The organism is Allobosea sp. LC85, from assembly GCF_000735605.1.
In the GTDB taxonomy this organism is placed as follows: Bacteria; Pseudomonadota; Alphaproteobacteria; order Rhizobiales; family Beijerinckiaceae; genus Allobosea.
On the sequence record NZ_JPKG01000027.1, the window covers coordinates 1 to 115,343 of the forward strand.

Below are 115,343 nucleotides of genomic sequence, written 5' to 3' on the forward strand. Positions count from 1 at the left end.
GCCAAGCTCAAGGCGCATCTCCGAAAGGCGCAGGCCAGAACCTTCGATGCGCTCTGGAAGGCCGTCGGCAACATCTGCGACCTATTCAAGCCGCAAGAGTGCCAAAACCTCTTCAAACATGTCGGGTATGCGTACGATTAAACGTCCGATGATCTAAGCTTCTGTGTTTGCATCGGCTTTGCCCCGAAAACCGCAATCCACTTTTCGGGCCGATGCCTTAGCGCGGCGCGCGCTTCGCCAGGATGCGCTGCAGGGTGCGCCGATGCATCCCAAGCCGCCGCGCCGTCTCGGAGACATTGCGGCTGCACAGCTCGTAGACACGCTGGATATGTTCCCAGCGGACACGATCGGCCGACATCGGATTTTCCGGCGGCATCGGCCGCGAATCGCGCGCGGCTGCCAGGGCGGAGTGGATTTCGTCAGCGTCAGCGGGTTTTGCAAGGAAATCGAAGGCACCGAGCTTCACGGCACTGACGGCGGTCGCGATGTTACCGTAACCGGTCAGCACGATACCGCGCGCGTCAGGCCGCCGCTCCTTCAGGCGGGCGATAACATCGAGCCCGTTACCGTCGGCAAGGCGCAGATCGATGACAGCAAAGGCCGGAGCCTCTTCCTCGACAGCAGCAAGACCGGCCGAGACACTTTCGGCGATGCGTACGGAGTAACCCCGCCCTTCCATTGCCCGCGCGAGCCGGGTCAGGAACGGCTTGTCGTCGTCGACGAGCAGCAGGGTCATGTCCGATTGGGCGGCGTCGTTCAGCGCCTGTTGCATCTCAACTCTCCTGCCACCGGTTCGGGCCGGCGGAATTGTAACGCGATCATGGGCTTCGCGCATCAGGACGGCGAGAAGGGGCCGTCACCCTCAGGTAGTGGCATTTCCCCCCGTTTTGAAGACCCGGAAGGTTTTGCGTCGGCCTCGAACACCGCCCTCGGCCAGACCATACGGACGGACGCGCCGCTCGCCGGGGATGGCAGATTCGAAAATTCAAGCGCTGCGCCGCCGCGTTCCAGCAGCGTCTTTGCAATGAAAAGCCCCAGACCCAAACCGCCGCCGGCGCGACTTTCTGCCGCTGCGCGGGAGAGATAAGGCTCGCCGGCGCGCATCAGGACGTCGGGAGGAAACCCCGGGCCATCATCGGCGATGGTCAGCATGACATGCGTGTCGGTCCATTGTGCGATGATCGCCACCTCGGACCGGGCAAAGTCGACGGCATTGTCGACGATGTTGCCGAGGCCGTAGATCATGCCCGGGTTGCGCCGGCAGACGGGCTCCGGCTTGTCGCCGATCATCTCGATCCGGAACGGCACGCCGAACGGCCGCTGCGGGCCGGCCGTCTCCTCGATCAGCAGGCGCAGGGAGAGTTGGTCGAGCGGGCCGGCATCGTCGTCCTGAAGCGAGGTGAGCTTGCCGAGGATGCCGCGACAGCGCTCGACCTGCTCGCGCAGCAGCGTGATATCCTCCGCCATCTCGCCTTCCGGCGGGGCCAGCCGTGACAATTCACGTGCCACCAGAGCGATCGTCGCGAGTGGCGTGCCGAGTTCATGCGCGGCTGCGGCGGCGAGGCCGTCGAGCTGTGAAAGATGCTGTTCGCGTGCCAGGACCAACTCGGTCGCAGCGAGGGCCTCCGAGAGGTCGCGCGCTTCCTTGGCGACGCGCCAGGCATAGATGCCGGTGAAGCCGAGCCCGAGCACGAGCGCGATCCAGGTGCCGGCCTGGTAGAACGGCGGCAATACCGGCCGGTTGGGCCCGGCCCAGGGCAGGGGCAGATGCGTGAAGTTGAGCACGCTCGCCAGCACGACCGCCAGGAGCCCGAGCAGCATGGTGCGCTGCGGCGGCAAGGCGGTCGCCGAAATCATCACCGGCGCCAGGAACAGAATTGCGAAGGGGTTCTGCAGACCGCCGGTCAGGTAGAGCAGGGCCGCGAGCTGGATGATGTCGAAGGCCAAGAGCGCAGTCGCCGCATCCTCGCGCAGCCGGTGGCTGAGCGGAAAGCGAATGCGCAGCGCAATGTTCAGCCAGGCGGAGATTGCGATGGCGAGGAAACACCAGCCGAACGGCAGGGTGAAGCCGAGCCCGAAATGCACGCCGGCGACCGCGAGGCTCTGGCCGGCGATTGCAAGCCAGCGCAGCCGCACCAGGGTGTCGAGGCGCAAATGGCGGCTGGATCGCGCCAGCGGCGGAAGATCGGCATCAGGGACGGTCATGACGCCCAGGCATCCGATGACGGGCTGGGGTTTTGCAGTGCAAAACTGTGGCAATTTGGCATTGAAGGGAAATCTTAGCCTTTAGCCGGATTGAATGAGAGCAGAAACAATCTAGGCTGCGCTGTTTGTTGCGGCGCATCATCAGGTGCATCCGGCACCGGGGAGACATCGCCGCATGTATGGAGCTGCCATGTCGTTCGCTTATCACGCCTACGAAGCGGTTCATACGATGGTCGCGCCCGTTCGTGGCATGTCGGATGCGCTGCAGCTGGCGTTCAAGAACCCAGCCAATCCGCTGACCTACACGCCGCTCGGCCGCACGGTTGCTGCGTCGTGCGAACTGTTCGAACGGATGACGCGGCGCTACGGCAAGCCCGCCTTCGATCTGAACGAGACCACGATCGATGGCGTCAAGGTGGCCGTCGAGGAGCGCGTCGTCTGGGAGCGGCCCTTCTGCAAGCTGGTCTATTTCGACCGCAAGATCGCCGGGCGGCGCAAGCCGCAGCCCAAGGTTCTGCTGGTTGCGCCGATGTCCGGCCACTATGCTACGTTGCTGAGAGGCACGGTCGAGGCCTTCCTGCCCGGCCATGAGGTCTACATCACCGACTGGACGGATGCCCGTCTGGTGCCGCTCGCCGCCGGGCGCTTCGATCTCGACGATTATATCGACTACGTCGTCGGCATGCTGCAGACGCTCGGCCCCGACACCCATGTCATGGCCGTCTGCCAGCCTGCCGTCCCGGTGATTGCCGCGATCGCGCGGATGGAAGCGGAGAATGATCCCAGTGCGCCGCGGTCGATGACCCTGATGGGTGGTCCGATCGATACCCGCCGCTCGCCCACTGCGGTCAACCAGCTTGCCATGGAGCGCGGCACCGAATGGTTCCGCCGCAACTGCATCACCATGGTGCCGTTCCCGCATATGGGCGCGTTCCGGGAGGTCTATCCCGGATTCATGCAGCTTTCGGGCTTCATGGCCATGAATATCGACCGGCACGTCTCGGCCCATTACGAGATGTACAAGCACCTCATCGCCGGAGATGGCGATTCGGCCGAGAAGCACCGCGATTTCTATGACGAGTATCTCGCGGTCATGGATCTGACGGCGGAATTCTATCTCCAGACGGTCGATACCGTGTTCGTCCAGCATGCCCTGCCCAAGGGCACCATGATGCACCGCGACAAGCCGGTTGATCTGAAAGCCATTCGTCGTGTCGCGCTGATGACGGTCGAGGGCGAGAACGACGATATCTCGGGTGTCGGCCAGACACAGGCTGCCCATGATCTCTGCGCCAATATCCCGGCCGACAAGCGCGTCCATTATCTCCAGAAGGGCGTCGGCCATTACGGCGTCTTCAACGGCTCGCGCTTCCGCGCCGAAATCGCGCCGCGCATTTCCGATTTCATGGTCAGCCTCGACATGGAAGCGGCCAAGGTTCGTCGGGACGACAGTGCCGCCGTCGCGCGCAAAGCCTTGAAGATCGCGAACTGAAGCCCTTCCGCATCGCCGGCGAATCCAGCACAATTGCGGGCGATGCGGCTCTCCCTGTTCAAGCGCCAGCCTGATCCGGATCGGATCGAGGTTGCTCATGCCGGTACGCTGTTTTCCGTTGCGGTGAAGCGGCGCGCGGCAGCGCGGCGGATGACATTGCGTGTCTCGCAGGCGACGGGCGAGATCACACTGACTCTGCCGGAGCGGGCAGACTTCCTCACCGGCAAGGTCTTCGCCGAGAATCATGGCGGCTGGATCGCGGCAAAGCTCGCCAGGCGTCCGCTTTCAGTGCCCTTCGAGCCGGGACAGGTCGTGCCCTTTCGCGGCGCGCCTCACCGTATCGTGCATTGGTCAAAGGTGCGCGGTATTACCCATGCCACCACCGACAAGGATGGTTCCGCCATCATCGCGGTGGCCGGCGAAGCGGCCCATGTCGCGCGCCGGGTCAAGGATTTCCTGCGCCGCGCGGCACTCGAGGATCTCGAGCGTGCGGTCAGGCACCACACGGCGACGCTCGGCATCCCCGCCCGCAAGATCACGATCCGCGATACCACGAGCCGCTGGGGCTCCTGTTCGTCGAAGGGGCACCTGAATTTCTCCTGGCGCCTGATCCTCGCGCCGCCCCTGGTGCTCGACTATCTCGCGGCCCATGAAGTCGCGCATCTCAAGGAGATGAACCATTCCCACCGCTTCTGGGCGCTGACGCATAAGCTCTGCCCGCGGACCGAAGAAGCGGAAGCCTGGCTGAAGCGCCATGGCGCCGGGCTGCACGGCTACGGCTGAAGCTGAGGCTGCCTGGGCCACAGGGGCTCGGCTCGACTTGAGACGCAACCTCCCCTAACCCGGCATCAGCCGAAACAGGGATGGTTCCGTGAAGCTGCGCCCCGACACGTTGGCAATGACCGCCGTGCTTGCCATGCTGACGGCCCTCGGGCCGCTCTCGACCGATTTCTATCTGCCGTCCCTGCCCGAGATCGTTCGCGTCATGGGCACGGATATTGCGGGGGCGCAGGCGACGCTCTCCGCCTTTCTGTTCGGTTTCGCCGGAGGCCAGATCGTCTGGGGGCCGCTCTCGGACCGATTGGGGCGCAAGCCAGTGCTCCTCACCGGTCTGGCGCTCTTCCTGGTCGCGACCCTCCTTTGCGCCCTCGCGCCCTCGATCGAGTGGCTGGTCGCAGGCCGGGTCCTGCAGGCACTCGGCGCTTCCGGGCCGATTGTGCTTGGCCGCGCCATGGTCAGGGATCTCTATGAGGGGCCGCGCGCCGGCCGGGAATTCGCCCGCATGGGCATGATCATGGGGTTGGTCCCAGCCGTCGCGCCGGCGATTGGCGGCATCCTGCAGGCGGCCTTCGGCTGGCGCTCGACCTTTATCGCGACGCTGGCCCTCGCGCTGCTGCTGGCGGTCGTGATCATCCTGTTCCTGCCGGAAACCATCCGCACGCGTTCATCGGAGCGGCTGTCGCTGTTGGCGATTTTCCGTAGCTTCGGCGTGTTGCTCAGGAACCGTCCCTATCGTGTCTATGTCGCGATCACGGCCTTGGCCTATGGCGGACTCTTCGCCTTCATCTCCGGCTCGTCTTTTGTGCTGATCAGCATCTACGGGCTGACGCCGCGCGATTACGGCCTGTCTTTCGGGTTCGGGGTGCTCGGCTTCATCCTGGGCACGATCATCGCCCAGCGTCTCGTCGGCAGGCATGGGCTGGACGGCGTCATTGCGCTCGGCGTGGCTTTTCTGGCGGCGGGCGGGCTGAGCATGCTGCTATGCCTCACCGCCGGCTTTGGCGGTGCGCTCGGCGTCACGGTACCCTGGGCGATCTATGCGATCGGCATCGGGCTCAGCATGCCGCAGGCCCAGGCCTCGGCGCTGATGCCCTTTCCGGATCGCGCCGGAGCTGCGTCATCCTTCGTCGGGCTCTGCCAGATGCTGTTCTCGGCCTGTGTCGGTCTTGTCGTCGGCAAGCTGCTGACCGACTCCGCCCTGCCGCTGCCCGCGATGATGTCACTGCTCGGCGTGTCGGCACTGGTCCTGTTTCACGCCTCGCGCAAGGTCAGAGCGGCCAGGACCTGAAAGACTCAACCGCCGAACAGCCGCTGGAGGAAGTTCTTCTCCTGTGGCGCAGGCGGCACCCAGGCGCGGTCGGAGCCTGCCGTCTGGGTCTGCGCTGGCGGCTGCATGCCGGCCACTGGCGCGCCACCATCGAAGATCGATTTCGGCCCTGCGCGCCACAGCCCGCCCGGCAAAGGCGACGGCTGCAGGCCGACATGGGCGGCCTTCATGTATTTGCCCCAGACTTCGAGCGGCAATCCGCTGCCATAGACCCGCTTCATCGCGCTGTTGTCGTCATTGCCGACCCAGACGGCGGTCACCAGCTTGGAGGTGAAGCCGACGAACCAGGCATCGCGGAAATCCTGCGTGGTGCCCGACTTGCCGCCGACCTCCCAGCCGGCAAGATTGCCCTTGCTGCCCGAGCCGCTCGTCATGGTCTCGTGGAACATGGCGTTGACCATTGGCAGCACCTGCGGCTGCACCACCGTGCCGAAATTCGTGGCCTTGCGGGCATAGATCACCTTGCCCGAAACCGACTTCACCTCGCGAATGACATAAGGCAGCACCGACTGCCCGCCATTGGCGAAGCTGGCATAGGCCGTCGTGAGCTCGATCGGCGTCACTTCCGAGGTGCCGAGCGCCAGCGAGCCATTGGCCTGAAGGCCCGAGGAAATGCCGAGCCGCTGCGCGGTGCGAACGACCTCCTTCGGCGTCACCTCCTGGTTCAGCTTCACCGCGACGGTGTTGATCGAGTGGGCGAAGGCGGTCTGCAACGTCACCGGGCCGCGATAGGTGCGACTGTTGTTTTCCGGCTGCCAGCCCTTGATCGAGACCGGGGAATCGTCGCGGATCGCGTCCGGCGTCAGGCCATGCTCGATCGCAGTCAGATAGACGAAGGGCTTGAAGGATGAGCCCGGCTGACGTTTGGCGGCGGTCGCGCGGTTGAACTGGCTCTTGGTGTAGTCGCGTCCGCCGATCAGCGCGCGCAGGGCCCCGTCCGGCGCCATGGAAACGACGGCACCCTGGCTGGCATTCAGCTTCCCACCCTGGGCGGCAAGCGACTCGACAAGGGTGGTTTCGGCCGCGGTCTGCAGTTTCGGATCGATCGTCGTCAGCACGGTGACGTCGCCCTCGACCGCACCGATGAAATCGTCGAGCACGTCCATGACGTAATCGGCCGCGTAGTTCACCGAACCGGCGCCGACGCGTTCGGCCGCTTCTGCCGGCGCGACCAATGCCGATTTCGCCGCAGCCTGGGTGACGAAGCCCTGCTCGGCCATGGCGGTGATCACGAGCTGCGCCCGCTTCTCGGCGGCATCGGGATTGCGGTTGGGAGCGAGCCGCGACGGCGCCTGCACCAGGCCCGCCAGCATGGCGGCTTCGGGGACGGTGACCGAGCGGGCGGACTTGTTGAAATAGCGCTGGGCCGCCGCCTCGACGCCATAAGCGCCTGAGCCGAAATAGACGCGGTTGAGATAAAGCTCGAGGATCTGGTCCTTGCTGTAGGTCTGCTCCAGCCACAGCGCCAGGATCGCTTCCTGGATCTTGCGCGCGGCCGTGCGGTCCTGGGTCAGGAACAGGTTCTTGGCGAGCTGTTGCGTCAGGGTGGAGCCGCCCTGGACGCCGCCTCCTCGGTTGGTGACGTTACGCACCAGGGCGCGGGCGATACCGATCGGGTCGATGCCGAAATGCTCGTAGAAGCGCCGATCCTCGATCGCGACGAAGGCCTTGGGCAGATAGGGCGGAACCTCGCCAAGCGTCACGGTACGCCCGCCAGTCTCGCCGCGATTGGCGAGCAGCGAGCCGTCGGCGGCGAGGATCGCGACGTTCGGAGGCCGCTTTGGTACGGTAAGCTGGTTGATCGGCGGCAATTGCGCCGCGTGATAGGCTACCAGCCCGCCGACACCGATGACGCACCAGAGTCCGAGGACCAGCGTCCAGTACATCATCCGGCCGAGGAAGGAGCGGCGCTTGCGGCCACGCCGCCGGCCACCGCCATTTCCGCTGCCCTTGCGGATCTTCGGCATCTCTTCTCTCGGCTCCTGACGTGCGGCGCCGCGATGGCTGCGGCTCGAGCGATCATCGGCGGAGAGGCGCATGTCGAAGGCGTCGGAACTCTCGTTCCGCCCGCTCTCGAAGGACGGCTCACGCCGCTCGCCGCCTCGTCTTGCCCGATCGTTCATTCTGCCCCGTTACAGCCCCGTGAAACCGCGCCTTTGCACCGAAAACGCGCGAACGTCACACAGGAGTCAAACATGGCGCTTTTAAGGGCCGGTTAAGGGAATCCGGATTTCGGCAGCGACCCGGAGCAGCGATGACTCGCACTTGTGGCAATTGCGTCAAGCCTGGCACTCCCGAAAGGAATGTTGCAGTGCAAACGTTCTTGTGAATTGAAAACCGTTAGAAACCGGACAACTTCGCCGCGCAGCCTCGATTCGATCCCGCAATTCGGCCCGAATCCAGACTGTTCCGATAGACTCGAGCTTCCGCGACCCAGAAGGTTATGTCCGAATGCAAGCCTCCAACTCCCTGAGCCGCTATGCGCCGCAGGCTCTCGCCGTTTTGCGCATCGTGACCGCGCTGATCTTCATCATCCATGGCACCCAGAAGCTCTTTGGTTTCCCGGCCGCGCCCGCCAGCGGCCTGCCCGGCGCCTTCACGCTGTTCTGGTTCGGCGCCATTCTGGAGGCCTTTGGCGGCTTCCTGATCCTGATCGGCCTGTGGACCCGTCCCGTCGCCTTCGTGCTGGCTGGCGAAATGGCCTATGCCTACTGGATGTTCCACGCACCGCGCAGCATCTACCCGCTGCTCAACGGCGGCGATGCGGCAATCCTCTACTGCTTCATCTTCCTTTACCTGGTCTTCGCCGGAGCAGGCGCCTGGAGCGTCGATTCCCGCTCGAAGGGCTGATTCTCCGATCGAATGGGCGCTATTCGCCCAACAGAAAGCCCGCCTCCCTCGCGGAAGGCGGGCTGATTATTGGGCCCGACAGCCCGGCAGAACTCAGACCGAGGCCGAAATCCAGCGCGAAAGGTCGCTCTTCGGGGCCGCGCCGACCTTCTGGGAGGCCAGCTTGCCGTCCTTGAACAGCATCAGGGTCGGAATCGAGCGGATGCCGAACTGGGCGGGAATCGCCTGGTTCTCATCGACATTCATCTTCACGATCTTGACCTTGCCGGCCATTTCCCCGGCGATCTCCTCGAGCGCCGGGCCGATCATCCGGCAGGGGCCGCACCACTCGGCCCAGAAATCGACCACGACCGGCTCGCTCGACTTGAGGACATCCGCCTCGAAGCTCGCATCGGTTACCTTGTTCGTCGCCATGGCTTCATCGCCTTTCAAAAGCAGTTCGCAGCACTGCTGCATTCGCCTCCGAAGCTATGAACGCGGGCAGCCCGGGTCAAGTTTCGTCGGCCTTGCATTGAAGCAGGGCTACCCTGCCAAATTCGCCAGCACAGCATCGAGTGCAGCGGCTTGCGGCTCCAACGTTGCGAGCGTCGCGGTGTAGATCACCAAGGTCCGCACCCGGCGCCCGGGATAGATCTGCCCGATCAGGGCACGATAGACGGCAAGCTGTGCCTGCGTCGCGGGCGGGATCGCCGTTTCATCGGCCGGCGGGCGTGACGCCGTCTTGAAATCGGCGATCAGCACCTCGTTCTCCGTGACGGCGAGCCGGTCGATCTGGCCCGAGACGGCGCGCACCGCACCATTCGCAAGCGTGATCTCGCCGGCAATCGGCACCTCAGCCAGCGATCCGGATGAAAACAGGGCGGAAAGTGTGGGATCGCGAAGCAACGCCAGCGTCTGGCCGATGACCGCCTCGCGTCTTGCGTCAGGCAAGCCGGCTCCGCGCAGGGTGGCAAGCGCCCGCGCCGTCGCGCTGCGCCCCGGCTCATCGACATCCGGCAGGATCTGCAGGAGCAGATGCGCCAGCCGGCCGGCTTGCGCAGCCTCGGCAAGGAACGGGCCGTCGCCCGGCCGCTCGGCCGCATCGGCGGCGCTGATCGCATTCGACGGCTTGAGCGGGGGTAACGGTTCATGTTCGGCGGGCGCGGAGGCGCGGAGCCAGCTGGGTTCGGCGAGCACCGCCTTGGACGGCGCCTCCTCCCCAGTATCGCTGGGCTTCGGTGCCGAGACCATGAAGCGCCGAATCGTGCCGGTTCCGTCGGGTGCCGAGACCTCCTGCAGGCCCGATGTCGCGAGCGAAAGTCCGCTTTCGATCATCGCATACCAGCTTCCCGGCGGCGCTTCGCCTTTCGCCTGTGCTCCGCAGACGATCAGTCGGTCCTCGGCCCGGGTCATCGCGACATAGAGGAGGCGATGATGCTCCTCGGCAAGCTGGTCGACGACCTGCGCCTTTGCCCTGCGGGTTGCCTCCGCATCGTCGGCCCTGGCCGGGGGCCAGATCGGCACGAGTTTGCCCCTGGGAGGTTCCACGGCGAGTATCTTCGGCAAGCGTTTGGCGCCAGGCTCGGGGGCGAGATCGGCGAGGATCACGATCTTCGCCTCCAGTCCCTTCGATCCGTGCACGGTCATGACGCGCACTTCGCCTGCGCTACTGGAAAGATCGCGCTTAACCTCCGTCCCGGCCTGGGTGATGTGGTGCAGGAAGCCGGCGAGCGATGGGCCGTGCCGCCGCTCATAGTCGAGTGCCGCGTTGAGGAAGGCGTCGAGCGCGTCGCCAGCCTCGGCGCCAAGCCGAGCCAGAGCGAGATTGCGCCCGCCTTCCGGCCCGAGCAGCTGCGCAAAGAAGCGAAAGGGCCCGGTGCGCCCTGCGTCGTCACCGAGTTGGGAAAGCCGCGCTTCGATGGCAGCGAAGCGCGGTTCGCTTTCGCCGATGCTGCGCAGGGCATTGCGCAGCGAGCCCTTTCGCTCCGGCGCGAAGCGCAGGAGATCATCGTCGTCGAGGCCGAGCAATGGCGTCTTCAGGGCGATGGCCAGCGACAGGTCGTCATCGGGCAGGAGCAGCGCCCGGCCGAGTGCGACCAGGTCTTCGACTGCCGGATGTGTCGCGAGGCTCAAGCGATCGCGGCCGGTCACCGGCACGCCCGCATCCTTCAGGGCTTTGACGATCGCCTCGAACAGCGGCCCGCGCTGGCGCAGCAGGATCATCACATCGCCGGGCTTGAAGCCTTGCCCGAGATCATCGTGCCCGCTGCGCGTCCAGCGTGCCAGCACGTCGGCGATGCGCGTCGCGAGCTTCACGGTCCCGCTGCGCTGCTCGGGCGCGTCGACCGGGGTCGTCCAGGCGTCCGGCGGCTCGCTCTGGTCGTCGGCGGATAGCGGCCAGAGATCGACGGCGCCCGGGTCGGCCTGGCGCACGGTGTCATGCACCTCCGGTCGGGCGCTGCCGTCGAAGACCAGCCCGCGGGCATGCTCCGCCACCGCGAAGACGATGTCCACTGCCCGCATGATGTCAGGCGCAGAGCGGAAGGAGGTGTTGAGGCTCACCGCCTCGAATGCGAGCTCTGCCTGCTGGATGTTCAGCCCGAGCCGGGTGCGCTGCTCGCCGAAGGCGCCCGGCGCGGCGCCCTGGAAGCCGTAGATCGACTGCTTCTCATCGCCGACGACGAAGATCGTCCGGGGTTTTAGGCCCTCTGCCCGCGTGCCCCGTCCGCCCGTGAACTCGTCGGCGAGCGCGCCCAGGATCGCCCATTGCGCCTCGCTGGTGTCCTGCGCCTCGTCGAGCAGGATGTGATCGATGCCGGCATCGAGCTTGTAGAGCACCCAGGCGGCCTCGACGCGCGAAAGCAGCGAGCGCGTCTTGGCGATCAGGTCGTCATAGTCGAGCAGCGAGCGCTCGCTCTTCAGCCGCTGATAGGAGGCGAGCATCCTTGTCACCAGCAGCGCGAGCGCGTGACTGCGATCGCGGATGGCGACGGCGTTGAGCTGGTCGATTGCGCCGAGCAGGAGATCGGCGAGCGCGTCGAGAACGGCCATCAGCGCCGGCTCGAGTTCGGACTTTCCCTTGCCCCTGATATGTGCGTTGACCGTGCCTTCGGCCGTGATGAAGCCGGATCGGCAGGTCGCGATCGGGTCGCCCTCGAATTGCGGGGCGCTCAGACTGCGCAGCGCAGCCGCAAATTTCTGCCGGGTCGCGCTGCCGGCTTCCAGCGCCGTGACAAGACCGGCAAGGCCAGGAGCGGAGGCAAGACGGCTCCGGAAATCGGCCAGCACCGCGTCATTCGTCAGGTCCGGTGCAATTCCCAGGAAACCTGAAATGCCCTCGCGCATCTCCTGCGCCGAGCGAGCGCGGCCCTCTGCATCGCTGAACAGGGTGCGCTGGCGCAAGGCTTCCTGCATCATCGCGTCAAAGGTGTCCTGCGCCGCCTGCCTGGCCAGCAGGTCGAGTGCCCGAGCCTCTGCGCCGGCGGGATCGGCGGCAATGGCGGCGAGCAATTCGCGCCTTGCGTCGTGCAGCAATTCGGCCTGAGCGAGGTCGTCGGCAACCTCGAAGCGCGGCGGTACATTCGCCTCGAAGGGCGCAGATTGCAGCACGCGCGTGCAGAAGGCGTGGATGGTTTCGATCCTGAGCCCGCCCGGCGTCTCCAGCGCCTCGGCAAAGAGCCGGCGCGCGCCTGCCCGCTGCCGCGCCGTCGCTCGCTCGCCGGTCAGGGCTTCCAGCGCCGCCGAAAGCGCGCCATCCGGCATCGTCGCCCAGGCGCCGAGCGCCTTGAACACCCGGTTCGCCATATTGGCCGCTGCGGCCTTGGTGTAGGTGATGCAGAGCATCCGGGCCGGCGCGACACCATCGAGCAGCAGCCGCAACACGCGGTTGACCAGCACATGCGTCTTGCCTGAACCGGCATTGGCCGAGACCCAGGCGCTGAGATCGGGCCGTGCGGCAAGTGCCTGGCGCTGGTTGGTCTGCGGGGGGACGATCCAGCCGGGCTTCATGCTTCGCCTCCGGGCTCGTCGCCATCCGGTGCGGCCGACCACTCCTTGACCCGCGCGAGCTGGTCATAGGGGCTGGCATATTTGATGTAGTCGGGCGCGCGCCGCGAGACATAGGCTTCGCGTCCGCTGCGCAGGGCATGGAGATGCTCGATCAGCCGTTCGAGATGGCGCGCGGCGACATCGGCCAGCGGTTCGCCATCGAACTCGAGCGGCTTGTCCTTGGCCCAGCCCTTCGGATCATGATGGAGCTTGAGATAGAGCAGCGCGTCGACCGGTGCGGGAAGAATATCCTCGCGAAAGCCGGCTCGCGCCGCGAGCTCGGCTTCCAGTGTCAATTGCGGCGCAAAGCCCTTCTCGACCTGCGCCTTGCTTGGGGGAGCTCCGGTCTTGAAGTCGATGATTCGCAGCGCGGGCTGCCGCGTGATCTCGATTCGGTCGGCCCGCCCGCTCAGCCGGAACTCCGCGCCGTCCGGCAGCTTGAACGTCGCTGCGGTTCCGCGTTCGACCGCAACCCGCACCAACTCACCGCGCCGGCGCTCCTCCCAGCCGATGAAATGACCGGCGGTCAGCAGGAAGCGCGGCCACCAGAAGGCGCGGACTTCGGGCGTATCGTCAAACGCCTGGAACAGGCGCTCGCCGATTGCGATCAGCTGATGGAGTGAGTCGGGGGGCAATTGCTCCGGATAGGTCTCCGCGAAACTCCCGACAATATCGTGCAGCAGGTTGCCGCGATCGCTGGCGCCGGGGTCACCAACAAGCTCCGGAAGGGCGTCGAGCTTCAGGATCTTGCGGGCAAAGATCTGGTAGGGGTCGCGGTAGAGCGTCTCGACCTCGGTCACGCTGAGCGCGACAGGCTGGAGCTGGCGCGCGGGCCGCGGCGCAGGGCGGCCAATGGGTTTGGTGTCGGTGGGTTTGCTCAGCAGTGAAGCAAGGCCCGTCAGACGCGCTCCCCTGGCGGCGGCGCCGTTCCAGACATCCTGCGGCGTGACCGCCTTCAGCCTTTGCCAGAAGCGAGAGGCGATGGTCTCGGCCTCGCCGGCCTTGCGCGCGCGGGTCAGGGTCACCCGCTGCGCCATCGCGCCCTGGATGAAATCATGCGCGGTCTGGCCGATGCGCCGTTCGGGAGGGCTCAAGCCCAGTTCGGCGCGCATCGGCCGGTTCAGGAAGGAATCGGTCTTGGCCTCCGGCGGCCAGACGGTCTCGACAAGGCCGCCCAGCACGACATGGTCGGCTTCCAGCAGGCGCGCTTCCAGCAAGCCCCAGATCTTGACGCGAGGATGGCCTGCGCCGCCGCGCCTGACCGCCGTCTCGGCCAGCAGACTGTCGAGGATCGCGATGACATCGCGGGCATGGCCGGTCTCCGGCGCATCGGGGAGGGCGCCGTCGATCTGGTCGAACAGCCCTGCGAGCGCCTCGCCGTCCGGCCCGACGAAGGCGAGCGTGGCGCCATTCTCCGCCCGGCTGAGCGCGACCAGCGCATCGCGGCTTGCCGTGACGACGGTAGCGAAGGCCGGCAAGGGGGCGGCCCATGCTGCGAGCAGCGGCGCCATGGCGGTGTCGAGCGCATCAAGGACCAGGCCCGCGGCGGCGAGGTCCGCGCTGTTCAAGCGTTTGCGCGGCGCCGGCGCATGCCGGTCCTGCATCAGCCCCGGAATCGCCGCGAAACTGCTGCGCAGGCCCGCAAATCCCTTTGCGACAGCTTCGCCCCGCCAGGCGCCGATCTCGAGTGCCGCGGCGCCCTGGGCCACGGTCTGTCGCGACAGTCCGAGCCGGCAAAGCGGGTGGGCCAGCAAGGGAACGAGGCTGGCCGGTGTCATCTGGGCTCGCGCGGCCTCCAGCAGGAGGCGCAGCAGGGCGCCTGCGGGCCAGCGCGCCAGCGGCAGTCCAGCAGAATCATCGGCTTCGATGCCCCAGCGCCGGAGTTCCACGGCGACCCGCTCGGCGAGACCGCGATCGGGCGTGATCAGTGCGGCTTGCTTGCCGCCCTCTTCCAGCGTTTCACGGAGCGCGATGGCAACTGCCAGCGCCTCCTCGCGCTCGTCGGCTGTCTCGACGATGCTGATCCCATCGAAGGCTGCTTCAGCCTCGCTGAGGGAGACGCGCGTCGCGAGATCGGCCCAGCATTCCGTGACCGATGCCGGAAGCATCGCCTCGCGCAGCAGCGCCGCGCGGGCCGCGAGGCCCGGTTCCGGCCTGGCCAGCGGCCGGGCGTCGTCACGGCCGGCTTTCAATGTGCCGAGCAGCCGATGCAACGCTGCCTGCGGATGGGACGGTGCGGGCTCCTTCTCGACCGCCTCCCAGGCGAGCTGAGCCAGGTCGAGGTCGAGATCGGGCAGTACGACCGCGCCATTGGGCATCCCAGCGATCGCTGCGAGAAGCCGCGCGGTGGCTGGGATCGTGCCGGTGGAGCCCGCAGCGATGATCGGCCCGGTTACGCTACCGGAAAGCAGCCGTTGGCGTTCGGCCTCGAGCATGCGGTTGCGAAACTCTGCCGGATCGCAGGCATCGCGGCTTTCGAGGATCTTCGGCCAGGCCTCGCCCAGAATGGCCAGGAAGCTCGCATTGAGCTGCCAGACCTGGTCGAAACGAGCGGCGTCAAGCGTCGCCAGCCGCTCGACCGGCACGCCTTCGGTCTGCATCTGGTCAAGCAGGGCGGCAAGGTCGCCGGCCAGCCCCCAGGCCTCGGCCAACGTCGAGGGCACGAGCGAGGGCTCTGACGGGTCGAGCTTCAGGTGGCTGCGGTTCGCCGTGCGCCCCCAGCTATCGACCAGCCGCGCCAGCAGCATGCGCCGCGCCAGCGGGTCGATCGGCCCGATGCGCGCGCCATCCCACCCGCCCGCGCCGATCAGTGCGGTCTCGGCCTCGTCGACATCGCCGAGCGGCACGATGCGTGGCAGCAGCAGCGGCTTGCCGCCAAGCCTTGCGGAAAGGCCGGCGACCAGGGCCCGCGCCGCCCGTCGCGTCGGGAGATAGAGCGTCGCGCGAGCCATCGCTGCCGGATCATCCGGCACGTAGACCTGGCCGAAACGTCCGTCCAGCACCGCCTGCGCCAGCACGTCGAGGAACGCTGTGCCAGCGGGGATGGTGAACAGGTTGAGCTCAGGCATGGAAGCTCTGGGCTGCCGCGAATGCATCTTCTGCCGGCGCGATCGCTTCCGGCGTGCCGACATGCAGCCACTGGCCCTGCAGAACATGCCCGAACAGGCGCTTTCGCGCGATGAGCCGGTCAAAGAGCAGGTTGAGCGAAAACGAGCCCTCGGGTGTATCGGCAAAGATCTCGGGTTTCATGATGATCACCCCGGCATAGACGACGGGTGCATTTGGCGCCTGCCCGCGCCGTGTCAGCCGGCCGTCCGCATCCTGGAAGAAGTCGCCGGCGCCGTCGAAGCCGACACTGTCCTCGCGCCGGGCGAGCAGCATCAGCATGTCCATGGCCGCCGGCGCCCAGGCCTCCGCCATGGCCGCGATGTTCGAGATGCCGGTCTCGCTCCAGAGCGAGTCGGAGTTGACGTGGAAGAATGGTTCGGTGCCGAGCAGGAGGAGGGCCTTCTTCACGCCGCCGCCGGTCTCAAGCAGCTCGTCGCGCTCGTCCGAGATGACGATCCGGGGATGCGTGCGTCCGGCGAGGTGAGCCTCGATCTGTTCGGCGAGGTGGTGGACATTGACGACGGCCTCGGTGACACCCGCTTCGGCGAGTCGGTCGAGCGCGTGATCGAGCATGGCCTTGCCGCCGATCCGGACCAGGGGCTTCGGCAGGCTGTCGGTGATCGGGCGCATGCGCTGGCCAATGCCTGCCGCCAGCACCATGGCCCGGCGGATCGGCCGCGAACCCGTCTCAGTCACGCGAATCTCCTGATTGCGATGAATCTGCGCGATCCATAGCGCGCCGAGGCCGCGCTTGTCGCGGGCGACCTCTCAGGGGCTCTCAGGCGTCTCGAACAGCTTCGGCAGATGGGCCTGATACCAGGCCTTCAGCTCTTCCAGTGCCGGGTGCTCGAGGTTGCGGCGCAAGTAGGCTTCGATTCGCGGCAGATGCTTGAGATAGGCAGGTTTGCCGTCGCGCTTGTCGAGGCGCGCGAAGATGCCGGCGATCTTGGTGTTGCGCTGCGCGCCCAGGATCGCATAGGCGCGAGCGAAGCCGGCGAGGTCGAAGCTTTCATCCGCCGCCCGCCGCGCCGAGCCATAGGCGGCGAGCAGCTTGAGTTCGAGCGCCGCCGGCACATCGACACGCGCGTCCTGTCCCAGCGAGACCAGATCATAGGCGGGGTGGCCTAGCACGACGTCCTGGAAATCGATCAGCCCGAGCCTGGCGTGTCCCTCACGTTTCGGCAGCCAGATCAGGTTCGGGGAGTGGAAGTCGCGGAGCGTCCAGGTCGATGGTGCGGCGAGGATCTCGTCGAACAGCTTGCCCCAGATGCGGTTGAATTCGGCATGCGTCACCGCGGGCAAGGTCACCCCGGCAATATGCGGGGCGTACCATTCGAGCACGAGTTCGGTCTCGATCGAGAGCGCGCCTCGATCATAGTCCGGCACGATGTAGTCGCGCCCGTCGGCGACTGGCAGGATCGCCGGCAGGGTGTGGCGATGCATGTCGGCCAGCAGCCGTGCGGCTGCTTCGTAGCGTTCGGGAATCGGTCCGTTCTCGTCGAGCACGCCTTCATCGCCGAGGTCCTCGATCAGCAGGAGGCCGGTTTCGAGATCCTGTGCAAAGATGTCGGGAGCCGAATAATTCAGCGAGCGCAGGCCACGATCCATACCGACGAAGGCATCGACCGATTCCGCCAGATGCGCGATGGCGCTGTAAGACTTGCCGAGGCGGATCGCAGGGCCGTCCGGACGCGGCGGCGAGATCATCAGGATGGCGGTTTGCCCGTCCGGACGGGTCAGCCGCTCATAGGCGCGGGTCGAGGCGTCGCCGAGCATGAAGTCGCGCTTGGCTTCACCCCATCCGGCAGAGTCGATCAGTCGCCGCGCCGCGATCGCGATGGCAAGGCGCGAGCGCCAAAGCACGCCGCCCGCGAGGCTGGCGATCCGCCCGGTCTCGGGTGCCTTAGGGTCGACATCCAGCACGATGTCGAGCCGCCGGCCTGCGGGCAGACGCGTACCGGCCCGGTCCGGCCATTCGACCAACGTGATGATGCGGTCGAGATCCTCGATCAGCCCGATATCATCGAGCTCGTCGGGCGATCGTACCCGGTAGAGATCGGCATGGATCACGCTGCCGCGCAGCGTGTCGTAGCTCTGCACCAGGGTAAAGGTCGGGCTCGGAGCTTCCAGTTCCGGGTTGTCGGCAAGCTCGCGCAGGATGGCGCGCGCCAGCAGCGACTTGCCGGCGCCGAGATGGCCGGAGATGGCCACGATATCGCCCGGCTTGAGGATGGCGGCGAGATCGCGGCCGAGCCGCACCGTGGCGCCTTCACCGGCCAGCGTCAGCCGATGCCCGCCCGTCTTCACGGTCTCCTCTGTCATTCAGCGGCATCCGAGAGCGGCATGCCTTCCGAGGGAAACACTGCGGTGACGCGCGTGCCCTGCCCAGGCGCGGAATCGAGCTCGACACGGCCACCATGCAGCTCGACGATCGAACGCACGATGGAGAGGCCAAGCCCGACGCCGCGATGCTTGGAGCCGAGGGAATGGCTCTCGAAGCGGTCAAACACCTTGTCCTTGACCTCGGCCGGGATGCCGCGGCCTTCGTCGACGACGGTGATGCGGACATCGCCGCCGCTGCGCCCGGCCGTGACCGTGATGGTCTGGCCGGGAGCGGAGAAGCCAATCGCATTCGAGATCAGGTTGAACAGCACCTGCCGCAACCTGCGGCCATCGGCACGCAAGGGGCCGGTCTGCGGCGCGATATCGACCTTGAGTGTCAGTTTGCTGTCGATCAGCCGATCGTGCAGCCCGGCCGTCGCCTGGGCAATGGTCTCGGCGACATCGACTTCCTGGAATTCGAGCGCCAAGGCGCCATTGTCGATCGAGGCGAGGTCGAGAATATCATTGATGATCGCGAGAAGTGCGCCGGAGGAGCGCACGATATGGCCGGTATAGTCGCGTTGCTTCTCGTTGAGCGCACCGATCGTCTCGGCGCCGAGCAATTGCGCGAAGCCGATGATGTTGGTCAGCGGCGAGCGCAGCTCATAGGAGACGTGGTGGACGAAATCCTCGCGCAGCCGCGAGACCTTCTCCAAAGCCTCGTTCTTCTCGGTCAGGGCACGTTCGACATTCACGCTGGCGGTGACGTCCGCGAAGGTGATCAGCGTCGCTCCGTCCGGCAGCGGCGCGGCGGCGCAATCGAGCACGGTGCCGTCACGACGCTCCATCCGGCAGCCATAGTCCTCACGCGCGTCGCGCACGCCGGTGATGACGCTCTGCAGCTCCGTCCAGACATCGTCATGCGGATAGAGCGGCCGGCAGAGCCGGACCACCTCGTCGATATGCGGCGTGGCTCCGGCCAGATCGCCATGGATCTTCCAGGCCTGGGCGAAAGCGGGGTTGGAGAGCTTGAGCCGCCCGTCCGAACCGAACACCGCGACGCCCTCGCGCAGCGAGTCGAGCGTTTCTCGTTGCGTGCGCGACAATGCGTTGAAGCGCGATTCGAGTGTGAAGCGTTCGGTCACGTCGTCGAAGAGATAGGTGACGCCGCCTTGCGGGTTGGGGCTCGAGACGACATGGATCGTCCGGCCGTCCGGCAGATACCACCAGTCCTCGTTGGCCCGCGGGCTTGTATAGGTGGCCTGCACCGCGGCCTTCCAGCTGCGATAGTCGCCGAGTTCAGGCAGGCGGCGCTCTGCCCTCAGCCGGTCGAGGATTTCGCTGTCGCTCGGTTTGCCCTCGAGGAAGGCGGAGTCGAGCGACCAGAGCGTCTCGAACCCGGAATTGCTGTAGACCAGCCGCTGTGACGCGTCGAACACGGCAACTGCCGTCTTCAGCCGGTCGAGCGTGCGCACATGCGCATCCATCTGGCGCTGCAGGTCGGCACGAACGGCCTCAAGCTCGCTCATGTCGGTCGCGATGCCGGCAAAGCCCGCCGGTGTCGGCATTTCCAGGATGTCGAGCGTATGCCGCTGGCCGGCCACCACAGCCGGAGCGCGCGTTGCGAACGGGCGCCCTTCGCTGCGCGCTTTGGCTGCGTTTTCCCGTTCATTGCGGTCGAGCAGCTCGAGGCCGCCCGTCACCGCCTCGCTGCCGCCCGCAGCTTCGACCGCGCGGGCATAGGCGGTGTTGGCCCAGCTCAGGCGTCCATCGGCATGGCGCGTCCAGACCGGTTGCGGCAGGCCGGCGAGCAAGGTCGAGAGCGCGGCATGATCGGCCGTGACGTGCTCAAGCTCGCTTTGCAGCGCCATGACCCGGGCCCGCTCGCCGCTGACCTCGCGGAAACGGATCACCGCGCGCCCTGCGACAGGGCGGCCTTCGACATCGATGAAGGGGCCGGAGCGGCTCCTGAGCGTGAAGCCGAAGGCTTCGCCGCGCTCCTTCAATGCGTCGGTGGCGAGTTCCAGGCGCTTGGCTTCGGCCGGAGGGGCCCAGCTGCCATAGGCAAGGGCAAGCGCAGCGCCGGGCGCGCCGAGAAAGCCGCTGTCGCCCTCGAAGATCGGCTCGGCGTTCTTTCCGTTCCAGCTCACCACGACCTGAGCGTCCGAGGCGAGCAGCGCGGCCAGGCGTTCCTGGTGGCTGCGGGCCGCCTCGAGCTCGCTCGCGAGCTCTCCTTCGCGGCGCTGCCAGCGTCCCCGCTCGCGCACATAGATGATCGAGGTTGTTGCCGCAAAGACCACAAGCCCGGCCAGGACGACCGAGAGGCTGCCTGCACCAAGCGCGCCTGTTGGCAGCGGCGCCATGATCTCGGTCTGTGCGATCACCGGAAGCGGGATGCTGCCGACGGCGAGGCCTGGGAGCAGTACGCTGTGGCGCCCCGCATCTCCGCTCCGTCTCTTTTGCCCCGCTCGTCTCATTCTGCTTCCGTCACTTGGTCTGAACCCGACCCTGGCGTTGAAGCGCCAGGGTGGAAAGCCGGTCGAAGCGCCGCAGCCCGGACCGGACGCACGCACACCACCAAACCAACCCGTTTGAGCTTGCTCGACCTCGCGCGAACGCAGCGGGGCCCGAATCAGCTCCACTCTAATCACCGGTGGAGTCCGGCAGGAAGTGCTTAATGGCCGGTAAATGCGTGGAAAATCGCGACCGAGTGCCGCTCCAGGTCAAGAAATCAACAAATTGAGCCTAGCCGTGGAAGACTGTCTATTAGTGGTGTCTTCTTATGGAAGTTGAGGACCGGCCAGATACAAAAAAGCCCGGCGCGAACGCCGGGCTTCTTCAATTTTGCGCCTGTTGGCGTGTCAGTAGCGGTAGAGCTCGGGCTTGAACGGCCCGGTCGGCGCCAGGCCAAGATACTTCGCCTGCGCCTCGTTGAGCACGGTCAGCTTGGCGCCGACCTTGGCGAGGTGGAGCGCCGCGACCTTCTCGTCGAGATGCTTCGGCAGCGTGTAGACCTTGTTCTCGTACTTGGCGTGGTGGTTCCAGAGCTCGACCTGGGCCAGCGTCTGATTCGAGAACGAGCAGGACATCACGAAGGACGGGTGGCCCGTGGCGTTGCCGAGATTCACCAGGCGACCTTCCGAGAGCAGGATGATGCGCTTGCCGTCCGGGAACTCGACCTCGTCGACCTGCGGCTTGACGTTGTCCCACTTGAAGTTCTTCAGGCCGGCGACCTGAATCTCCGAGTCGAAATGGCCGATATTGCAGACAATGGCGCGGTGCTTCATGGCGCGCATGTGCTCGACGGTGATGACGTCGAGATTGCCGGTGGCGGTCACGAAGATGTCGGCGCGGGGCGCAGCATCTTCCATGGTCACGACCTCATAGCCTTCCATCGCCGCCTGCAGCGCGCAGATCGGATCGATCTCGGTGACGAGCACGCGGCAACCGGCCTGGCGCAGCGAGGCGGACGAGCCCTTGCCGACGTCGCCATAGCCGGCGACGACCGCGACCTTGCCCGACATCATCACGTCGGTGCCGCGGCGGATGGCGTCGACCAGCGATTCACGGCAGCCATAGAGATTGTCGAATTTCGACTTGGTGACGGAGTCGTTGACGTTGATCGCGGGGAAGGGCATGCGGCCGGCCTTGGCCAGCTCGTAGAGGCGGTGCACGCCGGTGGTGGTCTCTTCGGAGACGCCCTTGATCGCGGCGCGGGTCTTGGTGAACCAGCCCGGATTGGCCTTGAGCTCCCGCTTGATCAGCTTGAAGAAGATCGTCTCTTCCTCGTTGCCCGGCTTGTCCAGGAACTCGGCCTTGCCGGCCTCGGCCTCGGCACCGAGGATGATCAGCATGGTCAGGTCGCCGCCATCGTCGAGGATCATGTTCGGCGTGCCGCCGTCACCCCAGGTCGCGGTGCGCAGGACGTATTCCCAATACTCCTCCAGCGTCTCGCCCTTGATGGCGAAGACCGGGGTGCCCGTCGCGGCGATCGCGGCGGCGGCGTGATCCTGGGTCGAGAAGATGTTGCAGGACGACCAGCGTACGTCGGCGCCGAGTTCCTTCAGCGTCTCGATCAGCACGGCGGTCTGAATGGTCATGTGCAGGCAGCCGGCGATGCGGGCGCCCTTGAGCGGGGCCTTGCCCTTGTGCTCGGCGCGGATCGCCATCAGGCCCGGCATTTCGTCCTGGGCCATGTTGATTTCCTTGCGGCCGTAATCCGCGAGGCTGATGTCCTTGACGATGTAGTCGTGCTTCGACACGGGGCTGCTCCAATGGCTTGATCTTGAATGACGCGCGGCTCTCTAGCAGCGACGGCGTCAGATGGCAATCAAAGATATAAAGATGTCTTTATATGCGCCGTGGGCGAGCATGCGCCGGAATGCCTGGACACCTCCCGTCAGGTGCGCATCCGGGGCGCTGCCCGCGTGTTTGCCATGCGCAGTCCGGGAAGGGATGGGGGGCGCCCGGTTTACCACCGGCGCATCTCCTGGCGCGCAGCGAAATCTGACCCTGATAAGCTGCACTGGAACCGGTCGGCGCCTGCGAGGCGAAGCATAACTGCCCGAGCGCGCAGTTCGCCGTGCCCGATCGTTGGACGGCGCTTGAGCCTATTCGCCTTCGCCAAACTTGTCGGCGACCAGCGCTTCGAGTGCCTTCAGCGCCTCCTGGGCGTCATGGCCTTTGGCGACGACGGTGATGGTCGAGCCGATGCCGGCACCAAGCGTCAGGATGCCCATGATCGAGGTTGCACCGACGGTCTCGCCGCAGCGGGTCACGGTAATGTCCGCATCGAAATTCGAGGCACACTGCACGAATTTCGCTGTGGCGCGGGCGTGCAGGCCCTTCTTGTTGACGATCGGCAGTTCGCAATAAAGCGCGCCGTTCGGGATCGCCGTCTCAGGGCAATCGCAATCGTCTTCGCTGCTGCTCACTGGGCTGCTGTTCACCTGGCCGCTCATCCTATTTTCCCGCCAGAACCCGGCTGGCGACGGTGATGTATTTTCGGCCGGCATCCTGCGCGCTGGTGACCGCCTCGTCGAGGGTCTTCTCCTCGCGCACGCTGGCGAGCTTGATCAGCATCGGCAGGTTGATCCCGGCCACGACGTCGATCCGACCGGGTTCCATCACCGAGATGGCCAGATTCGAGGGCGTGCCACCGAACATGTCGGTGAGAACGATCACGCCCTTGCCGTTCTCGACGGCTTCGACCGCCGCGATGATGTCGCGTCGACGGGCCTCCATGTCGTCATCGGGGGCGATGGCGATGGTGGCGAGGTTTTGCTGGGGGCCGACGACATGTTCGAGCGCTGAGCGGAACTCGGTCGCCAGATGCCCATGCGTCACAAGGACGAGTCCGATCATTCACTATCGCACCGGAGAGCGCTTGCAGGCGCCCGGACAAGGTCGCGGTTTATGCGGCAGGCGCGCCGGTTAGGCAAGACAGCTGGATTGAATCTTGTCGAAAACAAGGCTCACGTGTCTCCCATGAACAGGCGCAGGGCGGTGAGAACGAGCCGCTCGTCGCCGGCACGACCCTTCACGATGAGCCGCGGCAGATCGATGCCGGCGAGACGTTCCACCAGTGCTTCCGGCTCAGGCATGCGTTCCGGCTCTTCGCCGCTGCAATCGACAATCAGCCGGATCACCACGCCGGGCAAGGAGGGCTCAGGCGTGAGGCCGAGACCGCGTCGTTCGACCAGTCCCTCCAGCGGCGAGACCGGGTGGCCGACCAGCCTGTCGCCAATCGCCTTGATCTCGGTCCGGTCGTCGGCGACCAGGCGCGCGAACAGGCCATCTTGCCTGGCGAGGGCGATGAGGGCCAGCGCCAGAACCGACTTTCCGGCGCCCGATGGACCACGGATGATGATTCCTGCCTCGCCAATCGCGATCGTGCTGGCATGCACGCGCTCGCTGGCTGCGGTCTGGTTGGCTTTGTCCATGCGGGCAACTCAGGCGATGTGCTGAACGACGGGCAGCCGCACGACGAAGCGGGCACCGAGCCGTGGCGGGTCTTCCGCACCGGTCGAACGGTCGAGCCGGTTCTCGGCGCGAATGCTTCCGCGATGAGCTTCGACGATCTGGCGCGAGATCGAGAGGCCGAGCCCGGAATTCTGCCCAAAGCCCTCGTCCGGACGATCGGTATAGAAGCGCTCGAAGATGCGCTCGATGGCGTGGGGCGGGATACCCGGCCCGTCATCCTCGACGCTGATCAGGACGTCGGGGCCAACGCGCGACAGTATGACGCGCACAGGCTTGTCGGGCTGCGAGAAGGAACGAGCGTTGTCGATGAGATTGACCATGACCTGGCCGAGTCGGGAATCGTGGCCCATCACCAGGAAGTCCTGACGCCCGCCGGGGCGCTGCTCGCGCCGCTCGACCGAAAGCTCGATTCCGGGCTGACCGTCCCGGCGCGTCTGGTTCTGCAAGCCGACCACGGCCTCCAGGACCTGGGCCATGTCGACGGGGGCGGCATCGTTGCGTGCCAGTTCCGCGTCGAGCCGCGATGCGTCCGAAATATCCGAGATCAGGCGGTCGAGGCGCCGGACATCATGCTGGATCACGGCGAGCAGACGGCCGCGGGAATCGTCGTTCTTCACGCGCGGCAGCGTTTCCACGGCGCTGCGGAGAGACGTCAGCGGGTTCTTGAGTTCATGGGCGACATCGGCGGCGAAGCTCTCGATCGCCTCGATGCGGTTGTAGAGCGCCTTTGTCATGTCGCGCAGCGAGCCCGACAGATGTCCGATCTCGTCATGGCGATTGGTGAAATCGGGAATTTCCTCGCGCGACTTCACGCCCTTGCGCACGCGCTGAGCAGCGTCGGCGAGCTTGCGGATCGGCTCGGCGATCGTGCCGGCCAGCAGCACCGACAGCACGATCATCACGCCCGCGGCGACGGCAAAGACCTGGATGATGGCGTAGCGCTCGCCGGCGATGATGCCGTCGATGTCGCCGCCTTGCGTCGAGAGCAGTAGTGCTCCGCGCACGGCCCGGAAGCGCTGGACCGGGACGGCGACGGAGACGATGGTCTGCCCGCGGGTATTGACGCGCACGACGCTGGCTGGAACGCCGCTCAAGGCGCGGGCCACCTCCGGATAGGACTTGCCATTGGCATTGGCGAAATCGTCATAGGCCGGCACGTCGGCACGCCCGAGCCGGTTGCGCAGCATGTTCCAGGTGCGCTCGAGCAAGGGCGGCTCGTCCTGTTCGCCGAGCCGCGGCAAGTCGAGCCGGAGCACGTCGCCGCGCGAATAGAGGTTGCGCGAGTCGAGCGTCAGCATCCCGTCCTTGTCATAGACGCGGGCACGGGTCTTCGTCGGCGTCACCAGGCGTCTGAGCAGCGGCGCCACTTTCTCGGGATTGATCGAGAAATCGAGCGGATCATCGGCAATGCCGGCGCTTTCCCCCGCTTGCAGCTGCAGCAGCTTATCGGCGTCGATGCTGATCGTGTCGGTCTCGACCGTCGCGGAGGCCGCAATCGAGGCGGCAATGATCTCGCCCTGCGTCAGAAGGCTTTGCACCCGGGACTCGATCAATCCTTCGCGGAACTGATTGAGGTAGAGAAAGCCGAGCAGCAGTGCCACGAGCCCGGCGAGATTGAGGACGACGATGCGGCGCGTCAGGCTGGAGGCAGCGCGCGACGAGATGGCGCGCCAGGTATGCCGTCCCGCAAGCGCTACGCGCCGCCGCAGCGCCGGACGGCTGCGGCCGCCTTCGGCGCGGGGTCTGTCCTGTTCAATCGTCGCCATGCGTGATGCGTTCCAATTCCACGAAGGCGGTTAAGTGTCCCTCGGAGCAGGTCAAGGCATCGATCGCGATTCTCACATCTCCTTGAAGCGATAGCCGACACCGTACAGCGTCTCGATCATGTCGAACTCCGCGTCGACCTGATTGAACTTCTTGCGCAGCCGCTTGATATGGCTGTCGATGGTGCGGTCGTCGACATAGACCTCGTCGTCATAGGCGGCGTCCATCAGGGCGTTGCGGCTTTTCACCACGCCAGGACGCTGCGCCAGCGACTGCAGGATCAGGAATTCGGTGACGGTCAGCGTGACCGGCTCGCCCTTCCAGGTGCAGGTATGACGCTCCGGGTCCATGCGCAACTGGCCGCGCTCCAGGGCCTTGGCGTCTTCCGGCCGTGCCGGCGCGCTGACATCCTTGGCGCCTGCGCGGCGCAGGATCGCCTTGACGCGCTCGACCAGCAGCCGCTGCGAGAACGGCTTCCGGATGAATTCGTCCGCGCCCATCTTCAGGCCAAAGAGCTCGTCGATCTCCTCGTCCTTCGACGTCAGGAAGATCACCGGCAGGTCGGATTTCTGCCTGAGCCGCCGAAGCAGCTCCATCCCGTCCATGCGTGGCATCTTGATGTCGAAGATCGCCAGATCCGGCGGGTTCTGCTTCAGCCCATCGAGCGCCGATGCCCCGTCCGTATAGGTCATGATCCGGTATCCCTCGGCCTCGAGCGCGATGGAGACCGAGGTCAGGATGTTGCGGTCGTCGTCGACCAGCGCAATGGTTGGCATGGGCTTTACGTCTCTTGGCCGCGTTGCAATGACGGGTCCACTCTCGCGAGAGAGCGGCCAAACCGTGGCTGCAATCTAGCGGTGCCGTGACGGTTTCGCTACAGCCTAACGCATTGTTATGCCGAAGGGGTCCGAAGCGGCTATCGTCGGCTTCGCCTTGCGCAGCTCGCCAGGGCCGATTTTCGAGTGTGAGGAGCGTGCGATGTCTGAGGTTCAGGGACAGGCGATCACGCCGCGCGGCGTCGAGCTCGGCGGCACGGCACCGGATTCCTTCGATGCGGTCGCGATGGCGCGCGAGCTGCTGCGCATTGCCCGCACGGCCCCGCTGGCGACCCTCGACCCGGCAAGCGGATTTCCGTTGTCGACTCTCGTGAATGTCGCGACCGATGTCGATGGTACGCCGCTCCTTCTGCTCTCGAAGCTCGCATTGCACACGCGCAATCTCGATGCCGATCCGCGCTGCTCGATCCTGTGCTTTGCGCTCGGCAAGGGCGACCCCATGGCCAATTCGAAGCGCGTCAGCGTGGCCGGACGCGCATTGCGTACCGACGATCCGCGCGCGCGGCGCCGGTTCCTGGCGCGCCATCCCAAGTCAAAGCTCTACATCGATTTCCCGGATTTTTCGCTGTTCCGGCTCGAGGTCTCGGGGTTCCATCCGAATGGCGGGTTTGCCCGTGCTGCCGAGATCGCGACCGGTGACGTCCTGCTCGACCTGACGGGGTGCGATGCGCTGATCGAGGCCGAGGAGGGCGCCGTCGCGCATATGAACGAAGACCATGCCGAAGCGCTCGCACTCTATGCGACGCGGCTGCTGGGCGAAGCGGAGGGGCGCTGGCGGGCGACCGGTCTCGATCCCGAAGGGCTCGATCTCGTTTGCGGCGAGGCGGCGGCGCGCCTTGTCTTTCCCGAGCGCGTCACCAGCCCGGGTGCGCTGCGTGCCGCCCTGGTGGCCCTGGCCCAAAAGGCCCGTGCTGCGGCCTGATGACGCTGCGCGGGGAGCCTTGGTCCATTTAATCGATTTAAGGGAACTTGTGCCTGCCCAAGTTTCGTCGGTGACTTGAGCCGGCGTCGCCATGCGCTTAAAGAGCGCCGCACTTGATCTCGCCCACGGTGGCGGAAGCACAGTCCGCCATGTCGAAACAAGGCGTCGAAGGGCGCCGTTCGGGAGAATGCCTGTGGAGACCATCGGTCACTTCAACACCGCCTGCGGCGCCGACACATTCGGCTTCCGCAAGCTCAAGGCGGTGCGCTGGAACTTCGAAGCGGCGCGCCTTTACGAGGAGTCGCTGCGGCGCGGCGAGTCCGAGATCGCCCATGGTGGTGCGCTCTGCGCCGATACCGGCAGCCACACCGGCCGGTCTCCGAAGGACAAGTTCGTCGTCAAGGACGCGCTGACGGAAGGCACCGTCTGGTGGGAGAACAACGGCGCGATCACGCCGGCCCAGTTCGAGACCCTGCTCGCTGATTTCATCAGCCACGCCGAAGGCAAGGAACTCTTCGCCCAGGATCTCTATGGCGGGGCCGACCCGGTGCATCGCGTCAAGGCCCGGGTCTTCACCGAGTTCGCCTGGCACTCGCTCTTCATCCGCAACCTGCTGATCCGCCCGGCTCCGGAAGAGATTCCGGCCTATGTGCCGGAGATGACGATTGTCGATCTCCCGAGCTTCAAGGCCGATCCCAAGCGCCATGGCTGCCGCAGCGAGACCGTCGTCGCCATCGACTTCACCCGCAAGATCGTGCTGATCGGCGGCTCGGCCTATGCCGGCGAGATGAAGAAGTCGGTCTTCACCTATCTGAACTACATCCTGCCGACCAAGGGTGTCGTGCCGATGCATTGCTCAGCGAATGTCGGCCGCAATGACGAGCCGGCGATCTTCTTCGGCCTCTCCGGCACCGGCAAGACCACGCTGTCGGCAGACCCTGACCGCACGCTCATCGGCGATGACGAGCATGGCTGGTCGAAGGAGGGTATCTTCAATTTCGAGGGTGGCTGCTACGCCAAGACGATCAAGCTCTCGGCCGAGGCCGAGCCGCAGATCTATGCCGCTTCGCAGCGTTTTGGCACCGTGCTCGAGAACGTCGTACTCGACCCGATCAGCCGCGTCGTGGATTTCGACGACCAGAGCAAGACCGAGAACACCCGCTCGGCCTATCCGCTCGATTTCATCCCGAATGCGTCGCGTACCGGTCGGGCCGGCACGCCCAAGAACATCGTGATGCTGACGGCGGACGCATTTGGCGTGATGCCGCCGATCGCCAAGCTGACCCCGGCCGAGGCGATGTACCATTTCCTCTCCGGCTACACCGCCAAGGTTGCCGGCACGGAGCGCGGACTCGTCGGCGTCGAGCCGGAGTTCTCGACCTGCTTCGGCTCGCCCTTCCTGCCGCGTCACCCGTCCGAATACGCCAATCTGCTGCGCGACTTCATCGCCAAGCACCATGTCGATTGCTGGTTGGTGAACACTGGCTGGACCGGCGGCAAGTACGGCACCGGCCGGCGCATGCCGATCCGCGTTACCCGCCGCCTGCTGTCGGCGGCGCTGGATGGCTCGCTCAACCGTGCCGATTTCCGCCGCGATCCCTATTTCGGCTTCGCGGTACCGACCTCGGTGCCGGGCGTCGAGCCGCACATCCTCTATCCCGTCAAGACCTGGCAGGATAAGGCCGAGTTCGCCGAGACCGCCAAGAAGCTCGTCGGCATGTTCCGCGAGAACTTCAAGCGCTTCGAGAGCCATGTCGATGATGCCGTGAAAGCGGCGGCGCCGACCAGTTCGCTCGCGGCGTGACACCCGAATCGGTTTGATGTGTTACGAGAGGCGGCGATGAGCCGCCTCTCTTTGATTCTGCTGAAGCTTCTCACTACCTTCGTCATCGTCGGGGCGGGTCTTTGGGGGGGCGGTCTCCTGCTGTTCCGCCTGAATGGTGCGCTGGCCATCATGGGCGCCATCGGCTTCGGCTTCGCCGCGCTGGCCGGGCTGATCGGCATCTGGACCGGCGCGCTGCGGCTGCCGCTGGGCTTCGCAGTCCTGTTCCTCGGTCTGCTCGGCTGGTGGAACAGCATGCTGCCATCCCATGATCGCGACTGGATACCCGAACTCGCCCACCTGCCGGAGGTCGCGGGCGAAGGTGATCGCATCACCGTCACCAATCTGCGTCATTTCCGCTGGCGCACCGAAACCGACTACGATCAGCACTGGGAAACGCGCAGCTTCGACCTCTCGAAGATCGAGGGCGCCGATCTCTTCCTGTCCTACTGGTCCGGCGAGGCGATCGCGCACCTGCTCGTCAGCTTCACCTTTTCGGATTCTCTGCCGCTGACCTTTTCGATCGAGGTCCGGCGCGAGAAGGGCGAGGAATGGTCGTCGCTCGCCGGCTTCTTCCGGACCTATGAGATGGCCTATGTCGCCGCCGACGAGCGCGACATCGTTGGCCTGCGCACCCATGCGCGCGGCGAGGATGTGAGGCTGTTCCGGCTTGCCGCCACATCGGACCGTGCCCGCGATGTGCTGCTCGCCTATGTCGCCGACGTCAACCGGCTGGCGAAGAAGCCGCGCTGGTACAACACGCTGATGACCAATTGCACGACGGTGGTCTACCATCTCGTCGGCTCGGTTGCGCCGGGCTGGGCCTTCTCGCTGCCGCTCGATCCGCGCGTGCTGCTCTCGGGCTACCTGCCGGGCTACCTCGCCCGCATCGGTGCGATCCGCTCCGACATGCCGCTGGACGAGCTGATTCGACGCGGGCGCATCAGCGAGCGGGCGCGCATGCTTTCCCTCGACGATCCCGAATTCTCGCAGAGGATTCGCGAGGGCGTGCCGACGGGCCGGCCGTAACCCCTCGCAATCTCGTGACTAAAGCATCGCCCCAAAAAATGGATTGCGGTTTTCGGGGCAAAGCCGATGCAAACACAAAGAGTTGGATCATCGGCCCGGATACGATTTCCGGTTCGACGATCTGGGCTCGTCCGCCGGCACGCGCAGGGGCGGCGGATTGCGCGGCACGGGCCGGGCTGACGGTCAAGGCGGCTACCTGAAGAAGATCACCGTCTGAAGCAGGAAGAGCGGGATCAGGATCGCACCGGACCACATCATGTAGCCGAAGAAGCTCGGCATATTGACCTTCCGATCCTTGGCGATGGCGTAGACCATGAAGTTCGGCGCGTTGCCGATATAGCTGTTGGCTCCCATGAAGACGGCGCCGGCCGAGATCGCCGTCAGAGTCAACGCGCCGGTCGTCATCAGGGCTTTTGCGTTGCCACCGGCGAGCTCGAAGAAGACCAGATAGGTCGGGGCATTGTCGAGGAAAGACGAGAGGATGCCGGTCAGCCAGAAATAGGCGGCGTTGTTCGGCGTTCCGTCCGCATGCGTCACCATCGCGACGAGCGGTGCGAACGCCCCGTCCTTGCCGGCCTGCAGCATCGCCAGAACCGGAATGATGCAGACGAAGATGCCGGCAAAGAGCTTGGCGACCTCCTTGATCGGCCCCCAGCTGAATTCGTTGCCGGCGCGCACGGGCTTCGGCGTCAGCGCGAGCGAGAGCCCGGCAAGGCCGAGCAGGATCGCGTCGCGCACCACATCCTGCAGTTCGACACGAACGCCATGGAAGTCGAAGACGGTGCCGGGCTTCCAGTTCGCCGACATCAGGATGGCGAGGATGACGCCGCCGAGCAGCGCGATATTGATCTTGCCGAAGAGCTTGATGGCGCGGTCCGGCGTCGGATCCCTGAGCGCGGGGATGCCTTTTTCCTTGCTGACGAAGTAGCTGTCGAGCGCGAAGAACAGGGCCAGCAGCACGGCGACCGCGAAGCTGGTTTCCAGCAGAAGGTGCTGGGTCGTCCAGAAGAAGCTGACGCCGCGCAGGAAGCCGAGAAACAGCGGTGGATCTCCGAGCGGCGTCAGGGAGCCGCCGATATTCGAGACCAGGAAGATGAAGAACACGACGACATGCACATTGTGGTGGCGGTTGTCGTTGGCGCGTAGCAGCGGCCGGATCATGATGATCGAGGCGCCGGTCGTGCCGACCACGCTCGCCATCGCGGTCCCGATTGCCAGCAGAGCCGTATTGGTTGCTGGCGTGCCTTGAAGATTTCCGGTGATCAGGATGCCGCCGGCAATGGTGAAGAGCGCGAAGAGCAGGATGATGAAGGGGATGTATTCGAGCAGCGCCGTGTGAAGCAGCGATCCGAGCGCCGGATCAAAGCCGCGGAAGAGGACTAGCGGCACCAGCACGAGCGCCGCCCAGAAGGCTGCGAACTTGCCGTAATTGAGCTCCCAGAAATGCGGAAACAGGATCGGCCCGAGGGCGATCGAGAGCAGCATGCCGGCAAAGGGGAGAGCCCAGGCCGCACCGAGCGTCGCGCCGCCGATATCGCCTGCCGCGAACGCGATGCTGGGAACAAGGCACAGCGCCAAGGCCGCGCCCGCAAGCGAAATCACTGTCTTCAAGGACCGCTCTCCCCAATCCCGATATCGAGCGGTTTCCGTCATCGCCCGGTTGTGTTGTCGCGTAAAGGCTGATCGGAGGGCTAGCAACCTCACGGCGAAATGGCGTAGCTGCGCAATCCTGCCGATAGGGCGCGATTCAGATGGGGCTTCGACGATGCAACCGGCTTTCTCGACACTGTTCGGACTCGGCCTTTTGGCGGCGTCTTCAGCTTCGGCCTTCGCCCAGGTCGCGGTCGAGGAGATCAAGGCCCAGCTCTTCCTCGAGCGCACCGGCAGGCTCTCGGAGAATCTGGTCGGAACGAAGAAGGTGCTCCGCAACACGGTGATCGGCGAGGGCGATGTCGGCGAGCCGGCCGATGCGCTGCTGGTGACGCTTGCCTTCACCGGCGCGAAGAACACCAAATCCTCGGACAAGATCGCCCGCGATCTCGCCTCGCTCACCGTCAGGCAGAAGGCGAAGACCGGCGAGAAGATCCTGCTCAGGCGCGTCTATGGCGGGTTCCTCTTCGGCGAGGAGGGGCGCATCCACAAGGCTTTCCTGCTCGACAGCGCCACCTGCGCGCCGCTCGAGATCGAGGTGAAGGTCGGCAAGAGTCGTAAGGAAGCGAAGCTGGATTTCTTCTGTGGCGAGTAGAGTTCGGGGAAGATTTGTTATGTCAGGGTTCATTTTAGTGGAATAATCTCCTCGATGCGGCGTCCCGCCCGCAGCCTGATTCGGGACCGACCATGTGCCGTTTCCTCGCCTATTCCGGCGTTCCGGTTTTTCTTGAGGATTTCGTCGCCTCGCCCTGCCATTCGCTGATTCACCAGTCGCTCCATGCCGAGGAGACCAAGACCGGCACGAATGGCGACGGCTTTGGCGTCGGCTGGTATGGCGAGAAGCCGGAGCCCGGGCAGTATCGCGAGGTCAGGCCGGCCTGGTCCGACGAGAACCTGCTCTCGATCGCCCGTCAGGTGCGCTCGCATCTCTTCTTCGCGCATGTGCGCGCCGCGACAGGGACGGCGACGACGCGGGCCAATTGCCATCCCTTCGTCCATGGCCGGCATCTCTTCATGCATAACGGCCAGATCGGCGGCTACGCCCTGATCCGCCGCAAGCTCGAGAGCCTGATTCCCGATTCGCTCTACGCCGCCCGTGTCGGCACGACGGATTCGGAAGCGATCTTCCTGCTGGCGCTCGCCCGCATGGCGGATGGCTGCTCGCCCGGCGAAGCGTTGGCCTGGACCTTGGGCGAGGCGCTGGCCCTGATGCAGGCAGCCGGCATTCGCGAGCCCTTGCGCTGCGCCGCCGCGCTAGCCGATGGCGAGACGATCCACGCCTTTCGCTGGTCTTCGGATACGCGTCCGCCGACGCTCTACATCTGCAACCGCAGTGACAGCATCGTCGTCGCGTCCGAGCCGGTCGATGCCGCGCGCGACTGCTGGCAGGCGCTCGGATGCAACTCGATGGTGTCGGTGACATCCGGCGCAATCACGGTCAGCCCGTTCGAGGTGGGCCTTCGGCAGGCCGCCTGAGTCCCACCATCGCTTGCGTCCGTGCGCCGGCTGCGTCACATCGCGCCATGCGCGATTTCGATACCCCGCTTCCGATCGATGCCGTCCTGGGCGATCTCGCCGCGGCGCTGCGTGCCGGCCCGAATGCGGTGCTGGTCGCTCCTCCCGGCGCCGGCAAGACCACGCGCGTCCCGCTCGCTCTGCTCGACGAGCCCTGGGCGGCCGGCGGCAAGCTGATCGTCCTCGAGCCGCGCCGGCTCGCGGCACGGGGCGCTGCCGGCCGCATGGCGCAGACGCTGGGGGAGCGCGTTGGCGACACGGTTGGCCTGCGTGTCCGGCTCGGATCGAAGATCGGGCCGAACACGCGGATCGAGGTCGTCACCGAGGGCGTCTTTGCCCGGATGATCCTCGACGACCCGGCGCTCGATGGCATCGCTGCCGTGCTCTTCGACGAATTCCACGAACGCTCGCTCGATGCCGATTTCGGTCTCGCGCTGGCGCTCGACGCGCAAGGCGGACTGCGCGAGGACCTGCGCATCCTGGTGATGTCGGCCACGCTTGACGGGGCGCGGGTCGCAAAGCTGCTCGGCGCCGCGCCGGTCATCGAATCGCAGGGCCGGGCCTATCCGGTCGAGACGCGCTATCGCGGCCGGGATCCGCTGAAGCGGATCGAGGACCAGGTGACCGAGGCCGTGCAGCAGGCCCTGAACGAGCAACCGGGTTCGCTCCTCGTCTTCCTGCCGGGACAGGGTGAGATCAGGCGGGTCGAGGAGCGGCTGCGCGAACGCCTGCGCGACCCCGCGGTTGAGATCGCGCCGCTCTATGGCGCGCTCGATCAGGCCGAGCAGGATCGCGCCGTGCTGCCGGCGCCGGCCGGACGTCGCAAGATCGTGCTGGCGACCTCGATCGCCGAGACCTCGCTCACCATCGAGGGGGTGCGTGTGGTGGTCGATTCGGGCCTTGCACGCGTCCCCGTCTATGAGCCGGATATCGGCGTGACCCGGCTCGAGACCCGCCGGGTCAGCCGCGCTGCCGCTGACCAGCGCCGCGGCCGCGCCGGTCGCACCGAACCGGGAATGTGCTACCGCCTCTGGGAGGAGGCCGGCACCGGTGCGCTGGAAGCCTTCGCCCGGCCCGAAATCCTCTCTGCGGATCTCGCGCCCCTGCTGCTTGATTGCGCGGCCTGGGGCGTAGCCGATCCGACATCGCTCACCTTTCTCGACCAGCCGCCGGCGCCTGCCTTGAAGGAGGCGCGGGCACTGCTGCTCAATCTTGGTGCACTCGCCGCCGATGGGCGCATCACCGCCGATGGCCGGGCCTTGCAGGCCTTGCCGTTGCCGCCGCGCCTTGCCCGCATGGTCGTCGTTGCCGCGCGCTTCGATCAGGCCAGGGCAGCGGCGGAACTGGCGGCGCTTCTTGTCGAACGGGGCCTGGGTGGGGACGCGCCGGATCTCGCCGAGCGGGCCGAGCAATTCGGGCGGGAGCGCGGCGGTCGCGCCGCCGATATGCGCCGCCTCGCGGAGGGCTGGGCCCGGTTGGCGGAGAAGGCGAGCCCGCCTGGGCGCGACGCGCCGGGCTCCACCGGCTTCCTGCTCGCGCTCGCCTATCCCGATCGAATCGCCAGGCTCCGCGCACCGGGCTCGGGCCAGTATCTCCTGGCCAATGGCCGCGGTGCCGCGCTGGAACCGACGCAGCGCCTCGCCCGCGAGCCCTGGATCGTCGTTGCGGACATGACGGGCGCGGCGCAGCAGGCCCGAATCCTCGGCGGTGCTGCGATCGGCGAAGACGAGGTCATGCGGCAGGCCGCAGATGGCCTCGCGCCCTTCGGCCTGGAGGAACGGACGGAAACGATCTTCGATCGCAATGCCCGCGCCCTGCGCGCCCGCGCGCTCAGGCGCTATGGCGCGATCAGCCTGTCGGAGCGCCCGCTTCCGGTCGAGGGGACGCCGGAGAACGCTGCGATCCTGGCCGCGGGCGTCGCGACGCTGGGTGTGGGGTTGCTGCCATGGACAAAGGCGCAGCAGCAGTTGCGCGAGCGCGCCGCCTTCCTGCGGCAGGCCGCGGCAGGCACTGCCGGCGATAATCCCTGGCCCGATCTGTCCGATGCCGGGCTCGCGGCCGAGCCGGAACTCTGGCTGGCGCCCCATATCGAGGGTCGAGCCTCGCTCGCGGCGATCGAGCCGGCCGACCTCGACGCGGCGCTGGCAAGCCTGCTGCCCTGGGATCTGAAGCGCCGGCTCGATGCCGAGGCCCCGACGCATTTCGCCGCACCGACCGGCTCCCATCTCGCGGTCGACTACGCGGCCGAGGCAGGGCCGACCATCTCGGTGCGTGTGCAGGAGCTCTACGGGCTTAGCCAGCACCCCTCGCTCGCGGCTGGCCGGGTGCCGCTCGTCCTGGAGCTGCTGTCGCCGGCGCATCGGCCGATCCAGGTCACGCGCGACCTCCCGGGCTTCTGGCGCGGCTCATGGGCTGCGGTGAAGGCCGACATGAAGGGCCGCTATCCCCGCCATCTCTGGCCGGACGATCCGGCCGCTGCGCTGCCGACGACGCGGGCGAAGCCGCGCGGCACCTGAGTTCCCCTCAGTTCCCCATCCGGTCGCGCCACTGTCTCTCACCCGAGAGGCAGGACACACGCGACTCCTTGGACTGCGCCTTCCGGATGGTAGCCTCGGGAGCAGGGGCTTCGGGAGCAGGAGCTTCGGCAATCTCGCGCACCAGCTTGGTGCGGGTCGCATCAACGAACTGGTGACGCTCGCGGATCGGGATCACGAAGGCGCCAACGCCGGTGACCACACAATCCTCGTAATAGACGTCGAGATTGTCGATATCGAAATAGCTCGCCTGCTTCAGCATCACCGGCAGGCCGTTGATGCTGATGCCCTTGTCGCGGGCATCGTCGCGCGCTGCGGTGACGGGCCGCCCGTCATTGTTGGCGCCGTCGCCCGAGATGTCGATCACACGGCGCATCGCGGTGACATTGGCCTGCTCGAGCAGCGCCATTCCGAGATCGATCGCGCCCGAGATCGAGGTCCGCCGACCGCGCCGTGTCTGGGCCTCGCCCAGCTCCTCGGCAAAGGCGATGGCCGATTGCGGCGTGTCGATCACCGTCCAGGGCTTGACGATATGCTGGAAGTTGCCGCCGGCCCATTCGAAATAGGTCACGGCGATCTTGCCGATCGCGCCCTTGGCGATGGCCTCGTGCAACTGCTTCGAGCGAAAGGCCTCGATATAGCCGCTGCGCTGCAGCGCGAGCTCGTCGAGATCCATGGAGTAGGACACATCGACCGCCAGCACGAGGGCGACATCGACCTCGTCGGGTGGGGCTGCCGCCGGCTGCGCATTCGGCGCCGTGACCGTCCAGAAACCGGCCGCCGTGAGACCCAAGAGACCGAACAGCACGCGCCGCATCGCCACCTCCGTCATCAGGGAGCGGCGGGAGTGTGCGCCTCGTTTCGGCTCACGCCAAGGATGATTTATCGGCAGGATCAGCCCGCGCGGCGGGCATCCACGATGGCGATCGCGGCCGCGACCGCCTCCTCGACCGTCAGCGCCGAGGTGTCGAGGATATCCGCATCCTCCGCTGCCTTCAGCGGAGCATCGCTGCGGCCGGAATCGCGGGCATCGCGCCGCCTGATATCGGCCAGGATGCCGTCGAAGGTGGCAAGCTCGCCGCGCCCGGCCAGTTCCTTGTGGCGCCGGGCCGCCCGCACCTCGGGCGTCGCGGTGACGAAGAGCTTGGCTGGAGCCTCGGGGCAGATCACCGTGCCGATATCGCGCCCGTCGAGAACGGCCCCGCCCGGCTGCCCGGCGAAGCGGCGCTGACGGTCGATCAGCCCCTTGCGGACCGCCGGCATCGCCGCAACGACCGATGCAGCCTCGCCGATCTCGCGGCCACGCAGGCTGTCCTCGGCGAAGGCCTTTTCATCGAATGTCGAGACGATCACCGTGGCAGCCTCGGCATCATGGATATCCTTGCCCGCGTCCCGCATCGCGCGGGCCACCATGCGGTAGAGCAGGCCGGTATCGAGATAGGGCAGTCCGTAATGGGCCGCGAGCCGTCGCGCCAGCGTACCCTTGCCCGAGGCGGCAGGACCGTCCACGGCGATGACCAGGCGCTTGCGCATCGCGGCAGGGCTCATGCGATCTCTGCGCCCAATCCGTTCATCAGGCTGATGAAGGTCGGGAAGCTGGTCGCGATCATCGCTCCGTCATCGACCTGCATCGGGTTCTGCGTCGCCAGCCCCATGACGAGGAAGCTCATCGCGATGCGGTGGTCGAGATGGGTTGCGGCCGTGCCGCCCCCCGCGACCTTGCCATTTCCGCCTTCTACCACGAGGTCGTCGCCTTCGATCCGGCACGTCACGCCTGCCGTCTTCAATCCGGCCTCGACGGCGGCGAGCCGGTCCGATTCCTTGACGCGCAACTCCTGAAGTCCGCGCATCCGGGTCGTCCCGGTGGCAAAGGACGCGGCGACCGCGAGGACCGGGTACTCGTCGATCATCGATGGCGCGCGCTCCGGCGGCACCTCGACGCCCTTGAGCGCGCCGGCGCGGACGCGCAGCGTCGCGACCGTCTCGCCGCCTTCATTGGCCTCGCTCTCGACCGTGATGTCGGCGCCCATTTCGCGAAGCGTGGTCAGCAGCCCGCTGCGGAGCGGATTGGTCATCACGCTCTCGATCAGGATATCGGAGCCCGGCACGATCAGCGCCGCGACCAGCGGGAAGGCGGCGGAGGAGGGATCGGCAGGCACCACGATCGGTGCTGCCTGCAAGTCGGGCTGGCCCTTCAGCACGATACGCCGGCCATGGGCGCCTTCAGATGTCACCCGCACCTCGGCGCCGAAATGCGCCAGCATCTTCTCGGTATGGTCGCGCGTCGCTTCGGTCTCGATCACCGTGGTCTCGCCCGGGGCGGCGAGGCCGGCGAGCAGCACGGCTGACTTGATCTGTGCCGAGGCGACCGGTGTGCGATAGGTGATCGGCAGCGCCTCCTTCGGCCCGCGAATCGTCAACGGCACGCGCCCGCCCTCTTCCTGCGACAGGATGGTGGCGCCCATCAGTTCGAGCGGATCGAGGATGCGCCGCATCGGCCGCTTCCGGAGCGAGGCGTCGCCATCGAAGGTGGTCGTGATCGGGTGCGCGCCGCAGACGCCCATCATCAGGCGCGAGCCGGTGCCGGCATTGCCGAAATCCAGCAGACCGGCCGGCTCCCTCAACCCGCCGACGCCGACGCCCTGGACGCGCCAGGCGCCGGGTCCGTCATGATGCACGATCGCGCCCAGCGCGCGGGCCGCGTCGGCTGTCCGCAGCACGTCCTCGCCCTCGAGCAGGCCGGTGACCCTGGTCTCGCCGATGGCAAGCAAGCCGAAGATCATCGCGCGATGCGAGATCGACTTGTCGCCGGGGACCCTGACGCGGCCGGAGAGCGGGCCGGAGGCCCGGGCGGTGACGGGAGTTGGATGCTGCGCGTGGGCCACGTCGATCGTCTCTGGCTGCTTGATCTTGGACGCTGGCTGCCTAGCATGACCACCCGTCGCGCGCCACGCGCGAGACGGGAATGAAATCAACATTTGACAGGGCCGGCCGGCACGACTAACGGACGCGCCTGCTTTTCAGAACATGAATGAATGAAGGTCCGACGCAGTGGCGAAACCGGAACTTGGTACCAAGCGCGTTTGCCCGACCACGGGACGCAAATTTTACGACCTGAACAAGGACCCGATCGTCTCGCCCTATACGGGGCAGGCTTTCCCGCGTTCGATGTTCGAGCCGCAGGCCAAAGCGGCGGCGGTTGTCGCCAAGGAAGCGGATGACGAGGACGAGACCGAGGCCGCTGACGGCGCGGTCGAGCTTGTCTCTCTCGATGAGGCCGATGCCGAGACGAGCGAGAAGGACACGGTCGTCACCAGCGAGGACGACATCGAGGTCGAGGACGACGTCGCTGCCGAGGAAGACGACACCTTCCTGGAAGAGGATGAGGAAGACGACGACAATGTCTCCGACCTGATCGACGGCGACATCGAGGGCGACGAAGACGTCTGAGGACAAAAAATATTTCTGCGATATAGGTGCTTGTGTCTTCGGCCGAGCCCGCCTATAGAGCCCTCCGTCGCGACAGTGACGACGCGGACATCGCCGGGCTTCGAGGTTGAAGCCACTCCTGCGGTGTCCGGGAATTTGCCGGTTGACCCCCAAATCAATCGGCCAGCGTGGGGCCATAGCTCAGTTGGGAGAGCGCTTGAATGGCATTCAAGAGGTCGGCGGTTCGATTCCGCCTGGCTCCACCAAATTTTCCGACTAGGACCACATCATTGAGAGCGCCGGTCGACAGCCGCGGGCCTGGTCGCCGTTGCCACGCCCAGCCCTCAGGCTTGCTGAGAACCGGCGAACAGATCTTTCCATGAGAAACATCGTCGCAGCAGCCCGATCATGCCGGCGTTTTCGACCGGCCAGCGATTCGGTGATGCTGCGTCGGTGAGACCGCTGATTCCCTCAATTTGTCATTGCCCCCGCAGTAGGGCAAAGGGCTTGCCTGCAATGGGGAGAGGCAGGCCATGCGATCGCAGATCAATGCGCGCCTGAAGCTGCGGCAGATCGAGATCGTCATCGCCGTGGCCGAGCAGGGCAGCTTCCTGGCCGCCGCCCACAAGCTCAGCATCACCCAACCTGCCGTGTCGAAGGCTGTGCAGGATGTCGAGCAGATCATCGGCCATCCCATCTTCGACCGGATGGCGCGCGGCGTGATGATCAATCCCTTCGGCCGCGCCGTCGTGGAGCGCGGCCGGGCCATGCTGTCGCTGGTCGAGCGGCTCACCGACGATATCGGGTTGATCGAGCAGGGACAGGCCGGCACCCTGGTCATCGGCGCCCTGCCGACTGCGGCGACGAGCGTGCTGCCGCCGACGCTTGGCCGGCTGCGCGCGTCCAATCCCGAGTTGAACATCAGGCTGGTGCAGGGGCGCACGGCGGAACTGATGCCGCAGCTGGAGAGCGGCAAGCTCGATCTGATCGTCGGGCGGCTCTATGAGCTCGAGACGTCCCACGATGTCCACCGCGAGACGATCTATCACGAGCCGATCTCGGTCCTGGCACGGGCCGGCCATCCCCTGCTCGGGCGCCCCGGCAGCGCGGGGGCGGAGCTCGGGAAGTTCGGCCTCGTGCTGCCTTCCCTGGAGCAGCGCCTCGGCCAGGAGATCGATGCGGTGATCGCCTATTCCGGGTTGGAAATGCTGGCCGCTCCGCTGCGCTCGACCTCGATCTCCTTCATCCGCGAGCTCGTCCTGTCGAACGACTACGTCACCATCCTTCCGCGGCTGATGCTCGCCGGCGATCTCGGCCGCGGCGCTGTCAGAGTCTTGCCCGTTCCAATGGTCTCTGGCAGCCGGCCGGCCGGGATCATCACCTTGCGCCATCGCCGACGGTCGCCGAGCGTCGGGGCTTTGCTGGCGGCGCTGCGCGACCATCTGCGCGAATTGCGGGCGACGGGCCTGCTCGACGAGGATGGCGCCTCGCCGGATGCGCTCACCGGCAGCTGATATTCCCGGCGCTTATAGCTCTTGTGAACCTGCAGACGAAGACGCGACGGTCATCCTGCGGATAGCGTTCCGGCGTCACATCCGCAGGTTCGCCGATCATGCTTCAGCAGACTTCAAGACAGCGCGTATCCGAGCATTGCCTCGACCTTCTCTTCCGCGAGGCGCGCACTTATTACGGCTGGCTGCCGAAGCCGGTGTGCGACGCGCAGCTGCGCGAGCTCTACGAACTCGCGCGAATGCCGCCGACGAGCAGCAACATCAGTCCGCAGCGCATCGTCTTCGTCGTCTCACAGAATGCCAAGGAGCGGCTGCGGCCCGGGCTGAAACCCGGCAATGTCGACAAGACCATGGCTGCACCGGTGACCGCGATCCTCGGCATCGACGGCCGCTTCTTCGATCATCTCGAGCGCCTGGCGCCGCATGCGGTCGACAAGCGCGCCGGTTATCTCGCGGACCCCGACCTTGCCACCCGGGCAGCCTTCCGCAACGCGACCCTGCAGGGCGCTTACCTGCTGATGGCGGCCCGTGCGCTCGGTCTCGATTGCGGCCCGATGTCTGGGGTCCTGCATGATGTCGTGGATGCCGAATTCTTTCCAGGCGGTCAGGTCAGGTCCAATTTCCTGATCAATATCGGTCATGGCGACCCCACGAGCGTCAGAACCCGCGCCGCGCGTTTCGATTTCGACGATATCTGCCAGATTCTCTGACCGCGGAGCGCATCATGCTGCAAACCGTTTCCCCGCGCGCCAACCCACCGCGACTCTGCTTCATCGGCTTCGGCGAGGCCGGACAAGCCTTCGCCGGCGGCCTGCTCGAAGCCGGCATCGTCGAGATCTCCGCCTTCGACATCGCAGGTACGCAGGAGCGCGTCCGCAAGCCGGCAGAGCGCCTGGGCGTCCGGCTCACCAACAGCCTCGACGCTGCACTGGCTGGCGCGGACTTCGTGTTCTCGGCGGTGACCGCGGCCGACAGTCTCGACGCCGCCCGGCAGGTCGCGCCGCGCCTTGTATCCGGCCAGGTCTTCGTCGACGTCAATTCGGTCTCGCCTGGTCGCAAGCGCGAGGCGGCCGCTGCCTTTGCTGCGCCCGGTGCCTATCTCGACCTCGCGATCATGGCGCCGGTTCACCCCAAGCGCCATGCCACCCCCTGCCTGGTCGCCGGTGAGGCAGCCGAACGCTTCATCGAGATCTTCGGGGGCTTCGGCATGGAGCTCGGGCCGGCGGGACCGCAGATCGGCTCGGCAACGATCATCAAGATGGTCCGCAGCGTCATGGTCAAGGGGCTGGAGGCGCTGACCTACGAGTGTTTCATGGCGGCTCGCGTCGCCGGGATCGACCCGCTGATCCTCGACTCTCTCGGGCGCAGCTATCCCGGCCTCGATTGGCCAAAGGTCGTTCCCTACAATGTGAGCCGCATGCTGCAGCATGGCGTCCGGCGGGCCGCCGAAATGCGCGAGGTTGCGCTGACGCTTCGCGAGCTTGGCATCGACCCAGCCGTCACCGAGGGCGTCGTCCTGCAGCAGGAACGACTCGGGCGCTTGCCATTGCAGGCCGAGCCCGAAGACGGCCTCGCGATGCTCGATGCCGTGCGCAGCGCACTGAACCGGCAGGCGTCTGAGCCGTCATAGTCGCAAAAGTTATAACTGAAGCCCGAAACTCCGCGAAGACCGCTCCGGGCGAAGCCGATACCCAGTAGGCAAGCAAGAAAATGTGCCGGCCAAGAAAATGCGCCGGCACAGCAACCCGGCGCGACCGGCCTCGCCGGAAGGGGAGACAGACCATGGACCAGGACATTCGCGATCCGATCGTGCCAGCCGCGGCAAGCGCATTGCCCGATGTCTTGCCGCGCAACCGGAACCTCTACATCAACGGCAGCTGGCGCGAGGCGGCCGAGACCGCCGGGCTCGAACTGACCGGCCCGGCGACGGGCGAGTCGCTTGGCTTCGTGGCGCAGGCCGGAAGCGGCGATGTCGATGCCGCGGTCCAGGCTGCTGGTGCGGCCTATCGCAGCTGGCGCAACGTCGCCCCGGCCGAGCGCGCCAAGATCCTCCGGCGTATTGCCCAGATCGTCCGCGACAATGCGCGGGAACTCGCGCTCATCGACGCCGTGGACGGAGGCAATCCGGTCCACGAGATGCTCGGCGACGTTGCCAATGCGGCCTCTCAGCTCGATTTCTTCGCTGGCCTCGTCACCGAGATGAAGGGCCAATCGGTGCCGCTCGGCCGCGACTCGGTCAATTTCTCGGTGCGCGAACCGCGCGGCGTCATCGGCCGCATCATTCCGTTCAACCATCCGTTCATGTTCTGCGCCGCCAAGTCGGCCGCGCCGCTCGCGGCTGGCAACACCGTCATCGTCAAGCCGCCGGACCAGGCGCCGCTGAGCTCGCTACGCTTCGCCGAACTGATCGACGGGCTGCTGCCTCCCGGCGTCTTCAACGTACTCCCAGGCGGCCGCGAGGCCGGAGCGGCACTTGCCGCCCATCCCGGTGTCGCGATGATCTCGCTCATCGGCAGCGTCCAGGCCGGACGCGCCGTGATGAGGGCCGGCGCCGATACCATCAAGCCGGTCCTGCTTGAGCTCGGCGGCAAGAATGCGCTGATCGCGCTTGCCGATGCCGATCCCGACGAGGTGGCGGCTGCCGTGGTCGCCGGCATGAACTTCATCTGGTGCGGCCAGTCCTGCGGCTCGACCAGCCGGGCCTTTATCCACGAGGCGATCCATGACGCGGTCGTCTCGCGCATCGCCGAGCGCGTGAAGCAATTCCGCCCCGGCGATCCGACCGATCCAGCAACCACCATGGGCGCGATCATCAGCCGCGCACAGCTCGACAAGGTGATGGGCTTCATCGCCGACACCAAGGCGGAGGGTGCGAACCTGCTCTGCGGCGGCCGCCGCCCGCTCGATCCGGCGCTCGCAAAGGGCAATTTCGTCGAGCCCACCGTGTTTACCGAGGTGACGCCCGCGATGCGGCTGGCGCGCGAGGAGGTCTTCGGGCCGGTTCTCGCGGTCTTCCGCTGGTCGGACGAGGCGAGCATGCTCGAGACCGTCAACAGCGTCGAATACGGGCTGACCTGCTCGATCTGGACGAATGACGTCCGCAACGCGCACCGTCTCGCCGGCGAGGTCGAGGCCGGCTTCGTCTGGATCAACGAGGTTTCGCGGCATTTCCTCGGCACACCATTCGGCGGCTACAAGCAATCGGGCCTTGGCCGCGAGGAATGCCTCGAAGAACTGCTCAGCTACACCCAAGAAAAGCACATCCACGTCAACCTGAAGCGGCCGGCAAGAAGCTGACAGGAGCGACCGGAAATCCCCGCGTGGCTGATCGCGGGACATAAAATACATAACGGAGGGAGAAACATGCGTAGTCTCAATGACGCCGTCGCCCGCCTTGTCGGAGCCGGCATCGCACTCTCGGCTTCTGCCGGCCTCGCCTCGGCGCAGGCGCCGGCCTACCCGCCAGACCGCATCAACATGACGGTCGCTTTCGCCGCCGGCGGCTTCGTCGATACCTTTGCACGCATCGTCGGCCAGAAGCTCAACGAGAAATGGGGCAAGGCGGTCACGGTCGAGAACAAGGCCGGCGCCGGCGGCAATACGGCCGCTGCGATTGTCGCGCATGCGAAGCCGGACGGACTGACGCTGCTCGTCACCTCGACGGCGGTCGCCATCAATGAGACGCTCTACAAGAAGCGCGACTACGCGCTCGATCAGCTCGTCCCGGTGGCGATTGCGGTTTCGTCGCCGGAGACGATCGCGACGCATCCCTCGAAGCCCGGCAATCTGAAGGACTATCTCGCCTGGGCCAAGAAGGACGAAATCACCTTCGCCAGTGCCGGCGTCGGCTCCGGCTCGCATCTGGCGACCGAGTATTTCCTGAAACGCCTCGCCATGCAGCCGGCCTCGCACATTCCCTTCCGCGGCGGCGCCCTTTCGGTGCAGGCGGCACTGGGCAACCAGGTCGATATGGTCGCTTCGTCCTTCGGCATCATCCCGCAGGTCGCTGAGGGCAAGCTCAAGGGCCTGGCCGTTGCGAGCGAGACGCGTGTCGCGGCGATGCCCGATGTGCCGACCTATACCGAGTCCGGCTTCCCCTTCGTCGCCGAATCCTGGGTCGCCGTGCTCGCCCCGGCCAAGACGCCGCCGGCGATCATCGAGCAGCTCAACGCCGCCATCAACGAGATCGTCAGCGAGCCGCAGACCCGGGAGAAGCTCCTCGGCATGGGCTACCAGCTGCATGTCCGCTCGGCTCCCCAGGTTGCGACCTATCTGAAGGCTGAGGTCGTCAAATGGGGCGAGATGGTGCGCACCGTCGGCGTGACCGTCGAATGACGCCGAGCCGGCTGCAACACACCACCTCCCAAGCCAGGGCGAAGCTGCCATGAGCCAGTCCGAGCCTGTTGCTCCGTGGAAACGCGCCGTGCGTTCTCCGCAGAATCTGGTCTCCGGCCTGGTCCTCATCGCAGCGGCAATCGTCGTCGTGCTCATGCTCGGCAATCTCGCGCAGGGCACGCTGCGCGTCATTGGCCCGGCGATGGTGCCGCGCTGGACGGCGATCGCGATCGGCATCGGCGGCGCTGTCCTCGTCGTGCTGAGCTTCATCGAGGATGGCGACGCGCTCGAACGCTGGCATCTGCGTGGGCCGGCTTTCGTGCTTGCCGGAATCGTGCTCTTCGCTGCGACCATCCGTGAGCCCGGCTTCATCGTCGCGGCGCCGCTTGCCATGCTCGTCGCCGGCTTTGGCTCGCGTGAGGTCAGGCCGCGTGAGCTCATTGTCTTTGCTCTGGCGATGACGGTCGCCTGCGCTCTCCTGTTCCGCTTCGCGCTCAACCAGCCGATCCCGATGCTGGTGCTGCCGTCGTTCTCGATCAACGTCTGAGGCGCGCATGGAACTCCTGCAGAATCTCGGCCACGGCTTCGGCATCGCGCTGTCGCCGACCAATATCCTGCTCTGCTTTGCCGGCTGCATGCTGGGGACGCTGATCGGCGTCCTGCCTGGCATCGGTCCGATCGCGACCATCGCGATCCTGCTGCCGCTGACCTTCGGGCTCGATCCAACCGCCGCGCTGATCATGCTGGCAGGGATCTATTACGGAGCTCAATATGGCGGCTCCACCGCCTCGATCCTGCTCAATATCCCCGGCGAGTCGAGCGCCGTCGTCACCGCCATCGACGGCCATGAGATGGCGCGCCAGGGCCGCGCCGGCATCGCGCTCGGGATCTCGGCAATCGGCTCCTTCGTCGCCGGCACGATCGCGACCTTGGTGATTGCCGCTCTCGCCGCGCCGCTTGCCGGCATCGCGCTGATCTTCGGGCCGGCGGAGTATTTCGCGCTCATGCTGATGGGGCTCGCCTTCGCAGTCCTGTTGGCGCGCGGCTCGGTGCTCAAGGCCGTGGTGATGATCCTGGTCGGCGTGCTGCTCTCGACGGTCGGGCCAGACCTGACAACGGGCCAGCTCCGCCTGACCTTCGGGGCGACTTGGCTCGCCGACGGCATCGAGATCGCGCTGCTCGGCATGGGCCTGTTCGGCATCGCCGAGGTCTTCCGCAGCCTCGAGCATGGCGAGGCGAGGCAGGTGCGCGAGACCCATATCGGCCGGCTGCTGCCCGGGCCGGAGGAATTGCGGGCCTCGGCCAGGCCGATCCTGCGCGGAACCCTGCTCGGCTCGATCCTCGGCATCCTGCCGGGCAATGGCGCCGTCCTCGCGCCTTACGCCTCCTACACGCTCGAAAAGAAGCTGGCCCGCGACCCCCGCCGCTTCGGCCGCGGCGCCATCGAGGGCGTCGCCGGGCCGGAATCGGCCAATAATGCCGGGGCGCAGACCTCCTTCATTCCGCTGCTGACGCTCGGCATCCCGCCCAATGCCGTAATGGCCCTGATGGTCGGCGCGATGACGATCCACGGCATCGTGCCCGGCCCGCAGATCATGACCAAGATGCCCGACCTGTTCTGGGGGCTGATCGCCTCGATGTGGATCGGCAACCTGATGCTGCTGGTCATCAACCTGCCGGCGGTCGGGCTCTGGGTGAAGCTGCTGAAAGTGCCCTATCGCCTGATGTTCGTCGGCATCGTCATCTTCTGCTGCATCGGCGTCTACTCCATCAACAACGAGCCGGCTGACATCCTGATCATGGGAGCGCTGGCGGTGTTCGGCTACGGCCTCACCAAGTTCGGCTTCGAGCCGGCGCCGCTGACGCTCGGCTTCGTGCTCGGCCGCATGATGGAAGAAAACCTCCGCCAGGCGCTGATGATCTCGCGCGGCAACCCCATGACCTTCGTCGAGCGGCCGATCGCCGCCGTCCTCATCCTGATCGCGTTCGCGATGCTCACCGTCGCCGTCCTGCCGGCGATCCGTAAGGGCCGCGACGAGGTCTTCAGCGAGTAAGTGCGACAGCCAGATGGACATGACCATGCAGACCGAGGCGGGCGCGGCGGCGCCGATGACCGAAAAATGGGGCAGCGACGTCGTGGCCGAGACGATCAGGGCGCTGGGCTACAGATATGTCGCACTGGTTCCCGGAGCGAGCTTCCGGGGCCTGCACGACAGCCTGGTGAACCACCTCGGCAACCATGATCCGGCGATGATCGTCTGCCTGCACGAGGAACACGCGGTCGCGATCGCCGACGGATTCTCGCGGGTGGCGCAGGAGCCGATGGCCGTCATCCTGCATTCCAATGTCGGGCTGATGCATGCGACCATGACGATCTTCAACGCCTGGTGCGATCGCCGGCCGATGCTGATCCTCGGCGCCACCGGGCCCGTCGACGCGCATCGCCGCCGGCCCTGGATCGACTGGATCCACACCGCCCGCGACCAGGGCGCGCTGGTGCGCCATTACACCAAATGGGACGACCAGCCCGCCTCGGCCGAGGCCGCGGTCGAATCCGTTCTGCGCGCCGACCAGATCGCGCGGACCGCTCCGACCGGCCCTGTCTATGTCTGTCTCGATGCCGAAATGCAGGAAAGCAGACTTGACCGCGCGGTGAAGGTTCCAGATGTCCGCCGCTTTGCGCCGCCGCGGCCGGCAGCGGCTCCCACCGAGGACATCGCCCGGACGCTGGAAATCCTGCGCAACGCACGCGCCCCCCTGCTCCTGATCGGCCGGGTCTCGCGCAATGCCGGCGATTGGCAACGCCGCATCGCCTTGGCCGAGCGGCTTGGTGCGACGGTTCTGACGACCACGCATAATGCGCCGGGCTTCCCGACCGAGCATAGGCTCCATGCGCTGGCCCCTGTCGGCGAGCGCCCGAACGAGGCCGAGCAGCAATTGCTGCGCGAGGCCGACGCCATCATCAGCCTCGATTGGCACGATCTTGCCGGCTTCTTCAGCGCCCGCTGTGGCGCCTCGCAGACGCAGGAGCCGCTGGCGACCGCAATCGTCCATTGCTCGCTCGACGGCCATGTCGCCAATGGCTGGAGCATGGACCATCAGGCACTGCCGGCCTGCGATGTCAGGATCGCAGCCGATCCGGACCGCTTCGTCAGTCAGTTGCTGGAGGCCATCGGCACCGAGTGGCAACCGGTCCCGTCCCTGATTTCCGAAGGCAGCCACTGGACCCAGACAGCGCTCGAGGGGCCGGACCGCACGGCGCCGTTCAACGCCGAACAGATGGCCTTCACGATCTCGACCTTCGCGCGCGATCGGGAGGTGACTTTTGCGCGGCTCTCCTTCGGCTGGCCGCGCAGCGCCTGCCGCTTCCGCACACCGCTGGATTTCCTCGGCAAGGATGGCGGCGGGGCGGTCGGCACGGGGCCTGGCCACACGATCGGAGCCGCGATCGCGCTGAAGGACAGCGGCCGGATGACGATCGGCGTCATCGGCGACGGCGATTACCTGATGGGCGTTAACGCGCTCTGGACAGCCGCGCATCAGCGCGTGCCGATGCTGCTCGTCGTCGCCAATAACCGATCCTATTTCAACGACGAGGTTCATCAGGAGCGCATGGCGCGTCAGCGCGGCCGGCCGGTCGAGAACAAGTGGATCGGCCAGCGGCTGGACGATCCGGCGCCCGATATCATCGGGCTGGCGCGCGCGCAGGGCTTCGAAGGGGCGGTGTCGGTACGGAATGTCGACGAGTTGCTTGCCGAGCTGGAGCGGGGCGCGGCCGTCGTCGCGGCCGGCGGCCGCTACATCATCGATGCACTGATCATCCCCGGTTATTCCGACCGATGAGCCGCGCCCTGGGAGAGGACACGCGGCTCACGGTCGGCTGCGGCGCCTATGACCGGACCTGGCCGCTGATCGCGGGCATGTTCCGGCCACAGGGCTATACGTTGGACTGGTCGGTCCTGCCGCCGGAAGAGGTCTTCCTGCGCGGCATGCTCGGAGGCGAGTTCGCCATCACCGAGATGTCGCTCTCGACCTATCTCCTGCTGCGCGCGCGCGGCACCTGTCGCTATCTTGGTCTGCCGCTGTTCGTTTCGCGCAAATTTCGCCACAGCGCGCTCTATGTCCGCAGCGACGCCGGGATCGAGCGGCCAGAGGATTTCGTCGGCCGGCGCGTCGGCGTCCCGGAATATCAGCTCACGGCCAATGTCTGGGTGCGCGGCCTCCTGGCTGACGAATATGGCGTGCGGCCGGAAGCGATCCACTGGATCATCGGCGGCATCGATGCGCCCGGCCGCGAGGAGAAGGTGCCGGTCACGCTGCCCCCCCGGTTCGAGACGACGCGGCTGCCGGCCGGTGAGACGCTCTGGCAGTGGCTGCTCGAGGGCAAGCTCGACGCCATCATCGCGCCGCGCGCGCCGCAGGCCTTCGCCGAGGGGCATCCGGCGATCCGGCGGTTGTTTCCGGATGTCCCGGCGGCGGAGAGGGCTTACTTCCGCAAGACTGGTCTGTTTCCACTGATGCATCTGATCGGCATCCGCGCCGACATTGCCGATCGCCATCCGGATCTCGCCTTGTCGCTGACGGGCGCTTTCGAGCAGGCCAAGGCCTTCGCCGCCAGCGAGCTGCACCAGTTTGCCTATGACACGGCGATGCTGCCTTGGCAGGAGGCGGCGCTGCGCCAGACCGAAGAGGTCATGGGCAAGGACTACTGGCCTTACGGGATCGAGCCCAATCGCACGGCGATCGAGGCCATGGCCCGCTATTCATGGGAACAGGGGCTCACCGACAGGCCTCTCTCAATCCCGGACATCTTTCCATACCACCCATGACGGTCCCTTTCGCGGCGCTAAAGCATCGGCCCGAAAAGTGGATTGCGGTTTTCGGGAAAGCCGATGCAAACACAAAAAGCTCAGATCATCGCACCGGATACGATATCCGGTGCGATGATCTAAGCGACAACGCCGCTCCGCCTGGCCACAGGCTCAGTGAGCGAAGGACCGGTGCCGCGATCCCAGGGAGGATCCAACGGCCGATTGCCGAGCGCAGCTCTGCTTGTGAGCGGATTCAGCGGCCGCGAGTCACGCCAACGCACGGATATTCGCTTGTGCGGGCTTCCTTCACCTTGGCCAAGACCGTCCACACCGCCTAGTCTAGTATCAGGCAAATCGGCCCATGACATGCTGGCAGCGGGCGAATGAATCGCTATCCGATGTTCAACCCGCAGCTGCTGCTCAGTTTCGTCGCGGTCTGTGAGAGCCAAAGCTTCACCCGCGCCGCCGACCGTGTGTCGCTGTCGCAATCCACCGTCAGCCAGCAGGTCCGGCGCCTGGAGGAGATGCTGGGCAAGCCACTGTTCGAGCGCTCCTCGCATCAGGTTAAGCTGACCGAGGAGGGCGGCCGGCTGCTGAGCTATGCACGACGCATCATCGCCCTCAACGAGGAGGCGCATGACGCGCTGACCGGCTTCTGGCGCGACGGCGTGCTGCGGCTTGGCATGCCGGAGGATTTTACGGTCCCCACCGTCGACCTGCTGGCCGCATTCAGCCGTGAGCAGCCGCATCTGCGGCTGGACGTCACCAGCGGCCTCAGCGCCGATCTGCGCAGCGCCTATGAGCGCGAAGAACTGGATCTGATCCTGGTCAAGCAACGCCGCAGTCAACCGCCGCGCGCGGCCAGGCTGGAACCGTTGCTGTGGCTGGACAGCCTCGCTCACCCGGCCATCGAACGCTCCCCGGTGCCGCTGGCGGTCTTCCCGCTCAACGGACTTTATCGCGAGGAACTCTGCCAGGCGCTGGACAGCTTGGGAATTCGCTGGCGTGTGAGCTACAGCAGCGCCAGCCTGGCCGCCCTCGCTGCCGCATCCGCCGCCGGGCTGGGCGTGACCCTGCTGCCGGCCGGCTGCCTTCTGCCCAGCCACCGAACGCTGGGCGCAGCAGAAGGCCTGCCGCCGGTCAACGATTTCGAGCTGGCGCTGTACTACCGCGACAACGCTCCCGCCGCGGCCATCGTGCTGGCGGAAAGACTAGCCGAGTTCTGCCGGCTGGAACGGTGAGCAGGCCAGGTCGACGGTGATGCGTTCGCGACCGACATCATTGCCAGATCGAATAGTCATCATTGGCAAATATCGCTGCCAACCCGCGCAGTCCATTCGTAATCTAGGAGCCGAAACGCCCAGACCCCAGGTTAAGGAAACAAACGTGGAAAGCGTCCATCAACAAAGCCGCAGAGGCTTTCTCAGCCAGACCGGGAAACTCACCACCGCTTGCGCGGTCATCGGCCTGGCCGGAAGCGGTGCACAAGCCGCGCCGGCCAGCGTGGGCCGCCCTGCATCCGAGGCCGGCACGAGCACGCTGACCGACCGTCATTACTATCTGAGCGACGTGCGGCTTGAAGAAGGCTTCGAGTATGACGGCGACACGGTCATCGGCACCCGTACCGCGCTCCATGCTCTTGAGATCAAGGACGGCAAGTTCGTCGCACTGCATCCGGCAAATACAGTTCCGCCTGCCGGCGTGCCGCGCTACCAGGCGCACGGCCAGCTCATGCTGCCGGCGATGCGCGACATGCACATTCATCTCGACAAGACTTTCTACGGTGGTCCTTGGCAGGCACCGCGACCGCGCCAGGGCAAGACCATCCTGGACATGATCGCGCTGGAACAGAAACTGCTCCCCAAGCTGTTGCCGACCTCGCAACAACGCGCCGAGCAGCTGATTGCCCTGCTGCAATCCAAGGGCACCACCGTGGCGCGCAGCCATTGCAACATCGATCCGGTCAGTGGGCTGAAGAGCCTGGAGCACCTGCAGCGCGCGCTGGAGAATCATCGCAGCGATTTCAGCTGCGAGATCGTCGCGTTCCCGCAGCACGGCCTGCTTCATTCCAAGGTCGACGGCCTGATGCGCGAAGCCATGCAGATGGGCGTGCACTATGTCGGGGGGCTGGATCCGACCAATGTCGACGGTTCGATGCAGAAGTCGCTCGACGCGATGTTCCAGATCGCTCTCGATACCGGCAAGGGCGTGGATATCCACCTGCACGAGACCAATCCGGCCGGCGTGGCCGCGATCAACCACATGATCGATACGGTGGAGAAAAATCCGGCTCTACGGGGCAAGGTGACCATCAGCCATGCCTTCGCGCTCACCACGCTCGCTCCGGAGGCGTTGGCTGAAACCGCCTCCCGTCTGGCGGCGCAGCAGATGACCATCGCCTCGACGGTGCCGATCGGCGGCCTGATGATGCCGCTGCCGCGGTTGAGCGAAGCAGGCGTCTTCGTGATGACCGGTACCGACAGCGTGATCGATCACTGGTCGCCATTCGGTCGCGCCGACATGCTGGAAAAAGCCAACCTGTATGCTCAGCTCTACCGTGGTAGCGATGAGTTCCGGCTGTCGCGCGCCATGACCATCGCCACCGGCGGGGTGCTGCCCTTGGACGATAAGGGCAATCGCGTCTGGCCAAAGGCCGGCGATGACGCGGCCTTCACCCTGGTCGGGGCGAGTTGCTCCGCCGAGGCGGTCGCCCGCCTGCCCGCACGCAGCGCCACCTTCCACCGCGGGCGCATGGTCCATGGCAGCGTCGGCAACGCCTGAGACCCGGTTCGCTCTCGCCCTCCCGGCGGCCTGTCCGAGGCCGTCAGGAGGGACTCCGGGATGGACCCCGCTTGGTTGTCAGGCAGAGCGGCACTTCACCCCGTCGCGAAGAAGGCCAGCCGGGTAAAGAGCGTGTAGTGCGATTCCAGGACCATGATCGCGACGAAGACCAACAATACGGCGGGCGGCAGCAGGATCGCGTAGGAGAGCGCCAGGCGCTCCCAGGCCATGTGCATGAAGACCGCGATGATCAACCCCGCCTTGAGCGCCATGAAGAGCAGGATCAGCGACCAGCGCAGATAGCCAACGAGGCCGAAATAATCGACCATGTAGGAGCAGGCGCTGAGGACGAACAACCAGACCCAGACGACGAGATAGAGTCGGATCGGATGCTCCTGCGTATCGCCGTGCGTGGCGTTTGACTGAGCCATGTCGACCTCTCACCAGAGATAGAACAGCGCGAAGATGAAGACCCAGACGAGATCGACGAAGTGCCAGTACAGTCCGGTGATCTCGACGATTTCGTAGCGACCCTTCCGGCTCGTGAAGAAACCGGGCCGGGCCTCGTCGAAGTCGCCGCGCCAGACTTTCCGCGCGACGATGAGCAGGAAGATCACGCCAATCGTGACATGGGTGCCGTGGAAGCCGGTGATCATGAAAAAGCTCGAGCCGAATTGCTCGGCGCCCCACGGATTGCCCCAGGGACGGACCCCTTCCGCGATCAGTTTCGACCATTCGAAGGCCTGCATGCCGACGAAGGCGGCGCCGAGCAGCGCGGTCAGCAGCATCAGGATCGCCGTCTTCCGGCGGTCGCGCCGGTAGCCGAAATTGACCGCCATCGCCATGGTGCCGCTGCTGCTGATCAGCACGAAGGTCATGATGGCGATCAGGATCAGCGGCAGGTGGTGGCCGCCGATCTCGAGTGCGAAGACCTCGCTCGGATTGGGCCAGGGCACGACGGTCGACATCCTCACCGTCATGTAGGAGATCAGGAAGGTGCCGAAGATGAAGGTGTCGCTGAGCAGGAAGATCCACATCATGGCCTTCCCCCAGGAGGCTGTCCTGAACGCCCGCTGATCCGAGGACCAGTCCGCGACGATACCGCCCCAGCCGGTGGGATGCGTGCTCTCTGGCTTCAGGACGGTCGGCGATAGCTCGTTCATCGGTCGCGCCTCCTAGCTCAGCAATCCGCGACACATCTCGATCAGGTCGTCGGTCCAGCGCATCAGCAGGCTGAAGAGAACGAGCCAGACCAGCAGCAGGAAGTGCCAGTAGATCGCGCAGAGCTCGACGCTGAGGCGCAAAGCGCCCGATACCTGTGGGGCCGCGAAGGACCGGACCGTCGTCCGGCCCAGTACCACGAGCCCTCCCAGCATGTGCAGGCCGTGAATCGCGGTGACCAGATAGAAGAATGCACTGGCCGGGTTCGCCGCGCTGAAATAGCCGGCAGCCGCGAGTTCGCGCCAGGCGAGAACCTGTCCGACGAGGAAGGCGAGCGAGCAGACCCCTGCGGCCAGCAGCGCGGAGCGGAGGTTACCCGGCTCGTCGCAGCGCGCAGCAATCACCGCCGAATGCAGGGCGACGCTGGCGAGCATCAGCAGCCCTGTGTTGAACCAGAGCCCGATCGGCATCGGCAATGCGCGCCAGTCCGCCATGCTCATGCGCATCGAATAGGCGCTGATCAGGAGCGCGAAGAGCGAGCCGGCGACGGCGAGGAAGGCGCCGAGGCCGATCTTGGCGATCTGCGGAGATCGCGGCCTGGAATCTCGGGCCTCGTCGATGATTCCGACTTCAAGCCAGGGCTTGGCCGCCAGCCGCTGATGCGACAGCCACCAGCCGGCCAGCATTGCCATCAGGACCATGAACAGGACGATGACGATCACGATGCCGCCTCCTCACGCCGTTCGCGGATCGGGAGGCTGGTTCTGCGGCAGGAAATCCTCTGCAGCGCCGGGCACGCTGTAGTCATAGGCCCAGCGATAGACCACGGGCAGCGTCTTGCCCCAGTTGCCATGGGCCGGCGGCGTCTCGGGCGTCTGCCATTCCAGCGTCGTCGCTCGCCAGGGGTTGCCGCCGGCTGGCCGGCCTCGTTTCAGGCTCCAGGCGAGATTGAAGACGAAGACCAGCTGGGCTGCGCCGACGATCAGGGCGACGATGGTGATGAATCCGTTCAATGTCGCCGTCGATGCCGGCACGAAGGCCATGTCGCTGATCTCGTGATAGCGGCGCGGCACGCCCATCAGGCCGATATAGTGCATCGGGAAGAAGATCAGGTAGGCGCCCAGGAAGGTGACCCAGAAATGCAGCTTCCCGAGGGCGTCATCGAGCATCCGCCCGGTGACCTTCGGATACCAGTGATAGATCGCGCCGAAGATGACGAGGATCGGAGCGACACCCATCACCATGTGGAAATGGGCGACGACGAACATCGTGTCCGAGAGCGGCACGTCGACGACGACGTTGCCGAGGAACAGTCCGGTCAGCCCGCCATTGACGAAGGTGACGATGAAGCCGAGCGCGAACAGCATCGGCACGGTGAAATGGATGTCGCCGCGCCAGAGCGTCAGCACCCAGTTATAGACCTTGATGGCGGTCGGGATCGCGATGATCAGTGTCGTGGTCGCGAAGAAGAACCCGAAGCTGGGATGCATGCCGCTGACATACATATGGTGAGCCCAGACGACGAAGCTGAGCGCGCCGATCGCCACCAGCGCCCAGACCATCATGCGATAGCCGAAGATGTTCTTGCGTGCATGGGTGCTGATCAGGTCGGAGACGATGCCAAAGGCCGGCAACGCGACGATGTAGACTTCGGGGTGCCCGAAGAACCAGAACAGGTGCTGGAACAGGATCGGGCTGCCGCCGCGATAGGAGAGCTGTTCGCCCAGCGCCACGATCGCCGGCATGAAGAAACTCGTCCCGATCAGCCGGTCGAGCAGCATCATCACCGCCCCGACGAAGAGGGCGGGGAAGGCGAGCAGAGCCATGACGGTTGCGGTGAAGATGCCCCAGACGGTGAGCGGCATGCGCATCAGCGTCATGCCTTTCGCCCGGCCTTGCAGCACGGTCACGACATAGTTCAGCCCGCCCATGGTGAAGCCGATGATGAAGAGGATCAGCGAGACCAGCATCACGATGATGCCCCAGGACTGCCCGGGGGTGTTGGCGAGGATCGCCTGCGGCGGGTAGAGGGTCCAGCCGGCCCCTGTCGCTCCGCCAGGCACGAAGAAGCCGGCAACGAGCACCAGCACGGCAAGCAGATAGATCCAGTAGCTCAGCATGTTGGCATAGGGAAAAACCATGTCGCGCGCGCCGAGCATCAGCGGGATCAGGTAGTTGCCGAAGCCGCCGAGGAACAGCGCGGTCAGCAGGTAGATCACCATGATCATGCCGTGCATGGTGATCAGCTGGTAGTAGCGCTCAGGGTCGATGAAGGAGACGAGGCCCGGGAAGCCGAGCTGCAGCCGCATCAGCCAGGACAGGACGAGGGCGACGAGGCCGATCGCCAGCGCAGTCAGGGAATACTGGATCGCGATGATCTTGGCGTCCTGGGAGAAGACATATTTCGTGATCCAGCTTCTCGGATGATAGAGCTCGACATCCTCGACCTCGGCGGTCGATAGAGGTGCGGCAGCGTCACTCGGCACGTCGACCATAAAACCGCCTCCTGCTCTCCTTCAGACGGCACGCCTCGTCGGAGGCTCAGCCGCCTTCCGCCCCTAGTTTCTCGCCTGTGCTCGCGCCGCTGCAGCGAGTTCTGCGAAGGTCTTCTGTTGCTGCAGCCACGCGCGGTATTCACTCTCCGGCTCGACGACGACACCACCGCGCATGTAGGTGTGGCCGGTGCTGCAGAGTTCGGCGCACAGCGCCTCGAAGGTGCCGGTGCGGGTCGGCGTGAACCAGTAATAGGTGACGCTGCCCGGGATCATGTCCATCTTGGCGCGGAATTCGGGCACGTAGAAATCATGCACGACGTCGAGTGAGCGCAGCAGCACCTTCACCGGCTTGTCGAGCAGGAGGTGAAGCTGGTCGCCCTGGATGATGACGTCGTCCTGCCCGCGCGCATCCTTTGGATCGAGGCCAAGCGGGTTCTCGGCGCTGACAAGGGTCACGTCAGATGCTCCGAGCCGGCCATCGGCACCGGGCAGGCGGTAACTCCACTGCCATTGCTGGCCCACGATCTCGACCGTTGTGGCATCGGCCGGCACGGTGACAAACTGGTTCCAGACGACAAGACCAGGCGCCAGCATGGCGGCGACGCCGATGCCGGTCCCGATCGCGAGCCACCATTCCAGCCGCTTGTTCTCGGGCTCATAGGCCGCGCGGTGTCCCTCGCGATGGCGGAAACGGAACAGGCAATAGGCCATGAACAGCACGACGGCAGCGAAGACGATGCCGGTGATCCAGAAGGTGATGATGATGGTGTTGTCGATATAGTGCCAGTTGGACGCGATCGGCGTCCACCACCATGGGCTCAGCAGGTGGAACGCCACCGAACCGATCACGACCAGCGCAAGTACGACGGCAACACCCATGATCGGTCACCCTTGCCTATGGCGGCGATGAACGGGGTCCGGGTGGCGCCACGACGCGATCGAGGCGTTGCGGCGTCGGGGAGCGGCATGAAGGTGTCGGGAAGAGAAGACGGGAGGGACGGCGCAGAGGGATCGCGTGGCGCGGACTCGGACGAGCGCGTCAACCGGTTTCAAGCGTCGCTTCCTGCTCGCCATCGCCGAACCTCCCGGTCCGTCAGACGATTACGCGTCACATCTGACGCAAAAGCTCCCGCCCAGGCTGCAAAGCGCTCCGCTTCTCAGCCTATGGTCGATGAATATTGTCCGACTGCGCTCGCTGGTTGTCAATCGAGGCCGGGCTTGAGCCCGCCGCGCTATCGCCGCACCTGCGCGTCAAAGGCGGCTACTTCTTCTTTCCGTCGGCGTCGATCTGCTTGAGGAAGGCGACGAGATCGTCGATTTCCTGTTCGGATTTCAGGCCGGCGAACACCATCGTGGTGCTGGGGATCTTGGCCTGGGGAGCCTTGATGCAATCCCGGAACGTCGACTCGTCCCAGACGAGGCCCGAATTCTTGTTGGCGGCCGAGTAGCTGTAGCCCTCGATGGACCCGCCGGCCGCCCAAGCAGACCGTTGAGCTTTGGCCCGACCGGGTTCTTCGAGGTCTCGCCGATCTGGTGGCAGGCGCGGCATCGCCCGGGCGCCGCGCCATTGCGATGCACCCACTCCGCGGCCAGCGCGGCGGCTGTCGGAAGCGGCATTTCTGACGCCGGATCCGAAACCTCGATCCAGGCAAAGGCCCTGTGTCCGGCAAACCGTCTCGAGGATGTGCTGGACGGCAGGCAGGCCGGTTTCCCGCCTGTCGAACAGCCCGAGGCCGCCGCTTGCTCTACTGGCGGCGCGCCGGGACGGCAGCGCGCGGTCTCATCCCGGGCCGGTCGCTTCAGTGGCGCCGAGCCGGGCTGCTGCCGTTGCGCATCCCCTCGAAAGTCGTCCTAGGCTGAGTGCTTCTTCACCCAGGCGACATAGGCATCCATCCAGCCCTTCAGGAAGGCCCGGCTGGATTCGCCGATCTCGCCACTGTCGGTGAACAGCCCTTCCTTGGCCTGGATGAAGATTTCCGGCTGTCCGAGTGTCGGCATGTCGAGATAGGCGAGGACATTGCGCAGATGCTGCTGCGCTATCGCCGTTCCGATGGCGCCGACCGACATGCCGAGAACTCCGGCCGGCTTGCCGGCCCAGGCGCTCTGCCCATAGGGCCGCGAGGCATGATCGATCGCGTTCTTCAGCACGCCGGGGATGGAACGGTTATATTCGGCCGTGACGAAGATGACCCCCTGGGAGCCGGCGATTTCGGCCTTCAGCCGCTTCACGGCCTGGGCCTGGTTCGCATCGTCATCTTGATTGTAGAGCGGCAGATCGCCGATCGCGACCTGATGCAATTTGAACTCCGGCGGCGCCAGTTTGGCGATGGCGGTGGCGAGCTTGCGATTGAAGGAATCGCGCCGAAGGCTGCCGATGACGACGGCAATTCTGAATTCGCTCATGGTCTGTCCCATCACGGAGTGCTGATTGCGGCGTCGAGCCTAGGGTCCGACATCCGATTTGTCGCGCGCGATCATTCCGGCCGCGCGCCAACGTGATCTGAGCTTTTTGTGTTTGCATCGGCTTTCCCGAAAACCGCAACCCACTTTCGGGCCGATGTTTTAGATCGAGCTTCCCGCGTTCTCCGCCGTCACCTCGGCTTTCGCCGCCGGCCCTGTATCCTTGGCCGGGCGAGGGTCGCGCCAGTCGATGAGCCGGTAGAACATCGGGATGAAGAAGGTGGCGATGAAAGTCGCCGCCAGCATGCCGCCGATCACGCCCGTACCGATCGAGTGCCGGCTCGCGGAGCCCGCGCCGCTGCTGATGGCGAGCGGAACGACGCCGAGGATGAAGGCGAGCGAGGTCATCACGATCGGCCGGAAGCGCAGCCGCGCCGCTTCCAGCGCAGCCTCGGCGGCACTCATGCCCTCCTGCCGGACGAGAACGGCGAATTCGACGATCAGGATGGCGTTCTTGGCTGCCAGACCGATCAGCGTGACAAGGCCGATCTGGAAATAGACGTCGTTGGTCAGGCCGCGGAGCCAGACCGCCAGCAAGGCTCCGAACAGCGCGAACGGAACCGCGAGAATGACCGCCAGCGGCAGGCTCCATTTCTCGTACTGCGCAGCGAGGATCAGGAACACCATGATGATGCCGAAGATCATGGCCTGCGAGCCGGTCCCGCTGGTTGCGAGTTCCTGATAGGCCGAGCCGGTCCAGGCGATCTGGAAGCCCTGCGGCAGCTCACGCGCCACCTCCTGCATCGCCGCGATCGCAGCCCCCGAGGTGTATCCGGGCGCCGGGTTGCCCATCACCTTGGCGGCGGCAAAGGCATTGAAACGCTCGAACTGGTCGGGACCGGCGACGCGCACGGCTTTCACCAGCGTATCGAGCGGCACCATCTTGTTGTTGGACGAGCGCACGAAGACCTGCTTGAGATCCTTCGGCGCCTGACGGAAAGCGGCCTCCGACTGCAGATTGACGCGGTAGTTGCGCCCATAGAGCGTGAAGTCATTGACGTAGAGGCTGCCGAACGTGCTTTGCATCGTCTCGAAGACGGAGCTGATCGGCACGCCCAGCGCCTTGGCCATGTCGCGGTCCAGGTCGAGCCGATATTGCGGAACACCGGTATCGAAGGTCGTGCGCACGCCGGCCAGTTCGGGACGTTTCGAGGCGGCTTCGATCAGTTGTGCGGTGGCGGCAGAGAGCGACTGGACACCGCCTCCGGTGCGGTCCTGCACATAGAGCTCGAACCCGCCCGTGGTGCTCAGCCCGCTGATCGGCGGCGGATTGAAGAACAGCACCATGGCGTCCTTGATCCCGATATTCATGCCGGTGAACGTCTTGACCAGGTTGCGCGCATCGAGGTCCGGGGTCCTGCGCTCGCTCCAGTCCTTCAGCGTCACGAAGGTCGTTGCGGCACTGGTTCGCTCGCTTCCGGAGAGAAGGTCGAACCCCGAAATGGCGAAGACATTCTCGACAGCCGGGTGCTTGCCGATATTGACCGCGGCCTGATCCATCACGGCCACGGTGCGGTTCAGCGAGGCGGCCGGAGGCAGGATGGCCACCCCGAACAGCACGCCCTGGTCTTCGTCCGGAACCAGCGAGCCCGGAACGGTCCGGAACAGGATGCCCGTACCGGCGATGAGCACGGCGAAGAGCACGAGGCCGATGGCGAAACGCTTGACCAGGAAGCCGACGCCGGAGACATAGCCGCTCGTCAGCTTGTCGAAGAAGCGGTTGAACAGCCGAAACGGCAGTGCCGGCTCCTGATGGCCCGGCTTCAGGATCAGCGCGCACAAGGCCGGGGTCAGCGTCAGCGCGACGATGCCCGAGATCGTGACCGACAGGGCGATCGTGACCGCAAACTGCTTGTACATCGCACCGGCCAGCCCGCCCATGAACGACACGGGAATGAAGACCGCACACAGCACCAGGACGATCGCGATCACCGGCCCGGTGACCTCGCTCATCGCCTTGATCGCGGCCTCTCGCGGCGGCAGGTGCTCGGTCGCCATGATCCGCTCGACATTTTCCAGAACCACGATCGCGTCGTCGACGACGATGCCGATGGCGAGGACGAGGCCGAACAGGGTGAGCAGGTTGATCGAGAAACCGAACATGTACATGCCGGCAAACGTGCCGATGATCGAGATCGGCACCGCGATGACCGGGATGAGCGTCGCCCGGAAGTTCTGCAGGAAGAGGAAGACGACGAGGATGACCAGGACGATGGCCTCGACGAAGGTCTTGACCACCTCCTCGATCGAGACCTGGATGAACTTCGTCGTGTCATAGGGAATGCTGTAGGCCATGCCCTCCGGGAAGGACTGCCTGAGCTCTTCCATGCGGCTCTTGAGCGCCTCCATGGTCGAGAGCGCATTCGCTCCCGTCTGAAGATAGACCGCGAGTGGTACTGCGGGCTTGCCGTTGAGCTTGCTGTCGACGGTGTAGCTGGCCGAGCCGAGCTCGACCCGCGCCACGTCCTTGATCCTGAGCGTCGCCGCGTTGATGTCGGAACGCAGGATGATGTTGCCGAACGCCTCGGCATCCGGGAGGCGCCCCTGGGTCGTCGCGGAATAGGTGAAGGGGGTGGATGGGTCGTTCGGCTCATCGCCGAAGCGGCCGGCTGCGAACTGCGCATTCTGTTCGCGAATGGCCGCCGCGACATCGGTGGTCGTCAGGCCATAGCGGGCGAGCTTGTCGGGACTCAGCCAGATTCGCATCGAGTAGTCGCGCTGGCCGAGCAGTGCCGCGTCGCCGACGCCAGGAATGCGCTTCAGATCGTCAATGACGTTGAGCAGGGCATAATTGCCGACATAGGTCGTGTCGAAGCGGTCGTTCTCCGAGTACATCGCCACCAGGCCGAGGATGGAGGTCGAGCGCTGGCTGACCGTTACGCCGAGCCGAGTGACCTCTTGCGGCAAAGTCGGCGTCGCGCGTTGGACGCGATTATTGACGTCGATTGTCGCCTGATCGGGATCGGTGCCCTGAGCGAATGTCACCGTCAGCGACATCTGGCCACTGCTGGAGTTCGAGGACTGCATGTAGAGCATGCCCTCGACGCCGTTGATCTGCTGTTCGAGCGGCGCTGCCACCGTTTGCGCGATCGTCTCGGCGCTGGCGCCGGGATAGGTGGCGCTGACGACGATCTGCGGCGGCGTCAGCTCGGGATATTGCGCGATCGGAAGCGCCCGGATCGCGACGATACCGGCAAGCACGATGACGATCGAGATGACGGCGGCGAAGACGGGCCTGTCGATGAAGAAGCGATTCATGGCTTGGGAGCTCCGGGCGCCGCGGCGGCGATCGAGACCGGAGCGCCGGGACGAACCTTGATAATCCCTTCCGTGATCAGCTTGTCGCCGGGCTTGAGGCCCGAGGTGACGATCCAGCCGTCGGTGACCTGACGACCGAGCACGACGGGGCGGGCTTCGGCCTTCCCCTGGCTGTCGACCGTGTAGACGAACTGTCCGCGCGGTCCCTGCGAGACCGCGGCCTGCGGAACGACGATGGCGTCGTTGAGGACGACCCCCATCACGATCGCGCGCAAGAACTGGCCGGGCAGCAGGCGCCGCTCGGGATTGGGGACAACGGCACGCAGCCGCAGTGTCCCGGTTTCCGGATCAAGGCCAGAGGAGGCGAAATCGATGACGCCGGATTGCGCATAGACGCGGCCATCGCCGAAGGTGAGCTTGACCGACAGGACCTCCCCGGCACGGTCCCAGATGCCCTGAGCCTCGAGCAGGGCCCTGACTTCGGCGACTTCGCTCTCGCTTGAGTTGAAGATGACGTAGACCGGGTCGAGCTGGGTGATCTTGGTGAGCAGGCTGCTATCGCCCGTGGTGCCGATCAGGCTGCCCTCGGGCAGCTCCTCGCGGCTCGTGACCCCACTGATCGGCGCCCTCACATTGGTGTAGCCGAGATTGAGCTCCGCGACGTTCAGGTCGGCGTGGGCGACGGCGACCGAGGCCGTCGCGAGTTCCTTGGCGGAGAGGGCGTCATCGCGCGCCTTTTCCGTACCGGAGCCGCTCTGGGCCAGCCGCGTATAGCGCTCGGCATCGCGCGTCGCCTGGGCGAGTTGTGCCTCCGCCTGCTGGAGCTGTGCCTTTGCCTTGGCGACGTCCGCCTCGTAGCGCCTCGGGTCGATCTCGAAGAGGATATCGCCGGCCTTGACCTCGGCGCCCTCGACGAAGTTCCGCTTCAGGAGAATCCCGCCGACCTGGGCCCGGACCTGAACCTCGCGCGAAGCCTCGACGCGCGCGGCAAACTCGAAGGTCAGCGGCACCTTGCCGGCCTGGACCTCGACCACGGTCACCTGCGGCGGCGGTGCGGCCCCCTGCGCCTGGGCCAGGGTCGCCGCACCGAGGAGCGGCCAGATCAAGGCAAGGCTGAAGAGCGCGAAACGGCGCCGCGGCGTGTGGGTCGTCATCCGTCGCATCCTTCCATTGGTGCCGGTCGCAGCGCGCTCGCCGTCGCTCTCCCTTGGCGCATCGAGCAGTGTTTCACGAGCAAGGACCACATCCAACCACGGCCCTTCTTCGCCGGAATCGTGGGCGGCCCTCATCGCGCTTGCGGGGGAATGAGGCACTATGATCCCTTCCCTAGTCAGGCCTGGACAGGAATACGGCGATGAGATTCTCAAGGAAATGCTCCTGAAACTGACTGCGGTCCATGGGGCTCGCGGACAGGGATTGAACGAGGTCGGGTGCCGTCGACGGCCAGAAAAATGCGCCGGCGAGAATCGAGAAGGCGATGAAGGGGTCGCTCGCATGCGTGACACCTTCGCGAACCGCCTGATCGAGTAGCGGCATGAAGGCATCGAGCGCAGGGCGAAGCAGGCGCTCTTTCAGGGCCGCCAGCCGTGTCCCGCTTTCCCTCGCCTGCTGTGCGATGAAGAGGCCGAGTTCCGGATGGTTGAAGTGGAAATTCACCGTCAGGCGAATGGCGTCGGTCACTCGCTGCCTGAGTGGGCGCGTCTCGGCGGACAGGCGTCGGATCTCGGCGTGCAGCTGAGTCGTATACGAGGCGACATGGTCGATGCTCGCGAGCCAGAGCCCCTCCTTCCCGCCAAAATGCACGCGCACCAGCCCAGGATCGACCTTGGCGGCGGCGGCCAGGCTGCGCAGGTCGACGCTGTCATAGCCGTGGCGCGCAAACGCACTCGTCGCGGCGAGAAGCAGGGCCTCGCGGCCCGGCATCTGGTCCTTGAGCCGCCGACCGCGAGGGCGGCGCGGAGCGGGACTGGGGGGAGTGGATTGGTCGGATCGGGGCATTGTTCGGGGAAGCATAATAAATCTACAAGTGAGGATATTTCAATGCGACATGAGATGCAAGGCCAGTGGCGCGTCCGGTGACGGGGCGCCTTTCACGGGGGCATTACGCAAGGGAGGTATAGCGAATGGCCAAGGTTCACGCGGTCATGGCGTAATGTCAGCGGCGCTGATGGGCCGAAATGCAAGTCGTTGGCTCGCAAGTCTAGCGCGCGAGCGCGGATGCCTGAAAGGAGAGCTATGTTGATCTGCATCAACAGAGCATGATGATTTTGTATTTTATGAATGATGTGACTTACTCGTGCGGTGAAGGCCGGACTCTTGTTTCTTGGCTGAATATTTTGAATGCACTCCGACTTGCGGCCGATCTGTCATCGCCGACGGGGCTGGCCGTGGAAATCAGGGCTTCAGATTTTCGGGTATTTTTTGAGAGGTTGTGCATCCGGCGCTCTGGAAGAGGCGTAACGCAGGAATTCAACTGACCGGAGACACGAAGTGATTGGAACAAGCGCCAGGTAATGCCGTTCTGAACCTCCAGCGGGGCTGGGTATGACCAAAGATAACGGCAGCGGAGAACGCATGGTCTGGTCTGAACTGGCCGGGCAGATGGTCGCGATCTCGTCGCCGGAATGGTGCCACGAGCGCGATGTCGACTATCTTCTGTGGCTGCCCTCGCTGGAACGGGGCCGGGTGCTGCGTGGATATCCTCCGGAGATCGCCGAGCGCCTTTGTGCCGACATCGAACGCTTGCGGGACATCAGGAAGCGCCGCTGAGCGTCGGGCATCGCGAAGCGGCGGATCACCCCCGGGTGACCCGGCGCACTTGACCGTTCAGGGCTTGACGATCCACTCATGGGCCGGATCGTTGGCGAATTTCCAGACCCGCTTCGGGCCCGCCATCACGTTGAGATAATAAAGCTCATAGCCGTGCGGTGCTGCGACCGGATGGTAGCCCCTGGGCACCAGCACGACATCGCCGTCCTCGGCGCAGAGCGTCTCGTCGAGCGAGCGGTCGTCGGTGTAAACGCGCTGCAGCGCAAAGCCCTGGGGCGGCGAGAGCCGGTGGTAATAGGTCTCTTCCAGCAGCGATTCCTGCGGCAGCCGGTCCTGGTCGTGCTTGTGCGGCGGATAGCTCGACCAGTTGCCCGAGGGCGTGATCACCTCGACGACGAGCAGCCCGTCGGCGGGCTCGGTCTCGGGCAGGATATTGCGGACATGGCGGGTATTCGTGCCGCTGCCGCGCGTCATGCAGCCGACATCGCGAGGCGCGATCACCCGCGGTGCCGAACCTGGTTTTCCCGGTGCCGAGCAGATTGCCAGTTCGCAGGGGCCTTGCGCCGTCAGGGCAAAGCGCAACCCGGCCGGCACGTAGAGCGACCAGGGTTCGGGTTCGAACGGCGAGGATCGCCCGCCAATAACGCCGAAATCGGTGCCCGCGGCCATGGCTGTGACCTTCCCCGACAGCAGGACGACGCAAACCTCCCGGTCGCCGGTTTCCCGTGCGAGCGCCTGGCCGTCCGCGAGCCGGTAGACCTCGAAGCCGACATGGCCCCAGCCAGCCGATTTCGGGGTGACGTGATGGATGCGGCCGTCCTGATCAGGGGCGGATGGTTTGACGAGCAGCTTCGACATGGCGCATCCGGACCTCAGACGAGTCCGGCCTCCTTCAGGCTTTGCTTGAGATGGGCGACGCCCTTCTTGGCATAGGTCAGCGGATGGGCCTTTTCCGGATCCTGCTCGGCTTCGACCACGACCCAGCCGGAATAGCCCGGCAATGCGCGGAATACGGCGGGATAATCGACCATCCCGTCGCCCGGCACGGTATAGATGCCGAGATCGCTGCCCTTGCCGAGCACGGCGTCAAGGAAGCTCCAGCCTTCGGCTGCGGCCTGCGTCATGACATGCGGGCGCACGTCCTTGGCGTGGACATGGCTGATCCGGTCGCGATAGCGCGCGGCGAGCGTCGCAGGGTCCGCGCCACCCCAGGTGGCATGGCCGGTGTCGAGCAGGAGATGCACGGCCGGGCCCGTCGCCGCCATGAAGGCGTCGATGTCGGCTTCGCTCTGCACGATCGTGCCCATGTGGTGATGATAGACCAGCCGGACGCCTTCGCTCAGCGTGCGTTCGGCAACCTGCGTGATCCGGCGGCCGAACTCGGCCCAGTCCTGCGCGCTCATCACGGGGCGCTGCGAGAGCGGCTTTGAGCGGTCGCCATGGATCGCATTCGAGGTCTCGGCGAAGACCAGCACGGTCGAGCCCATGGCCTTGAGCAGATCGAGATGCGGCCGGAGATGGCGCATCTCCTCGTCGGCGCCGCGCTGGAGAAGCTCCGCCGAGTACCAGCCCGAGATGCAGTCCATGCCGAAGGGGGCGAGTGCCGCCTTCAGGGCCGCCGGCTGGCGTGGAAACTTGTGACCAAGCTCCATGCCGGTGAAGCCGGCTTCGCGCGCCTCGGCGAGGCAGGTTTCGAGCGGTGTCGCGCCGCCGATCTCCTGGAGATCGTCATTCGACCAGCCAATCGGGTTGGCACCAATGCGGATGGGCATGGAAAAGCGTCCTTCGGGATCAGGGGCGTGACTTCAGCGCGGTCTCATAGCGCTCGCGCGCCTGTCGGACTTCGGCGCGCGCGGAGGTTGCCGGTACGGCGACATCCCACCAATGGCCGCCGGCATCGGTCGAGGCGAGCGGGTCGGTATCGATCACCACGACGCTGGTCCGCGCATGCGCGCGAGCGGCACGCAGCGCTTCGTCCAGTTCGGAGAGGCTGCCGGCCTTCGTGGCAATGGCGCCGAGCGAGGCGGCATGCCCGGCAAAATCGATTGCCGGCAGCGTTTCGTGGCGGGTGTCGCGCAGCAGATTGTTGAAGGAAGCGCCGCCCGTCGCATTCTGCAGCCGGTTGATGCAGCCGTAACCGTGATTATCGAGCAGGACGATCGTCAGTTTCAGGCCCAGCATCACCGAGGTCGCGATCTCGGAGTTCATCATCAGATAGGAGCCGTCGCCGACCATGACGACGACCTCGCGGGTCGGATCGGCCATCTTGACGCCGAGCCCGCCGGCGATCTCGTAGCCCATGCAGGAATAGCCGTATTCCATGTGGTAGCCACCGGGCGCGCCGGCCTGCCAGAGCTTGTGCAACTCGCCGGGCAGTCCGCCGGCGGCGCAGAGCACGACATCGGACGGTTCGCTCCAGCGCTGCACGGCACCGATCACCTGGGCATCGCTCGGCAGGGGCTGGTTGCCGGGATCGGTGTAGCGCGCGGCGAGGCCAAGCCAGGTCTTGCCCTCGGTTTCCGCCCGCTCCGTCCATGTCGCTGGGGCGCGATGTCCTGTCAGGGCTCCGGCCAGCTCGGAAAGGCCGGCCTGCGCATCGCAGACCAACGGAAGGGCGCGGTGCTTGCCGGCATCGAAGGCTTGCGTGTTCAGCCCGATGATCCGGCAGGCCGGGTTGGCGAAGAGCGCCCAGGAGCCGGTGGTGAAATCCTGCAGCCTCGTGCCGACGGCAAGCACGAGATCGGCCTCGCGCGCCAGTGCATTGGCGGCGGCCGTGCCGGTGACGCCGATGGCGCCGAGATTGAGCCTATGGGTCGAGCTCAGGCTGCTCTTGCCGGCCTGCGTCTCCGCGGCGGGGATCCCGTGCGCCTCGCAGAATGCGGCGAGCGCGGCCTCGGCGCCGCTATAGAGCACGCCGCCGCCGGCAACGACGAGTGGCTTCTTCGCGGCCTTGAGCAGTTTGACCGCCTCGGCCAGTTCCTGCTCGTCCGGGCGGGCGCGGCGTGGCGTCCAGAGCCGCTCGGCAAAGAAGCTCTCGGGATAGTCATAGGCTTCGGCCTGCACGTCCTGGCAGAGCGCCAGCGTCACCGGCCCGCATTCGGCCGGATCGGTCAGGACGGCCATCGCCCGCTCGAAAGCCGGCATCAGCTGTTCCGGCCGCGTCAACCGGTCGAAATAGCGCGAGACCGGCCGAAAGCAGTCATTGGCGGAGACCGTGCCGTCGCCGAAATCCTCGATCTGTTGCAGCACGGGGTCGGGCAGGCGCCCGGCGAAGACATCGCCTGGCAGCAGCAGCAGCGGCAGGCGGTTGACATGCGCGACGGCGGCGGCCGTGACCATGTTGGTGGCTCCGGGCCCGATCGAGCTCGTCACCGCCATCATCCGACGCCGGCGCGAAGCCTTGGCGAAGGCGATCGCGGCATGCGCCATCGCCTGCTCGTTATGGGCGCGATAGGTCGGCAGCGCGTCGCGCGCGGCATGCAGGGCTTCTCCGAGCCCGGCGACATTGCCGTGGCCGAAGATGGCCCAGACGCCCGCGAAGATCGGCACGGTCTTGCCGTCGATCACCGTCTTCTGTGCCTGCATGACGCGTGTCAGCGCCTGCGCCATGGTGAGGCGGATCGTACCCATCGGGAGTTCCTCAGCGTTCCTGCCAGGCTGCGACCAGCCGGGCGAAGCGTTCTGCCATCATCGCGGTCGCAGCCTCGTCGTCGAGGCCGCCGGCAAGCCAGCTACGCGCCGCGTCTCCAAAAATAGTCCGGCCGACCGCGAATCCCTTGACCGATGCCGAGCCTTGCGCCGCGCGGAAGGCTTGAGCAACCGTCTCTTCCGGCGCGTCGAGGCCGAGCAGCAATATGCCGCGGCAATAGGGGTCATGGCCGGCGATGACCGCATCGATCTCGCGCCATGCGGCCGGCGAGGGCTGGCCTTCGAGCTTCCACCAGTCCGGCCTGATGCCGATCGCGTAGAGCCGTGTCATCACCCGCGCGACCGTGTCATCCGCGACCGGACCGTGCTTCGAGGCAATGATCTCGACCAGCAATTCCCGCCCGACCTGCCGGCAGGCGAGCGCGACGCGCTTCAGCACCTGCTCCTGCGCGCTCCTGAGAGTCTCGGGGTCATCCGGGTGGTAGAAACACAGGCATTTGGCGACATGGCCGACCGGCCACTCGGCCAGGGTGGCGCCGAGCGAACCCGTCGCGTCGGTCTCCAGCGCGAGCGGTCGCGAGCCGGCGAGTTCCAGGGGGCGGGCGATCCAGAAGTCGTGATCCGCAGCCCGGAACAGCGCTTCGCGGCCATGGGTGCCGTCGACCAGCATGCCGAAGCCAGGGCGTCCGTCGGCGACACGGGCTGCCGCCTTCACCGCAAGCGTCTTGAAATGGGCGATCCGCTCATGCGGCACGCCCGCCGCGTCGGCCATCTCCTCGAGCTGGGCCCGATGGTCGATGGCGAGCGCCATCACGCCCGCGGGCTGCGGCAGGCGTGTCGTCGCCCAATGCACATGGTTGATCTCGGCGTCGCGGCGCAGCGCCCGGTGGGGCGAGCCATGGGCAAGGAAATATTGCAGTTCGGGGAAGGTCGGGCTTTCCGGTGAGCACAGCAGCCGCGAGACCGCGAAGGCGCCGCAGGCATTGGCGAAGGCGCAGCAGGTTGCGAGCGGCTCGTCGCGCAGCCAGCCGCGCAGGAAGCCGGACATGAAGGCGTCGCCGGCACCGAGCACGTTATAGACCTCGACCGGGAAGCCAGGCCCCTTGATCCCGTCCTCGAGCGAGGCAGGGATCGCGCCGGGAAACACCACGCAGCCCATCGGCCCACGCTTGCAGACGATCGTCGCGGTGCTCAGGGATCGAATCGTGCGGATGGCTTGAAGCGTATCCTCCGAGCCGCCAGCGGCGTGGAGCTCTTCTTCGGTGCCGACGATCAGGTCGCAATCGGGCAGGATCGCCTGGAGATGTTCGGTCACCGTCTCGGAACGGATATAGCGCTCCTCCCCGGCCTGGTGCCCGGCGAGTCCCCAGAGATTGGGCCGGTAGTCGACATCGAACACGACCTTGCGGCCATGCTTGCGGGCAAGCGCGATCGCCTTCTTCTGCGCCGCGGCCGCGTTGGGAATGGCGAAATGCGTGCCGGTGACGACGATCGCCCTGGCGGAGGCGATGAAGGCCTCGTCGATCTCGCTTTCCTGCAGCGCGGCGTCGGCGCAGTCGGTGCGGTAGAAGATCAGCGGGAAGGTCTTTTCGTCGCGGACCCCGAGGATGACGAGTGCGGTCAGTCGCTTGGGGTCGGTGATCACGCCGCTCGTCTCGACGCCCTCGCGCTCCAGCTGTTCGCGGACGAAGCGGCCCATCTGCTCGTCGCCGACGCGGGTGATCACGGCCGATTTCAGGCCAAGGCGCGCGGTCCCGATCGCGATATTGGTCGGGCAGCCTCCGACCGCCTTGAGGAAGCTGCCCATGTCTTCAAGCCGGCCGCCGATTTGCTGGCCGTAGAGATCGACCGAGGAGCGGCCGATCGTGATGACGTCGAGCTGAGGGGCGACGGGCATGGAGCTTCGGCCTTCCGCACTAACCTGCGAGTTCGGGATCGGCGCTGGCGCCGACGTGTTCGGCGGTAGCGACCGCGAGCGCCATCGCCAGGGTGAAGCTGGCCGCCATCGAGCGGAATGCGCCGAAATCTGCCTCCGCGACATCGAGCCAGAGATCACAGTTCTCGGCGAGCGGACTGAGCGGGCTGTCGGTCAGGGCCAGTACCGGAATGCCGCGCTGATGCGCGGCGGCAGCGATCTCGACCGTGGCCGTCGTATAGGGCGCGCAACTGATCGCCAGAATGGCGTCGCCTGGTCCGGCAAGGGCGGCCTGCTCCAGGCCGAGGCCGCCGACATGGTCGACCAGCACCGCCCTGATGCCGAGCTTGCCGAAGGCATAGGCGAGGTAGGACACCACCGGAAACATGCGTCGCGCGCCGACGAGGACGATGGTTTGCGCCCTGGCAAGCAAGGCAGCGGCCTCTTCCAGCTGGTCGGGCCTGACAGCCGCCCTGAGCTGGGCAAGCGATGCTTCGCTCGCCTGGGTGAAGCCGTCGAGCAGGGCCGCGGCGCCACCCGAGCCTGCGCCCGCCGTCCGCAGGGCGGCCAGGCGATCGCGATGGTCCGCGGCATGCCGGCGCAGCCGCGAACGAAACACCTCCTGGAGTTCGCTGAAGCCGGAATAGTCGAGCGCCTGCGCGAAACGCACCAGCGTCGAGGCCTGCACGCCGGCCTTCTCCGCGATCTGCGCGGTGGAGCCGAAGGCCATGTCGTCGAGATGGGCAAGTGCGTGATCAGCGACCTGTTTCAGCCGTTTCGGCAGCGATGGCCGCCGTTCGCGCAGCAAGGCGACGAAACGGTCGAATTCCGGCCTGTCCGTGGGCTGAGTCTGCGATCCTGATGACATGTCGGTTCCGGTGAAAGCGCCTTGACTTCAAGCGCTGATCGGCGGAATGTTTATTCCAAAATCAGGCAAAGACAATCCATTCATATCAAAATTTCGCTGGGGAGCGTGGCGTCAGGTGTCAGGGAAGGAAGCATTCGGTCGTGATCTGACCGGCAAGGCCGCTATCGTCACCGGTGGCAGCCAGGGGCTTGGTGAAGCCGTCGCCCGCGAATTCTCTGCGCGCGGAATCGCTTCGTTGCTGCTGACGGGCCGCAATCGCGAGCGCGGCGAGGCGGTTGCCCGCGATCTTCGCAATGCCGGCTGCGATGTTCGCTTCCATGCCGCCGATCTTTCCGATCTCGATCAGGTCAAGTCAATCGTTCCGGCTGCCGAGGCGGCGTTCGGTCGTCTCGACATCCTGGTCAACGCGGCCGGCGACACGGATCGCGGCTCCATCCTCGAGACGACGCCCGAGCTCTATGAGCGCATCATGGCGGTTAATCTGCGTGCGCCCTTCTTCCTGATCCAGGGCGCCGCCGAGCTGATGTGCCGGCTCCGGATCGAGGGCGCCATCGTCAATATCCAGTCGATGTCGGCGCATGGCGGCCAGCCATTCCTGAGCGCCTACAGCGTCTCCAAGGGGGCGCTGGCGACGCTGACCCGCAATGCCGCCTTCGGGCTGCTGCCCCACCGTATCCGGGTCAATGGCCTGAATATCGGCTGGATGGCGACGCCGGGCGAAGATGCGATCATGCGCTTGCGCCATGACGCGCAGGATGGCTGGCTCGATCAGGCTGCGGCGAGCCAGCCCTTCGGCCGCCTGCTCGATCCGCATGAGGTCGCCCGCGCCGTCGCTTATCTGGCCTCGGCCGAATCGGGCCTGATGACAGGCTCGAACATCGATTTCGACCAGACGATTCTTGGAGCGCGGCAGTAACGCTGCCGCAGCCACAGCCTTGACGACAGGACATATGACGATGCGCATGGGATTGCTGGGTGCCGGCCGGATCGGACGCATTCATGGGTTGAATCTTGCGGCGCGCAAGGACGCGACGCTGGTTTCGGTCGCGGACGCTTTTGCGGATGCGGCAGCCTCGCTGGCGGCCGAGACGGGCGCGGCAGTTGCCAGCCTCGACGCGATTCTCGCCGACGAGACGCTCGATGCGGTGCTGATCTGTACGCCGACCGACACCCATGCCGATCTGATCGAAGCCGCTGTCGCCGCAGGCAAGGCGGTGTTCTGCGAGAAGCCGGTCGATCTGGACGCCGCGCGCATCAGGACATGCCTCGAGACCGTCGCCAAGACCGGCAGGCCGCTGATGATCGGCTTCAACCGGCGCTTCGATCCGAGCTTCGCTGCGCTCCAGAACCGCCTGCGGGCGGGCGAAGCGGGCGCGATCGAGATCGTCAGCGTGATCTCGCGCGATCCCTCGCCGCCGCCGGTCGACTATGTCAGACGCTCGGGCGGCCTGTTCCGCGACATGATGATCCATGATTTCGACATGGCCCGCTTCCTCCTGGCCGAAGAGCCGGTCGAGGTCTTCGCGCTCGGTTCGGCGCTGGTCGATCCGGCGATCGGGCAGGCCGGCGATGTCGATACCGCTGCGGTTCTGATGCGCACGGCGTCTGGCAAGATCGCGCAGATCTCGAATTCGCGCCGCGCCAGCTATGGCTATGACCAGCGCATCGAAGTCCATGGCTCGAAGGGCATGCTGCGGGCCGGCAATATCCACGAGACCACGGTCGAGATCGCGACCGGCGCCGGTTTCCGGGCTGACCCGGTGCAGAATTTCTTCCTTGAGCGCTATGCCGCCGCCTATCGCGCCGAACTCGATGCCTTCGTCGCCGCCCTGAAGGGCAAGACGGCGCCGCTGCCCTCCGGAGAGGACGGCCTGAAGGCGCAGATCCTGGCCGATGCCGCGACCGAATCTGCCCGCAGCGGCAAGCCGGTCGCCGTCGATCTCAGGGCGATCTGATCATGACGCCCGCCGATCTCGATCTGCGCCAATATGCCGTGCAGGGCCTCGTCCAGCAGGCCGGGTTCATGGCGCTCGACTATTTCAACAAGAGCGAAAGCCTCGGCGTCACGATGAAGGGCGCCCAGGACTGGCTCACCGTCGCCGACGGCGCGGTCGAGGAGTTCCTGCGGCAGCGGCTTGCCGTGATGTTCCCGCAGGATGCGATCATCGGCGAAGAGGGCGGCGGCGAGGCCTCGGACGCGGTCTGGATCATCGACCCGATCGACGGCACCTCGAATTTCGCCCGTGGCGACCGCAACTGGTGCATCTCGATCGGTTTTCTGCTGAACGGCGTCCCCGAGATCGGCATCCTTGCTGCGCCGGCGCTGGGCGAGATCTATGTCGGGCGCAAGGGGCGGGGCGCGACCCTGAATGGCGAGGCGATCAAGGTGTCGGGGCAGACCGATATCACGCGCGCCTATGTCGAGCTGGGCTGGTCGACGCGGATCCCGGCCGAACGCTATGTCGCGATGATCGGGCGCGGCTACGCCGCAGGCGCCTCGGTCAAGCGCGGTGGCTCCGGTGCGCTCGGGCTGGCCCATGTCGCGAATGGCCGGACGGAGGCCTATGCCGAACTCCATATCAATGCCTGGGATGTTGCGGCCGGTGTCGTGATCGCAGCCGAAGCCGGCGCCTTTGTCAGCGATTTCTTCAGCGGGAACGGCATCGCCAAGGGCAACCCGATCCTGTGCTGCACGCCGGGGCTTCGCCGCGAACTCGAGCAGGTCATCCAGATCGGGAGCGGGCCGGCAAGCGATTGATCTTTGCCGGCAACACGTCACTATCAAGCCAAGAACAAGATCAAGAACGACACGAAACGGGAGGATGACATGCAGGGATTTCAATGGCTCCGGACCGGGGTCCTGGCGGCGCTGGCCAGCGGGGCCGCCTTTGCGGCAGCCCCCGCACAGGCCCAGGGTGCACTCGTCATGTATTGCGGCGTCCAGGAGGAATGGTGCCGCGCCATGTCGACCGCGTTCGAGCGCGATACGGGGATCAAGGTCGCGATGACCCGCAAATCGGCGGGCGAGATCTACGCCCAGCTCAAGGCGGAATCGTCCAATCCGCGGGGCGATATCTGGTGGGGCGGCACGGGTGACCCCCATCTCCAGGCTGCCGAGGAAGGGCTGACCCTCGAATATGAATCGCCCGTCAACAAGGACCTTCACGACTGGGCGCTGTCGCAGTGGAAGGCGGCACAGAAGCGCTCCGTCGGCATTTACGCCGGCGCTCTCGGCTTCGGCTTCAACACCCAGCAGATCAAGCAGAAGGGCCTGAGCGAGCCGAAATGCTGGGCCGATCTGCTCGACCCGAAGCTCAAGGACGACGTCCAGGTCGCCGATCCGAACTCGTCGGGAACGGCCTATAACCTGCTCGCGACCGTGGTCCAGCTGATGGGTGAGGAGAAGGGCTTCGACTATCTCAAGAAGCTGCACAAGAACGTCAGCCAGTACACCAAGTCGGGCGCTGCCCCGGCCAAGGCCGCGAGCCTCGGCGAAACCGCGGTCGGCATCGTCTTCATCCACGACGCGGTCGTCTTCGCGGTCCAGGGCGATCCGATCAAGGCGGTCGCGCCTTGCGAGGGCACCGGCTACGAGATCGGCTCGATGTCGATCATCAAGGGCGCACGCAATCTCGACAGCGCCAGGAAGTTCTATGACTGGGCCCTGACCCCGGCGGCGCAGGCGCTGGCAGCTCCGGCGAAGTCCTATCAGGTCCCTTCCAACAAGAACTCCACGGTGCCTCCGCAGGCGCCGAAGATGTCCGAGATGAAGATGATCGACTACGACTTCGTCAAATACGGCTCCTCCGCCGAGCGGACCAGGCTGCTGACGAAGTGGGACAAGGAGGTCAAGGCGCTGCCGAAATAAGTCACCGTCCAGCGCCCTGAAGAGATCCCCTGCGATGCGTCCTGCGACACGGCTCGTCCTGCTGCTCGGCTGGCTCGGCTATGCGGTCATTCCCTGGTACCTGCCCGACGGCGTCAGCCTGAGCCAGTTCGGCTGGCTCGCGGGCTACCCGTTCGGCAAGGCCGGCACGGCGCTCGCGCTGGGCCTGTCCGGCACGGCCCCCTGGCTGCTGCCGGTTGGCCTGGCGTTGCTGGCCGTGACGCTGCTGGTCGGCCGCAGCGAGAGTGCTGCGGTCGGCAGGACGCTGATCTGGGCGGGGCTGATCGGCATGGTCCTGTTCTTCGCGCAGGGCTTTGCCATCACGCTGCAGGGCCAGGGCATCCCCTGGCTCGCCGCGCTGCTCGGCGGCAGCGGCGCGGCTCAGGGCGGCATGGGCTTCGGCGCCTTCCTGACGGTGCTCTCGCTCCTGCTCCTGCTCTGTCACGGGCTCGCCTATCGCGGCTTCTGCCGGGGCGACATCTTCACCACCAGCTCGATCGGCATCATCGTCCTGCTGATCGGGCTCTTCATCTTCTTCCCCGTGGCGACGATCCTGCAAAGCGCGCTTGTCGATCAGGCCGGCGCCTTCGCGCCCGGTATCTTCGTCGCGCGCCTCCTCGATTCCTCGATCTGGGGGCTTGGCTGCGTCACCGCGAACACCAATTGCGGCGTCGCCTGGAACACGCTGATCCTTGCCGTGCTGACCGGCGTCATCACGACCCTGCTCGGACTTGCCTGCGCGCTGCTCGTGCTGCGGACGCGCATGCCGGGCAAGCGCCTGATGCGCGCGCTCACCGTGTTGCCGATCATCACACCCCCCTTCGTCATCGGTCTCGCGCTGATCCTGCTCTTCGGCCGCTCCGGCGTGGTCTCCGGACTGCTCTATGACTGGTTTTCGATCCCGCGCTCGCGCTGGATCTACGGGTTGCCCGGCGTGCTGCTGGCCCAGGTCCTGGCCTTTGCGCCGATCGCGTTCCTCGTCCTGATCGGGGTCGTGCAGGGCATCAGCCCCAGCCTGGAGGAAGCCTCGCAGACGCTCGGCGCCAAGCGCTGGGCGACGTTCCGCACGGTGACATGGCCGCTGCTCAAGCCCGGCCTCGCCAATGCCTTCCTGCTCGGCTTCGTCGAGAGCATGGCCGATTTCGGCAATCCCCTGGTGCTCGGCGGCAATTTCGAGGTGCTTTCGACGAAGATCTTCTTCGCCGTGGTCGGCGCCGCCCACAATCAGGGGCAGGCGGCGGTGCTGGCGATCGTGCTTCTCGTCTTCACGCTCGGCGCTTTCTGGGTGCAGCAGCGCTGGCTCGGCGGCAAATCCTATACGACCGTCACCGGCAAGGGCGATTCCGGCTTGCCGGCAAAACTGCCGAAGCCGGTCATCATCATCTCCGCGCTGGTGATCGTGCCCTGGGTGGCGCTGACCTTCGTGATCTACGTGATCATCCTGATGGGCGGCTTCGTGAAGACCATGGGCCGCGACCACACCCCGACGCTGGAGCATTATCGCACCGGCTTCGCCATCGATTTCAGCCGTGGCTTGTTCTTCGAGGGCGCGGCCTGGGATTCGCTGTTCACGACGCTGAAGGTTGCGGCGATCTCGGCCCCGCTGACGGCACTGCTCGGCCTGCTCACCGCCTATTTGCTGATGCGGCAGCAGTTCCGCGGCCGCCACGTGCTCGAATTCACCACCATGCTGAGCTTTGCCATCCCCGGCACGGTGCTCGGCGTCGCCTATATCCTCGCCTTCAACGTGCCACCGGTCGAGATCACCGGGACCGGGTTGATCCTGATCATCGCCTTCGTCTTCCGGAACATGCCCGTCGGTGTCCGTTCCGGCATCGCCGGCTTGTCGCAGATCGACAAGAGCCTCGACGAGGCTTCGATCACCTTGCGGGCGCGCAGCTTCACCACGCTCTGGCGCGTGGTGCTGCCCTTGCTGCGCCCTGCGCTCGTCTCCGCGCTGGTCTACAGCTTCGTGCGCAGCATCACCTCGGTCAGCGCCGTGATCTTCCTGGTCTCCGCGGAGTACAATCTGGCGACGGCCTATATCGTCGGGCGCGTCGAGGCCGGCGAGTTCGGGCTCGCCATTGCCTATTCCTCGGTCCTGATCGTGGTCATGGCCGTCGGCATCAGCCTGATCCAGCTCGGCGTCGGCGAGCGCAAGCTCGGGCGGCGCAGTGTGATCCCGCTCGCCACATCCGCCGCACAGCCAGTCAAGTAAGGAGCAGCACCTCTCATGGCCAAGGCGGGACCTGCCTCAGTCGAATTCCGCAATGTCAGCATGCGCTATGGCGCGGTGACTGCCGTCGACAATATCAGCTTCACGATCGAGCCGGGAAAGCTGGTGACCCTGCTCGGCCCCTCAGGCTGCGGCAAGACCACGACCTTGCGCATGATCGCGGGACTGGAGATTGCCAGCGAGGGCCAGGTGCTGATCGGCGGCAAGGATGTCACGCGGCTTTCGGCCGCTGACCGCGACGTCAGCATGGTCTTCCAGTCCTATGCCCTGTTTCCGCATATGAGTGTGCTGGAGAATGCCGCCTACGGGCCGCTGGTGAAGGGATTGCCGAAGGCTGAGGCGCAGGACATGGCGCTGGCCAAGCTCGCCCTCGTCGGCCTCAAGGGCTTCGAGAAGCGCTACCCCTCGGAGCTCTCGGGCGGCCAGCAGCAACGCGTCGCCGTGGCGCGCGCGCTGGTGCTCGAGCCGCAGGTCCTGCTCTTCGACGAGCCGCTGTCGAACCTCGACGCCAAGCTGCGCCGCAAGGTGCGCGAGGAGATTCGCGAGCTGCAGCAGAGCCTCAATCTGACGGTCGCCTATGTCACCCATGATCAGGAGGAGGCGCTCGCTGTCTCGGACCGCATCATCGTGATGTCGAATGCCCGCATCGCGCAGGAGGGCTCGCCCCGCGAGCTCTATGAAGAGCCGGCCAATGCCTTCGTCGCTGACTTCATCGGTGATGCCAACATGGTCGAGGTCACGATCGCTGACGTTTCCGAAGGCATCGCCGATGTGATGATCGGCACGGCAAAGGTGAAATTGCCGGCGCGCGGTCTGGTGGCCGGACCGGCGAGGGCGGCGATCCGGCCCGAAAGCCTGTTGATGGGGCCTGCCTCCGGGCCGGGTCTGCGCGGCACCGTCCGCAAATGCGCCTATCTCGGCAACCACCTTGACCTGATGATCGAGACCGAGGTCGGCGAGCTCTTCGTCGTCCAGCCGGGCGGGCGCGATCTGCTGCCTTATGGCAGCGAGGTCGGGCTCTCCTTTGCAACCTCGGGCGTCACGCTCATTCCCCAGAGCTGACCAGCCAGCGCTCGGCTCCGGTCGCTCCGGCCGCAGCGTGGTCCGCGGCAGGATCGGTGCCATCCCCTCAGGTGGAGCAAGACGATGCAGGGCGCGCGTGGATCGCGCGCTATCGCAGCCTCACAGATGCCTGAGCCACTCCGCGGCCGCTTCCGCGGGCGGCCGCTCGATATTGAAGGCACCGACGAAACCGCCCTTCTTGTCCATGAGATAGACGAGCGCGGTATGGTCCATCGTGTAGTCGCTATCCTTGAGCGGCACCTTCTTGGAATAGGCACGATAGGCCTTGATCGTGGCGTCGATGGCCGCGCGGTCGCCGGTCAGGCCGACGATGCGCGGGTCGAAGCTGCCAATATAGCTCTTCAGCACCTCGGGTGTGTCGCGCTCCGGGTCGACGCTGATGAACAGCGCGCGCAGCCTTTCGCCCTTGGGGCCGGCGGCGCGCAGGACCTCGGAAATCTCGAAGAGCTTGGTCGGGCAGATATCCGGGCAATGGGTAAAGCCGAAGAAGACGAGGAAGGGGGCGCCGCGCAGGTCGGCGTCGGTCAGCTGCTTGCCCTCAGCGGTCGTCAGCGCGAAGGGGCCGCCGACACTGGAGGTGGCGCCCTGGCCCTGGCGCGCCGGGCTGAAGGTCAGGATTGCAGCCGCCGCCAGGGCGAGCGCGCCGGCCAGGAAGACGACGAGAGGCAGGATGAGGCGACGGTTCACGGGATCCTCGGAGAAGTCGGACGGCGCAAGGCGCGCCTCAGAAACAGGCAACGATGGCGGCGATGAGGCCGTCGGTGAAGAGCCGGTCGCCCTCGCGCCACCAGAGCAGCAGCCCGGTCAGCAGCAGCGCAAAAGCGCCGCCGCCGAGCAGCCATAACCCGGTCCGCGAAGCCTGAGCCTCGTGCTCGGCGCCTGTCTGATCCGATTGCGTCATGGCCGCGAGCATAGCCGCGCATGGGCGAGGCCGGAAGCGGCAACCGTGACGCAGGGGAGTGACACGATGGCGAAGCGAAGCTCGATTCGTATCTCAAAAATCGTTGTCGACGCTCTCAGGATCTTGGGGTGACGAAAAGCGAGATCGACGCTGGTGATCCAAGCGCTCATTGGCAATGGCTCGCCGAGGGCGTTCGGACGTCGATAAGATCCTTTACTGACAACGAGCCGCGCTTCGTTAGGCTAGGCGATCTCGCAAACCGCCGTGCTCATTATGGTACGAGCCATTTGGGTCAGCCATGGAGACTCGGCCCTGAGTTGTCCGAAAGGTTATGGAGAACGCGGCCTTTTGTCGGCAGCCTCAAGCTGCGCGGAAACTCCGTCAAAGCTGATCTTTAGAAGCTCCCGAAGAAAGGGCATTATTGCCTCGTCCGGCTTGATTAGCTGGAGCAAACTCTGCCGCTTCCTCACATGAAAAAACGTCCCTGGGCGTCCTGACGCCGGCACGTCCTCTCGTTCCACTAGAAGCTCGTGCTTCTTCATCAGTTCACTCAGAACGGGCCAATCCGGATCATCCAATATGCGCCTTGCATTTCGATCATCTCCGTCCTTGATCCAGAATGGCTTATAGCGGGCAATCCGCTGCAGCAGGTTGAAGAGCGGAAAACGGCCTAACACGCGGTCGATGTCAGCAGGATCGACGGGCCCCAACGCCAGGCTATACTGGCGCCTGAGCCATTTTTCTATTTCCTCCCTGACGGTGATCATACGGTCAGGTAAGTCCAATCGGGAAGGGCGCGGCATGGGGTCTGAAGGGATAAAAGTGCCATCGGCAATAATTGTACCGATATAGCATTCCGAGTTGAATTCCATGTTACGAAGATCAGCCTCGCGGGCATACAGCTGAGCTATCGATACAGAATCCAAAACAATGTTTGATATCGTTTCAGCGGTATATACCTCGTCAAGACTTACGAATTTCAGAACAGGAGTATAACTTGGGCTTGCAACGCATGCGGACGCGATCACGAGCGCTCCTAGGTTTCTCCGCGCTCGATCATAATCCGGAATCTCATCGATTAGTCGGATCGCATTCTGAATAAAGACTTCCATCTCGCTTGGATTGCGTGACCGGGCAACCGAGCAAAAATTCTCAAGAAAGTCTGTTCCATAAATATTCCGCCGAATGAATTTCGGGACCTCGCCATTGACAATTGATTCAAATGTCACGTGAGACAGGAAATAGTTAGAAATCTGCTCATGGCTAAATCTCCGAAATCCCCGCCGCTCATCAACAGTCAAGAACGCGAGAACGCCGGCTCTGTTCTTTAAGATGCTAATAACACTTTCCGGAACCATCTCCGGAGCGACCATCTCAGCAATCCAAGCCACGGATTCAGATGCGATGGCGTCCGTTTGATTCTCAGCGAGATCGCGAGCGATTTCCTCCATCATTCGCCACACAAAACGCTCTCTTTGCTCTCGCGTAGTTACAGCTTCGACATCCCTTCCGAACTTTCCGGCCTCCCGGACAACAGCAGAACGGACAATGAATGAAAGGAGATCGTCGATCTCACCACGAGCTAACTGCTCAGCTACCGCACCGCCTGCCAATTCGGACAGAAAAAAAGGACGCAGAGCGTAAGAGTTATTTTCAAACAGCGGCTTGGAAACTTCCGAATCCAAGATTGATTGTGTCCAGCCGGAGGACCTCAACCATTCGCGTGCAACCTCCGGATCGACCGGATTTAGTGTGAAGGAATCAACAGCGTCCCTGCCTGGATCAATTCCCGTTAGCGCCGACAGTAGTCTGTCCCTGCCAATGAACGTCTCTCTGCCCGACAGGATGATGGTGCCGGATCCCCGACAATCTTTAATTAGCTCGTTTACCTGGGCCCAAGCCAGCTCATATCCGTTAGGATCGCCCAATTCATCGAAGCCATCTATCGCGAGAGAAACCAATCCATTTCGAACGAGCGCTGGGACCTGGTCATACGTGACGGTGGAGCGTAGCGTCTGCAAACTAAACGCCATCAAATCCGACAGATTTTGTAGCATACGACCGCGGCTTTCCACGTGGAGAACCACAGGGCGTTGCGTGCGCCTGTAATTCTCGGCACGATTCCGGCATAGTGATCGAATCACGGAAGTCTTACCGATGCCGGCTGGGCCGTCGATCAAAACAATATTGGTTCTCGAAACGTCTGCAAATGCGGTAGATGACATGTGGTCGTCTAATACATTTACGTTGCCTCTTTTGTGATTTGTCGACAATGTGCCAATCAGCTCGATGCTGGTTTGGCTGAAATTTTGCTTTAGCCGGAGAAGTTGTGCATCTGCCCACCGTCCGATGTCGGCGAATTTGGGTGAGGCAAGTAGGGCTCTGAGATTCCTATGCCTGCTAGTTCTGCCAGCTTCCCGCTCTTCAACGGCCCCATCGGATGAGAAAATTAGCTCCAGATCGCTGGCATCGCGGCTCATTCGGACAATGAATGAGCCACCGCTTTCTCTGATAACCGGAGCTTCTGTTCCCAGATCAGCGAACGGGGATAGATCATTCAAAAGCCTGTCTGCAGAGTATCTCATGGCGAAATCCAAAGATTATCGAGATTCAAAAACGGGGTTCCTCCCCGAGTCCTAACCAATATTATACGACCGTCTGAATTTGTACGAATGCTCTCAGCAACAAATATCGGCGGCACGAGATCATCGTCTTCTCCGAAGACTATTAACCATCGCGAACGATCACTGAATGCCTCATATACGACATCGCTCGCGATAGCAGTGTCAACCATCTTTTCTTCAAAGTCGGAATCGCCTCGTGACGCTCTCCTTAGTGTATTTGGCAGATGGCAACTCAATCTTTGATGCAATCTTATATTCCTGGCAAAAATTAAAGCGTCTCCGAATTGAACAATGGGGCGGATAAGTACATTTGGTTTCCGCGACATGTATGACAATTCATAGTCGCTGGTCGAATTTATAATAGCTTTCTTTCGATCAGTTACTTCAAATCCTTTATGCCATCCGTGATAGAGACGAAGTGTGACATCATAGCGCGTAGCTGATGACTGCGAATTGAGTACTCGACCAATCGTTCTGGCAACGTAATCCAGGGTATGTGCCGCGATTTGCCGCTCATCGGCATGACGCGGAGGCTTTGACGCATGAATCTGAGAGTTCCAATCGATGAATGCAGTGACAGAGGCAATGCTGGCAATAGACATCTAAGTGCTCGATCAGCGTGGCAATCAGCTAGAATCAGGCGAAGGCTACATGAAGTCCTTAGCGTCCGCACCAGCTATGCGGCGATCTTGATGGTTCTGCGCTTCGCGGCGCAGCCGGAGTCCGCAAGACGACCGTCGGTCTCTCCGGATGAGTGAAGTGGGTTGCGCTGTCTCGCCATCATGCTGTTCAGCGAAGTTGATGTTGCATAGCCGAATCCAGAGTGATGGGAAGTGTCGCGCAATTCAAAAATTGTTCAACAAGAGTTGGACCATTGAAAACTTACATCTTTTTTGTTTCAAAAGATTGTTTCATAATGCTTGGATGATTTACGGATATGCGCGCGTATCAACTGATGGCCAGACTCTCGAAGGCCAGATAGAACGCATTAAGTTCGCTGGCGTTCAGAAGATATTCTGTGGGAAGGCGAGCGCAGCTACGATGGATCGACCGGAGCTGACAAAACTGCTGACATCGATCGGCGATGGTGACGTGCTGATCGTGGCCCGCTTGGATCGCTTGGCACGATCAACCCGGGACCTATTGCTTATTCTGGACGAACTGGGAAAGCGAGCCGCCGGCTTTCGATCTCTCGCTGATACATGGGCTGATACGACGACCCCGCACGGCCGGCTCGTCACAACTATGATGGCGGGCTTTGCAGAATTTGAACGGTCGCTGATCCTGGCCCGAACCCACGAAGGTCGAGCAAGGGCTAAGGCGCGGGGTGTCAAGTTAGGTCGCCCCTATTGCTTGACTCCGCATCAGCGTCAGGAAGCTCGCTCTCGGAAAGCGGTTGGCGAGCCGGTTCGAGATATTGCGCGCAGCTACAATGTAAGTCCCAGCACCATCTCGAGACTGTAGAGCGGGTCACGAATCCGGAAGCGCGGCATGGGAGCCACGAAAGGCTTCCGCCTGCTTTCGACCGGATCCCCTCAATTCGCAAGGCTTTCCGATTTTGCCCTATGCCGGGCCTTGCCGAATGGACGCGGTCTCGGCAGCGAGATCCTCCCCGGTCGATCGAAGCCGCTATACGGCCCTTCCGACAACTTGCAGGCGGTGAGCGGCTATAAGAGGATCGGGCAAAGCCTCGCTACTTTTTCTCAAGGCTCCATTCACAAGAATCAGTTGGAGGGTTTGTGTTGCATACGTTGCAGCCGTCAATAGGACCTGTGCCTGCCGAGCAGACTCCCCAGACAAGTTTGGGCGCCGTCGAAATAACCCTCGAGCCGGTGCCATACATGACGTCGCTCTTCGGCCCGCACGTGTATCTCCTAGAGCAGGCTACATTCGCCTGGGCAAACTGACTGTCAGCTGACCAAATTCCCTCTGCCGCCCGAGCAGACGGCGCAATTAGATACGAAGCCAACGCGTATATAGAGATTACGGCAACAGTAGAATACGTCATCACTTAAGACTCCGGTTTAAAGAGCGAACGGAAAACGGTTAGGTATTAGATAAAACACGATTAATTTTGATGAGTTAATCTCGGGATTTTGATTGAAACAAAACGCCGTTGTCTGATCGGATGAAAGATCCGATATAAATCGACGATTGTCCGGCGAATCCATTGCCTTCAAGGTATATATCGAAGCTTTCTCCGTGATCATACAATAATCCGTGAATACCTATATCATGAGTATTGCAAAACATTGAATATATAACAAGTCTGTCAAATGGACCTTTATAATTCTTAATTATGTCCATAGAGTTTTTATCGAATAGCGTAATATTTTTGTCCATCTTAACGTAATCGTGTTCTGAGCGGCATCTTAACGTATAGCTTTCCACGCCCGCAAACTGATCTCTCTGTCGTACAGCCAATCCGGTCATAAGTGTTGGCGTGGATGGATACGCATGGACTGTTTGAGACTCCGCCCCCTCATGGACGAGCCAAACTATTCGTTCTCCGCTGGAACGAGACCGTTCAATCGGAAACCGGTGATTAGGGAGGTCCATAGACCTAAACTCGACAAATGGGTTGAGTAAACCTTTATAAAATACCTCGATGTCGTCTTGTCCTAGTTTTAGCGTAAATATGTTATATTCGAAATTAATCTTATTCAGCGCAAATGGGTAGTACATACTATTCTTTGTGTGCTCAAACAGCCTCCGCTCTAGAGCGTCGCTGATTAACGAAATATTCTGAGCAATATATGTGTCGATATCAACGGCGTTCTTAGATTCAGGAGCGAGTTCATGAATTATAGCTGATAGATTCGTTTTGTTTATGTAAAGACCTCCGATAAGTTGTGAGGCAACGAGCCTATCGACTGAGCAATTCAGATGTATATCAACGCCATTAGACAAAAAGCACTTCGCAGCAGCTGCTTTTAAAGAAATGTCTTCTTCGTACAAGCGGCGGTCGATCGAAAAATCGGAAAATAAATCCTTGCCACAAAGAACCGTCCTAATTAAACTGACAGAATGAGTGCGCATAAATGAGCAACTAGCCGCAATATAATCTAGTAAGATAAAGTCACTGTTAATTTCATCTGCCTTGAACGTTGACAGCACGTCGTTGGATCGATCCGAGACAAAATTCGCGATTGAAGGCAATCTTCTATGCAGCGCGCGAGCACCCTGAGCGAAGCTGATATTGCGTCTGAAGTCTGTTACAGCAAGGCCGAAATCGACATATTTTTCCAATGCAATTGCATTGGGAAGAAATTTATGGATTGGGACAAAGGAAATACTCTCGGGCCGTCCGGGATCGCTCTCGCGACCTTTTGCAAGTTCTCCTATAAAGCTCCATATCTTTTCAAACGACGTAATCGAAGTGGGTAATTGTTTAATAGCATCTCCTACGCCAATCGTTCCATTCTTCGCTTCGATACTGAATTCAGCAGTTATACTTTGTATCGTTTTATTATTCTCAAACTCCTTGAAAATTTCATTCGTGCCACCCACCGCCAGGGAATAGTCGCCATAGACTTTCGAATTGAACTCACCAGCGGTTGATGCGGCCCACTTTCTCTCAAATTTCTTTTTTGTTTCTCTGGAATTAAAGTTAACATTAACACGAGCTATAATACGTATTCCTAACTCCTCCTCGACCGCAACGAAATATCCACATTTCTGGAAGAATTCTCCTAACCCTATATTAAAGGCGTTCTCACCAATCGCATTTTTTGTACCGATTGATGCTATGTTCAAGCCAGAAAACACTATCCATTCCGCCACCATACTGACAGCGGTTTCAGAGGTTTTTAGTGATTCTTCTTTTGCTGAGGCTGTCGAGAATTTGCCCTTGCCTGATGCAATCCCGTATTTCGCTGATGATTGTACGTCCAGGGTTTTGATCAATTTCGTTAAGGACCTAGACTGAAATTCTTCGCTTACGAGTGTTGCCTTGAAGCGTGATAATTGAGAATTTGACGGAATAATTGTCGTTTGAAAGCAGGAAGGCTTCCCGTCGCCATTTTCAATATCGTAGCCGTCGCCGATTCTGTATCTACGGAGATCAATGCCATCATCTCCCCTCAGTACAATTGACTGTGCCAAAGCATCAAATCCGAAAATTCCGATAACTAAACCTAATGTCACCAAGATCTTGCAGAAGCGAAAAATTTGATGATGCATGGAATCGCCCCCCGCGGATGAGAACTACGTCGAATGCATGGGCAGATTAAACTAATTCAAGGCATCGAGTGGCGTCGTCATTATTATCAACGCTCTTCGCGGGAAACGCTGCCGCTGTTTCCTCGCGGGCTTATTAAGCAGTACTTTACGCCTTGCGAAGCCTTATGCAAGCCTGCATCTACTTGATGCGGCCACTCAAATCTGTTCAGCCATGAATGGTGGTCCAGCACGCCGGAACATGACCTTAGTTCGGATTGAAATTCGACCTCCGAGCGTTCACCAACAAGCTCGCTCGCATCAGCTGGAGCGTGCTGCGCCACGGCCGGTCCTTCGACGCCCAAATGGAGGTCGTCGCCATCCAGCGACCTCCCAAGGAATCCGCGCCGGAGCAGGCAGGAAACGGATCAATTTGCACATGCTGAGCCGGGTGGCCCTTTTGGCCCATGATCGGCCGATCCGTAAATGAGGCAAAGGTGCGCGCGTACTCCCGCCAAGGACAGCACGCGAGCCGATCAGTACGCTGAATACATATGCGTGACTTCGTTAGCCCCGCCAAATCCGTTGTGAAACGCAGCCTGTCCATACTAATGGGCCAACTCTGCCCATTAGATAGCAATCTTCACTTGTCTCAGATGGGTCACCCATAACGGAAGTCCAGACGACGGCCGGGGCGCGTCACGCTCATCCCTGACCATTGCGGCTCCGATGGAATGACCCCTTGAAGCTACGGCGCGCACCGCTGAAATGTTTCTCCTGTCGCCGACTTGAGGTTGTTGCCGACAAGCGTGAAACGATCACTGATTGGTTCGAAGCCTGCCTCTTCGGCGGAGCAGGAACCGCGAATTGAAAGAGTTTGCCCCAATGGTCGCCGCAACCCGACGGTGATCACTCTGTATGAGCTCGCTCAGGCGATGGACGCGGAGATTTGCGAATTTCTCCGCCCGAGCTCCGAGTCTGAGAGCCAAGCTCACTCTGCCAAATGAGTATGACGACTGTAGCTATCTTGTAGCTACTTGACCCTCGGCTTGACGGTCGGAGGGTCTAACCCATTGAAATATTGGAGCGGGCGATCGGGATCGAACCGACGACATTCAGCTTGGGAAGCTGACGTTCTACCACTGAACTACGCCCGCATGCGCTCGCAGCGACCGCAGATCAACGGCGAGGACACGAATCTCATAGCGGCTTCCGGCGCAGGTGTCATCCGGCAATCGCGAGGGATGTGGGCGCAGGTTCGCTCAGTCGCGAAAATGCTTCGAGAGCTTGAGCGCCTGGCCCTGGTAGTTCGATTTCAGATCGGCACCGTAGAGGGCGTCCGGCCGTGCTGCCATGTGCTCATAGACCAGCCGGCCGACGATCTGGCCGTCCTCGATGATGAAGGGCACGTCGCGCGAGCGGACCTCGAGAACGGCACGCGCGCCCTTGCCGCCGGCGCCGCCATGGCCGAAGCCAGGATCGAAGAAGCCGGCATAGTGGACGCGAAACTCGCCGACGAGCGCATCGAATGGCGTCATCTCGACGGCGTAGTCCGGAGGCACATGCACCGCCTCCTTCGAGGCCAGGATATAGAACTGGTCCGGATCGAGGATCAGGGAGCGGGAGGCGTCGGCCTGGATCGGCTCCCAGAAATCGGCGACGCGATAGGCACCGACCCGGTCGACATCGACGAGCGCGGTATGGCGCTTGCCGCGATAGCCCACGAGACCGTCGAAGCCGGCGAGATCGACACTGACGGCGACGCCGCTCTGGAACGAGGGAGTGGCTGCGCTGACCAGCGTCTCGCGCTCGTGCAATTCGCCCAGGGTGCGGTCGTCGAGCCGGGCCTCGCCGGCGCGGAAACGGATTTGCGAGAGCCGCGAGCCGGAGCGCACCAGAACTGGGAAGGTGCGTGGCGAGATCTCGATGAAGAGCGGGCCCTCATAGCCTTCCTCGACCAGATCGAATTCGCGCGCCCGGTCGGTGATGACGCGGGTGAAGACGTCGAGCCGTCCCGTCGAACTCTTCGGGTTGGCGGCGGCGCGCAGGCCCTGGGGCAGCGCCAGCCCTTCCATCAGCTCCGCGACATAGACGCAGCCGGTCTCGAGCACAGCGCCCCTGGTCAGGTCGATCTCATGCAGGGCGAGCTGGTCGAGCCGCCGTACGACGGTCGATCCCGGGCCGGGCAGAAAGCTGGCGCGGACGCGATAGGCCTTGTCGCCGAGCCTGAGGTCGAGGCTGGCAGGCTGGATCTGGCCCTCCGCGGGCGGCCGCGCGAGCTTGATCACGCCCTCTTCGATGAAGGCGCGGATGCGACTGTCGGGCTGGATGCCGGGCAGGAAGGGCAGCATGAGCGTCGGACCTGTTCAGCCTGAGCTAGCGAAGCCGGGCGCAAAGGCCAGGCGGGCGCAGTCCTATCGCCCGTTTCCGGGGCGGTTGTCCATGCGAGAATCACTCTGACCGGTGCTGCGCCGGGCCAAAAGCAGGACCGTCCAGTGCCGCTTCGGGATTGACGCTGCCGCCGGCCGGTCCATAACTGGGACGTCGTTCCCGGCTCCTTTCCACCCGCCGGCGAACCCGCAACGGCACGGAGCCGCTGAGCATGTATCAGGCGCAAACCCGAGGCGTGCGCGTGACCGCCGTTCCCGAGTTCATGGAACGGGAATCCGCCCATGATCAGGGCCGCTATTTCTGGGCCTACACGATCGAGATCGTGAACCAGTCGCGACAGACCGTGCAGTTGATGACGCGGCACTGGTTCATCACCGATGGCCGCGGCGAGGTCCATGAAGTGCGCGGCGATGGCGTGGTCGGCAAGCAGCCGGTGCTGCGCCCGGGCGAGAGCTTCAGCTATACGTCGGGCTGCCCGCTGATGACGCCAGACGGCTCGATGCGCGGCTATTACGCCATGCTGGGCGAGGATGGCGTGGTCTTCGATGTCGAGGTGCCGCTCTTCCCGCTTGATTCCCCCTATGTGAAGAAGGTTCTGCATTGACCATTCCGACCACGGCCGCGCGGCGCTACACGCCGCTCGAAATGCTGTCGCGCCTCGTCGCCTTCGACACGGTGAGCGCCAAGTCCAATCTCGATCTCATCGCCTTCGTCGCGGATTATCTCGAGAGCTGGGGCGTACCCTCGATCCGCATTCCGAATGCCGAGGGTGACAAGGCGGCGCTCTTCGCCAGCATCGGCCCGGCCGATCGCGGCGGCATCGTGCTGTCCGGCCATACCGATGTCGTGCCCGTCGCGGGCCAGGCCTGGTCGAGCGATCCCTTCACCCTGCGCATTGCCGATGGCAGGGCCTATGGTCGAGGCGCCGTCGATATGAAGGGCTTTGTGGCGCTGGGGCTTGCCCTGGTGCCGGATTTCCTGGCCGCCGACCTGACGACGCCGATCCATCTCTTCCTGTCCTATGACGAAGAGCTCACCTGCCTCGGCGTGGTGGACGGCATTGCCCGCATGGGCCGCGATCTGCCGCTGCCGCGCGCCGTCATCGTCGGCGAACCGACCTCGCTCGAGATTGCCGACGCGCATAAGGGCATCCGCACCTTCAACACGATCGTCACCGGCTTTGCCGCCCATTCCTCGAAGCCGCATCTCGGCGCCAGCGCCGTCCATGCCGGGGCACTGCTCGCCGCGGAGCTCGACCGGATGGCGCAGGAGTTGATGGAGCGGGCCGATCCGGCCGATCGCTTCGATCCGCCCTACGACACGGTCCATGTCGGCAAGCTCCATGGCGGCATTGCCCGCAACATCCTGGCCGATCGCTGCGAGCTGGGCTGGGAGGTGCGCACGCTGCCGGGCTCGGATCCGGACGAGGTCCCAGGTCGCTTCGCTGCCTATGCCGAGACGGTGCTCGCGCGCATGCGCCGGACCGCGCCGTCCTCGGCGATCACGACCGTGATGACATCGGATGTGCCGGGCCTTGCACCCGATGCCGGCTCGAGCGCCGAGACCCTCGCCATGCGGCTTGCCGGCCGCAACAGTACGATTGCCGTGCCCTATGCGACCGAGGCTGGCCATTTCCAGCGTGCCGGCCTGCCCACCGTCGTCTGCGGCCCGGGCTCGATCGATCAGGCGCATCAGCCGGACGAGTTCATCACGCTCGAGCAACTCGCTGCCGGCGAGGCATTCATGCGCGACCTGATGGAGAGCTGCCGAAGCTGAAAAGCCCGGAGCCCCGGCATCGGTGACGGCAGGCTGCCGAGGCAAGCGTCGCCTCGGCGGGTTGGGGGCCAAGGCCGCCCAGCCAGCCGCCTCCCAACGCTCTGCAGTTCGACGCACCCCGGGGCCGAGGCCTGGGCGAGGTGCGTCGTCTTGCCCGTGCTGAACTCCGTCGCATAACGCCGTACACGTCGCAGCGCAGGTGGTCGTGCAGGGACAGCCACCTGCGCTGTCTTGCCTCGCTTGCGCGTGGCGCACATCATTGGAAAATGCATACGATTAGTAATAATGTATGCATACATTAATTGGAAACGGCGGCAGTGACCCATTGCTCGCCGAACTCTGGTGAAGCGATGGAAAACGCGTCAAGCTCGGGCTCACCTGCGGGAAACCTGCCTCGGCAGAGGCGCGGGTGAGGAGCTGAGATGTTCGGCTTGACCGCACTTGAACTGGCCCGCATCCAGTTCGGCTTCACCATCTCGTTCCACATCGTTTTCCCGGCGATCACGATCGGGCTTGCGAGCTATCTCGCCGTGCTCGAAGGCCTGTGGCTGTGGAAGCGCGACACGGTCTATCGCGACCTCTACCATTTCTGGTCGGCGATCTTTGCCGTGAACTTTGCCATGGGCGTCGTCTCCGGGCTGGTCATGGCCTACCAGTTCGGCACGAACTGGAGCTATTTCTCCTCCTTCGCCGGCAGCGTCACCGGGCCGCTCCTCACCTATGAGGTGCTGACCGCGTTCTTCCTCGAGGCCGGTTTCCTCGGGGTGATGCTGTTCGGCTGGAACAAGGTTGGACCTGGACTGCATTTCTTCGCGACGATCATGGTCGCGCTGGGCACGCTCGTCTCGGCGACCTGGATCCTTGCCTCCAACAGCTGGATGCAGACGCCGCAGGGGTTCGAGATCGTCGATGGCCGGGTCATCCCGGTCGACTGGCTGAAGATCATCTTCAACCCATCCTTCCCCTATCGTCTCGTGCACATGACCATCGCAGCCTATCTCGCGACGGCCCTGTTCGTCGCTGCCTCCGGCGCCTGGCATCTGCTGCGCGGCCGCAACACGCCGGCAATCAGGACGATGCTCTCGATGGCGATGTGGATGTTGCTGGTTGTCGCGCCGCTGCAGATCGCCGTCGGCGACGCACATGGTCTGAATACGCTGAAGTACCAGCCCGCCAAGATCGCCGCGGTCGAAGGACATTGGGAGAACAAGCCGGGCGAGGGGGTGCCGCTGGTGCTGTTCGGCTGGCCCGACATGGCGGCAGAGACGACCCGCTACAAGCTCGAGATCCCGCGCCTGGGAAGCCTGATCCTGACCCATGACTGGAATGGACAGATCCAGGGCCTGAAGGAGTTCGCTCCTGAGGACCGGCCCAACTCGACCATCGTGTTCTGGAGCTTCCGCCTCATGGTCGGCCTCGGCTTCCTCATGCTGCTGCTCGGCATCTGCAGCGTCTGGCTGCGCTGGCGCGGTGGCTTGTTCGAGTCGAAGCTGTTCCTGCGCTTTGCCCTGCTGATGGGGCCGTCGGGGCTGGTCGCCATCCTCGCCGGCTGGTTCACCACGGAGATCGGTCGTCAGCCCTGGATCGTCTATGGCGTGATGCGAACGAAGGACGCGGTCTCCAACCACTCGGCACTGGCGCTGTCGGCGACGCTGATCGTCTTCATCGTCATGTACATCGCCGTCTTCGGAACAGGTGTCAGCTATATGCTGAAGCTGGTCGGACATGGTCCCGAGAGCCACGGTCCGGAGCCGGAAGCCCATGGCGACGAACTCTTGAACCAACGCCCGGCCCGGCCGCTCTCGGCTGCGCCGGACCACCTCGATGCCCGCAGCGGCGTCGGCAAGGGAGCGTGAGCGAGATGGGCATCGACCTTCCGATCATCTGGGCGCTGATCATCGGCTTCGGCCTGATGATGTATGTGATCATGGACGGTTTCGACCTTGGCATCGGGATCCTGTTCCCCTTCGTGAAGGGCAGGGAGGATCGCGACACCATGGTCAACACGGTGGCGCCGGTCTGGGACGGCAATGAAACCTGGCTGGTGCTGGGCGGTGCAGCGTTGATGGCTGCCTTTCCGCTCGCCTATGCCGTGATCCTCAGCGCGCTTTATCTTCCGCTCGTCCTGATGCTGGCGGGGCTGATCTGGCGCGGCGTCGCCTTCGAGTTCCGCTTCAAGGCCGACGAGGCGCACAAGCCGTTCTGGGACAAGGCCTTTGCCTGGGGCTCCTACATCGCCACCTATTTCCAGGGCGTGTCGCTCGGCGCCTTCATCAATGGTTTTGTGGTGCGCGACGGCGCCTTTGCCGGCGGCGCGCTCGACTGGCTGACACCGTTCAGCCTGTTCACCGGCCTCGGACTCCTGGTGGCCTATGCGCTGCTGGGCAGCACCTGGCTGATCATGAAGACGGAGGAGCAACTGCAGCAGCGCATGATCGCGCTCGCCCGCCCGATCGTCATCGCCCTGCTCGCGGCAATCGTGCTTGTCAGCCTGTGGACGCCATTGCTGCATCAGCGCGTGGCGGAGCGCTGGTTCACGCTGCCGAACCTGTTCTTCTTCGCGCCCGTCCCCATCCTGGTATTCGCCACGGCCGCCCTGATCCTGTCGGTCCTGAAGCGGTCGCCGCATGCAGCCCCCTTCCTGCTCTCCCTGGTGCTGCTCTTCCTCGGCTATAGCGGCCTTGCGATCAGCCTCTGGCCCAACATCATCCCGCCGGACATCTCGATCCGCGCGGCAGCGGCTCCGCCGCAGAGCCTGGGCTTCACGCTGGTCGGGGCGCTCTTCATCATCCCGATCATCCTCGCCTATACCGCGTGGTCCTATTACGTGTTCCGCGGCAAGGTGAAGGCGGGAGAGGGCTACCACTGATGGCGCCGGTCACAGCCCCCCGCAAGCCCTGGCTCAGCCGCTTCGGCTGGCTCGTCCTGATCTGGGGCGCAAGCGTACTGACGCTCGGCGTCGTTGCCCTCGGTTTCCGCGTCCTGATGAAAGCCGCGGGACTATCGCTCTGAGAGAATGGCCCGAGCGAGAGCCACGGCGCCGTCAGGGCGAGGCGCTCAGCCCGGCCTCGACCTCGGCCGGGTCGAAATCATAGCGCCGCGAGCAGAATTCGCAGGTGACGGCGAGCGTGCCGTCATCGGCGACCATCGCCCGGCGGTCTTCGGCGGAAAAGCCGCGCAGCATGCCGAGCACGCGCTCGCGCGAGCAGCGGCAGGCCTCATGCACGATCACCGGCTCGAAGACGCGTGCGCCACGCTCGTGGAACAGGCGATAGAGCAGCCGCTCGCTTTCCAGCATCGGGTCGAGCAACTCGTGATCCTCGATCGTCTCGACCAGTGAGCGGGCCTCGGCCCAGGCATCGTCGGCGATCCCGTCGGGGTGCTCGCTGGCCAGGATCTCGTGGCCTTGCGGAGCATCGCCCGGATGGATATCGGCGGCGCGCAGCCGGTCGGGCGAGGTCGGCATGAACTGCACGATCAGCCCGCCGGCCCGCCATTGCCGCCCCGCGCCGGTGACAACGCTGCCGACGCCGAGCCGCACCCGGCTCGGAATCTGCTCGGACTGCTTGAAGTACTGGTGTGCCGCGTCTTCCAGGCTCTGATGCTCGAGTGCGACCACGCCCTGATAGCGCGTCGACTGCGAGCCCTGATCGACCGTCAGGCCGAGATGGCCCTTGCCGAGCAGCTCGCCCGTGCTCAGCGTGCCTTCCGCGACCGCCTGCTGCAGCCGCGCCTCGTCGTAATGCGCGACGGCGCGATAATTGTCGGGCGCATTGAAATCGACCACCAGCATGGAGATCGGCCCATCGCTCTTGGTCTGGACCTGGAAACGGCCTTCGAACTTCAGTGCGGTGCCGAGCAGAACGGTGAGCGCGGCTGCTTCGCCGAGGACGCGCGAGACCGGCTCCGGATAGTTGTGACGCTCGAGAACCGTGTCGATCGAGGCGCCGAGTCGCACGACCCGGCCGCGAATGTCGAGGTCCGGGACCGTGAACGGCACGACGCGATCGTCGAGCGCCGCCGTCTCCGAAGGGGTGTCAGCGACGGCCATCAGGCTGCGACGCCGCCAAAGCACCAGGCCAGGATGCCCTTCTGCGCATGCAGCCGGTTCTCGGCTTCGTCGAAGACGGCCGATTGCGGCCCGTCCATGACCGCATCGGTGACTTCCTCGCCGCGGCTCGCCGGCAGGCAGTGCATGAAGATCGCATCCTTCTCGGCGCGGCCGAGCAGGCGCTCGTCGACCTGATAGGGGCGCAGCAGGTTGTGGCGCGTGCCTTCCTCGTCACCCATCGAGACCCAGCAGTCGGTGATGACGCAATCGGCGCCCTCGACTGCGGCTTCAGGCCGGCTGGTCAGCCGGATCCTGGCACCCTGCTTGCGAGCCCAGTCGATCAGTGCCGGCGGCGGAGAGAGCTCTTCGGGCGTCGCGATCGCGAGCTCGAAATCGAGCCGTCCGGCCGCATGCACCCAGGAGGTCAGGACATTGTTCGTGTCGCCCGTCCAGGCGATGCGCTTGCCGGCGATCGGGCCCCTGCGCTCCTCGAAGGTCATGACATCGGCCATGACCTGACAGGGATGCTGGCGCTTGGTCAGTCCGTTGATGACCGGCACGGTGGCGTATTTCGCCATCTCGACCACGGAATCATGGTCGAGCATGCGGATCATGATGGCGTCGACATAGCGCGACAGCACGCGGGCGGTATCGGCAATAGTCTCGCGCTCGCCGAGCTCGATCTCCTGCCCCGTCACCATCATCGGCGAGCCGCCAAGCTCACGGATTCCGACGTCGAAGGAGACGCGGGTTCGCAAGGAAGGCTGTTCGAAGATCATGGCGATGACCTTGCCTTCGAGCAGGCGGTCGGAGGCTGCCGCCGGGGTGCGACGGCGGGCCTTGATCTCCTCGCCTGCCCGCAGGATGGCGCGGAGCTGGTCGCTGGAGAAATCGGAAAGATCGAGGAAATGGCGCATCGTCGGCGCTTCCTTCAAAAAAACGTGCCGTGGGCGGAGGGTTCGTTATTCGGCCGCCGGTCGCTTCAGGGTGGCCTCGACCGCCTGCGCAGCCCTTTCGAGCCGCGCGACCGCCTCGGCGGCGTCGGCCTCGGTGATGATCAGCGGCGGCAGCAGGCGCACGACATTGTCGCCGGCCGCGACGACCAGCAGCCCGGCCGCACGCGCCTCGACCACGAAATCGGTGTTCGGCGTGTTGAGCTTCAGGCCGATCATCAGCCCCTCGCCGCGGATCTCCGAGATCACGTCGGGATGGTGATCCCTGAGCTGGGCCAGCGATTGCCGCAGGCGCAGGCTCATCTGTTGCACATGCTCGAGGAAGCCCCGTGCCAGCACGACATCGAGCACGGCATTGCCGACCGCCATGGCGAGCGGATTGCCGCCGAACGTCGTGCCATGCGTGCCGAGCGTCATGCCCGAGGCCGCTTCCTCGGTGGCGAGGCAGGCGCCCATCGGGAAGCCGCCCCCGATGCCCTTGGCGATCGCCATGATGTCGGGCGCGATGCCCGAGAGCTCATAGGAGAAGAACTTGCCGGTGCGCCCGACGCCGGTCTGGATCTCGTCGAAGATCAGCATCAGGCCATGCGTGTCGCAGAGCTCGCGGAGCAGTTTGAGGAAGCGCACCGGCGCCGAGCGTAGGCCACCCTCGCCCTGGATCGGCTCGATCATCAGCGCAGCCGTCTCGGGCCCGATCGCGGCCTTCAGCGCGGCCTCGTCGTCGAAGGGCACCTGGTCGAAGCCGTCGACCTTCGGGCCGAAGCCGTCGATGTATTTCTGCTGGCCGCCGGCGGCGATGGTCGCAAGCGTGCGACCATGGAAGGCGCCCTCGAAGGTGATGATGCGATAGCGCTCGGGATGGCCCTTCGCCGCATGGTACTTGCGCGCCATCTTGATGGCGCACTCATTGGCCTCGGCGCCGGAATTGGTGAAGAACACCCGTTCCGCGAAGGTCGCCTCGCAGAGCCGCCGGGCCAGCCGCTCGCCTTCCGGCATGCTGTAGAGGTTCGACGTGTGCCAGATGCGCGAGGCCTGCTCGGTCAGCGCCTGGACCAGATGCGGATGCGCATGGCCGAGCGCATTGACGGCGATGCCGGCGCCGAAATCGAGATAGCGCTGGCCATCCGAAGCGACCACCCAGGCGCCTTCGCCGCGCTCGAGCGCGATCGGCGCGCGGGCATAGGTCGGCAGCAGCACGGACTGGGAGGGATTAACGGGAGCAGGGGTCATGACAGGCGATCCTCGCGGAAGGGCGAATGAGAACGGGTGGGCGCTGGATGGAAGAACGGCGTCGCGGGGCAAAACCTGGCAGCCCTCTGCGACCCGCCGGCGACATTATCGTCGCAGCCAGTTCCCGACGTCTCGTCGCGCCGTCATCCGCATCGCCAAAAAGACCTCGAGCCGTCAAAAACATAAGCGCCGCCCGTGGAGGGCGGCTAGGTAGCTGCGACTATGCAAAACCGGTTCCCCGCTGTCAATTCCGCGGGGTGAGGTCAGTTCCTCCGCAGACAGGGGCTTGACCCGCGATCCGCGAATGGCTGGGGAAAAATCAATTTCCGATTCGGGGACTCTTGTGGCCGAGTCCCGGCATCTTGTATGGTCCGTTCTGTCAGATACGACATCTCGTGCGGCGTCTCCTGTACCGTCAATTCCGGGTGTAACGGCCTCCGTTTAACAGCGGGAGCTGCCGGTTTCGGATTCCGCCCACGATCGGCCCATAGGCCGGTTCCGTGAAGGAGCTGGCCGGATGAGACAGGTGAAGCCATGAACGACGTCGGAGCATGGACGGACGAACGCGTCGAGCTTCTCAAGAAGCTCTGGAGCGACGGACTGAGCGCCAGCCAGATCGCCGGCGAGCTCGGCAATGTCACGCGTAACGCCGTGATCGGCAAGGTGCACCGGCTCGGTCTTTCCGGCCGCGCCAAGAGCCCGGCCGCCTCGTCGACGCCGCGCCCCCGCAAGGCGCCGACCCGCGCGCCGAGCCACCCGGTTGGCGGGAATGCCGGCATGACCCGCGGCGCCAATGCGCTCGCGCCGCAATACGAGCCCGTGGTCGAGGTCGAGGCCGAACAGGCGCCGGCTTTGCCTGAGGACGTCGTGGTGCCGTTCTCCGAGCGGGTCACCATCATGGATCTGCGCGAATATATGTGCCGCTGGCCGATGGGCGACCCGACCACCCCGGAGTTCCGCTTCTGCGGTGGCCGTTCCCAGACCGGCATGCCTTATTGCAGCTACCACGCCCGCATCGCCTATCAGCCCGCGGCCGATCGCCGTCGCGACCGCAAGGTCGTGCGCGCCTGAGCCAAGGCTCTTTCGATGCCTCCTGCGATCCGAGATGAAAAGCCGGCCGCGAGGCCGGCTTTTTCATTGGGCTGCTGGAGCCGGACCGGTCATGCCGACGGGACGGCGACCTAACCCAGTTTGCGCTTCTCGAGGCGCTTGCTCCAGCGCGAGAGCGCATAACAGATCAGCCAGTAGATCGCCCCGGCAAAGGCATAGGCCTCCATGTTCATCCCGACCCAGTTGGGATCGGCAAGCGAGGCCTGGGCGATGCCGAGCAGGTCGAGGATCGAGACGACGAGCACGAGCGTCGTGTTCTTGATCAGCGCGATGAATTCGTTGGTCATCGCCGGCAAGGAAATCCGCAAGGCCTGCGGCAGAACGATCAGCCCCGTCGCCTTCCAATAGGTCAGCCCCAGCGCGGTTGCGGCTTCGCGCTGGCCGGTGGGGAGGGCCTGCAATCCGCCGCGGACGGCTTCAGCCATATAGGCGGCGATGACGAGGCCGAGCCCGATCACGGCGCGCGCCAGGCGGTCGATGCCCGTGCCGCTCGGCAGGATCAGCGGCAGCAGCAGCGAGGCGAGGAAGATGACTGCGATGATCGGCACGCCGCGCCAGAACTCGATGAACAGCACGCTGATCAGCCGCACCACCTTGAGCTGCGACTGGCGTCCGAGCGCCAGCAGGATGCCGAGCGGGATCGCGATCAGGCTGGCATAGACCGAGATGAAGAGCGTCAGCATCAGCCCGCCCCATTCCCGCGTCTCGACCGGGCGCAGGCCGAACCCGCCGGCAAGCAGCCAGACGCCGAGCGGCGGCAGGATGATCAGCGCGAGGATCGCGAGCCGGATCCGCATGGGTTTGGGCGAGAGATAGAGGCCAAGTCCCGAGAGCGCGAAGATGGCTCCGGCGAGGTCGGCTCGCCAGCGCTCGTCGACGGGATAGAGCCCGTACATGAACTGGCCGAAGCGGGCCCGGATGAAGACCCAGCAGGCACCGCTGCCGGTGCAGTCATTGCGGGTCGTGCCGGACCAGGTTGCGTCGATCAGCGCCCAGCGGATCAGCGGGACCGCGACCCAGGCGATGCCGAGTGCGAGGACAACGGTAACGGCGGCGGTTGCCGGCGTGCCGAACAGCCTCTGGCGCCAGAGCGGAAAGGTCGCTGTGCTCATCGCGTCACCAGCGCGATCCTGGCATTGTACCAGTTCATGAAGGCAGAGACGGCAAGCCCGATCACCAGATAGACCGCGAGCGTCATCGCGATGATCTCGATCGCCTGCCCGGTATTGTTCAGCGCCGAGCCCATGAACAGGCTGACGATGTCGGGATAGGCGATGGCCGCACCGAAGGACGAATTCTTCAGCACGTTGAGATACTGGTTGGTCATCGGCGGTACCATCACACGCAGCGCCTGCGGAATGACGACGAGCCGCAGGATCTGCCCGGGACGCAGCCCGAGCGCGGCAGACGCCTCGCTCTGGCCATGCGGCACGGCCTGGATGCCGCCGCGCACGATCTCGGCGATGAAGCCTGCCGTGTAGGTGACCAGCGCCGCGAGCAGCGCGACGAATTCAGGGATCACGACGAAGCCGCCGCGGTAATTGAAGCCGCGCAGCACCGGCACGTCCCAGCGTACGGCGAGCCCGGCCCAGGTGAAGGCGAGCGCGGGCACGATCAGCACGAACAGGATGCCGAGCATCAGGACGGGCGCGTCGCGGCCGGTCTCCTCCTTCCGCCGGCGTGCCCAGCGCATCACCAGCCATTGCGCCAGCCAGGACAGGAGCATGACCGCCAATGCCCAGCGGAAATTCGCGGATGAGTCGGGCAGCGGAATCGTCAGGCCGCGATTATTGAGGAAGGCGACGCCAAAGAGGCTCAGCGAGGCGCGTGGCGCCGGCAGGGCCGCGATCACGCCGAAATACCAGAACAGGACGAAGAACAGCAGCGGGATATTGCGGACGAACTCGATATAGGCGCCGGCGATCGTCGAGAGCAGCCAGTGCGAGGACAGCCGCGCGATGCCGACGACGAAGCCGAGCAAGGTGGCAAGCGCGATCGCGATCACCGTGACGAGCATCGTGTTGGCGATGCCGACCCAGAACAGGGCGAGGATATTGTCCTGCTGGGTGTAGCCGGTCAGGACGAAGGGAACCTCTATCCCCGATGTGCGCCAGAGAAAGTCGAAACCCGACGCGATGCCGGCCTTGACCATGTTCTCCGAGGCATTGCGCACGAACCACACGGTCGCGCCGACGAGCCCCAGCACGAGCGCGGCCTGATAGAACAGGTCGCGCACCCGCTTGTCGTTGATGAAGGATAGAACGCTGGCCACGGGTGCCGCCTCTTAGACAAGGGTGCGTGGCGAAGGAGGTGCGTCATTCCGGGCGAAGCGAAACGCAGGCCCGGAAACCATCGACAGGCGTTGCGCTCTGCGATGGCTTCCGGAGCTGCACGGCTTTGCCGCCTGTCCGGAATGACGCCCGATTTCTCGAAGCACCGTCAGGCGCCCGATACCGCGGCGCCTCTCACTGGAAGGGCGGCGTGAACAGCAACCCGCCCTTGGTCCAGAGCTGGTTCTGGCCGCGCTCGAGCTTCAGGGCCGAGCCCATGCCGACCGAGCGCTCATAGCTCTCGCCATAGTTTCCGACCTGCTTGATGGCCTTGTACATCCAGTCGTCCGGCAGGCCCATCATCGCGCCGAAACCACCTTCGACGCCGAGCAGGCGGCGGACTTCCGAGTTCTTCGAATTGGCCTTCATCTCATCGACATTGGCCGAGGTGACGCCGAGCATCTCGGCGGCGATGGTGCCGTTCAGCACCCAGCGCACGATCAGTTGCCAGCGCTCGTCGCCGTAGCGTGTCACCGGCCCCTGGGGATCGTTCGAGATCGGCTGGGTCAGGATGACGTGTTCGCCGGGGACCTTGAGCTTGGCGCGCTGGCCGGCGAGCGCGCCGACGCCCGCGGTATAGGCGTCGCAGCGGCCGGCATCATAGGCGGCGATGGCGTCGTCGTTTTTCTGGAAATTGGTGATCGTCACCTTGAGGTTGCGCTCGCGGAACCAGTCGGCCGCGTTCTTCTCCTCGGTCGAGCCGGCGGCGACGCAGACCGAGGCGCCGTCGAGATCGGCCGCCGTCTTGGCGTTGGTCGACTTGCGGACGATGAAGGTCTGGCCTTCGTAGAAATTGATGCCCTGGAAGTTCAGGCCCAGTGTCGCATTGCGCGAGAAGGTGATGGTCGAGTTGCGCGAGAGCAGGTCGACCTGCCCCGACTGCAGGATCGGCCAGCGCTGCTGCACCGAGGTCGGCGTGAACTTCACCTTGGTGGCATCGCCCAGCACGGCTGCGGCCAGTGCCTTGCAGTAATCGACATCGAGCCCCGTCCACTCGCCCTTGTCATTGGCGAAGGAAAAACCGGGCAGGCCGAGATGCACGCCGCATTCGAGGTGTCCGCGGGCTTTCACGGCATCCAGCGTCGGGCTTGGCGCCAGCTGTTGCGCATGGGCGGAGGTCGCTGCGGCCGCAAGGGCGGCCACGGCCCCCAGGATCATTATCTTCGTCATTGTCGTTTCCCCGAAGCCTGGGCGGCTTTCTGCATGGTGGCGTGACTATGCAACAGCTGAGCCGCAAAGGGGAGTGGGGGGATTTCGAATCCCGGATGCGATGTCGAGCGGGATACGGCAGGCCTCTGCCCTCATTGGCGTGTCATCGCGCCGTCATGATCGCTTCCACGAATCCGTCCTCGACATAGGTGACGCTGCCGTCCGGCAGTCCGAGGATGCGGTCTATGGCGATGCCCTGGAAACGCAGCTGCTGATCGAGCGCATCGATCGCGGCCGGAGCGTCCGTGGTTCCCGATGCCGAGATCGCCCGGGCCATGGCGTCGTGACTGGTGGCGCTGAGATGCAGCACGATCTCAGCCGCGATTCCGGCATCGGGCACTTTGAACACGCCTTCAGCCTTGCCCGCCGCGATGATGCGGGTGAGCACCGGCACCACGAGCGGGATCACGGTTGCGTTGATGCGGTGATAGAGCACGATGTTCTCGGGCTTGAACAGGACATCGAATGTCGCCCTCAGCCTGGGGGCATCCTCGAGCTTGATTTGCCGGGCGCGCGCCAGAAAGCCGTTCAATTGCGCAAGCGGTGCGAGATCGGGCGCCTCCGTCAGATCCGTGAGGCGCTCGACCGAGGACAAGGCGAGCCGGGTCGCCAACGCCGCAAGCAGATCCTCCTTGGCGGTGAAGTGGTGATAGAACCCGCCCTTGGAGATGCCGGCGCGTGCAATCACGTCGTTGATCGTCGTGCGCTCGTACCCGCGTTCGAAGAACAGCGCCTGGGCGCAGTCGAGCAGCTCGTTCCTGCGATCATCGGGGTGTTTTACCACGCGCGGCATGCCGGCTCGGCCTCTCCAACTTGACGACCGACCGTCGGTCTGTAAAATGACCGACGGTCGGTCTGTAATTTTAGCGCCTTGATCGATGCCGGAGCAATGAAAAATCGCGTTGCCCTGCCATGTCGCTGCCGCCTCCTCCCGGGAGGGATGCCTTGAAGCTCGTTCGTCGTCTGCTTGTCCTGGTCGTGCTCGTGGTCGCGGCCGCGACTTATTGGTCCTTCACCCGGCCGGCGCTGGTTTCCACCGTGCTGGCGAAGCGTGGCGACGCGGCGGCCATCGTCTATGCGACGGGCGTCGTCGAGCCGCGGACCTGGGCCAAGGTGACGCCGCTCATTCGCGAGCGCATTGTCGAACTCTGCAACTGCGAAGGCACCCGGGTCGAGGAGGGGCAGGTCCTGGCCAAGCTGGACAGGGCCCAGGCCGAGGCGACGCTGGCCGAATTGAAGGCGCGCCACGCCCTCGCCTCGACGGAGCTTGACCGGCTTGCCACGCTTGTCGAGCGCAAGGTCGTCACCCAGCAGGCGCTTGATCGCGCCCGCAGCGAGATCGGACAGACCTCGGCGCTCGTCGCAGGCCAGACGGCCCGGCTGGAAAACTACCTGCTCCGCGCGCCGATGCGCGGCACCGTCCTGCGCCGCGACGGCGAGGTTGGCGAGATCGCCGAGCCCGGCACGGTTCTATTCTGGATTGGCGAGGCGAAGCCGCTCCGCGTCGTCGCCGAGGTGAACGAGGAGGATATTCCCCAGGTCAAGGTCGGCCAGAAGGCCCTGCTGATGGCCGATGCCTTCCCGGGCCGGAAGCTCGAAGCCACGGTCGACAGCATCACGCCCAAGGGCGATCCCATCGCCAAGACCTATCGTGTCTATCTGGCCTTGCCCGACGACACGCCCGTGATGATCGGCATGACGGTCGAAATCAACATCATCGCGCGCGTGTCGCAGAATGCCCTGCTGCTGCCGACCAACGCCGTTCACGGCAACGCGGTGTTCGTCGTCGAGGGCGATGTCGTGCGCCGCCGCGAGCTGACGATCGGCATCCGCGGCACGAGCGAGGTGGAGATCCTCTCGGGGATGCCGGACACGGTGCGCGTCATTGCGCCCTATCCCGAACGTATCAGTGACGGCGCACGCGTCAGGGTCCAGGGAGGGTGAGGCCATGCGGTTGATCCTCGATCTTGCCCTGACGCATATCCTCGGGCGCGGTCGGCAGACGCTCGTCGCCGTGCTCGGCGTGGCGCTGGGAGTCGGCTTCTCCATCGCGATGGCGGCCCTGATGCAGGGGGGCGAGGACGATTTCGTCGCGAGGCTTGTCGACACCATGCCGCATGTCGACATCACCGACGAGCGGCGCACCGCGCGCCGGCAACCGGCGCAGGACCAGTTCGCATCGATCCAGATCGCTGGGCTGAGACCAAAGGACGATCGCCGCGGTATCCTCAACCCGACCGAAGCGACGGCGTTGCTGAGAGCCTGGGTTCCCGGCCAAATGGCATCGAGCCTGAAGACGCAAGGGGTGGTGCGCTATGCCGGGCGCGATGTCGGCATCGGCATCATCGGCATCGAGCCGCAGGCCGAAATGCGCGTCTCGTCGATCGCCAGGGATTTCCGCGAGGGCAGCTTCACCTCGCTGATCGCCGGGGGCAACAACATCGTCGTCGGAGACCGCCTGGCCCAGCGTCTCGGTGCCGACCTCGGGACAACCGTGACGGTGGTCTCCTCCACCGGCCAGACCCGTGCCTTCAAGATCGTCGGCCTGTTCCATACCGGAACGACCGCGCGTGACGAGGGTGAGGGCTATGTCCTGCTCAAGAATGCACAGATTCTGAGCGAGCGGCCGAATGCGATCAACGAGATCCGGCTGAAGCTCGACGATCCCGCTTTCGCGCCTCAGGTGGCGCGGCGCGCCGAGGCGCTGATCGGCTACAAGGCGGTGGCCTGGCAGGAGGCGAACGAGTCGCTGCTTGAGGCTTTGGTGATCCGCAATGTCATCATGTACACCGTCGTTGGCGCGATTCTGCTGGTGGCCGGTTTCGGCATCTTCAACATCATCTCGACCATCACCCATGAGAAGGCGCGCGACATCGCCATCCTGAAGTCGCTCGGCTTCACGGAAACCGACATGCGTCGCCTGTTCCTCCTGGAGGGACTTGTGCTCGGGGCCGGAGGCTCCCTGATCGGGTGGGCGGTCGGCTTTGCCCTGTGCTTCGCGCTCTCGCTCGTCCGCTTCGAACTCTCGGGGGCGTCGGTGGTGCAGGAAATCACCCGCCTGCCGCTGGCCTGGAGCATCTGGCATTACCTGATTGCGGCCGGCTTCGCGCTGGTTTCTGCCGGGATAGCCGGCTATCTGCCGGCGCGGCAGGCTGCCCGGCTCAACCCGGTCGACATCATCCGGGGCGCGACATGACGGCGCTGATCGAGGCGACCGGCTTGACGCGCGTGCTTCCCGCTGCCGTGCCCGTCACGCTGGTGGAGGATGTGTCGCTGACGATCGGCGAGGGCGAATTCGTCGCCATCACCGGCCCGTCCGGCTCGGGCAAGTCCTCGCTGCTCTATCTGCTCGGCCTGCTCGACCGACCGACAGGAGGCGTACTCCGGCTCGGGGGCCGCGACACGGAGGGGCTCAGCGAACGGGACAGCGCGCGGATCAGGCTGGAGACACTCGGCTTCGTCTTCCAGTTCCATTTCCTGCTGCCGGAATTCACCGTGCGCGAGAATGTCGAGATCCCGATGCGCCGGCTCGGGCGCCTCCCGCCTGGAGCGATGCGCGAGCGCTCGACGCAGCTGCTCGAGGCGCTCGGCCTCGCGGGGCATCTCGACAAGCGGCCAGACCAGCTCTCGGGCGGGCAGCGCCAGCGTGTCGCCGTGGCGCGAGCGCTCGCCAACGACCCACCGCTCGTCCTTGCCGACGAGCCGACCGGTAGCCTCGACAGCAAGAACTCGGAGCAGGTCTTCGCGATACTGGACGCGCTGGTGCGTGAGCGCGGCAAGACCGTGGTTGCCGTCACTCACGATCTGGAGATGGCTGCCTTGACCAGCCGCCGCATTCATCTCGTCGACGGCCGGGTGACCGAGGACGAAGCCCTGCCGGGCGGCTGAGCCGCCGCCCGCGCAAGCGCCTCAGGTGCCGAATATCGTATTCAGCTGGCTGCCGACCATGATGAAGGTGGTGCGCTTGGGCATCTCCTTCAGCCGAACGGCGCCGATATAGGTCATGGCTGAGCGCACGCCGCCCATCAGCTCCTGCATCGTACCCTCGACCGGGCCGCGATAGGGCACTTCGACAGTCTTGCCCTCGGAGGCGCGGTATTTCGCGACGCCGCCGGAATAGCGCTTCATCGCCGTGTCCGAGGACATGCCGTAGAAGGTCATCGCGACCGGAGCCTTCTTGCCGTCGCGCTCCTCGTAGCGGATCTTGCCCTCGCATTCGTCATGGCCGGCGAGCATGCCGCCCAGCATGACGAAATCGGCACCGCCGCCATAGGCCTTGGCGAGGTCGCCCGGCACGGTGCAGCCGCCATCACCGCAAACCAGGCCTTTCAGGCCATGCGCCGCATCGGAGCATTCGATGATGGCGGAGAGTTGCGGGTAGCCGACGCCGGTCATCTTGCGGGTGGTGCAGACCGAGCCGGGGCCGATGCCGACCTTGACGATGTCGGCGCCGGCAAGAAGCAGCGCTTCCGTCATGTCGCCGGTCACGACATTGCCGGCCATGATCGCCGCATGCGGGAAGGCTTCGCGGGTCGCCTTGACGGTGTCGACGAATTTTTCGGTGTAGCCGTTGGCAACATCGAGGCAGATCTTGCTGATCGGTGCCTTGGAATGGACGTGCTTCAGCTTCTCGTGATCGGTCTCGGTGGTGCCGAGCGAATAGAAGGCGTTGGCCGATTCCTTCTCCTTGAAGAAGGCGATCAGATCGTCGGCATCGTAATGCTTGTGCAGGGCCACCATCGCGCCATGCTTCAGCAAGGCGCGCGCCATGCTCATTGTGCCGACCACATCCATGTTGGCGGCGATCAGCGGGAAGCCGGTCCAGTCCTTGCCGGTATGGGCGAAGCGGAACGTGCGGTTGACGTCGACATGGGCACGACTGCCCAGCGTCGACCGCTTGGGCCGGATCAGCACGTCCCGGAAGTCGAGCTTGGGATCGTTCTCGATACGCATGATGGAAGCCTCGGCTGCTTTGGCGCGGAATTTGGGCGCACGCGCTGAGGAGGCGTGCCGGGACTCATAGCCGGTCACGGGCCTTGGACGCAAATAGCGCGGTGCCGTTTCGCGATAACACTTTAGCAGTTGCTAAATAATTCTGGACAGCCCCGCCGTGCCAGGATACTTAAGCGCATGCTTCACCAACCGGCGCAGCTCGACTTGATGTTCCAGGCATTGGCGGATCCGACCCGCCGGCTGATGGTGGAGCGCCTGTGCGATGGGCCGGCCTCGGTGAGCGAACTCGCCGCGCCGCTGGCGATGACGTTGTCGGCAGTGGTGCAGCATCTCGCGGTGCTCGAGGAAAGCGGACTCATCCGCTCGCAGAAGCAGGGACGGGTCCGGACCTGCCACGTCGAGACGCAGGCGCTGCGCGCCGCCGAGCGCTGGATCAGCGAGCGCCGAATGGTGTGGGAGCGGCGCTTCGATCGCCTGGGCGCCTATCTCGCAGAGAACCCGGAAGAACCGGATGAAGGAAACCCGACATGACTGACCGCGAACAATAAGGATGGCCTGATCCGACAAAGCGCCCGACCACCAATGAGCAGAGGAGCACGGGATGACAGAACACAGTGTCACGCATGCCACCTTCACCATCGAACGCGTCTATGACGCCTCCACGGCCCGCGTTTTCGCGGCCTGGGCCGATCCGGCGATTAAGCGGCGCTGGTTTGCCTGCCACGACGACTGGGAGGCCGGTGCGCACACGCTCGACTTCTCGGTCGGTGGCCAGGAACATCTGACAACGCGGGATTCCGACGGCGTCGACCACATCTACGACGCCGTCTACCAGGACATCGTGCCCGGCAACCGCATCGTCTACGCTTATGCGATGCGCTTGGCCGAGCGGCGCATTTCGGTGTCGCTGGCGACCGTCCTGTTCAGGGCGGAAGGCTCGCGAACACGGTTCGTCTTTACCGAGCAGGCTGCCTTTCTTGACGGTTACGACCGCCCGGAGGAACGGGAACGCGGTACCCGCATCGGCCTCGACAATCTCGCCCGCGAATTGCAGCGCCAGTCTGCCGCTGCCTGACATCACACGGAGGCTCGCCCATGTCGCTGACGCTGCATTTCCATCCGCTCTCCTCGTTCTGCCAGAAGGTGGTGATCGCGCTCTACGAGAACGGCACGCCCTTCACGCCAAAGCTTGTCGACCTGGGTGATCCCGAACAGCGCACGGCTCTGCTGAAGCTCTGGCCGATGGGGCGGTTTCCCGTGCTGCAGGATGAAGCGCGGGGGCGCATCGTGCCTGAGTCCAGCATCATCATCGAATATCTCGACCGAACCCATCCGGGGGCGTTTCGGCTGATCCCGGACGACGCCGCTCTCGCGCTCGAAGTCCGGCTGCAGGACCGCTTCTTCGACATTTATCTCAATGAGACCATCCAGAAGATCGTCGGGGACCGCATAAGGCCGGCCGACGGCAAGGACCCGACGGGCGTCGAACAGGCAAGGAAACGGCTGCAGACGGCCTATGATGTGCTCGAGCACACGCTGGTCGGGCGCCGTTGGGCTGCGGGGGATGCCTTCACCATGGCCGACTGCGCTGCCGCGCCGGCGCTCTATTATTCCGAGCTGGTGCTGCCCTTCCGCGACACGCACAGGGCCGTCGCAGCCTATTTCGACCGGCTGCTGGAGCGCCCCTCCTATATGCGTGTGCTGCGAGAGGCCGGGCCCTACCTGCATATGTTCCCACGCGGCTAGCGGTTTTCGCGATCGTCCCTTGCATCATGACTGCAGACTGTACCGCTCGGGATGAAACACGCCTTCAGCCTGCGTCGGCGAGCGCAGGTCTTCAGGCCGGCGTCGAGCTGGTGGCGGGTCACGGGGGCATCCTGTGAGGGAGGGCGACGGTCAGGCCGGAGAGGTCAGCGGCCTGGCGTTCTTGCGCATCGTGTAGAGCGTTGCCCCGATCACGAAGGTGGCGCCGATCCAGGTGGTGAGCGCCGGAACCTCCGAGAAGAAGACGAAGCCGGTGAAGCTCGCCAGCAGCAGGCGCGTGAAATCGAGCGGGGCGAGCGCGGCTGCTTCCCCGACCTGATAGGCGCGCGTGATCAGCCATTGCCCTGCCGTGCCGAACAGGCTGAGCAGGGTCAGCGAAAGCCATTGTTCGGCGGTCGGCTGGACCCAGAAGATCCAGGTCGGCACGGCGAGCACGATGATCAGGACGATGCCCTGATAGATCAGGATCGTGTCGGTCCGCTCCGTTGCTGCCAACTTGCGTACGCTGATGGTGATGCCCGCCCCGAGAAACGCGCCGGCGACGGACATCAGCGCGTAGATGTTCAGCCCCTCCGCCGATGGGTTGAGCATGATGACGACGCCGATGAAGCCGATGATGGTCGCGACCCAGCGGCGGGCATCGACCTTCTCCTTCAGCAGCAGCACTGCGGCGATGGTGACGAACAGCACCTGGCTGAACCCGATCGCGGTCGCTTGAGCCAGCGGAATGTAGATGATGGCGCTGAAACCGCAGAGCATCGAGGCGAGCGTGATCAGGCCGCGGAAGACCTGCAGTCCCAGACGCGAGGTCCGCATCATGGCCGGCAGCTGGTTGGCCGCGAAGGCGATGATGATCACGCTCATGATCACCTGTCGGATCAGCAGCGTCTGGACCAGTGGAATGGTTGAGCCGATATGCTTGATCAGCCCGACCATCACCGCATAGACCAGCATCGCCGACAGCATGTAGACCGAACCGCGCAGGTTCGGTGTCGAGCCGCGCCACCAATGTGTCAGCCGGTGCCGGCGGCCGGCGAGCCAGCCTGAGGGGCCGGGTTCGATCACGCCGGCAATGGCGGCCAGCACGATCGGCGGAGCCTCGTCGCGCCTGGATGCTGGAGGTTCGGAATCCTCCGGCGATGCGTGCCGTAACGGGTTCGACAGCTCGCCGACACCGTCGTCAGAACCCGAGCCGCGCCGCTGCTCGGAAAGCCGGTCTTCGCTCATCGCCCGAACCATTGGCCGAGTGCGAATGCACCCTCGGCTCATCACATCGCACATGCCCTGAAACCATTGATGATCTTCGACACCCTGACCAGATGGTCAGCGGGCATGGCTGGGTTGTGATGGAGGGTGGTCGTCATGCGCCGATCCGTTCGGGCCGCGGAGCCGACATTCCACCGGCGTACTGTATGCGCCGGCCGAAGCGGTGTAGGAGCCGTGCCACCATCGACGCGTTTCCGGCCTTCGCCGGGTTGAAGGGCACGACAGACGCATGCGGGAATTGCTGTCCGATTTCGTGAGCGGCCTGCGTTCGCTCTCTCCCCGGCGCTTCCCCTATCGCCGTTTTGCCCTCGCCCTGGCGCTCGGCGGTCTCGGCGGCTGGCTCTTCGTGCAGGCGAAATTGCCACTGCCCTGGATGCTGGGCTCCATGGTGTTCTGCACCGTTGCCGCGCTGCTCAAGGCGCCGGTTTCCGCGCCCGGCGTCATTCGTCCTCCGATGAGCGCTGTGATCGGCGTCATGCTCGGCGCGGGATTCCGTCCCGATCTCGTGGCGCAATTGCCGAACTGGCTGCCGACACTGATCGGCCTCGTTCTGTTCATGACCGCCTGTGGCCTGTGTTGCGTCACCTATTTCCGCCGCGTCGCCGGCTTCGATCGGGTGACCGCCTTTTTTGCCGGTATGCCGGGCGGGCTGATGGAGATGGTTCTCCTCGGCGAGGAGAAGGGCGGCGATGCCCGCATCATCGCGCTGATCCACTCGGCGCGCGTCCTGCTCGTGGTGATGACGCTGCCCTTCATCGTACAGTCGATCGAGGGCGTCTCGCTGTCGGCAACGCGCAATGCCGGTCCCTCGCTGGCGCAGACTCCGCTCTTCGCCGAACTCTGGCTCATCGGCTGCGGCGTCTTCGGCGTGATCCTCGGACATCTGCTGCGGCTGCCGGCCAAACACCTGCTCGGGCCGATGGTAGTCAGTGCGCTGGTTCATTTCCTCGGCTGGAGCGATTCCGCGCCGCCCTTCCAGGTCGTCAATGCAGCCCAGCTCGTGCTCGGCGTCACCGTCGGCTGCCGCTTTGTCGGCACCTCGCCAAGCGTGATCCTGCGTGTCCTCCTGCTCTCGGTCGGCTCGACGGCGGTGCTGCTCGCCCTGACGATCGCGTTCGCCTGGGGCGTCTCAAAGGTCTCGATCTATGGTCATGTGCCGCTGATCCTGGCCTATTCGCCGGGTGGGCTCGCCGAGATGAGCCTGATCGCGCTGGCGCTCCACACCGAGGTCGCTTTCGTCGCAGCCCATCACATCATTCGCGTCTTCCTGGTCATGATCGGCGCCGGGCCCGTCTTCGGCTTGATCCTCGGCGACAGGCGCAAGACCAAGACCGCACCGGCGGAGTAGCGCCTGAAGCATCGAACAGTGGATTGCGGTTTTCGGGAAAGCCGATGATCTAGCGGCGCGCGGCCTCGAGCCCGGCGGCCAGTGCGCTCGCCAGGGCATCCCTCTGGATGGCCATGAAGGCCGCTCCATCGATGCGTTGAGAGTTTCCCTCGCGCGCGGTTCGCACGCGTTCGGTCAGGGCCTGGGCAAAGGTCTCCGGCCTGTCCGCGAGCGAGAAATTCTCCGGCAGCGTTGTAAAGCCGCGGCAGGAGAGTGTCGTCGCCACGGCTGGCATGCCGAGTTGCATCGCCTCGATCGTCTTCAACTGCACGCCGGTTCCTGCGCGGCTCGACAAGGCCAGCACATGGCAGGATTGGAGGAAGGCGTTCGCATCAGCGACGCGCCCGACCAGTCGCACCTGGGCAGGGACCGGCGCCATCTCCGCAGGCAGTCGCCCGGCGACTGCCACCGAGATGTCTGCCGGGAGGAGCGGAGCGACCTCGCGCAAGAACCAGTCGAGCCCGATGAAATTCGGCTGCCAGGTCCAGGTCCCGATCATGCCGACGTCGAAGGCTGGCGCGATCGGTTCGGCCGTGGCCGCCGGCTGCGGGCCACTGCCGGAGACGAGCGGGAGGACCGCCGCCTTCGTTGCGGCAGGCCCGAGCGCAAGCCGGTCTTCCTCGGCCAGCGTCCAGATATAGCCGACCTCGTTCCAGAGGCGCGTCTCGACGGCTTCCAGCAACCTGGACTCGCGGGCATAGAGCCAACCCATCAGCCCGGTGCCGGCATGCGCTGCATTCTGGCCGGCCGAGACATGCTCGATATTGTGCTCGACCAGCACGCAAGGGCCGAGCGTGGTCAGCTCCGGAAAGGCGCCGGGCAGCATCACCGAGTTGAGAATCAGTGCGTCGAACGGGCCGCGGGTCCTTACCGCCTCGACCAGCTTGCCCGCTCCGGCGAGCCGCAGCTTGGCGCAGGCGACAGGCAGGCCGCGGCTGAGCGCAGAACCGAGCCATTGCAGCTTGCGGCTTGCGGGAGCGACCGCGTTCTCGATATCGACGGCGCCGATCACCACGGCCTGAGCGGGGTCGGCCGGCGCTTCGCCCGGGCGCAGGAATCCGAAGGCCGTGACCTCGTGCCCGGCGGAGCGCAGCGCATCGAGGATTGCGGCATTGGCGATCTCGAAGCCGGTATCGGGCTTTGCAACCGGGATCAGCGAGGTGATGAAGGCAAGGCGCAACGGGGCCGATCCTGACGATAGGGACGACTGTGAGAGAGGCGTCAGATGCTCGGCCGGGTCAAGTTCGGCGACACACTATCCTGAACATCAGGCGTCGGGGGTGTCCGCGCGGGCAGAAATCGCCGACACCGAACCTTAAGCGGAGATGCGGCATGGTGGGGCACCATGGCTGACCCCGTCCAACAATCCGCCGGCAGTTTGGAAGGCGCCTCGCGGCGTGCCTCCATTCCTGGCTTCGATACGCCCGAAACCTTCGAGATCGTCGCGGCTTCGCCGGAGGCGGCGCTGCGAAGCGTCGAAAGCGTCATTTGCGTACCGACTTTCAAGCGTCCGGAGTTGCTGGAGCGCACCTTGCGTTCCTTGGCAGCGCAGCAGGGCGGGCATGACTTCGCAATCATCGTCGTCGAAAACGAAGGCGTCGAACGCGCCGGCGCAGAGCGGGCGTGCGCCCTTCACACAGCGGGGTTGTTCAAGGGATACGTCATCGTCGAGCCACGCCAGGGCAATTGCAAGGCCTACAATGCCGCCTGGCGCTGCGGGCTCACCCGTCTTCCCGCGCTGAAGCAGGTCCTCGGCATTGATGACGACGAGGAGGCGCTGCCGCTCTGGCTCGACTCACTTCTTCGCGCGGCGGCGACTGCGCCGGCCCAGCTCTTCGGCGGCTCGGTGACCCCCGTCTTCGAGGATCAATCGCGGGCCTGGCTGAGCGCACACCCGGTCTTCCGATCGCATTATGATGCCTCGGGCGAGGTGCCGATCCTGTTCTCGAGTGCCAATTACCTGATCCGGTGCGAGGTGCTGGAGACGCTCGGCTACCCCTTTCTCGACGAGAGCTTTGATTTCACCGGGGGCGGCGACAGTGACTTCTTCCGGCGCAGCAAGGAAGCCGGCTTCCGTTTCTGGTGGGTCCAGGACGCCGCGATGCGCGAGACCATGCCGGGGCGGCGCACGGAATTCAGTTGGATCGCAGCCCGCAGCCTGCGCAATGGCGCGATCTCGGCCACGATCGAACGACGCCTGGATCCATCGGTGCGGGGGCGGCTCAAGGTTCTGGCTAAGAGTCTCGTGCTGCTCGCAGCCTCGCCTTTTCGCGGGCTTCCACTCGGTCTGCGCACCGGCTCGGTCACGATCGGGCTCTATCACATGCAGGTGGCGTTCGGTCGCCTGATGTCGGAGCTCGGCGTCAGCAACGAGCAGTACCGCAAGCCGGACAAGAACTAGAGCATGCTGCGAAAAAGTGGCAACGGTTTTTCGCATAAAGCATGTTCTAAGCTATTAGAGTCAATCACGTTTTCTGCGTTTGGACGATTTCGTCCAAACGCAGCGTGATCTAGGGCGCGCGGCATGGCGAATGGTGATGCGGCTCCGAGCGGAGCGGAGCGCTTTTGCTGGGGCATTGTCGGAACCGGCGTGATCGCGCGGCGGTTTGCTGCCGATCTCGCCCTCATGCCCGACGCCCGGATCGGCGCGGTCCAGTCCCGTGCGCTGGACAAGGCGCAAGCCTTTGCGGCGGAGTTCGGAGCGACCGTCGCCTATGGCGACGCCGAGGCCCTGCTCGCCGATCCGGCCATCGATGCGCTTTACGTCGCGACGCCGAATTCCCTGCATGTCGAGCAAGGCCTCCGGGGGATCGCCGCCGGCAAGCCGGTGTTGATCGAAAAGCCGATCGCCCTCACCTCCGTCGATGTTCTCGGCTTGATTGAGGCGAGCCGGACGCATCATGTCTTCGCGATGGAGGCGATGTGGACGCGCTTCCTGCCGGCCGTGGTGGCGGCGCGCGAGCAGGTGGCCGCGGGAAGGATCGGCAAGGTTCGGCGCATTCGGGCGGATCTCTCCTATCTCCGCCAGGAAATCCCCGGCAGTCGCTTCTTCGACCCGGCGCTGGGCGGAGGCTCGGCATTCGACCTTGGGGTCTATCCGGTCTCGCTCGCCCTGCATTGGCTTGGCAGCCCGGAGCGCGTCACCGGCCGCTGGCTCGCGGCGCTGAGCGGCGTCGATCTGCGTTGCGAGTTCGTCCTGCACTATCCGGAAGCGGTGGCGGAACTCTCCTGCGGCTTTGATCGCAACGGAACGAACCAGTTCCTGATCGAGGGGGACGCAGGTGCGATCCGGCTGGATGCGCCCTTCCTGAAGGCGCAGCGGCTGACACACTATACCACCGCGGCATTCGGGTGTTCGTGGCGAGGGCCACGGCTCCGGAATGGACTGGCCGGAAAGCTGCTCGGCCGGCTGCCGATGCCGGGGCGCAGCCAGGAGAGCTACCGCTTTGCCGGCAATGGACTGCAGTTTCAGGCTCGCGCCGTGATGGATGCCGTCCGGCGCGGTGAGATCGGCTGCGCAGCCATGCCGCTCGCTGAAAGCGCGGCCGTGTTGAGCATCATCGAGACGGTTCTGGCGCAGCCGCCGGCCAGAACCTTCTGATCAGAAACGGCTCTGCATCCGATAGGGCTGCGGCAGGTCGCGGGCATTGTTCAGCGCCAGCGCAAGCTCGGTGATGTGGAGTGCGAGCGCCCCCGAGAAGACAGGCTTCTGCTTCGCCGCGATCGCAGTTGCCTGGTCGGCGATGCCGCGCGCGAAGTCGATCTGCGAGGGGAAGGCCGGCAGGGTCGACCGGCTTGTGGTGGACGGATATGCGAGTTTGCGGCCGGGCTCCGGCTTCCAGGGCAGGAAGCGGCCGAGCCGCGCCTCGACGCGGTTCGCCAGGAGACGGGGGAGGCTGCGCGGTGCATCCGTGCGTTCGAGATAGACCGCGGATCGGTTGTCCCAGAGGTCGCGCACCGTGATCGTTCCCTTGTCTCCAAGGATCTGCAGCGAACGGTCCTTGGGTGCCGCCAGGCCGCAACTCAACCGGGCGACGGGGCCGGAGCGAAAGGTGAGGCAGCCGACCGAGAAATCCGGAGCCATGGTGATGGTCTCGGTGCCGGGCCCCTTGTCGGGGAATGTCACCGCCGAGAACGCGGTCAGGGCTTCGACCGCACCGAAGAGGGAGACGAGCCAGGACAATGCGTAGCCCGCATGTTCCAGCGTGCAGCCAATCTCGAACTCGTGCAGGCCAGGCCATGGCGCGCCGGAGCGCGACCGCCAGGTCGTCCAATTGCCCCGGAAGACCGGACCGTCCTCCATCGCGGCATAGGCCAGCCGCGGCGTTCCGATCGCGCCCTGCGAGAGCGCGTCGCTCACCAGCCGGTGGGCGTCGCTGAGGCCGTTCGCCGGTGCGGTGGCCAGCGTCAATCCAGCGGCATCCGCGAGG

General features: G+C 64.8%; 95 protein-coding genes, 2 tRNA genes and 2 pseudogenes (1 of these 99 running past the window's edge). 47 read left to right on the top strand and 52 right to left on the bottom strand.

What is annotated here, in order from left to right; all coding sequences use genetic code 11:
- Positions 1-141 (top strand): annotated as a pseudogene (locus tag FG93_RS33580) (IS630 family transposase); the annotation flags it as partial.
- Between the two features lie 76 nt (positions 142-217).
- Here FG93_RS33580 and FG93_RS12240 read toward each other — a convergent pair.
- A complete protein-coding gene (locus FG93_RS12240) occupies positions 218-772 on the bottom strand; it encodes an ActR/PrrA/RegA family redox response regulator transcription factor (protein ID WP_043234810.1) in 555 nt (184 codons plus the stop codon).
- Positions 773-834: 62 nt separating this feature from the next.
- Positions 835-2,205, bottom strand: coding sequence for an ActS/PrrB/RegB family redox-sensitive histidine kinase (locus tag FG93_RS12245; protein WP_052513681.1), 1,371 nt, complete (start codon positions 2,203-2,205; stop codon positions 835-837).
- Positions 2,206-2,395: 190 nt separating this feature from the next.
- Between FG93_RS12245 and FG93_RS12250 the strand changes: the two genes are divergently transcribed.
- From FG93_RS12250 to FG93_RS12260, 3 genes are all read left to right on the top strand, one after another.
- A complete protein-coding gene (locus tag FG93_RS12250; protein WP_043235060.1) occupies positions 2,396-3,697 on the top strand; it encodes a polyhydroxyalkanoate depolymerase in 1,302 nt (433 codons plus the stop codon).
- A 42-nt stretch (positions 3,698-3,739) separates the two neighbouring features.
- Positions 3,740-4,480 (top strand): M48 family metallopeptidase, encoded by a 741-nt coding sequence (locus FG93_RS12255; RefSeq protein ID WP_043234811.1) that lies wholly within the window; start codon positions 3,740-3,742, stop codon positions 4,478-4,480.
- 88 nt (positions 4,481-4,568) lie between these two features.
- Positions 4,569-5,765, top strand: a complete 1,197-nt coding sequence (locus FG93_RS12260; protein WP_244448592.1) for a multidrug effflux MFS transporter — start codon at positions 4,569-4,571, stop codon at positions 5,763-5,765.
- A 5-nt stretch (positions 5,766-5,770) separates the two neighbouring features.
- On the opposite strand, the gene FG93_RS12265 is transcribed toward FG93_RS12260, so the two are convergent.
- Positions 5,771-7,771, bottom strand: a complete 2,001-nt coding sequence (locus FG93_RS12265) for a transglycosylase domain-containing protein (RefSeq protein ID WP_244448608.1) — start codon at positions 7,769-7,771, stop codon at positions 5,771-5,773.
- Between the two features lie 484 nt (positions 7,772-8,255).
- On the opposite strand from FG93_RS12265, the gene FG93_RS12270 reads away from it, so the two are divergent.
- Positions 8,256-8,654 (top strand): DoxX family protein, encoded by a 399-nt coding sequence (locus FG93_RS12270; RefSeq protein WP_043234815.1) that lies wholly within the window; start codon positions 8,256-8,258, stop codon positions 8,652-8,654.
- A gap of 93 nt (positions 8,655-8,747) precedes the next feature.
- On the opposite strand, the gene trxA is transcribed toward FG93_RS12270, so the two are convergent.
- The 12 genes from trxA to FG93_RS12330 all read right to left on the bottom strand — a co-directional run bounded on the left by trxA (position 8,748) and on the right by FG93_RS12330 (position 26,632).
- Complete coding sequence (gene trxA / locus FG93_RS12275; protein WP_043235061.1) at positions 8,748-9,068, bottom strand: thioredoxin; 321 nt, start codon at positions 9,066-9,068, stop codon at positions 8,748-8,750.
- Positions 9,069-9,176: 108 nt separating this feature from the next.
- Entirely contained in the window at positions 9,177-12,641 is a 3,465-nt protein-coding gene (addA, locus tag FG93_RS12280; protein WP_043234816.1) for a double-strand break repair helicase AddA, read from the bottom strand.
- On the bottom strand, positions 12,638-15,748 hold the full coding sequence (gene addB, locus FG93_RS12285; RefSeq protein ID WP_043234818.1) for a double-strand break repair protein AddB: 3,111 nt from the start codon (positions 15,746-15,748) through the stop codon (positions 12,638-12,640). The genes addA and addB overlap by 4 nt, the downstream gene beginning before the upstream one ends.
- Positions 15,741-16,448, bottom strand: a complete 708-nt coding sequence (locus tag FG93_RS12290; RefSeq protein WP_052513682.1) for a nucleotidyltransferase family protein — start codon at positions 16,446-16,448, stop codon at positions 15,741-15,743. Before FG93_RS12290 ends, addB begins: the two co-directional genes overlap by 8 nt.
- Before the next feature lie 108 nt (positions 16,449-16,556).
- Positions 16,557-18,110: a tRNA (adenosine(37)-N6)-threonylcarbamoyltransferase complex ATPase subunit type 1 TsaE gene (gene tsaE / locus FG93_RS12295; RefSeq protein ID WP_052513683.1), complete on the bottom strand. Its 1,554-nt coding sequence runs from the start codon at positions 18,108-18,110 to the stop codon at positions 16,557-16,559.
- Positions 18,107-20,494 carry a PAS domain-containing sensor histidine kinase gene (locus FG93_RS12300; protein ID WP_244448593.1) on the bottom strand — a complete coding sequence of 796 codons (2,388 nt, stop codon included), beginning with the start codon at positions 20,492-20,494 and terminating at the stop codon, positions 18,107-18,109. Before FG93_RS12300 ends, tsaE begins: the two co-directional genes overlap by 4 nt.
- Positions 20,495-20,971: 477 nt before the next feature.
- Positions 20,972-22,372 (bottom strand): adenosylhomocysteinase, encoded by a 1,401-nt coding sequence (gene ahcY, locus FG93_RS12305; protein ID WP_043234820.1) that lies wholly within the window; start codon positions 22,370-22,372, stop codon positions 20,972-20,974.
- A 348-nt stretch (positions 22,373-22,720) separates the two neighbouring features.
- Complete coding sequence (locus tag FG93_RS12310; protein WP_052513684.1) at positions 22,721-23,071, bottom strand: HPr family phosphocarrier protein; 351 nt, start codon at positions 23,069-23,071, stop codon at positions 22,721-22,723.
- Between the two features lies 1 nt (position 23,072).
- Positions 23,073-23,474 (bottom strand): PTS sugar transporter subunit IIA, encoded by a 402-nt coding sequence (locus FG93_RS12315; RefSeq protein ID WP_043234821.1) that lies wholly within the window; start codon positions 23,472-23,474, stop codon positions 23,073-23,075.
- Between the two features lie 110 nt (positions 23,475-23,584).
- A complete protein-coding gene (locus FG93_RS12320; RefSeq protein WP_043234822.1) occupies positions 23,585-24,052 on the bottom strand; it encodes a hypothetical protein in 468 nt (155 codons plus the stop codon).
- 9 nt (positions 24,053-24,061) lie between these two features.
- On the bottom strand, positions 24,062-25,858 hold the full coding sequence (locus FG93_RS12325; protein WP_043234823.1) for a stimulus-sensing domain-containing protein: 1,797 nt from the start codon (positions 25,856-25,858) through the stop codon (positions 24,062-24,064).
- A gap of 72 nt (positions 25,859-25,930) precedes the next feature.
- Positions 25,931-26,632, bottom strand: a complete 702-nt coding sequence (locus FG93_RS12330; RefSeq protein WP_043234825.1) for a response regulator transcription factor — start codon at positions 26,630-26,632, stop codon at positions 25,931-25,933.
- A gap of 202 nt (positions 26,633-26,834) precedes the next feature.
- On the opposite strand from FG93_RS12330, the gene FG93_RS12335 reads away from it, so the two are divergent.
- The 3 genes from FG93_RS12335 (at position 26,835) to FG93_RS12345 (ending at position 30,465) form a co-directional block, all read left to right on the top strand.
- The gene (locus FG93_RS12335; RefSeq protein ID WP_043235066.1) at positions 26,835-27,614 is read left to right on the top strand and encodes a HugZ family protein; all 780 of its coding nucleotides are present in this window, start codon (positions 26,835-26,837) and stop codon (positions 27,612-27,614) included.
- Positions 27,615-27,807: 193 nt separating this feature from the next.
- The gene (locus FG93_RS12340; protein ID WP_152579412.1) at positions 27,808-29,418 is read left to right on the top strand and encodes a phosphoenolpyruvate carboxykinase; all 1,611 of its coding nucleotides are present in this window, start codon (positions 27,808-27,810) and stop codon (positions 29,416-29,418) included.
- 36 nt (positions 29,419-29,454) lie between these two features.
- A complete protein-coding gene (locus tag FG93_RS12345) occupies positions 29,455-30,465 on the top strand; it encodes a DUF4105 domain-containing protein (RefSeq protein WP_043234827.1) in 1,011 nt (336 codons plus the stop codon).
- A 192-nt stretch (positions 30,466-30,657) separates the two neighbouring features.
- On the opposite strand, the gene FG93_RS12350 is transcribed toward FG93_RS12345, so the two are convergent.
- Entirely contained in the window at positions 30,658-32,076 is a 1,419-nt protein-coding gene (locus FG93_RS12350; protein WP_043234830.1) for a sodium:proton antiporter, read from the bottom strand.
- Between the two features lie 154 nt (positions 32,077-32,230).
- On the opposite strand from FG93_RS12350, the gene FG93_RS12355 reads away from it, so the two are divergent.
- The 3 genes from FG93_RS12355 (at position 32,231) to hrpB (ending at position 36,146) form a co-directional block, all read left to right on the top strand.
- The gene (locus FG93_RS12355; RefSeq protein WP_043234831.1) at positions 32,231-32,710 is read left to right on the top strand and encodes a hypothetical protein; all 480 of its coding nucleotides are present in this window, start codon (positions 32,231-32,233) and stop codon (positions 32,708-32,710) included.
- A 92-nt stretch (positions 32,711-32,802) separates the two neighbouring features.
- Positions 32,803-33,591, top strand: coding sequence for a class II glutamine amidotransferase (locus tag FG93_RS12360; RefSeq protein ID WP_043234833.1), 789 nt, complete (start codon positions 32,803-32,805; stop codon positions 33,589-33,591).
- Positions 33,592-33,638: 47 nt separating this feature from the next.
- Complete coding sequence (gene hrpB / locus FG93_RS12365; protein WP_043234834.1) at positions 33,639-36,146, top strand: ATP-dependent helicase HrpB; 2,508 nt, start codon at positions 33,639-33,641, stop codon at positions 36,144-36,146.
- A 7-nt stretch (positions 36,147-36,153) separates the two neighbouring features.
- Here the strand turns inward: hrpB and FG93_RS12370 are convergent, their stop codons facing one another.
- From FG93_RS12370 to aroA, 3 genes are all read right to left on the bottom strand, one after another.
- Positions 36,154-36,981, bottom strand: coding sequence for a DUF1194 domain-containing protein (locus FG93_RS12370; RefSeq protein ID WP_043235067.1), 828 nt, complete (start codon positions 36,979-36,981; stop codon positions 36,154-36,156).
- Positions 36,982-37,058: 77 nt separating this feature from the next.
- Positions 37,059-37,685, bottom strand: a complete 627-nt coding sequence (gene cmk, locus FG93_RS12375) for a (d)CMP kinase (RefSeq protein ID WP_043235069.1) — start codon at positions 37,683-37,685, stop codon at positions 37,059-37,061.
- 23 nt (positions 37,686-37,708) lie between these two features.
- Positions 37,709-39,049 carry a 3-phosphoshikimate 1-carboxyvinyltransferase gene (aroA, locus tag FG93_RS12380; RefSeq protein ID WP_043234835.1) on the bottom strand — a complete coding sequence of 447 codons (1,341 nt, stop codon included), beginning with the start codon at positions 39,047-39,049 and terminating at the stop codon, positions 37,709-37,711.
- 166 nt (positions 39,050-39,215) lie between these two features.
- Between aroA and FG93_RS12385 the strand changes: the two genes are divergently transcribed.
- From FG93_RS12385 to FG93_RS12445, 13 genes are all read left to right on the top strand, one after another.
- Entirely contained in the window at positions 39,216-39,614 is a 399-nt protein-coding gene (locus FG93_RS12385; protein WP_043234837.1) for a TIGR02300 family protein, read from the top strand.
- A 169-nt stretch (positions 39,615-39,783) separates the two neighbouring features.
- A tRNA-Ala gene (locus tag FG93_RS12390) sits at positions 39,784-39,859 on the top strand.
- A 267-nt stretch (positions 39,860-40,126) separates the two neighbouring features.
- Positions 40,127-41,107: a LysR substrate-binding domain-containing protein gene (locus FG93_RS12395; protein WP_052513686.1), complete on the top strand. Its 981-nt coding sequence runs from the start codon at positions 40,127-40,129 to the stop codon at positions 41,105-41,107.
- A 98-nt stretch (positions 41,108-41,205) separates the two neighbouring features.
- Positions 41,206-41,814, top strand: coding sequence for a malonic semialdehyde reductase (locus tag FG93_RS12400; protein WP_043234838.1), 609 nt, complete (start codon positions 41,206-41,208; stop codon positions 41,812-41,814).
- A 14-nt stretch (positions 41,815-41,828) separates the two neighbouring features.
- Positions 41,829-42,734 carry an NAD(P)-dependent oxidoreductase gene (locus FG93_RS12405; protein WP_052513687.1) on the top strand — a complete coding sequence of 302 codons (906 nt, stop codon included), beginning with the start codon at positions 41,829-41,831 and terminating at the stop codon, positions 42,732-42,734.
- Between the two features lie 152 nt (positions 42,735-42,886).
- Positions 42,887-44,401, top strand: coding sequence for an aldehyde dehydrogenase family protein (locus FG93_RS12410; protein WP_043235073.1), 1,515 nt, complete (start codon positions 42,887-42,889; stop codon positions 44,399-44,401).
- A gap of 66 nt (positions 44,402-44,467) precedes the next feature.
- Positions 44,468-45,439 carry a tripartite tricarboxylate transporter substrate binding protein gene (locus tag FG93_RS12415; RefSeq protein ID WP_043234839.1) on the top strand — a complete coding sequence of 324 codons (972 nt, stop codon included), beginning with the start codon at positions 44,468-44,470 and terminating at the stop codon, positions 45,437-45,439.
- An 88-nt stretch (positions 45,440-45,527) separates the two neighbouring features.
- Positions 45,528-45,986: a tripartite tricarboxylate transporter TctB family protein gene (locus FG93_RS12420; RefSeq protein ID WP_244448594.1), complete on the top strand. Its 459-nt coding sequence runs from the start codon at positions 45,528-45,530 to the stop codon at positions 45,984-45,986.
- Between the two features lie 7 nt (positions 45,987-45,993).
- Positions 45,994-47,493 (top strand): tripartite tricarboxylate transporter permease, encoded by a 1,500-nt coding sequence (locus FG93_RS12425; protein WP_043234842.1) that lies wholly within the window; start codon positions 45,994-45,996, stop codon positions 47,491-47,493.
- A 19-nt stretch (positions 47,494-47,512) separates the two neighbouring features.
- Positions 47,513-49,282: a thiamine pyrophosphate-binding protein gene (locus tag FG93_RS12430; protein ID WP_244448595.1), complete on the top strand. Its 1,770-nt coding sequence runs from the start codon at positions 47,513-47,515 to the stop codon at positions 49,280-49,282.
- Positions 49,279-50,268, top strand: a complete 990-nt coding sequence (locus FG93_RS12435) for an ABC transporter substrate-binding protein (RefSeq protein WP_043234844.1) — start codon at positions 49,279-49,281, stop codon at positions 50,266-50,268. The genes FG93_RS12430 and FG93_RS12435 overlap by 4 nt, the downstream gene beginning before the upstream one ends.
- Before the next feature lie 365 nt (positions 50,269-50,633).
- On the top strand, positions 50,634-51,491 hold the full coding sequence (locus tag FG93_RS12440) for a LysR family transcriptional regulator (RefSeq protein ID WP_043234845.1): 858 nt from the start codon (positions 50,634-50,636) through the stop codon (positions 51,489-51,491).
- A gap of 145 nt (positions 51,492-51,636) precedes the next feature.
- Positions 51,637-53,031 (top strand): amidohydrolase family protein, encoded by a 1,395-nt coding sequence (locus FG93_RS12445; RefSeq protein WP_043234846.1) that lies wholly within the window; start codon positions 51,637-51,639, stop codon positions 53,029-53,031.
- 95 nt (positions 53,032-53,126) lie between these two features.
- Here the strand turns inward: FG93_RS12445 and FG93_RS12450 are convergent, their stop codons facing one another.
- The 10 genes and pseudogenes from FG93_RS12450 to FG93_RS12495 form a co-directional block, all read right to left on the bottom strand.
- On the bottom strand, positions 53,127-53,462 hold the full coding sequence (locus tag FG93_RS12450) for a cytochrome C oxidase subunit IV family protein (protein WP_043234847.1): 336 nt from the start codon (positions 53,460-53,462) through the stop codon (positions 53,127-53,129).
- A gap of 9 nt (positions 53,463-53,471) precedes the next feature.
- A complete protein-coding gene (locus FG93_RS12455; RefSeq protein WP_052513688.1) occupies positions 53,472-54,194 on the bottom strand; it encodes a heme-copper oxidase subunit III family protein in 723 nt (240 codons plus the stop codon).
- Positions 54,195-54,206: 12 nt separating this feature from the next.
- A complete protein-coding gene (locus FG93_RS12460) occupies positions 54,207-54,914 on the bottom strand; it encodes a cytochrome c oxidase subunit 3 (RefSeq protein ID WP_152579413.1) in 708 nt (235 codons plus the stop codon).
- A gap of 12 nt (positions 54,915-54,926) precedes the next feature.
- Positions 54,927-56,687 (bottom strand): cytochrome c oxidase subunit I, encoded by a 1,761-nt coding sequence (gene ctaD / locus FG93_RS12465; protein ID WP_043234849.1) that lies wholly within the window; start codon positions 56,685-56,687, stop codon positions 54,927-54,929.
- Between the two features lie 63 nt (positions 56,688-56,750).
- The gene (locus FG93_RS12470; protein WP_043234850.1) at positions 56,751-57,566 is read right to left on the bottom strand and encodes a cytochrome c oxidase subunit II; all 816 of its coding nucleotides are present in this window, start codon (positions 57,564-57,566) and stop codon (positions 56,751-56,753) included.
- Positions 57,567-57,948: 382 nt separating this feature from the next.
- Positions 57,949-58,304: pseudogene (locus FG93_RS12475) on the bottom strand (cytochrome c family protein).
- A 234-nt stretch (positions 58,305-58,538) separates the two neighbouring features.
- A complete protein-coding gene (locus FG93_RS12480) occupies positions 58,539-59,090 on the bottom strand; it encodes an NADPH-dependent FMN reductase (RefSeq protein ID WP_043235078.1) in 552 nt (183 codons plus the stop codon).
- Positions 59,091-59,249: 159 nt separating this feature from the next.
- Positions 59,250-62,405: an efflux RND transporter permease subunit gene (locus FG93_RS12485; protein WP_043234852.1), complete on the bottom strand. Its 3,156-nt coding sequence runs from the start codon at positions 62,403-62,405 to the stop codon at positions 59,250-59,252.
- Positions 62,402-63,559 carry an efflux RND transporter periplasmic adaptor subunit gene (locus FG93_RS12490; protein ID WP_043235080.1) on the bottom strand — a complete coding sequence of 386 codons (1,158 nt, stop codon included), beginning with the start codon at positions 63,557-63,559 and terminating at the stop codon, positions 62,402-62,404. The genes FG93_RS12485 and FG93_RS12490 overlap by 4 nt, the downstream gene beginning before the upstream one ends.
- Before the next feature lie 172 nt (positions 63,560-63,731).
- Positions 63,732-64,328, bottom strand: a complete 597-nt coding sequence (locus tag FG93_RS12495; protein WP_043234853.1) for a TetR/AcrR family transcriptional regulator — start codon at positions 64,326-64,328, stop codon at positions 63,732-63,734.
- Between the two features lie 651 nt (positions 64,329-64,979).
- Between FG93_RS12495 and FG93_RS12500 the strand changes: the two genes are divergently transcribed.
- Positions 64,980-65,174 (top strand): hypothetical protein, encoded by a 195-nt coding sequence (locus FG93_RS12500; protein WP_152579414.1) that lies wholly within the window; start codon positions 64,980-64,982, stop codon positions 65,172-65,174.
- 57 nt (positions 65,175-65,231) lie between these two features.
- On the opposite strand, the gene iolB is transcribed toward FG93_RS12500, so the two are convergent.
- The 5 genes from iolB to FG93_RS12525 are packed head-to-tail and all read right to left on the bottom strand — an operon-like array spanning position 65,232 to position 71,605.
- Positions 65,232-66,032, bottom strand: coding sequence for a 5-deoxy-glucuronate isomerase (gene iolB / locus FG93_RS12505; protein WP_043234855.1), 801 nt, complete (start codon positions 66,030-66,032; stop codon positions 65,232-65,234).
- 14 nt (positions 66,033-66,046) lie between these two features.
- Positions 66,047-66,946, bottom strand: coding sequence for a myo-inosose-2 dehydratase (gene iolE, locus FG93_RS12510; protein WP_043234857.1), 900 nt, complete (start codon positions 66,944-66,946; stop codon positions 66,047-66,049).
- Between the two features lie 19 nt (positions 66,947-66,965).
- Complete coding sequence (gene iolD / locus FG93_RS12515; RefSeq protein WP_043234859.1) at positions 66,966-68,804, bottom strand: 3D-(3,5/4)-trihydroxycyclohexane-1,2-dione acylhydrolase (decyclizing); 1,839 nt, start codon at positions 68,802-68,804, stop codon at positions 66,966-66,968.
- A 10-nt stretch (positions 68,805-68,814) separates the two neighbouring features.
- A complete protein-coding gene (gene iolC / locus FG93_RS12520) occupies positions 68,815-70,719 on the bottom strand; it encodes a 5-dehydro-2-deoxygluconokinase (RefSeq protein WP_043234860.1) in 1,905 nt (634 codons plus the stop codon).
- 19 nt (positions 70,720-70,738) lie between these two features.
- On the bottom strand, positions 70,739-71,605 hold the full coding sequence (locus FG93_RS12525; RefSeq protein ID WP_052513689.1) for a MurR/RpiR family transcriptional regulator: 867 nt from the start codon (positions 71,603-71,605) through the stop codon (positions 70,739-70,741).
- A 115-nt stretch (positions 71,606-71,720) separates the two neighbouring features.
- Between FG93_RS12525 and FG93_RS12530 the strand changes: the two genes are divergently transcribed.
- From FG93_RS12530 to FG93_RS12555, 6 genes are all read left to right on the top strand, one after another.
- The gene (locus FG93_RS12530) at positions 71,721-72,521 is read left to right on the top strand and encodes an SDR family oxidoreductase (protein ID WP_052513690.1); all 801 of its coding nucleotides are present in this window, start codon (positions 71,721-71,723) and stop codon (positions 72,519-72,521) included.
- 34 nt (positions 72,522-72,555) lie between these two features.
- Positions 72,556-73,560 (top strand): inositol 2-dehydrogenase, encoded by a 1,005-nt coding sequence (iolG, locus tag FG93_RS12535; protein ID WP_244448596.1) that lies wholly within the window; start codon positions 72,556-72,558, stop codon positions 73,558-73,560.
- A gap of 2 nt (positions 73,561-73,562) precedes the next feature.
- Positions 73,563-74,363, top strand: coding sequence for an inositol monophosphatase (locus FG93_RS12540; RefSeq protein ID WP_052513691.1), 801 nt, complete (start codon positions 73,563-73,565; stop codon positions 74,361-74,363).
- A gap of 69 nt (positions 74,364-74,432) precedes the next feature.
- Positions 74,433-75,473: an ABC transporter substrate-binding protein gene (locus FG93_RS12545; RefSeq protein ID WP_052513729.1), complete on the top strand. Its 1,041-nt coding sequence runs from the start codon at positions 74,433-74,435 to the stop codon at positions 75,471-75,473.
- A gap of 34 nt (positions 75,474-75,507) precedes the next feature.
- Positions 75,508-77,709: an iron ABC transporter permease gene (locus tag FG93_RS12550; protein ID WP_043234861.1), complete on the top strand. Its 2,202-nt coding sequence runs from the start codon at positions 75,508-75,510 to the stop codon at positions 77,707-77,709.
- A gap of 15 nt (positions 77,710-77,724) precedes the next feature.
- A complete protein-coding gene (locus FG93_RS12555; RefSeq protein WP_043234862.1) occupies positions 77,725-78,789 on the top strand; it encodes an ABC transporter ATP-binding protein in 1,065 nt (354 codons plus the stop codon).
- Positions 78,790-78,909: 120 nt separating this feature from the next.
- Here the strand turns inward: FG93_RS12555 and FG93_RS12560 are convergent, their stop codons facing one another.
- The 4 genes from FG93_RS12560 to FG93_RS32375 all read right to left on the bottom strand — a co-directional run bounded on the left by FG93_RS12560 (position 78,910) and on the right by FG93_RS32375 (position 82,937).
- A complete protein-coding gene (locus FG93_RS12560) occupies positions 78,910-79,497 on the bottom strand; it encodes an SCO family protein (protein ID WP_043234864.1) in 588 nt (195 codons plus the stop codon).
- 37 nt (positions 79,498-79,534) lie between these two features.
- Complete coding sequence (locus FG93_RS32870) at positions 79,535-79,711, bottom strand: hypothetical protein (protein WP_161783814.1); 177 nt, start codon at positions 79,709-79,711, stop codon at positions 79,535-79,537.
- A 329-nt stretch (positions 79,712-80,040) separates the two neighbouring features.
- Positions 80,041-82,296, bottom strand: coding sequence for a hypothetical protein (locus FG93_RS12570; protein ID WP_152579415.1), 2,256 nt, complete (start codon positions 82,294-82,296; stop codon positions 80,041-80,043).
- Positions 82,293-82,937, bottom strand: coding sequence for a hypothetical protein (locus FG93_RS32375; RefSeq protein ID WP_152579416.1), 645 nt, complete (start codon positions 82,935-82,937; stop codon positions 82,293-82,295). Before FG93_RS32375 ends, FG93_RS12570 begins: the two co-directional genes overlap by 4 nt.
- Before the next feature lie 250 nt (positions 82,938-83,187).
- Here FG93_RS32375 and FG93_RS31195 point away from each other — a divergent pair, with 250 nt between their 5' ends.
- Positions 83,188-83,799 (top strand): recombinase family protein, encoded by a 612-nt coding sequence (locus FG93_RS31195; protein ID WP_244448597.1) that lies wholly within the window; start codon positions 83,188-83,190, stop codon positions 83,797-83,799.
- 618 nt (positions 83,800-84,417) lie between these two features.
- On the opposite strand, the gene FG93_RS32380 is transcribed toward FG93_RS31195, so the two are convergent.
- The 3 genes from FG93_RS32380 to FG93_RS12580 form a co-directional block, all read right to left on the bottom strand.
- Positions 84,418-86,517: a hypothetical protein gene (locus FG93_RS32380; RefSeq protein ID WP_152579417.1), complete on the bottom strand. Its 2,100-nt coding sequence runs from the start codon at positions 86,515-86,517 to the stop codon at positions 84,418-84,420.
- A 1,058-nt stretch (positions 86,518-87,575) separates the two neighbouring features.
- A tRNA-Gly gene (locus FG93_RS12575) sits at positions 87,576-87,650 on the bottom strand.
- Between the two features lie 105 nt (positions 87,651-87,755).
- A complete protein-coding gene (locus tag FG93_RS12580; RefSeq protein ID WP_043234867.1) occupies positions 87,756-88,844 on the bottom strand; it encodes a 2'-deoxycytidine 5'-triphosphate deaminase in 1,089 nt (362 codons plus the stop codon).
- A gap of 251 nt (positions 88,845-89,095) precedes the next feature.
- On the opposite strand from FG93_RS12580, the gene apaG reads away from it, so the two are divergent.
- The 5 genes from apaG to FG93_RS31795 all read left to right on the top strand — a co-directional run bounded on the left by apaG (position 89,096) and on the right by FG93_RS31795 (position 93,672).
- Positions 89,096-89,488 carry a Co2+/Mg2+ efflux protein ApaG gene (gene apaG, locus FG93_RS12585; protein ID WP_043234868.1) on the top strand — a complete coding sequence of 131 codons (393 nt, stop codon included), beginning with the start codon at positions 89,096-89,098 and terminating at the stop codon, positions 89,486-89,488.
- 2 nt (positions 89,489-89,490) lie between these two features.
- On the top strand, positions 89,491-90,660 hold the full coding sequence (argE, locus tag FG93_RS12590; protein WP_043235088.1) for an acetylornithine deacetylase: 1,170 nt from the start codon (positions 89,491-89,493) through the stop codon (positions 90,658-90,660).
- A 422-nt stretch (positions 90,661-91,082) separates the two neighbouring features.
- Positions 91,083-92,516: a cytochrome ubiquinol oxidase subunit I gene (locus FG93_RS12595; protein ID WP_043234869.1), complete on the top strand. Its 1,434-nt coding sequence runs from the start codon at positions 91,083-91,085 to the stop codon at positions 92,514-92,516.
- 5 nt (positions 92,517-92,521) lie between these two features.
- Positions 92,522-93,529, top strand: coding sequence for a cytochrome d ubiquinol oxidase subunit II (gene cydB, locus FG93_RS12600; protein WP_043234870.1), 1,008 nt, complete (start codon positions 92,522-92,524; stop codon positions 93,527-93,529).
- On the top strand, positions 93,529-93,672 hold the full coding sequence (locus tag FG93_RS31795) for a DUF2474 domain-containing protein (RefSeq protein ID WP_081881501.1): 144 nt from the start codon (positions 93,529-93,531) through the stop codon (positions 93,670-93,672). Before cydB ends, FG93_RS31795 begins: the two co-directional genes overlap by 1 nt.
- A gap of 31 nt (positions 93,673-93,703) precedes the next feature.
- On the opposite strand, the gene FG93_RS12605 is transcribed toward FG93_RS31795, so the two are convergent.
- The 3 genes from FG93_RS12605 to FG93_RS12615 are packed head-to-tail and all read right to left on the bottom strand — an operon-like array spanning position 93,704 to position 96,894.
- The gene (locus FG93_RS12605) at positions 93,704-94,711 is read right to left on the bottom strand and encodes an Hsp33 family molecular chaperone (RefSeq protein WP_043234871.1); all 1,008 of its coding nucleotides are present in this window, start codon (positions 94,709-94,711) and stop codon (positions 93,704-93,706) included.
- Entirely contained in the window at positions 94,711-95,628 is a 918-nt protein-coding gene (gene argF, locus FG93_RS12610) for an ornithine carbamoyltransferase (RefSeq protein ID WP_043235090.1), read from the bottom strand. Before argF ends, FG93_RS12605 begins: the two co-directional genes overlap by 1 nt.
- A gap of 45 nt (positions 95,629-95,673) precedes the next feature.
- A complete protein-coding gene (locus FG93_RS12615) occupies positions 95,674-96,894 on the bottom strand; it encodes an aspartate aminotransferase family protein (protein ID WP_043234872.1) in 1,221 nt (406 codons plus the stop codon).
- Positions 96,895-97,428: 534 nt separating this feature from the next.
- Here FG93_RS12615 and FG93_RS12620 point away from each other — a divergent pair.
- Positions 97,429-97,965 carry a GcrA family cell cycle regulator gene (locus FG93_RS12620; RefSeq protein ID WP_043234873.1) on the top strand — a complete coding sequence of 179 codons (537 nt, stop codon included), beginning with the start codon at positions 97,429-97,431 and terminating at the stop codon, positions 97,963-97,965.
- A 110-nt stretch (positions 97,966-98,075) separates the two neighbouring features.
- Here FG93_RS12620 and FG93_RS12625 read toward each other — a convergent pair whose 3' ends face one another.
- The 4 genes from FG93_RS12625 to FG93_RS12640 all read right to left on the bottom strand — a co-directional run bounded on the left by FG93_RS12625 (position 98,076) and on the right by FG93_RS12640 (position 102,336).
- Positions 98,076-99,116 (bottom strand): amino acid ABC transporter permease, encoded by a 1,041-nt coding sequence (locus FG93_RS12625; protein WP_043234874.1) that lies wholly within the window; start codon positions 99,114-99,116, stop codon positions 98,076-98,078.
- Positions 99,113-100,276 (bottom strand): amino acid ABC transporter permease, encoded by a 1,164-nt coding sequence (locus FG93_RS12630; RefSeq protein ID WP_043234875.1) that lies wholly within the window; start codon positions 100,274-100,276, stop codon positions 99,113-99,115. The genes FG93_RS12625 and FG93_RS12630 overlap by 4 nt, the downstream gene beginning before the upstream one ends.
- A 193-nt stretch (positions 100,277-100,469) precedes the next feature.
- Positions 100,470-101,504, bottom strand: coding sequence for an amino acid ABC transporter substrate-binding protein (locus tag FG93_RS12635; protein WP_200878100.1), 1,035 nt, complete (start codon positions 101,502-101,504; stop codon positions 100,470-100,472).
- 142 nt (positions 101,505-101,646) lie between these two features.
- A complete protein-coding gene (locus FG93_RS12640) occupies positions 101,647-102,336 on the bottom strand; it encodes a TetR/AcrR family transcriptional regulator (RefSeq protein WP_043234876.1) in 690 nt (229 codons plus the stop codon).
- 152 nt (positions 102,337-102,488) lie between these two features.
- Between FG93_RS12640 and FG93_RS12645 the strand changes: the two genes are divergently transcribed.
- The 3 genes from FG93_RS12645 to FG93_RS12655 are packed head-to-tail and all read left to right on the top strand — an operon-like array spanning position 102,489 to position 105,431.
- Positions 102,489-103,487 carry an efflux RND transporter periplasmic adaptor subunit gene (locus FG93_RS12645; protein ID WP_043235092.1) on the top strand — a complete coding sequence of 333 codons (999 nt, stop codon included), beginning with the start codon at positions 102,489-102,491 and terminating at the stop codon, positions 103,485-103,487.
- Positions 103,488-103,491: 4 nt separating this feature from the next.
- Positions 103,492-104,739, top strand: coding sequence for an ABC transporter permease (locus FG93_RS12650; RefSeq protein WP_043234879.1), 1,248 nt, complete (start codon positions 103,492-103,494; stop codon positions 104,737-104,739).
- Positions 104,736-105,431 (top strand): ABC transporter ATP-binding protein, encoded by a 696-nt coding sequence (locus FG93_RS12655; protein WP_043234880.1) that lies wholly within the window; start codon positions 104,736-104,738, stop codon positions 105,429-105,431. Before FG93_RS12650 ends, FG93_RS12655 begins: the two co-directional genes overlap by 4 nt.
- A gap of 21 nt (positions 105,432-105,452) precedes the next feature.
- On the opposite strand, the gene FG93_RS12660 is transcribed toward FG93_RS12655, so the two are convergent.
- On the bottom strand, positions 105,453-106,496 hold the full coding sequence (locus FG93_RS12660; protein WP_043235094.1) for a GMP reductase: 1,044 nt from the start codon (positions 106,494-106,496) through the stop codon (positions 105,453-105,455).
- Between the two features lie 177 nt (positions 106,497-106,673).
- Between FG93_RS12660 and FG93_RS12665 the strand changes: the two genes are divergently transcribed.
- From FG93_RS12665 to FG93_RS12675, 3 genes are all read left to right on the top strand, one after another.
- Complete coding sequence (locus tag FG93_RS12665; protein ID WP_043234881.1) at positions 106,674-107,027, top strand: helix-turn-helix transcriptional regulator; 354 nt, start codon at positions 106,674-106,676, stop codon at positions 107,025-107,027.
- Between the two features lie 70 nt (positions 107,028-107,097).
- Complete coding sequence (locus FG93_RS12670) at positions 107,098-107,571, top strand: SRPBCC family protein (protein ID WP_043234882.1); 474 nt, start codon at positions 107,098-107,100, stop codon at positions 107,569-107,571.
- 20 nt (positions 107,572-107,591) lie between these two features.
- Positions 107,592-108,242, top strand: coding sequence for a glutathione S-transferase family protein (locus FG93_RS12675; RefSeq protein ID WP_043234883.1), 651 nt, complete (start codon positions 107,592-107,594; stop codon positions 108,240-108,242).
- A gap of 150 nt (positions 108,243-108,392) precedes the next feature.
- Here the strand turns inward: FG93_RS12675 and FG93_RS12680 are convergent, their stop codons facing one another.
- Complete coding sequence (locus tag FG93_RS12680) at positions 108,393-109,487, bottom strand: DMT family transporter (RefSeq protein ID WP_161783815.1); 1,095 nt, start codon at positions 109,485-109,487, stop codon at positions 108,393-108,395.
- Positions 109,488-109,755: 268 nt separating this feature from the next.
- Between FG93_RS12680 and FG93_RS12685 the strand changes: the two genes are divergently transcribed.
- Complete coding sequence (locus FG93_RS12685) at positions 109,756-110,874, top strand: AbrB family transcriptional regulator (protein ID WP_081881503.1); 1,119 nt, start codon at positions 109,756-109,758, stop codon at positions 110,872-110,874.
- Between the two features lie 49 nt (positions 110,875-110,923).
- Here FG93_RS12685 and FG93_RS12690 read toward each other — a convergent pair whose 3' ends face one another.
- On the bottom strand, positions 110,924-112,093 hold the full coding sequence (locus FG93_RS12690; protein ID WP_043234886.1) for a glycosyltransferase: 1,170 nt from the start codon (positions 112,091-112,093) through the stop codon (positions 110,924-110,926).
- Between the two features lie 165 nt (positions 112,094-112,258).
- Between FG93_RS12690 and FG93_RS12695 the strand changes: the two genes are divergently transcribed.
- Together FG93_RS12695 and FG93_RS12700 are read left to right on the top strand one after the other, a co-directional pair.
- The gene (locus FG93_RS12695) at positions 112,259-113,314 is read left to right on the top strand and encodes a glycosyltransferase family 2 protein (RefSeq protein ID WP_081881504.1); all 1,056 of its coding nucleotides are present in this window, start codon (positions 112,259-112,261) and stop codon (positions 113,312-113,314) included.
- Positions 113,315-113,437: 123 nt separating this feature from the next.
- On the top strand, positions 113,438-114,514 hold the full coding sequence (locus FG93_RS12700; protein WP_043234888.1) for a Gfo/Idh/MocA family protein: 1,077 nt from the start codon (positions 113,438-113,440) through the stop codon (positions 114,512-114,514).
- Here the strand turns inward: FG93_RS12700 and FG93_RS12705 are convergent, their stop codons facing one another.
- Positions 114,515-115,343 carry the 3' portion of a Gfo/Idh/MocA family protein gene (locus tag FG93_RS12705; protein WP_043234889.1) on the bottom strand. 317 nt of this gene lie beyond the right edge of the window, so the window shows 829 of its 1,146 coding nt (coding positions 318-1,146); its start codon lies off the right edge, out of view; the stop codon is at positions 114,515-114,517.

What these genes read in the sequence shown, in the direction of transcription:
- FG93_RS12240 (WP_043234810.1), bottom strand. Translation starts at nt 772, where the DNA reads ATGCAACAGGCGCTGAACGACGCCGCCCAATCGGACATGACCCTGCTG.
- FG93_RS12245 (WP_052513681.1), bottom strand. Translation starts at nt 2,205, where the DNA reads ATGACCGTCCCTGATGCCGATCTTCCGCCGCTGGCGCGATCCAGCCGC.
- FG93_RS12250 (WP_043235060.1), top strand. Translation starts at nt 2,396, where the DNA reads ATGTCGTTCGCTTATCACGCCTACGAAGCGGTTCATACGATGGTCGCG.
- FG93_RS12255 (WP_043234811.1), top strand. Translation starts at nt 3,740, where the DNA reads ATGCGGCTCTCCCTGTTCAAGCGCCAGCCTGATCCGGATCGGATCGAG.
- FG93_RS12265 (WP_244448608.1), bottom strand. Translation starts at nt 7,771, where the DNA reads ATGCCGAAGATCCGCAAGGGCAGCGGAAATGGCGGTGGCCGGCGGCGT.
- FG93_RS12270 (WP_043234815.1), top strand. Translation starts at nt 8,256, where the DNA reads ATGCAAGCCTCCAACTCCCTGAGCCGCTATGCGCCGCAGGCTCTCGCC.
- trxA (WP_043235061.1), bottom strand. Translation starts at nt 9,068, where the DNA reads ATGGCGACGAACAAGGTAACCGATGCGAGCTTCGAGGCGGATGTCCTC.
- addA (WP_043234816.1), bottom strand. Translation starts at nt 12,641, where the DNA reads ATGAAGCCCGGCTGGATCGTCCCCCCGCAGACCAACCAGCGCCAGGCA.
- addB (WP_043234818.1), bottom strand. Translation starts at nt 15,748, where the DNA reads ATGCCTGAGCTCAACCTGTTCACCATCCCCGCTGGCACAGCGTTCCTC.
- FG93_RS12290 (WP_052513682.1), bottom strand. Translation starts at nt 16,448, where the DNA reads ATGGTGCTGGCGGCAGGCATTGGCCAGCGCATGCGCCCGATCACCGAC.
- tsaE (WP_052513683.1), bottom strand. Translation starts at nt 18,110, where the DNA reads ATGACAGAGGAGACCGTGAAGACGGGCGGGCATCGGCTGACGCTGGCC.
- FG93_RS12310 (WP_052513684.1), bottom strand. Translation starts at nt 23,071, where the DNA reads ATGAGCGGCCAGGTGAACAGCAGCCCAGTGAGCAGCAGCGAAGACGAT.
- FG93_RS12315 (WP_043234821.1), bottom strand. Translation starts at nt 23,474, where the DNA reads ATGATCGGACTCGTCCTTGTGACGCATGGGCATCTGGCGACCGAGTTC.
- FG93_RS12320 (WP_043234822.1), bottom strand. Translation starts at nt 24,052, where the DNA reads ATGGACAAAGCCAACCAGACCGCAGCCAGCGAGCGCGTGCATGCCAGC.
- FG93_RS12325 (WP_043234823.1), bottom strand. Translation starts at nt 25,858, where the DNA reads ATGGCGACGATTGAACAGGACAGACCCCGCGCCGAAGGCGGCCGCAGC.
- FG93_RS12330 (WP_043234825.1), bottom strand. Translation starts at nt 26,632, where the DNA reads ATGCCAACCATTGCGCTGGTCGACGACGACCGCAACATCCTGACCTCG.
- FG93_RS12335 (WP_043235066.1), top strand. Translation starts at nt 26,835, where the DNA reads ATGTCTGAGGTTCAGGGACAGGCGATCACGCCGCGCGGCGTCGAGCTC.
- FG93_RS12345 (WP_043234827.1), top strand. Translation starts at nt 29,455, where the DNA reads ATGAGCCGCCTCTCTTTGATTCTGCTGAAGCTTCTCACTACCTTCGTC.
- FG93_RS12355 (WP_043234831.1), top strand. Translation starts at nt 32,231, where the DNA reads ATGCAACCGGCTTTCTCGACACTGTTCGGACTCGGCCTTTTGGCGGCG.
- FG93_RS12360 (WP_043234833.1), top strand. Translation starts at nt 32,803, where the DNA reads ATGTGCCGTTTCCTCGCCTATTCCGGCGTTCCGGTTTTTCTTGAGGAT.
- hrpB (WP_043234834.1), top strand. Translation starts at nt 33,639, where the DNA reads ATGCGCGATTTCGATACCCCGCTTCCGATCGATGCCGTCCTGGGCGAT.
- FG93_RS12370 (WP_043235067.1), bottom strand. Translation starts at nt 36,981, where the DNA reads ATGCGGCGCGTGCTGTTCGGTCTCTTGGGTCTCACGGCGGCCGGTTTC.
- FG93_RS12395 (WP_052513686.1), top strand. Translation starts at nt 40,127, where the DNA reads ATGCGATCGCAGATCAATGCGCGCCTGAAGCTGCGGCAGATCGAGATC.
- FG93_RS12400 (WP_043234838.1), top strand. Translation starts at nt 41,206, where the DNA reads ATGCTTCAGCAGACTTCAAGACAGCGCGTATCCGAGCATTGCCTCGAC.
- FG93_RS12405 (WP_052513687.1), top strand. Translation starts at nt 41,829, where the DNA reads ATGCTGCAAACCGTTTCCCCGCGCGCCAACCCACCGCGACTCTGCTTC.
- FG93_RS12410 (WP_043235073.1), top strand. Translation starts at nt 42,887, where the DNA reads ATGGACCAGGACATTCGCGATCCGATCGTGCCAGCCGCGGCAAGCGCA.
- FG93_RS12415 (WP_043234839.1), top strand. Translation starts at nt 44,468, where the DNA reads ATGCGTAGTCTCAATGACGCCGTCGCCCGCCTTGTCGGAGCCGGCATC.
- FG93_RS12425 (WP_043234842.1), top strand. Translation starts at nt 45,994, where the DNA reads ATGGAACTCCTGCAGAATCTCGGCCACGGCTTCGGCATCGCGCTGTCG.
- FG93_RS12430 (WP_244448595.1), top strand. Translation starts at nt 47,513, where the DNA reads ATGACCATGCAGACCGAGGCGGGCGCGGCGGCGCCGATGACCGAAAAA.
- FG93_RS12435 (WP_043234844.1), top strand. Translation starts at nt 49,279, where the DNA reads ATGAGCCGCGCCCTGGGAGAGGACACGCGGCTCACGGTCGGCTGCGGC.
- FG93_RS12440 (WP_043234845.1), top strand. Translation starts at nt 50,634, where the DNA reads ATGAATCGCTATCCGATGTTCAACCCGCAGCTGCTGCTCAGTTTCGTC.
- FG93_RS12450 (WP_043234847.1), bottom strand. Translation starts at nt 53,462, where the DNA reads ATGGCTCAGTCAAACGCCACGCACGGCGATACGCAGGAGCATCCGATC.
- FG93_RS12455 (WP_052513688.1), bottom strand. Translation starts at nt 54,194, where the DNA reads ATGAACGAGCTATCGCCGACCGTCCTGAAGCCAGAGAGCACGCATCCC.
- ctaD (WP_043234849.1), bottom strand. Translation starts at nt 56,687, where the DNA reads ATGGTCGACGTGCCGAGTGACGCTGCCGCACCTCTATCGACCGCCGAG.
- FG93_RS12470 (WP_043234850.1), bottom strand. Translation starts at nt 57,566, where the DNA reads ATGGGTGTTGCCGTCGTACTTGCGCTGGTCGTGATCGGTTCGGTGGCG.
- FG93_RS12480 (WP_043235078.1), bottom strand. Translation starts at nt 59,090, where the DNA reads ATGAGCGAATTCAGAATTGCCGTCGTCATCGGCAGCCTTCGGCGCGAT.
- FG93_RS12485 (WP_043234852.1), bottom strand. Translation starts at nt 62,405, where the DNA reads ATGAATCGCTTCTTCATCGACAGGCCCGTCTTCGCCGCCGTCATCTCG.
- FG93_RS12490 (WP_043235080.1), bottom strand. Translation starts at nt 63,559, where the DNA reads ATGACGACCCACACGCCGCGGCGCCGTTTCGCGCTCTTCAGCCTTGCC.
- FG93_RS12495 (WP_043234853.1), bottom strand. Translation starts at nt 64,328, where the DNA reads ATGCCGGGCCGCGAGGCCCTGCTTCTCGCCGCGACGAGTGCGTTTGCG.
- FG93_RS12500 (WP_152579414.1), top strand. Translation starts at nt 64,980, where the DNA reads ATGGTCTGGTCTGAACTGGCCGGGCAGATGGTCGCGATCTCGTCGCCG.
- iolB (WP_043234855.1), bottom strand. Translation starts at nt 66,032, where the DNA reads ATGTCGAAGCTGCTCGTCAAACCATCCGCCCCTGATCAGGACGGCCGC.
- iolE (WP_043234857.1), bottom strand. Translation starts at nt 66,946, where the DNA reads ATGCCCATCCGCATTGGTGCCAACCCGATTGGCTGGTCGAATGACGAT.
- iolD (WP_043234859.1), bottom strand. Translation starts at nt 68,804, where the DNA reads ATGGGTACGATCCGCCTCACCATGGCGCAGGCGCTGACACGCGTCATG.
- iolC (WP_043234860.1), bottom strand. Translation starts at nt 70,719, where the DNA reads ATGCCCGTCGCCCCTCAGCTCGACGTCATCACGATCGGCCGCTCCTCG.
- FG93_RS12525 (WP_052513689.1), bottom strand. Translation starts at nt 71,605, where the DNA reads ATGTCATCAGGATCGCAGACTCAGCCCACGGACAGGCCGGAATTCGAC.
- iolG (WP_244448596.1), top strand. Translation starts at nt 72,556, where the DNA reads ATGACGATGCGCATGGGATTGCTGGGTGCCGGCCGGATCGGACGCATT.
- FG93_RS12540 (WP_052513691.1), top strand. Translation starts at nt 73,563, where the DNA reads ATGACGCCCGCCGATCTCGATCTGCGCCAATATGCCGTGCAGGGCCTC.
- FG93_RS12545 (WP_052513729.1), top strand. Translation starts at nt 74,433, where the DNA reads ATGCAGGGATTTCAATGGCTCCGGACCGGGGTCCTGGCGGCGCTGGCC.
- FG93_RS12550 (WP_043234861.1), top strand. Translation starts at nt 75,508, where the DNA reads ATGCGTCCTGCGACACGGCTCGTCCTGCTGCTCGGCTGGCTCGGCTAT.
- FG93_RS12555 (WP_043234862.1), top strand. Translation starts at nt 77,725, where the DNA reads ATGGCCAAGGCGGGACCTGCCTCAGTCGAATTCCGCAATGTCAGCATG.
- FG93_RS32870 (WP_161783814.1), bottom strand. Translation starts at nt 79,711, where the DNA reads ATGACGCAATCGGATCAGACAGGCGCCGAGCACGAGGCTCAGGCTTCG.
- FG93_RS12570 (WP_152579415.1), bottom strand. Translation starts at nt 82,296, where the DNA reads ATGAGATACTCTGCAGACAGGCTTTTGAATGATCTATCCCCGTTCGCT.
- FG93_RS32375 (WP_152579416.1), bottom strand. Translation starts at nt 82,937, where the DNA reads ATGTCTATTGCCAGCATTGCCTCTGTCACTGCATTCATCGATTGGAAC.
- FG93_RS32380 (WP_152579417.1), bottom strand. Translation starts at nt 86,517, where the DNA reads ATGCATCATCAAATTTTTCGCTTCTGCAAGATCTTGGTGACATTAGGT.
- FG93_RS12580 (WP_043234867.1), bottom strand. Translation starts at nt 88,844, where the DNA reads ATGCTGCCCTTCCTGCCCGGCATCCAGCCCGACAGTCGCATCCGCGCC.
- apaG (WP_043234868.1), top strand. Translation starts at nt 89,096, where the DNA reads ATGTATCAGGCGCAAACCCGAGGCGTGCGCGTGACCGCCGTTCCCGAG.
- FG93_RS12595 (WP_043234869.1), top strand. Translation starts at nt 91,083, where the DNA reads ATGTTCGGCTTGACCGCACTTGAACTGGCCCGCATCCAGTTCGGCTTC.
- cydB (WP_043234870.1), top strand. Translation starts at nt 92,522, where the DNA reads ATGGGCATCGACCTTCCGATCATCTGGGCGCTGATCATCGGCTTCGGC.
- FG93_RS31795 (WP_081881501.1), top strand. Translation starts at nt 93,529, where the DNA reads ATGGCGCCGGTCACAGCCCCCCGCAAGCCCTGGCTCAGCCGCTTCGGC.
- FG93_RS12605 (WP_043234871.1), bottom strand. Translation starts at nt 94,711, where the DNA reads ATGGCCGTCGCTGACACCCCTTCGGAGACGGCGGCGCTCGACGATCGC.
- argF (WP_043235090.1), bottom strand. Translation starts at nt 95,628, where the DNA reads ATGCGCCATTTCCTCGATCTTTCCGATTTCTCCAGCGACCAGCTCCGC.
- FG93_RS12615 (WP_043234872.1), bottom strand. Translation starts at nt 96,894, where the DNA reads ATGACCCCTGCTCCCGTTAATCCCTCCCAGTCCGTGCTGCTGCCGACC.
- FG93_RS12620 (WP_043234873.1), top strand. Translation starts at nt 97,429, where the DNA reads ATGAACGACGTCGGAGCATGGACGGACGAACGCGTCGAGCTTCTCAAG.
- FG93_RS12625 (WP_043234874.1), bottom strand. Translation starts at nt 99,116, where the DNA reads ATGAGCACAGCGACCTTTCCGCTCTGGCGCCAGAGGCTGTTCGGCACG.
- FG93_RS12635 (WP_200878100.1), bottom strand. Translation starts at nt 101,504, where the DNA reads ATGACGAAGATAATGATCCTGGGGGCCGTGGCCGCCCTTGCGGCCGCA.
- FG93_RS12640 (WP_043234876.1), bottom strand. Translation starts at nt 102,336, where the DNA reads ATGCCGCGCGTGGTAAAACACCCCGATGATCGCAGGAACGAGCTGCTC.
- FG93_RS12650 (WP_043234879.1), top strand. Translation starts at nt 103,492, where the DNA reads ATGCGGTTGATCCTCGATCTTGCCCTGACGCATATCCTCGGGCGCGGT.
- FG93_RS12655 (WP_043234880.1), top strand. Translation starts at nt 104,736, where the DNA reads ATGACGGCGCTGATCGAGGCGACCGGCTTGACGCGCGTGCTTCCCGCT.
- FG93_RS12660 (WP_043235094.1), bottom strand. Translation starts at nt 106,496, where the DNA reads ATGCGTATCGAGAACGATCCCAAGCTCGACTTCCGGGACGTGCTGATC.
- FG93_RS12665 (WP_043234881.1), top strand. Translation starts at nt 106,674, where the DNA reads ATGCTTCACCAACCGGCGCAGCTCGACTTGATGTTCCAGGCATTGGCG.
- FG93_RS12670 (WP_043234882.1), top strand. Translation starts at nt 107,098, where the DNA reads ATGACAGAACACAGTGTCACGCATGCCACCTTCACCATCGAACGCGTC.
- FG93_RS12675 (WP_043234883.1), top strand. Translation starts at nt 107,592, where the DNA reads ATGTCGCTGACGCTGCATTTCCATCCGCTCTCCTCGTTCTGCCAGAAG.
- FG93_RS12680 (WP_161783815.1), bottom strand. Translation starts at nt 109,487, where the DNA reads ATGAGCGAAGACCGGCTTTCCGAGCAGCGGCGCGGCTCGGGTTCTGAC.
- FG93_RS12685 (WP_081881503.1), top strand. Translation starts at nt 109,756, where the DNA reads ATGCGGGAATTGCTGTCCGATTTCGTGAGCGGCCTGCGTTCGCTCTCT.
- FG93_RS12695 (WP_081881504.1), top strand. Translation starts at nt 112,259, where the DNA reads ATGGCTGACCCCGTCCAACAATCCGCCGGCAGTTTGGAAGGCGCCTCG.
- FG93_RS12700 (WP_043234888.1), top strand. Translation starts at nt 113,438, where the DNA reads ATGGCGAATGGTGATGCGGCTCCGAGCGGAGCGGAGCGCTTTTGCTGG.